Raw genomic sequence first — 115,343 nt, 5'->3', positions numbered from 1 at the left:
CGTCTATGAGATCGATGAAGCGATCACTCAATTCCAATTCAATCGACAGCTCCGGATAGCGATCACGCAGCGGTTTCAGCAACGGCACGATGTGCTGCCGCCCGAACACCACCGGTGCGTTGACACGAATAACGCCCTTTGGATGCCGGCTGGCGGCGGTGACCTCGCTTTCCGTCTGTTGCAGTTCTTGCAGAACACGCTGGCCGCGCCGGAACAACACGGCACCGGATTCGGTCAGCGACAACCGCCGGGTGGACCGCTGCAACAAGCGCACCGCCAACCGCTCCTCCAGGCGGGATACCACACGGCTGACTCCGGAAGGGGTCATGCCGTGCTCCTGCGCGGCACGGGCAAAACTGCCCAGTTTGACGACACTGACAAAGACACTGATTTCCGTGGTTTCCAGGGACATGAGGACCGCCTTGCCAAGCATGCATTAATGACTCGGAGTCAAAAATACCATGCGACCAGTCCCATTTATCCCCAGGTTGTCGGACGGCAAGGTGGAGGCCACCCTATTCCACCGCGAAGGCATTGAACTCATGACCCCGGATCGTCGCCGTTTTCTCAAGCTGGGAGCCACCGGACTGGCGGCCAGCGCCGCGCCCTCCACCCTCCTGTCCACCACCCTCTCCGCCAGCCCCGCCCAGGCGGAATCGTCCCCCGCGCCGCCGCGCCCGCCAGGCCGCTTCCACGGCAAGGTCGTTGCCATCACCGGCGCCACCTCGGGCATCGGTGCCGCCGCCGCCCGCCTGTTCGCCGCCGAAGGCGCCCGGGTCACCTTCTGCGGCCGGCGCACCGCACTGGGCCGGCAGGTGCAAGAAGAGATCACCCGACAAGGCGGCCAGGCTCTGTATATAGAAGCGGACGTCACCCGGCCGGAGCAGGTGCGCGCCTTTATCGATAAAACACTGGATCACCACGGGCGTCTGGACGTGGGCTACAACAACGCTGGCGAGGTGTTGTTCAAACCGCTGCACCAATTGACGCTGGAGGATTGGGAGCATATTCACCACACCAATCTGCGCGGCGTGTTCCTGGCTATGAAATACCAGATCCCGCCGCTGCTGGAGAGCGGTGCGGGACGCATTGTCATCACCTCCTCCCAGCACGCCTACGCCACCCGCCCGGGCGGCGCCGCGTACGCCAGTAGCAAGGCCGCCCTGGAAGCTCTCGCGCAAAGCGCCACACTCGACTACGCCGATCAGGGCCTGCGCGCCTGCGTGGTGGCCCCGGGCATAACCGATACCCCCATGTTCCGGCGTGCCACCGGCAGCAACCCGGAAGCGGTGGCACGGGCCAACCAGCTGGTTCGCGGGGTGCGCCGCGTTGCATCGGCGGAAGAGGTGGCCAAGGTCGCGGTCTGGCTGGCTTCCGATGACGCGTCCTATGTCACTGGCACCTCATTCCTGGTGGACGGGGGATTGCTGAGCGGCTTCGCCTGAGGTTACCCACAGCTTCTGTGGATAAACCAGTGTATAACCGGTGCGAGAAGACTCACATCCCAGACAGTACGCCGGTACCTGTTCATTGGTGTGATTTTGACCGTACTGACGGAAGGAAAATCCGGGACCTGGAACGGTCATGCCGGTTTTCCACAGTTCCTGTGGATAACCCTGTTGAGAAAGTGAGGAAAACAAGCCATGACGGCTTAATAAGGGGAGATTGCGCAATTTGACGTTTTTTTGACCAATTAAAGAAAATCTTTGTTTTTCAATAAGTTACGGAATCAACTTTAAGCGATTTAGACCTTTTGGGAAGTTTTGTTACCGACTTTCACATCCCACCAGGTGCTGTGCACAGTTTCGGGCCGATTTGTCGATGTCAATAGTGAACAGACGCCAAGGTCCGGATTTTGGCCTTCTGCCCTGTTCCAGGTCATTCCTGTGGATGAATAGCGTTATTTTTCATAGTCCGATGCGCCCCTGTGGAGCACGCCGGACGAATCTGTGGATAACTTTGTGAATAAGCTGGCAATAGGCAGGGGAAAAGCAAGGGCGCGGCTGTCCCAGAGTCGTGGGGCAGCCGATTTACACGTCGATTCGCTGCCAAGGCAGCATCCCACGGAAACGGAGCACGATTTATTCCGGGTCCCGGGGTTTGGATTCGGGCTCCGACTCCTCGTCCTCCATCCTTTCCAGGGCATCGGTCAACTCCTGGACCCGGCGTTGCAGCGCCTCCACCTCCCGCTTGTTGGGGATACCCAACCGTGACAACGCCTTACTCAGGCGGTCATCGAAAGCTTTTTCCATGCGGTCCATGGTCTCGCCAGTGTGATGACGAACCCGTTCCTTTATGTCCTCCACCCGCGGGGCTTTCTCGCGGGTGTGCTTTTCCACCTGGCGGCCGGCTTCCACCAGCGCGTCGAAGAAACCACTGCCCTCTTCCTCCGCGCGGGCAAAAGCGCCAAGCCCCGCCAGCCAGATCTGGTGGGTGTACTTACGCAGGTCCCGGGAGGCACCGGTGAGGGTGCGCAAAGGGCCGCGTTCGTCTTTTTTATCCTGGTTATTGTCCTTGGATTGATCGGACATGATGCTTCTCCCGAAAGCGGGCGCCGTCCTGGTCATCGCCGGCGCGCTGTGAAAAACGCCCTACAGTATAAGGGAAAGCACTTGGAAAGATGGGGGGAATTGTCCTACAGCCGGCTGGCCTCAGGCTTCCGGGTCGGTGTCGTCTTCCCGGCCGCGACGCCCCACCACCAGGCCACCGACGCCCCGGGCCAGGTCCTTGGCCAGCCCGCTGACACGACGACGCAAGCGCTCTTCCAGGCGATCCGCCGCCAGCTCCAGGCGCTGGTCGATATGGCGCTCCAGAGCCGGCCAGAGACGGAACTTCACCGCCAGCCCCACCACGCTCAGAGTGATCAGGGAGGAGATCAGGGCGCAGCCCACCAACAGCATGGCCAGGGTTGCCGGGGTCAGGCTCAGGGATGCCATGGTCAGGCCACTCCAAACACGAAGATCAATTGCGCCAGCCCGGCCATGGCGCCGAGGAAGCCCCCGACCAGGATCAGGATCCACTCATCCTCCTGGAAGGCCGGACGCAGCAGGTCCTGGAACTCCACGGAACTGAGCGCCTGCATGCGATCACACATCAGCCGCTCGATAATGGAGCTGCGCTCGCGGTTGAAGTTGTCGTCCTCGAACGGCTCCACCGCCAGATCCACGGCTTTGTCCTCCACCGCGCGTTTGAGGTCGGCATAGCCCCCCGGCCCCACCGTCAACTGCGCCGCGGTCCGCACCACACCGCCACTGAGCAGCGGCTTGAGATGACGCTTGATCAACGCCTTGGTGCGGTCACCACGTGGTCCGTTGACCACCTGGTACATAATATTGCGCAGCGTCACCAGCTCTTCGGTGGTGAGCCGGGCAAACGATTCCGCCACATCCTTCTGGCGTTTCAGGAACAGCCCCTGGACCCGGAATGGCCCCACCCGCACCGGGTTCAGCGGCCGGAAGATCACGTTCAGGGCCAGCCAGTTGGTGGCGATACCGACAATAAAGCCGAACAACGGCAACACCCAGTTGCCAGGCACGAAAATAAACACCGGCACCTGAATCAGGCCGAACAGAAAACCAAAGTAGAAGCCGGAATTGGTGACGAAACGGAACTCGGGCTCACCCACTTCCTTGAACATCTGCACCATCAGCGCCTTGTCCTCGCGCATGCGGCTGACGATCATGTGCTTCATGTCCACCAGGCTTTCCAGGTTGCGGCTGATGTCCTCGACCACATTATCCATCACCGCTGGAATGGCCCGCCTGGCACGGCTGTAAACCCGGCGGCGCACCACCAGTGGCAGGTTCTCCCAAAGCACGGAATTGCGCTCGGTCATCACCTCATCGACGTATTCTTCCATCCGCGCCTGGATGCTTTTGGTCAGGTGGGCGGCGATTTTCTCCGGCTCCATCTCACGGAAGAACTCGTCCAGGCTGCCGAGCTTCTGCAGGGTTTTCTCCACCACGATGCCGGCCATCTTTTCCACCTTGGACGGAATGATGCCCTGCCAGCCGAAAATCGGACGGATACCGATGAACTCGAGGGGATAGAAGGTCATCTGCACGGCCGCCCAGTTGGTGACCCAACCGACCGCCCCGGCAATAAACGGAATACTGAATAACTTCCAGAAGTCCGGGTGGGAAAAAAAAGAATCCAACATCTGGGTAAAGACTCCCCTGGCATCGGTCACCAACGGCACGGCAGGCGCCAGTCTGGAGTACTCTAACGATCAAGCATCGCGCCGAACAGTTTGTGTAACCGCCACACCGAGTCAAAACAGCCAATGTGATGTGCTGATTAAAGTGCCTAGTATAAGCATGAGGGTGGCCCCGGATAACCACCATCGCGTAATTTTTGGCAACTCCGCCGGCAAAAGGCCATACTTCGGGCTGGGTTTTTCATTCACGCGACCAGGTACACACCACAAGGACAGGCATGCCCGCTTCACCCACCACCACCGGCCTTTCCGGGCTGCTCCTTTACGGCACCCTGGAAAGCCTGCTCAATCAGGTGCTCACCGCTCACAGCCGCGGCCGTGATCAACTGGCGGCGTTGGACGGCACCGTGGTGCGTTTGCGGGGCGATCAGCCACGCTGGGTGTTGTATGTGCTGATTTACGCCGACGGCATCGAGTTGCTCACCGACTACGAAGGCCAGGTGGATATTCGCATCCGCGCCCCTCTCGGCGCCCTGCTCCACTGGCTGCTGGCGCCCAACAGCAGTAGCGAGGAACTGCGCATCACCGGTCCCGAGGATCTCCTGCTGCGGCTGGAGCAAATGATCAGCGAGTTCAGCCTGTGGCCGCTGGTCCGTAACTGGCTCGATGATCACGTGCGTCTGCACGATCTGCTCGCCTTGCTGCGCCGGGAGGACCCGGCCTGGCTGGAACGCCTAGCCACCCTGCCCACCCAGGTTGGCGAACTGGCCACTCAGTTGGCGGAGCAGCGGCTGCTGCAGGAAGACCTGTTGGATGAGCTCCGGCAGATGCGCCTGGAATTGCGCCGCTCACGCCGGCTGGACCTGGCTTTTCTGCTGGTCGGCCTGGGCCTGATCAGCGCCGCCTTCATGCGCGTCCAAGGCGACTGGCACAGCCTCTGGCAAACCCTTTCACACGACTATCTGTCCCTGACCCTGCTCAGCCTGGGTCTGGCGTTGCTGCTGGGAAGACTGTGGGGAAACAAGAAAAGCAGTTAATAGTGAACAGTGCACAGTGAATAGTTGCGCGAAAGCGGAAGGCGTGACCGGGAAGTAACGAGGCCGCGCCCAAACCCAGGGCAGCTCCGTTGTCTTGAAAGGAAAAGGTAACCAATAGCACCGGATTGCTGATACGCAATCAGCCCTTGCAGAATCGCAATGCCCTTTGCTTTTCGTTGTTAACTATTCCCTGTTAACTGTTCCCTGCTTTTTTCATCTTTCTTTCTTGCCGAAGAACTTCCCCAGCCGTTCGCCGACGATCTCGCTGCCGGAGCGGGCCAGGCTGCGGCTGGTTTCTTCCAGGATTTCCCGGGTGGGCAGGTTGCGCAAGCCATCGGCGAGGCCACGCTTGACCGCCGCTTCCACGCTTTCGCCTATTACTTCGGCGGCCTGACGCGCCTGTTTTTCCATATCCTTTTCCAGGGTCCGGCGCAGCTTCGGCTGAAAATAGAAATGCCCCCACAGAGACACCACGATCAGCGTCAGGGCGGAACTGGACAACGCAACGACAACAACAGACAGCATGGCAACCTCGCACCCCGTGTGAATAGCGCCATGATACTCCTGTGTTCCGCCGCTGGCATGGCTGCCGGGACGGCTCGGCCGAGAGCGGCGGTCAGGGGGCTCGCCGCGCGATCATCACTGCCCGGCGTGGCGCTGGCAGCCCTTCCCGGGTGCGGGACGGGTCCGCCGGATCGAGGAAGTCCGGCAGTGACTGAAAGCGCATCCATTTGGTGGCGCGCTGCTCATTGGTGGTGGTGACGCACTCATCCACACAACGCACCTGATCGAAGCCGCTGCGCCGCAGCCAGGTCGACAACTGGGCGGTGCTGGGCAGGAAGAACACATTGCGCATGGCGGCATAGCGGCCTTCAGGGATCAGTACGGTACGCTCATCGCCTTCCACCACCAGGGTTTCCAGCACCAGTTCACCACCGGGGCGCAGCGCATCGCGCAACTCCAGCAGATGATCCAACGGTGAGCGGCGGTGATACAGCACGCCCATGGAGAACACCGTGTCGAACGCTTCCAGAGCGGCCGGCAATTCCTCCATCCGCAATGGCGCGAAAGAGAATGGCGCCGCCGGCGCGTAGCGGCGCACCGCCAGATACTGCACCAGGAACAAAATGGTGGGATCGATGCCGAGTACCCAGTCGGCGCCTGCGCCGATCATGCGCCATCCGTGGTAGCCGCTGCCGCAGCCCACGTCCAGCACGCGCCGGCCGCGCAGGTCGCTGAGATGCGGCGCCACTCGCTGCCATTTCCAGTCCGACCGCCATTCGGTGTCGATGTGCTCGCCAAAGAAACAAAAGGGCCCCTTGCGCCAGGGGATCAGCCCGGTAAGTCCCTGGTGCAGGGCCTCCGTATCCCCGGCCGCGCCGGGTTCGCCGATGGTCACCGTATCCCGGGCAAAGTCACAGGGCGCCGGTCCCGGCGGCAACCGCTCCAGAGCCGACAGCCAACGCGGCAGATCCCCGTGGGGGCGTTCGACCAGACGCTCCCGGCTGAGCGCCCGCATCGGCGCCGCCGCTTCGCCAAGGTGCTGCTCCAGGGCCGCGCCCAACGCCGTCAGGTAAGTCTCCATCAACGTACCGCCACCAGCGACATGAAATTGAAGCAGCGGAACCAGACCCGCACCTCGCGGTAACCGGCCCGGCGCAGCCGCTCCTCATGGACAGCCAGGGTTTCCGGTAACAACACTTCCTCGATGGCGCTGCGCTTCTGGCTGATTTCCAGATCCGAATAGCCGTTGTTGCGTTTGAACGCATGATGCCACTCGCTTTGCAGGGCGTTCTCGGCGGCGTCCTCGAAGCGGATTTTCTCCGACAGCACCAGAATACCGCCCTCGCGGGTGGCGTCGGCAAGACGCTGAATCAGCGCGTCGCGTTGTTCCAGGGGAATGAATTGCAGAGTGAAATTGAGCACCGCCACCGAGGTGGGTTCGAAGGCCATCTCCGCCACGTCCGCCTGGCGTAAAAGGACCCGGTCCTGCAAACCCTGGTCCCGCAACAGGTCCCGCGCCTTCTCGATCATCGCCGGGGAATTGTCCACCGCCACCAGGGAGCCTTTGTCCGGCGGCGTCAGGGCCGCCATGGCCAGGGTCGCGGCTCCCAGGGAACAGCCCAGATCATAGAGGCAGGTATCCGGCTGGGCGTAGCGCGCCGCCAGCACCCCGATCATGTCGATGGTGGTGGCGTACCCGGGCACCGAGCGCTTGATCATGTCGGGGAAGACACGCACCACCCGCTCATCGAAGGAAAACCGTTCGATGCGTTCGCGCTGCTGGGCGTAGATGTCGTCTCGTTGCTCGGTCATGGGGCGCTCCCGGTTGTGCTCGGCCCGGCCATTCGGGGAGCGCATTATGACGGATCAATGGGGCCGCTCCAATGGCGGATCGGCCCCGCTTTTGGCCCGAGAGGACGCGGCAAAGCCGGCCTCAATGGGCATCATGGGCCCATCGAATCCACCGGAGTCCCGAGATGACCGTGACCCTTGACCAGCCGCTGTCCCTGCCCTGTGGCGCGACCCTGAAGAACCGCCTGGGCAAGTCGGCGATGAGCGAAACCCTGGGCACCCCGGGCAACCGGGTGACGCCGCGCCTGGTACGGCTGTACCGCGAATGGGCCCGGGGTGGCACCGGCCTGCTGGTCACCGGCAATGTCATGGTGGACCGCCGCGCCATCGGCGAGCCCTGCAACGTGGTGCTGGAAAACAACCGTGACAAACGGCTGCTGGAACGCTGGGCCCTGGCCGGGCGCGAGCAGAATACGCACATCTGGATGCAGCTCAATCATCCCGGCAAACAAGCCCCGAAGGCGCTCAATCGCGGCGCGGTGGCCCCCTCGGCGGTGCCGTTCAGCGATCCCAAACTGGGGCGCTTCTTCCATCTGCCGCGGGCTTTGACGCAGGCCGAAATCGCCGACATCGTGCGCCGCTTCGGTGAATCCGCCGCTCTCGCCCGCGACGCCGGTTTCACTGGCGTGCAGATTCACGGCGCCCACGGTTACCTGGTCAGTCAGTTTCTGTCACCGCTGTCCAATCAGCGTGAAGACGAATACGGCGGCAACGCCGAGAATCGCCGCCGCTTTGTCCTTGAGGTGTACGATGCCATTCGCGCCCGGGTCGGCGACGACTTCCCGGTATCCATCAAACTCAACTCCGCCGATTTCCAGAAAGGCGGCTTTGAAGAAGGCGAATCGCTGCAAGTGGTGGAAGCGCTGGCACAGCGGGGCATGGATCTGATCGAGATTTCCGGCGGCACTTATGAATCGCCGCGCATGGCCGGTCAGGGCGTGAAGGAATCCACCCGCCGGCGCGAGGCCTATTTCCTCGATTACGCCGAACAGGTACGGCAACGGGTGACGGTGCCGCTGATGGTCACCGGCGGTTTCCGCACGCTGGAGGGAATGAACAGCGCCCTGGCCGACGGCGCCACCGACATGGTCGGCCTGGCTCGCCCTCTGGTGGTGGAACCGGACTTGAGCCGGCGCCTGCTGGATGGCCGCGCCCGCGACTGCAGGGTGAAGCCGATCCGCACCGGTGTACGCATGGTGGACGAAGCGGCCATGATGGAGGTGTCCTGGTACACCCTGCAATTGGGGCGTATCGCCCGTGGCAAGGCGCCGCTGCCGGACGCCGGCGGCCTCAGTTCGCTGCTGAAAGTGGCCGGCGTGGTGGGCTGGCGCCGACTGCGAATGGGGCGGCTTAGAGCTTAGGGGTCCATCCCGGCCAACGACAGGCGCCTCAAGCCCGGGCGGCCTGTCGTCGCGCCATCAATACCACCGCGCCGCCATATCCCAATGCCTGCACCACCAATCCGGTCAGTTCCGGGCGTATCGCATCCAGCCCCGCGCCCATTTGATTCAATTTCAGCAGCGCCATGATGCCCGGCTTGGCCGGGGCCAGCCAGGAAAGCCCGCGCACCCAGCCGGGCATGTCCGCTTCCGGCCAGACGAAACCAGCGGTGAACACGATTGGCAATGACGACACCAGCACCACCACCGTGGGCCATTCCGGCCGTTGCAGCAGTTGCCCCATGAACAAGGCACACAGCCCCGTGGTGACAAACAGCAAAGTGGTCACCAACAGCAATGCCCCCTTGCCCGCCAACCGGGGCACCTCATAGAAGTGGAAGAAGAAGCCGAAATAGAGCGCCGCCAGCAGCAGGTAAATCAGCACGAATACCGATAAGCGCAGCGGCAACGCCAGCCCCGGCGCGGTCAATCCAAGCCCGCCGCGCAAACGGTCGCGCACGGTGACGCAGCCAGCGGTGATCAACAGGGTCTGATGCAGAATCAGGACAAACACGGCGGGCACGATGTAGCCGATGTAACCGCTGTCATCATTGAATACCGCCTTGGTCACCAGCCGCATCGGCATCACCTCACCGGGAATCGCCATTGGTGACTCTCCTTGCATCAAGGCGCGCATGGCCTGCGCCTCCACCCCCAGAGTGGTGCCGGCGGTGAGCAGGCCCTGCACCACATTGCCATAGATCAGGAAGTAACTGGCGTCACCGGCATAGGACAACGAAGTGGGCCGCCCCAGATAAAGGTCCCGCTGAAAATGCTCGGGAATCACCAGCAGTCCGTGGGCTTCCCCGCGGGCCAGCAGCATCCGCGCCTGCTCATCACTCCACGGCCGCGCCACGATCCTCACCTGCGGCGTGGCGTCGGCCATGCGGATCAGTTGCCGGGACAGCGCCGAGCGGTCCTGGTCGATCACCGCCACCGCCTGCTCACCGGGCACGTTGCGGTGATACGGCAGCGGGTACAGCAGCGCGTAAAACAATACACCGCCGGCAATCACCAGCAGCACCGAGGTGTCGCCGTACACCAGCCGCCACTCGCGCAGCCAGGCCCGCCACCAAACGGGCCGGTTCATGAAGACACCTCCAGACGCTCCGGCAAGGCCCGGGCGGATAACGGCAATGGCAACAAAAACAGCAGCAGGATCAGCAGCGGTGGCCACAGTACGGACCAGGGGGCGCCGTGATCCGCCACCGCCACTTGCAACTGCAGATAGTGCGTGGAGGGCATCAAATCCCCCCATACCCTGGCCAGCGTCACCATGTCGCCGCGCGGAAAGGTTACCCCCATGAAAGCGAATGCCGGTGCCAGATAGGCGGCGCACAGACTGAGCGCCCGCAGCGGCTCCGCCGACAGCGCCAGAATCATCAGCGCCATGGCCTGTACCGCCAACAGCATCAACCCCAGACCCAATACCAGCCAAAGCACATTGCCGGCCGGCCGCCAATCCAGCCCGCCCTGGAACATCACCAGCATCAGCAATCCCTGCAACCAGAGCAGTGCCGTTACCGGCCACAGCAGCGACCACAATGTCCGGCAGCGCTCACCGAAGGCCGTGGGCAACGGCGCCCGCCGCAGGCGCCACACCAGCAGCAGCACCGTGGCCACCACAATCAGGATCTGCCACATGGCCGGCGCGATGGCGGTGACCAGAAAACGGGCATAACTCATGTCCGGGTTGTACAGCGCCTTGATGTGGGGGCGCACTGGCAAGGCGGTCGCCGCCACTTGGGGCGCCGGCTGTCCCCGCCCCAAACGCAGCGCCACGCCGGCACGGACGGCGAAATCCTGACCAGCGGCGGTGAGGGATGAGGACAAAAATTTGCCGGACAATAAAAACTGGCTGTTGTGGAAAGCAGCGACCTTGGGACTGAGGCCGGCGCGCAAATCCGCACCGAATGCCTCGGGGATCACCACCATGGCGAGGATATCACCCCGTTGCAGCGCCGCCTTGGCCGCTCCTGGCGACGAGTAGGCATGGCCCGGATCCAGGCCGGGACTGGCGGCCAGATGGCGCACCAGGGCACGGGCTTCGGCGCCATGGTCCAGATCGACCACGCCCACCGGTAACCGCCGAGGCTCACCGCCGCCGAAAATAGCCAGGAACAATAATGTCAGCAGCGGCGGCAGCCACAGCACCAGCAGCCGCAACCCCCGCTCCTCGCGCAGCGCGACCACGCCGTCCGGGGCGATCATTTCAGGGCTCCAGGTCCAGCAGAACACTCATGCCCGGTCGCAGGCCGGGTATGGGCTGATCCGGGCGCATCTCCACTTCGAAGGTACGCAGATCGAAATCCTGCCCTTTTCCGGTGGCGCTCCAGGTGGCGTAATCCCCCTGCACCGCCAGATGGCTGACGGTAAAGCCGGCGTCCCGGTCCAGAGCGGGAATCCGCACGGTGAACCGGTTTCCCGGCTGGAACTGTTCGAGCAGATCCTCGCGCACGTTGAACAACGCCCAGGCGTCGCTGGCGTCGGTCAGCATCACCACTGGAAAACCTTGCGGCACCAACTCTCCGGAATGCAGCAGCACGTCGGTCACCTCACCGGCATGAGGCGCGCGCGCCTGGGTATCGTCCAGCAAATCCGCCACTTCCGAACGCAGACTGGCGGTCACATCACCAGTAGCTTCACTGGCGTCACGCGCTTCATCGCGCGGGCCATGTTCGGCCAGCTTCAGCACTTCGCCGGTGGTCACCCGGGTCTTCACCGCCACCTGCCAGGCGGTGTAGGCCTCATCCAGACGTTGGCGCGCCACCAAGCCCTCGTCGGCCAGAGCGCGCACCCGGCGGTAAGTGGTTTCCGCCAGTTGCTCGGCCACCCTGGCTTTTTCATGCTCGCTGCGGGCTGCGGCGATTTTCTCTTCACGGGTGCCGCCCTCAACCGCACTGATCAATGCCCGGGAAATGCGATCGATGGCCTCCACCTGGGCCAATTTGGCACGCAGCTCCGGGCTGTCGATGGTGAATACCGGCTGGTCTTTATCCACCCGGTCACCGCGGCGCACCCTCACCTCGGCGAGACGGCCCGGCACCTTCGAGGACACCATGTATTGACGCGCTTCCACTTGCCCCTGCAACCGTAACGGCGGCACCCGATAGGCTTGCCAGAACAGCACCGCGATAATCACCACCACCGCCGCCAGCACCAACAGGATCAATCCTTTACGTGCGCTCATGATGCGTCCTCTTGTTGCTGATGCTCTTGTTTCCGCTCTTTTTTCTGATAAAGGAAAAACTGCTCCTGCCGGCCGCTCAGCGCCAGTATCTGGGCCAGCGCCACCACATAACGGAATGCCGCCGCGTCCCGGCGGGTGCGGGCGGCGGTAAGCGCGGTCTGGGCATCCACCACATCCAGCGCCCGGCCAAGCCCCTCTTCAAATGCACGCTGACGCAAGTGCAGGGTTTTCTCCGCCAACAGCACATTACTGACCAGATCCTGATAAGTGCGGCGGGCGTTATCCGCCTCCCGGTACTGGGTCTCCAGCAATACCGAAAGTTTACGCTGAGCCCCCTGGTACAACTGCCGGGCCTGCTCCTCGGCGCTGTCAGCGGCGCGAATTTTGCCAGCACGGCCGGAACGATCCAGTAACGGCAGACGCACGCCCAATCCCACCAGCCAGTCCGGCGTCAGATCGCTGGCCAGGGAGTCATCCTCATAAACGCTGTACCCACCGAACAGAAAGACCTCCGGGTGGTAGGCGCCACGGGCGGCCTCACCCAGGGTGCCGGCCTGCTCTTTCTTCAGTGCCAGCACACGCAGGCTGGGATGGTCGGCGAGACCATCAAGCAGTTCTTGTCGTGGTGGCAAAGCAGCATTGGTGAACAATCGGGAGCGAGTCGTCACCGGGCTATCGGCGTGTACCAGGCTGGTCAGCACCATGCGCGCGGTGTCCCTCTTCGCGCGGGCGTCGCGGGCCGCGATGCGGGCCTGATCATAGGCGGACCGCGCCGCCAGCCGTTCCACCTCGGCGATCTGCGCGTGCCGCTGGAGCGCCTCCGCCGCCCGCAGATGATGCGCCAAGGTGCTTTCCGCCTGCTCCTGGGTCAGCACCAGTTTCTCCGCGGTGACCAGCCCGTAGTAGGTCGATACCAGCTCGAGGAAACGGGCCCGGCGCACCTCTTCATAGAGCGCCGCGGCTTCCCGCCGGCCCAGCTGCAACGTGCGGCGGGTAGCACTGATTTTTCCGCCGGTGTACAGCGGCCAGAACGCCACCAGGGAACTGCTGGTGATATCCCGCCGCGTAACCGGAGTCATGAAAGCATCCTGACCACCCAGTAATTGAATCAACAGCTGCCCCGGCAGCGAATCGCCCAGGCTGTCCAGAGGCTTCATTGACAAGGCATCCAGCTCCACCGGCTTGTCCAGCCGGGTATAGGACCCCACCAGCTCCACCCGCGGCAACAGCAAGGAGCGAGCGGATTCCATCAACGCCTGGGCCTGATCCTGACCGGCCAGCCCCGCCGCCAAAGCATGATCCTCGGCCAGTACCCGCTCCCAGGCCTGGCTGAAAGTCAGTGCCGTGTCGGCAAACCCTGGCCGGCACAACAGCAAGGCGGTCAGCAGCAGGGCCACGGCCCCCGGTCTCCGTGCTTTCTCCGCCATCCTTTGCTCCCTTCTTCGTTATCTTGGCTATATTATCGGGCGGACACACCGCCCAGGTATTGTTGTAATGCCGATTGTAACGCGCTCAGCGTCAGCGGTTTGATCAGTTGGCCGTCCATGCCGGCGTCCCGCAGCCGGTCCGCGTATTCGGGTAGAATATGGGCGCTCAGCGCCAGAATCACCGTTGGCGGCCAGCCTTGTTCCCGTTCCATCTCCCGCATCCGGCGGGCGCTGGTGAAGCCATCCATCACCGGCATGTCCAGGTCCATCAATACCAGCCGGAAACCGCCGGCGGCGGTGGTGAAGGCCTGCAAGGCCTGGGCGCCGTCGTCGGCCAGATGTGGCGCCGGCACGCCCAAGCGCTGCAGATAGCCCCGTGTCACCATCTGATTGACCGGATTGTCCTCCGCCACCAGTACCCGCAGCCCACGCCCTTCCTCTCCGGACGCACGGGACGACAAGGGCGCCGCCGCGCCATCCCGGTCACACAGCAGCTCCTGCAGCTCACTGACACTGAGCACCGAACGGCGCACCAGGGTAACGTCGTCCCGCATGCTGAGATCATCGCTTTGCCGCATGCCGCACAACACCACCACCTGGAGACCGGCGCCACTGCGCCGGATCGCCTGCAGAGCGCTGTCCAGTTGCGCGCTGTCACGCACGCCGTTGACCAACAACGGTGTGTCCCTATCCACCGGCAATGCCGATAACGACGCCAGCGAATCCAATATCCGTACCGACTGGAAGCGCGGGTCCCCTTTCAACAGCGCCGCCAGATTTCCGCTGCGATCCCACATCAGCGCCGGCCGCATGGGGATTTCCGCCATTGGCACCGGCGGCGCCGAGACCGGCAAGCGGATGCGAAAGCGGAATCGGGAGCCCTTGCCCATGGCACTGCGGACATGAATCTCGCCCCCCATCAGCCGTACCAGTTCCTGGCTGATGGAAAGCCCCAGGCCGGTGCCGCCGAATTGTCGCGTCACCGAAGCGCTGGCCTGGGAAAAGTGCTGGAATAACCGTTTCTGCTCCTCGCGGCTCATGCCCATGCCACTGTCGCTGACGGCGAATTCCAGCAACACCTGGTCATCACTGTGCTCCAGACAGCGAGCGGTGACCCGGATCCAGCCCTGGCGGGTGAATTTGACCGCGTTGGACAACAGATTGGTGAATACCTGACGCAACCGGGGCGCATCCCCTATCACCTGCGCGGGCATGGCCGGGTCCACGTCCACCAGAATCAGATTGCCGTTGTCACTGGCCGGCAGACTGAACATACGCGCGCAATCGCTCAGTTCCGCCGCCGGGTCGAACGGTCCCGGTTCCAGCTCCAGCTTGCCGGCCTCCAGTTTGGCGTAGTCGAGCACATCGTTGATCAGCGTGGTCAAGGTGCGGCCGGCGTTCTCGATCAGGCCGATGTACTCCCGTTGGCGTGGCGACGGATTGGTCTCCCGCAACAGTTCCGCCAATCCGAGCACACCATTGAGCGGCGTGCGGATTTCGTGACTCATGCGCGCCAGAAAACGGCTTTTGGCGCGCAGCTCTGCCCGCCCGCGGATGGCCCTGGTGGTGAAATGCAGAAAGACCCCGCTCAACAGCAGCACCACCAGATACAGCACGGCGATACCGCCCATGGTCCAGAGCGTGTCGTAGCGGGCGTTTTGGTGAGCCTGCAGCACCAGCCGGCGGGCCAGCTCCACGGTGAGCCCGGCGAACTCGTGCACCCGCCGCTGCCGTTCGCCGCCCTGCCCCAGAGCGTCGCGCCAAGGCACGGTGACGCGGGGCGTGGCCACCAATTGCTGATCCACCCACTGCAAATAGGCCATCAATGAATCGCGCAACGGCCGCCACTGCTGCCGTAAGGCGGCATCCTCGGCGCGGGCCGCCAGCGCCTGCACCTGCCCGTCCAGAAGCAGAATCTGTTCTTCCAGTTTGAGGCGGGCGGCCTCAAGGCGAAGCGCATCGGAACCGCTCAGATAGCCACCGCGCAAACTGGTGTACATGGCGATGGAGCGGATCAGGCCAACGTGCAGCGTCAATTCGCGCAAGCCATTGAGCGGCAGCGACAGCGCTTCGCTGGGCTGCGGCCGGGTGCCGGTGGACAGATCGGACATATACAGCACCGCCGCCAGGGTGGCGTACAAGCGCTCATTGATCTGCTCGACGTTATCGAAAGGCCCGGCCACATCCTCCACCGACATGCCGGTGCGCACCGCCGAATCGCGCCATTCCCGGCGCAACACCCCGCCCTGATCCAGCAGTCCCGGCGACGGCAGCGCCACCAGCGTATCCAGGAAAGCGGTGATACGCTGATCGGTTCGCTCGCGGGCGCCGCGATAGCGAATGTTCAACTCGGCGGATTCCAGGTGGACCATGCCCACCGCCAGATCCCGGACTTCCTCCAATACCGGCGCCACCGCCAAACCGGCCTCGAAAGCACGAATATCACCGAGCATGCGTTGGTAGTTGTCGTGTACCGCCAGGCGGTGTTGCAGAATCAACAGCGCCAACAACACGAACGGCACCGTGATCAACGCCGCCATCAAAGCAATGGCGGGAAAGGCTGTTCTTTTACTGGCCAACCGCTTCTCCCATCCAGGGCCAACCGGTGCTCTTCCCGAGCCGTTCCATTGTGCCATCCATCACCGACGATGACGACGCATCGCCGCACACTGTGCGCCCGCGGGCAGCCGCGGCGGGAACGACTATGTCATCATAGGCGCTTCATCCATAACGACGGAACCACCGTGCCCGTGAGGATTCTTTTTTTTACTTTCCTGCTGTTCGCCTTGGGATTGAGCGGTTGTCAGAACATTACCCAGACCTCGTCACCTCCTCGTTTGCTGGCTGAGGATCCCGACTGGGACGTGCACCGCTTCCGCACGCCGAAGACCCTGGCCGGCCTGGAAGCCGATGGCGAGATTACCGCGCCACGGCGGCGCCAGTGGCGTTACCGCCTGCCGGCCCCGGCCGGCGAACGCGTCACCGTGACGGTGGTGCCGATGCCGGGAGGCTGGGAACGGATGTCACCGCGACGGGCAGTGTCCGGCCGCTACGGTCAACTGCGGCAACGGCGCCTGGATCACCTTATGCAACGCCCGGATCTGTCGCTCACCGTGGACGAGGAGCGGCTGTTCGATCTGGAAGGCCATGCCACCGCCAGCAGCCGCTGGCACTGGTTGGACAACAACGGTAACCGTCGTGACCAGGCGCTGCTGCTGATGCACATGGGCGACCATTTTTTGCTGTTCGAGGGCTATTCGCGGGACCAGAACAGCCGCTGGCTGTTGCTATTGCTCAAGCGGGCCCAGGCGGAGTTTCGCGCCGCGCAGACCAAACCCCATGAGTAGCCGGGTTTCTCGCCGCCACGCCAATACCCTTCCCAAATGACCCTCCCTGTTTAGGGTATGCCCTTCCCGCTCCCGCCCTGGCAAAGTGGTAAAGACAAAGAAGTAAAGACAGACACGGCCAAACATTAAATGCACAGGGCGCCCTGGGGGGCGTTTTATGGATGGACGAACCCCGTCTCTATCACTCAGTCCGCTGACGCACGATTTTGGCGGCCCGGCGATTGAACACCGCCTCGAAGCGCTGCGCACCGTCGGTGGCGCCGAAAGGGCCCAACGGAACCAGAAACACGGCCTCCTCACCCAACGTTGGATGGCGCAGTGTCCGCATGCCTTGCTCCAGTTCGCAGGGCGCCGCGAACAGCAGCGAAAAGCACTCCCAGCCGTCCGGCGCCACCGGCATGGACACCGACTCCAGAACCAGAATGTTACCGTCAGGCAAAGTGAATGGTTGCCCCTCACAATCCCGCCACTGTTGCAACGTTATCATCGCGTTCCCCCTGGCAACGTCAGCGAATCACCGAAACTTCCGTGGTGGCCGAGAAATTCTCGCTGCTGGCCTGAACCGACGCGGCGCCATTGGGGGCCTGGACTTCATTACGGTGACGGCCGCTACTCATGACCTGATCCGCCGGCACGATACGCGCGCCAGGCTGGGTATTGGCAACCGCTTGAGTGTTCTGATGACTGTCGCCTCCGTCCCCGCCGAAACAGCCACTCAACAAAATCGCCCCGCTCAACATGGTCAGCACTTTGATATTCATTATTCTTCCCGCATGAAAATGAAAGCCGGAAACCGGCCTTCCGGCGCCAGTTATACACCGCTGCCCCCCGGCCTGTACACCGGCCCGCGCGGACCGCTCTATCCCATCGCCACCATCAGTAACAGCGGCAGAGTCACGAACGACAAGGCGGTGGAACACATGACCATGGCCGCCACCTGCTCCGGGCCCTGGCGGTACGTCTGCGCCAACAGGTAATTGAACACCGCCACCGGCATGGTGGATTGGATCAACACAACGCCGCGCACCATGCCTTCGGTGCCGGTCACTGCACAGATCAGCCAGGCCAACACGAATCCCGCGCCCAGTCGCAATACGGCAAACGCGGCGCCGGGGCCAAGGTCATTGACGCGCAGTTGCGACAGGGACACGCCCAGGGTGATCAACATCATCGGAATCACCAGATCGCCAATCAGGCTGACACTGTTGAACAGCCACTCCGGTAAGCGGATACGAAAAATCACCATGATCAAAGCGATCACCACCGATATCAGAATCGGGTGCATGAACAGCTTGCGCGATATCCCCTGGCCACTGACCACCGCCAGGCCGAAGGAGAATTGCAATACCGACGACAGCATCATCCAGGCCAGCGCCAACGCCAGACCGTGGTCACCAAACGCGAGCAGACACAATGGCAGCCCCATGTTGCCGGTGTTGGGAAACAACATGGCCGGCAGAAACACCCGTGGCGAGCGGCCACTGATACGAATCACCGCCAGCGCGACCAGCGCGGTACCGATGAACACCGCCGCGTAAAGCCCGGCCATTTCCATCAGCGCCGTCAGCGACAGTCCGGTTTTACCCAACGTAGCAACGATCAGGCACGGTGTGGCCACGGTGGTCACCAGCGTGCTGACCATGGCAATGTCGTAGGGACGTCCGCTACGCCCCCAGAAATAACCGACGCCGGCACAGGCCACCACCGGCGCCATTACTGACCAGATCAAAGCTATCTCCCGAGTTCAGAAATCACGAACAACTAGCTACGAAGCCACTGTGGGAGCTTGCCTGCAAGCGAATGTGCCAACACCGGAGGACCGGCATTCGCCAGCAGGCTGGCTCCCACAGATCCTGCTACGAAGCCGCTGTGGGAAGCTTGCCTGCAAGCGAATATCGCCAAGCATCGAATGAACCCCATTCGCCAGCAGGCTGGCCCCCACAGATCCTGCTACGAAGCCGCTGTGGGAGCTTGCCTGCAAGCGAATATCGCCATGCATCGAATGAACCCCATTCGCTTGCAGGCAAGCTTCCCACAGCGGCTTCGTGGTTACTCCTGGTTCCGTGCAAACGCCAGACTCGCATCGTGATAAACTCGCCGGCGCGATCGACAGCCCAATTCTGAGGAGAGCCTCCGCCCATGTCCAACGGCGAATCCAACGGTGACTTCGAACCCCTGCAACCGGCCCGGCTGGATTGGCAGGCGGACACGCCGGTGGCGACGGATTTCGACGATCCGTACTTCTCCCGTCAGGACGGCATGGCGGAAAGCGATTACGTATTCCTGCAAGGCAACCGCTTGCGGGAGCGCTTCCGGACGCTGCGCCCCGGGCAGCATTTCGTTATCGGCGAAACCGGTTTCGGCACCGGCCTGAACATGCTGTTGGCGGCGCGCCTGTTCCTGCGACTGGCGCCGGAAGATACCCTGCTGGATCTGCTGTCGGTGGAAAAGCATCCCCTGCACGCCGAGGATCTGGCCCGCGCCCTGGCCCACTGGCCGGATCTGGCCGATCTGGTGGCGCCCTTGCAGCGGCAGTACCCGCCGCCCTGCCCCGGCTACCATCGCCTGCAACTGCACCCACGTGTGCGCCTCACTCTAATGTACGGCGAGGCCACCGCCCAGTGGCGGCATTGCCACAGTACCGTGGACGCCTGGTTCCTGGACGGCTTCGCGCCGTCCCGCAATCCGCACATGTGGCAGCCGGAGCTGTTCCGGCAATTGGCCCGGCTGAGCCGCCCCGGCGCCACTTTCGCCACCTTCACCGCCGCCGGTGAGGTGCGTCGCGGCTTGCAGGAAGCGGGCTTTCAGGTGCGCCGCATCGACGGCTTCGGCCATAAACGCCACATGGCGGTGGGCGAATTCGGCGACGACAACTGGACCGCCCGGCACTGGCAGCGTGGCCACGCGGTGATCGCCGGGGCCGGTCTGGCCGGCGCCAGCAGCGCCCGGGCACTGGCCGAACGGGGCTGGCGGGTAACGGTGCTGGACCCGGCCGGCATTGCCCAAGGCGCCTCCGGCAATCTGGCCGGCGTGGTCTACTCAACACCCAGTGCTCATCTGACACCGCAGAACCGCTTCTATCAGATGAGTTACGTGCACGCACTGCGCTGGCTGAACCGGTTTGAATTTCCCAATCCGGAACAGGGCCGTCTGAACGGCGTGGTGCAGTATCCGGTGGACCAACGTCAGCAGGACAAACTGAACGGGGCCCTGCAAAGCGAGGTCTGGCCCGATACCCTGCTGAGGCCCCGGGAAGATGGCGGCATGCTGCTCGCCGGCGGCGGCTATCTGCGCCCGGGCGCCTGGTGCGAAACGCTGCTGGATCATCCGGCCATCGAAGTGCGCCGGGACAAAATCACCGGTTATGTGGCCGGCGACCCGGTGCGTGTGTCCGTGCAGGGAGGCGGTGAGTTGGAGGGCGACACGCTGATCCTGGCCACCGCCGCCCAGGCCCGCCGTTTCGACGACCTGCATTGGCTGCCGCTCAAGATCATTCGCGGGCAGGTCAGCTACTGCCGGGCCACCGAAGCCAGCGCCAAGTGGCAACAGGCCCGCTGCCATGGCGGCTACCTGACCCCGGCGGTGGACGGCCTGCATTGTGTCGGCGCCACCTTCGATCTGCACGATGACAACCCCCGGCCCAGTGACCATCACGATCAGGTGAATCTGCTGCAGCTGAAGCAGTACTTACCGGAAGCGTGGCGGGAACTGGGCGGCGAGCACATCGAAGTGGTGGATCGGCGGGTGGCGTTCCGCTGCCAAAGCAACGACTTCCTGCCACTGTGCGGCCCGCAGCCCCGGGTGCTGGGTCCGATTCTGGATGAAGCGCCCGGCGTTTGGCTGAACCTGGCTCACGGCAGCCGGGGTATCACCGGCACGCCCTTGTGCGCGGATCTGCTGGCGGACCGGCTTAGCGGCTTGCCGCTGCCGGTGGATGACACTCTGGCGGAAGCCCTGGCGCCGGTGCGTTTCCTGCACCGCCAGCGGCGCAAGAAGCGGCCCCGGCGGGCGTAGGAACGATTTGCTCTGCTGGCTTCGGTATATCGTAGTCCTTTCCGTGGGAGCTTGTCCGGGCAAGCGTCCACAGCGATTTTGGATAGAACTGACCAGCGGCCCTCTCAGGACACCATAACCAGGTCCACGGACTCGGTGGCTTCATCGAACATCAGCCGGCACTCGCCCCGCTCCAGCATACGGCGCACCTGCTCCACCTTGGTGGCCAGCGGCACTTCCTGCTCACCGTAATCGGTGCCGTCACGGGTCACGTATTCCTCGATCAGATTGGTGAGGGTCTCGGCACTCACTTCCCGCCAGGGCACTTCAATCGGCATTTACCCTCCTCAACGCCCGCAACGGGCCATCTGCGCCCGGTACTGATCGGCCATGGCGGCGGCCCGGCGGGCGGATCGTTGCATGTAGGGTTTGTTTTTCCATACGCCGCGAGAATAGCCGCCGTGGCCGGCGTAATAAGCCAAGTACAGGTGGTAGGCGTCGTTCAACGGGATGCCATTACGCACATGGCTCTGGTAGTGGTACCAGCCGACGAAGTGCACCGCGTCGGCGAAGTCGGAGCGCTTGGCCCCCCGGCGACCGGTTTCCTTCTGGTACCAGGCCCAGGTGCCGTCCAGCGCCTGCGGATAGCCGTAGGCGCTGGAAGGGCGTTTCCAGGGGATGATCCACAACAATTTGGTGCGCGGCGGTTTGATCCGGGCCTGGAAGCCGGATTCCTTGTAGATCGTCGCCATCAGGATCGGTACCGGCACACCGAATTCCTTCTCGGTACGCTTGGCGGCCTTGTACCAGTTATTGAACCACCCCCCTTTCTGATCGAACACGGCGCAAACGTTTTCGGTCTGGGTCGGGGTGGACGCGCAGCCCGCCAGTCCGACCAGCAACAGCGCCAACAACAGGGCTCGCATGGGTAACCTCGGAATTCCGGTTTGCGACATGGTAGCGGTTGGCCTCCGGAAAGGGAAAACGGGAATCGCGTGCGGCCCACGGACCGGACTACGAAGCCACTGTGGGAGCTTGTCCGGGCGGCGGGCCGCTGCAAGCGAACACCTCACACCAGAGACCGCATTCGCCAACAGGCAGGCTCCCACCGCGGCATCCCGCCTTATACAACGATGCCGTGGCCGGCGAGAAAGTCGGCGAAGGTGTCCTCGTCCATCACGTCCACTCCCAGCTCTTCCGCCTTGGTGAGCTTGGAGCCGGCGGCCTCGCCAGCCACCACGCAATGGGTTTTCTTCGATACGCTGCCGGCCACCTTGGCGCCCAGGCTTTGCAGATGGGCCTTGGCCTGGTCGCGGGTCAGCCGGGACAAGGTACCGGTCAGCACCCAGGTCTGCCCTTCCAGGGCCTGCTCCGCCGCTTCCCGAGGCGCCTTTTCGGACAACTCAGCGGCCAGCGCCTCGGCCTGTTCCAGCCGCTGCCGCCAATCGCCCTGTTCCAGCGCCTTGTGGAACTGCTCCAGCATGGCCGGGCGAACCGGAGCCTCATCGGCATCCGCCTCGGCGAGAGCCGCCACGGTCTTATAATGGCTGCCCAGGGTTTCCAGGGACTTTTCTCCGACGCCATCCAGCGCCATGCCAAGACGCTTGGCCGCCTTGAGGAAGTACCCGAGCGTCAGCTCCCGCACGAAGGCCGCGGAGGGATGGCCATTGGCGCGCGGCTGGACGCCTTCGGCCAGCAGACCGTCGATGACGTCCTCGTTATGTTGCTCGCGGAAGAAGGCGTGAATCGCCTTGGCCACTTCCAGCCCCACATCCGGCACCGCCAGGAACAACAGCAACGGTGCCCGCCGGATCGTCTCCAGGTCACCGAAACAATCGGCCAGCGCCTTGGCGGTTTCCTCGCCGATCTGCAGGATACCGAGAGCGAACAGGAAGCGCTCCAGGCTCACCGTCTTGGAGTGCTCCAGCGCCTCGATCAGGTTGGCGGCGGACTTGTCGCCCATGCGCTCCAACGCCGCTACCGGCTCCGCTTGCAGCCGGTACAGATCGGCCACGGTGGCGATCAAGTTCCGGTCCACCAGCGCGTCCACCAGCTTTTCGCCCAGCCCCTCGATGTCCATGGCCCGGCGCGAAGCGAAGTGCTTGATGGCTTCCCGCTGCTGGGCGCCACAGATCAGGCCGCCGGTGCAGCGCGCCACCACGCCGCCCTCGGCGCGGAAAATATCGCTGCCGCACACCGGGCATTCGGCCGGCAAATGAATTTCCTCGGCGTTGCCGGGGCGCCGCTCGGGCACCGCCCGCACCACCTTGGGAATCACGTCACCGGCCCGGTACACCACCACGGTGTCGCCGACACGAATGTCCAGGCGATGGATTTCATCGATATTGTGCAGGGTGGCGTTGCTGACAGTGACCCCGCCCACCTGTACCGGCTCCAGTTTCGCCACCGGCGTCAGCGCCCCGGTGCGGCCCACCTGCCAGTCCACTCCGTTGAGAACAGTGATCTCTTCCTGGGCCGGGAACTTGTGCGCGACAGCCCAGCGCGGCGCGCGGCTGACAAAGCCCAGGTCACGCTGCCAGTCGAGCCGGTCCACTTTGTAGACCACGCCGTCGATGTCGTAATCCAACTGATCCCGGCGTTCCAGAATGTCGTGGTAAAACGCCAGCAAGGCGTCCACGCCATCGCAAAGTTTCACTTCCGGATTCACCCGCAGCCCCCATTGGCGCAACCGCTCGAGGATGGCGGAATGACGATCCGGCCAGTTCTCCCCCTCCAGTTGCGCCAGGGAGTAAGCGTAGAACTCCAGCGGCCGCTGGGCGGTAATGCGGGAATCCAATTGCCGCAGGCTGCCAGCGGCGGCGTTGCGAGGGTTGGCGAAGGTTTTCTGCTCCGCCTCCGCTTGACGCCGGTTCAGCTCGGCGAAGCCACGGTGGGTCATCACCACCTCGCCGCGCACTTCCATCAAGGCCGGCGGCTTGTCACCACGCAGGCGCAGCGGGATCGACTTGATGGTGCGCACGTTGGCGGTAATGTCCTCACCAGTCTCGCCGTCGCCACGGGTGGCGCCGCGCACCAGCTCGCCATTCTCATAGACCAGCGACACCGCCAGGCCATCGAGTTTGGGCTCGGCGACATAGTCGATGCTGCCACTCACATCCAGACGCTCGCGGACGCGCTGGTCAAAGTCCCGCAGTTCCTCGTCATTGAAGGCATTGCCCAGGCTCAGCATGGGTACCGCATGGCGCACTTCGTTGAAGCCTTCCAGCGGCACGTCCCCGACCCGCTGGGTCGGCGAGTCCGGGCTGATCAGGTCGGGATGCTCCCCTTCCAGCGCTTGCAACTGACGGAACAGGCGGTCGTATTCGGCATCGGGAACGGCGGGGTCATCCAGCACATAGTAACGGTAGGACCAGTCGTTGAGCTGGTCCCGCAGCTGTTTGATCTGTTCGGCGGGAGACGGGGTTTTCGGCGATGTCACGGTGGGATGAGTCCTTGCTTTCTACAGGCGCTGGGGGGCGGTTTTAACCCGAATTCGCCAGCAAGGCTGGCTCCTACGGATTTTGCTACGAAGCCGCTGTAGGAGCTTGCCTTGCAAGCGAATTGGCCTCTGCGCAACAGATTCGCTTGCAAGGCAAGCTCCCACAGTGGCCTTGAGGCCTCCGACCTCAGCTATGAGATACGCGCTGACGCCGCTCGAACTCCTGCACGCGCTGGCGCAGGTGTTCCATGGTCTGCGGCGTCAAGACGCTGTGCTGCTCGTCACGCAGGTCGCCGTACAGCCCTTCAGCCATGCGCCGGCCGGTGGTGAGCATGCGATCCAGCGCCGCCAACGGATCTTGCGGCCCCGGCAACTGCATGAAGAAAGTAATGCCGGCGAATTCCTGCTCTTCCATGGTCTGGATATCGAAGGTACCCGGCTCCACCGCGTTGGCCACGGAGAATTCCGGATATTCGTCGCCCTGTCGATGACGATGGAAGATGTTCATCTCGCCGAAGCGCAGGCCGCATTCCAACAGATAGCGGAGCATCGCCTCGCCGTCGAAACGATCCGGGCGGCGCGCGATCAGATGGAACACGATCACCTCCTGCACCTGCCGTTCCGGCGGTGGCGCGTCACGATGGGGCTGGCGGGCCTCGGCACGGGCCCGCGGGGCCTCACGAGCCGGTTGCGGTTCCGGTTCCGGTTCCAGCTCATCCTCCGGCAGATCCCGGCTCGCGCGCATGGACGGCAGTGACTCTTCCGGCTCCGGCTCCGGCTCGGCCTCATCTTCGAACAGATTCTGCTGCTCCGCCCGCCGTCCGGCCATGTCGTCCGGTGCCTCATCTTCTTCCATCATGATCGGCGGATCATCGCGATCTTCCGGCAACGGCGCGCCATCGGCGCCGCGACGGATCACCCGGGGACGTCCGATCACTTCCGGGTTGCTGTCGAGAAAATCGTCTTCTTCATCATCGTCACCGGCGGGACGACGGAAACGGCGATCGATGCGCATACGCAAGCGCCCGTGCCGTTCGCGGATCATTCTTCGCACACCGTCGGCCAGAATCAGCAGAATCAGAATAACCAGAATGCCGATCAGTGTTTCCAAATTCAGGCCCATTTGCCCCTTCCTTAGCGTGTGCCCCCAAGCGGACACCACATTAGGGTTAAACGTCAGTTCAGATAATCATTCGCTACACGCCCGCCGCTGTCAAAGCGCTATCGGCATGGAAGCCGGGCGATTCACGCCGATAAGGTAAAACTTCTTAAGAGCGTGTCCTGGTTACATAAAAATATAAGCAGTTTAACGGCCCGGCGGCCCCGGGCCTGTTTGTCTCTTGTTACCTGGCCGCGGCTACATGGCCGCCATTTCAGCGGCCTCTTCCACGTCCACGGAGACCAGACGCGAGGCGCCGGGCTCGTGCATGGTCACGCCCATCAGAGCGTGGGCCATTTCCATGGCGATCTTGTTGTGAGTGATATAAATGAACTGCACCCGGGACGACATCTCCTGCACCAGATTACAGAAACGGCCCACGTTGGCATCGTCCAAAGGCGCGTCCACCTCATCCAACAGACAGAACGGTGCCGGGTTGAGTTCAAAAATACTGAACACCAGCGACAAGGCGGTAAGCGCCTTTTCGCCCCCGGACAGCAGGTGAATGGTGCTGTTGCGCTTGCCCGGCGGCCGCGCCATGATCGCCACGCCGGTATCCAGCAGGTCCTCGCCGGTCAGCTCCAGGTAAGCGTGCCCGCCGCCGAATACCTTCGGAAACAGCGCCTGCAGCCCTTTGTTGATGCGGTCGAAGTACTCCTTGAAGCGGGTCCGGGTCTCGCGGTCGATCTTGCGAATGGCATTGTCCAGGGTACGCAGCGCGTCTTCCAGATCCTCGTTCTGCTGATCCAGATACTGCTTGCGCTCGGACTGTTGCTGATATTCGTCGATGGCGGCCAGGTTGATCTGACCGAGCCGGGCGATGCGCTGGGCGATCTGCTCCAGGTCCTGGTTCCAGGCCTGTTCGTTGGCGTCCTCCGGCAGATTGGCGAGTACCGTTTCCAGATCGAAATGCTGCTCGCCAAGCTGCTCGGCCACGGTCTGCCGGCGGGTGCTCAACTCCTGCCAGAGCATGCGCTTCTGGCTGATGGCGTCACGCACTTCCTGGGCCTGGCGCTCGAACTGGCCACGGCGGCCTTCCAGATCGCGCATCTGGTGTTCCACCTCTTCCAGCTTCCGGCGGGCGTCGGCCAGCTTTTGCTCCGCCTCCAGGCGCAGCTCCAGTTTTTCTTCCAGCTGCTGTTGCAGCTCCAGGCCGAGGTCGTCGCCGCCCTCGCTGAGCTGGCTTTCCAGCAGCGCCTTGCGCTCGGCCAGGCTGGCCACCTGCCCTTCCAGACGGGCCAGGTTCTGACGCAGGGCATCCGCCTGGGTACGGGCCCCCTGGGCCTCCATGGCCAGTTGATGAGCCTGGTCGCGATGCTGCCGCGCCTGTTGCCGCGCGTCATCCAGACGCAGACGGTAATCGTCGCGCCGCGACAGCAGCGCCTCGCGCTCGCCGGAGTCCTGCTCCATGGCGTCCAGGGCTTCCGCCAGCACCGTCCGCGCTTCCTTGATCTGTTCCTGTTCCTGTTCGAGCTGACCGCGGGTTTCCTCCAGCTCGCGGCCAAGCCGTTCCTGGCGCATGGTGATCTGCTCCAGGCGCACCTGGCGGGCACTGACCTGGGCGTTGACCTCGCCCAGTTCCCGGCTCAGCCGGCTGCCCTGGCGCTGGGCTTCCTCGCGCTCTTCCTCCAGCGCCGCCACCTGCTCGCGGTTCTCTTCCAGCCGCGCCTTGAGGTCTTCCACCGTGGTGGTCAGGGTTTCGATCTGCTCTTCCAGCGCTTCCAGCTGCCGGCGGCGTTCCAGAATGCCCGCTTCCTGGTCCTCTTCCCGCACTACACGCAGCCAATCCGGCCCCAGCCAGATGCCGTCACGGGTGACTACCGACTCACCGGGACTCAATTGCCCTCGCAGGGACAGCGCTCCGGGCAGATCTTCCACCGCGTAAACCCCGGCCAGCAGCCCTTCCGGAGCATTGCCGGAGACCTTGTCCCGCAACGGCGTGCCTGTTTTTCCGGTATAGCCGCCGGCGGCGGCGTCCGAACCCGGCTGGACCATGGCGACACGGCCATGGGTGAGGTCCGCCAGCCAGTCGCCGACCTGGTCCAGGCCTTCCACGGCCACCGCCTGCAGGGCATCGCCGAGCACCGCTTCCACCGCTTTTTCCCAGCCCTCGGCCACGTTGATACGGTCCGCCAGGCGCGGATGGTCGTCCAGTTCGTGGCGGGTGAGCCATTCACTCACCGCGCCGTCATCGCCCATGGCCGCCTTCTGCAGCGCCTCCAGGGAGGTATGGCGGCCACGCAGGGTTTGCAGCCGCTCGCGGGCTTCATCCAGTTCCCGGCCGCGATCCCCGTTCTGGCGGCGCAGTTGGTTGATCTCTTCCTGCAGCCGCTCACTGCTCATCTCGCTCTCTTCGCGCTGCATCTGCAGTTCGGCCACCTGCTCCTGAAGCTCACGCATCTCGGTGGCCAGCGGGCCGGAGTCCAGGGATTCCTGCTCCTTTTCGAGCCGTCCCATACGGTCGCGCAGGCGCTCGATGGATTTCTCCAGATGCTGGATGCGGGACTGTTCCACCTCCGCCTGGCGGCGTGACTCGCCGGCCCGGTTATTGAAGGTCTCCCACTCCTGCTGCCACTCCTGCATGGCCTCCTCGGCCAGGGTCAGCGTCTCGGTGGCGCTGTCCTGCAGCTCGCCGCTCTCTTCCAGCCGCGGTTCAAGCTCCGCCAGCTGTTCCTCCAGCATGGCCAGCTTTTCGCCGTCCAGCCGCTGGTGTTCATCGGCCTCTTTCCAGCTGGCCCGAACCTGCTCGAACTCTTCATGCAATTGCTGATGGCGCTCGCGCTGATGCTGGATGCTCTGCTCCAGCCGCGCCACCTCGGCGCCGAGCGCATAAAAGTGCTGCTGAACCTGATTAAAGTGCTCCTGCGCCTCGTTATGCCCTTCGCGCAGCCGCTCGATCTCGGCGTCCACGTGGCGCTGCTCGGCCACCTTGGCCTCCATGCTCACGTCCAACTCGCCGATCACGTGGTCCAACTGCTTGACCTGGTGATCCAGGCCCTGCCAGCGCAAGGCTTTGAGCTGAGCGCTCTTGTGGCGCTCCTCTTCCTTGTACTGTTTGTATTTCTCCGCCGCGGCGGCCTGACGGCTGAGGCGCTCCAGTTGCCGTTCCAGTTCCTCACGAATGTCGGTCAGGCGCTCCAGGTTCTCCCGGGTGCGGCGCATGCGGTTCTCGGTCTCACGGCGGCGGGCCTTGTACTTGGAAATGCCCGCGGCCTCCTCGATGTACACCCGCAACTCTTCCGGCTTCGCCTCGATCAACCGGGAGATCATGCCCTGCTCGATAATGGCGTAACTGCGGGGGCCGAGACCGGTGCCCATGAAGATATCGGAGATGTCCTTGCGGCGGCACTTGGCGCCGTTGAGGAAGTAATTGGACTGACCGTCCCGGGTCACCAGGCGCCGCACCGAGATTTCGCTGAACTTGCCGTACTCGCCCTGGATCTTGCCCTCGGCGTTGTCGAACACCAGCTCGATGGAGGCCTGCGCCACCGGTTTGCGGGAGTTGGAGCCGTTGAAGATCACGTCCGCCATGGACTCGCCGCGCAAATGCTTGGCGGAGGACTCCCCCATTACCCAGCGCACGGCGTCGATGATATTGGACTTGCCACAGCCATTGGGCCCCACCACGGCGGTGAGGTTATCCGGGAACAGGGCCGTCGTGGGATCCACGAACGACTTGAACCCCGCCAGCTTGATGCTTTTCAGTCTCATAGAGTGCGCTACTCGCTTCCCGCGAACCGTCCCTGCCCGGCCACGCCATCGCCAGCCACGGACAAACTGTTTAAACCGGTTAGTCTAGCGACATGCCGCCCTGAATTCATCACACAAAGGGCGTAGGGGGGAGGATGAGCTCTCAAACTCTTCCATGTGCATAAAAACACATATTCATAAAGGCATGGCTTACGCCCTCTTGCGGGCCGGGCCTACAGACCTTTCCGATTTGGCCGACAGACCCGCCGGCCCCCTGCTCCGATACTAAGCGCTGGATCACGCCAGCGAGCATTTGTCATGAACGGCCCCGATGCCTCCGGTTCCCCTGGTCGGAAACCCTCTTCCGATTCCGGGCCTTCCAGCCTTAGAAGCATCATACCGCTGACGGATGCCCGCGCTCTGGTAGCGAAAGCGAGAGCCAACGCACAATTCGACGAAGAAGAAGCACTGAGTCTTGCCGTTGAAGAAACCCGGGCGCAACGGCACGCATCGTCGATGCCATGTTGGCAGGAGGTATTATTTACTTGATTTCCCCTGCCCTATTACGGGAATACAGGACCGTATTACTAAGGCCGAAGCCGGCGCACCTGCATGGTCTGAAGGAATCCGAGATTGATGATCATTTGACGGTTATCACGGTCAATGCGGCTTGGCACGAGCCCTCATCCGGAATAGGTGGAGAAGCATCCGACCCCGGCGATAATCATCTCTGGGCTTCCTGGCCTCGGAGCACGGGGCGATTCTGATCACTGGCGGCGGCTTGCTACAGGACCATCCGCGAGAGCCATTTTTTGGCGTGCATTGACCACATCGCTAGCCCGCCCCAGCATCCTGCGATCAAGGTATGAACGTAACGGATGAGCTTGTGCCTCCTCCTCCACGAATGCTCCATTGATCCGAACCACCTCCCCCAGAGATGGATATTTTTCCCGTGTTAACATTTTTATGAGAGCAATGACCTTTGTATCCAGTGCCATTGTTTGCTATCAGCCTAATTGAAAACGACTCTCCTGAGAAAGCGGTTCCCGTGCTGGACAGGTCATTCAAATCGACATTTCTACAAGAGGGCGTGTTTAGAATTTCATGGTTGTAGAAAATGGGTTGATTGTTGATCGAAACACTGACTCTATCACCATCCTCACATTCATAATCGGAAACGCATACCCTCAGCCTTGAGCTGTCTACAGTAAAATTCCGGAGGCCGTCAAATCGGAAGTCATCGCCCGCGGCGCTCGCACCCGAATCACTGGAAAACGCACTGAATGTTTGTTCCGCATCGCCCGTGTAAACCCCCGTGACAAGATCTTCGGCCTGCTCTTGAGTCATGCTGTTGGTAGCCATGCCAGCCGCGCCAAATGCCACGGCACTGGAAGTGGCCAGAATTTTACCGGCTGAGCCAAGAGTCTCATCTCGTTTTCTAGCGGCATGATAGGCATTTAATCCATCACTATCATACGCCCGTGCGTATATAAGAGCCTGAGACAAAGCGACTTCTTTTTCAGCCGATGACTGCCACCAAACAAAGGGAACTTCAGCGCCACCCTCAAGGATCTTTATCCCTCTCTGCCTCTCCCCGAATATCATTCGGCCTGGATATCTATCAGACCTGACATCCATGTCAAAGTAGACTGCGGTTGAGTTCGGAACAAACCCTAAGGCGTATGGCACATGGTGGCTGACGTTCTTGTTACCGAAAACGGCTATGTTAAAGCAGTACCCTGATGACGACCTGCATCTTGATACGTAGTCTAATTTCGGATCACCGTTTTTCTTGGAGTCCACGGGGGAAGCAAATTTTTCCATGACCTCTGAGGTCAAGGCAGAGCCATCATTTCTTACGAAAATATGTTGCGTGTGAATGTCAATGTCAGTACGCATGCCAATGTTGCTTCTGCTGGAAACCACGGATGCCTTCCATTCATCCGTCAACGCCTCCTCCACGGAGGTCGCTGCCTGGCGTGGCGTTTGGCACCCGGAGATCATTAGCGAGGGGAGCAATGCGAGGAACGGCAAAACCCTTCTGATTGCTTTCATAATTATAGCCCTTCCAATTTTTATTGCTTATTGGAGGTAGTAGCTCTAAATCGTAAATGTAGCATGGCATCGATGTCATGGTATCACCTGACGAATGCGCTTTTTAGAAGTTCAGCCATCACAAAAAGGCAATGGGGCGGACCTTGCCCAGCACCTCACAGCCCTTCTTTCCGGCCAAGAAAAGCAAATCACAAGACCGCCCCGCTAGCCGTGGCAATCGGTCTCCAGGTAATCCGAATCCAACCATTCAGGGGCACCAGGGCATTGAGGATCGCTGGCACAGCACCAGCCCTGTCCCGAGCAGAGTCCGCTACAGCTCGCTCAGCCCGTCCAACAGAGCCTTGTGAAACGTCTCCGGCGCCTGAATCTGCGGAGAATGGCCCAGCTCCGGGAACTCCACCAAAGTGGCATCGGGAATTCGCTCGGCGGCCTGCTCACCCAGCACCTCATAGCGGCCCAGTTCCTTTTTAACCTCCTCGCTGGCCAGCCCTTTGCCGATCGCCGTGTTGTCCTGCTCGCCGATCAACAACAGAGTCGGCACCCGCAACTGATTGAACTCATAAACCACCGGTTGCGTGAACACCATGTCGGAGGTCAGCGCCTGATTCCACGCCACCCGTTTCCGGTCCTTGCCGCGATACATCCCGGCCTGCATCTCCACCCAGCGGTCATAACGCGGCTCCCAGTGGCCGGCGTAATAAGTGGATTGTTGATACGCCCGGATGCCCTCCGCGCTCTTCTTCAATTCCGACTGGTAGGCCTGGTCGATGCCCTGATACGGCACGCCTTTCGCTTTCCAATCCTCCAATCCGATAGGATTGGCCAGCACCAACTACTCCACCCCATCCGGGTACATCAGCGCATAACGGACGGCCAGCATGCCGCCCATGGAATGCCCCATCACCGTAACCTTGTCGATATCAAGCGTCTCGAGCAAAGCATGGGTGTTGGCCGCCAACTGATGAAAGCTGAAATGATAATTCTCGGGCTTGGTGGATTTGCAAAAGCCGATCTGATCCGGCGCCACCACCCGATACCCGGCCTCGGAGAGCGCCTCAATGGTGCCCTCCCAAGTGCCCGCGCAGAAATTCTTGCCGTGCATCAGCACCACCGTGCGCCCGTTTGGTGTCTCCGGCTTGACATCCAGATAAGCCATCCGCATCGGCCCACCTTGGGAAGTAAATTCGAACCGGTTCACCGGATAAGCGTAGTCGAAACCGGACAGCTCACCGTCATAAACGGCGTTTCCTGCCTCCCCTTCCGACGCCCAGGCGCCGGAACTGGACAAAATCGAAGCGAACAGAGCGAATCCCGTTGCTACGAATCGGGCCCCCATGGACATGGCACTCTCCTCCCAGATGAAAAATGTATAGAAGGTAAACACGGCATTTCCTTCCTCATCACGTTGGAGGCTCCTTCACCCGGGGAGTTCCGTGCTCTCCCATTGCCTGTCCAGATTGATCGACTTACCCTCGTGCCATAGCCATCGGCATTACCCCCTGCCGTGCTGACACCATCGTCAGTGACGGCCCGGACCTCGGGAGGGAAAGTCATGTTGCTTCACGGTTCCTGCCACTGCGGCGCGGTACATTTCAGCGTCGAGTCACCACACCCTTACCCCTACCAGCGCTGCTACTGTTCCATCTGCCGCAAAACCGCCGGCGGTGGCGGCTACGCCATCAACCTCAGCGGCCGCGCCGAAACGCTTTCCGTGGAAGGCGCCGAGCATAAGAGCATCTACCATGCCGTCATTGATGGTGAACCCAGTCCTGGCGAACGGCACTTCTGCCACCACTGCGCCAGCGCCCTGTGGGTATTCGATCCACGCTGGCCGGAACTGGTCCACCCGTTCGCCTCGGCCATCGACACCGACCTGCCAATCCCGCCCGAACGGGTGCATCTGCTACTGGACAGCAAAGCCAACTGGGTGGAGGTGGAAGCCGGAAAGAACGACAAATGCTTTGACGGCTATCCGGAGGAGAGTATCGCCGAGTGGCATCGGAGGTTGGGGTTGGAGGACCGGCAACACCGAAAAACGCGGCACAGACCCGCCTGATGAATTTGGCGAGCCTTCCCGGTCACTCCACCCATATACGGTCAATTTTTAAATATCCCCCAACCGTTCCCCTCATTTGAATCTTAACGTCTTTACCTGTGGTTTGAGCCGCCAGAGCCGTGCTGTAGAAGTAGGAAGCAAACTCCGGCTTGTCCTTATAGGAAATCGCGCCCGCCACGAATTTCGACACGCCGCCAATACCAACGCTCGCTGGCGCGCCAGAAGCCATCGGGGTATCGAAGTAAAGCAGCATTACGCCACTATCATTGATATAAAGTTGTTTCACTTTACCTAAATAGTAGCAGTAAGGAGCCGCCGTGCTGGTATGACAAGTTGGCTCACCGGCCTGGATCAGTCCTGGCACCAAGAAAACACCTAGAAAAAGAACAATCCGTTTCATATCCTACCTCCAAAAAAATTCTCTCGATGAAGCCTCAGGTTTGCACTCCGTGCTCAACCCCAGCACAGAATAAGCCCTGACCCCAAGCGGTAACAGGGTACTTTTTTAACAATCCTTGAGGAGATAAGGGTCTAATCTCAGCTCGTTTGGATCCAATGTAAAATTCACCCATGAAGGACCAGGATGATAAGGAGCTTTAGCTGGAATATCTGTAACCACTCCAGAAAATGGCCCATCCAATATTTTTACTTGTACTCGCAAGTACCTTCCTGATGAGCCATTCCACCCGCTAATGACATTCTCAACTCTGATTTTGGTCCCTTTTTCTACGATCCCTGCAACACTCTTTCTGCTCCACATGATCTCTTCTTGCTGAAGAGAGGTCATGAGATTCTGCCCAACGCTCCCCTCCTCTCGGCCAACCCACAACTTCTGATCAAATGCCAGTACTTTGCACTCACCAACAAGATCACTATGTACGATCGTCGTACATCCCGTAGCAAAAGATACAAAGAGCACAGAAAGAAAAATGCGAATGAACATACCTATGGCCCCGTCCATAATTTCAGGTAACCGTCAACAGAGCACCACGGGGGCCAGGTCTTGCCCGGTGCTTTGCAGCCATCCTTCTCAGCCAAGAAAGGCAAGTGGAAAGACCCGCCCCTAAAAGCCCGAGCGCATTCACGATGTATTGCTCCGGTTCTACCGACCAATCTGGAGATACTTCACATAGCAGAGCGGAGTAGCATTATCGTAATGCGCCTTCACCTCTGCTCCCGTGGTCAGTGCGCTCAGCCCCAGAGCAAGATAGGAGGGAATGACATCCAGTGTCAGTCCCTGCTCGCCGGGATACACGCAGAGGTGTTTGGTACTCCACTGCGTACACGCGGGATCAACCGGAGCCGTAAAGCCAATCAGAAAGCCACCGTTATCCACCGTAATGATTTCAGAGACGCCAAGATTGCCAGACCAGACCAGCTCTGCCCTGGCGGTCATCGAACAAACAAGTAAAGCCCCTAACAATACTGTTCTGATCGATATTCCTCTATTCATACCTTTTCCTTTGGATTTCGAGAATACAAACAACCATCAGATCTATAGCCGGCCTCTGTCCACAGGATTCAGAGTGGGTATGAAGCTCCAGGCGCAACGGTCTGGCCATCCGTGGCTCCTCCAGTCATTACTTTATCTATACAAAAATTCCAGCCTCACCCCTTCGAAAGGCACAAGGCAAGACCTGCCCCCCAGAGCCTACGAAGAATATTCGCAGGATTTTGTTTCATAATTCCAACGACCTCCATTATCCAAACAGGAATCAATTTTCATTTCGCCTTTCAGCCAAAAAAATCCAGCGACTAACACAAATAGTATTGCAGCGAATAATAATAATTTATTCATATCTAGTATTTCCGATCCAATCCATTTGGCCTAAACGGCGAGCACAAAACTTTACAATCACCTTGAGGGTGACTGCTGCCTTGCTGGCGACCATATATATTTGCTCTTTGGTCAGCCTGGCTAGCGGATAAAGGGTCACCTTTAATATTTTGGTCTACCCACTCTCTAGTGTTACTTATCCATTCAGCAGTTCGCTCCCCTGTTGGGCCACGCTGAGAAGCTTCACAATTCGCTTTACAGTGAAAATATTTGTCAGCCCCAATTGTGTTGGCATCTCTCATATCGTCGTAATTGTCAAGAAAGTCATCGGTAGCACCAGCGACATGATCATTACTGGTTTTACCAGCAGATCTACACATTTGACCAGAACAGCTTCGCCTCTTTTGCGCACCATGAGCCATCTGGTTAAACAAATACCCCATAGCCCCGGTAGCAGCCCCCACCATGAACTTGCCCCCCGTAGCCTCGGATACAGTACCACTAACCAGCCCCGCCAATACTGTCCCAGAGCCCCGCTCACCGTCGGTCCATCCCTTGATTCTGTTACCGATCATTCCTTCGGTCATACCACCGATGACACCGGATTTGACATCGGCACCTCGCAGGCGGGCGAAGGCTGCGCCACGGGCACCGTGGGCGATACCACTTCCTATCGCGCCAAGCTTGAGGTCACCGATTGCGCCTGCCACACCCGCATCCGCATAAGCCAGCGCAGCGGACTTCACGCCTGCCATGAGTGCTTTTTCAATAGGAGCGCCACTACCGTAGGTAACGGCCCCGGCGGCCCAGGTCTGGTAGGCACTTAGACATCCAGCCGCACCTGTCCCTCCGGTAAATACCCCGCACCCCGCCATGCCAACAATCCCAAACACCTCACCCGCAAACTTGTTCCTCGCGGCAAACCGAGCCATTTCCTTGCCTGCGTAGCGGGATGTCACTTCCGCGATGGCCATTTGCGGATTGAACACCGCCAGTACAATCCCCATCCGCTTCTTGATCGAGTTCCGCAGTTTCTTCCAGGTCTTGCTCAGCCAGGAGTAGCCGCTGGGGTCGGTGATGCTCATGGGGTTGTTGAGGGCGTAGCTGTAGCGGTTGTAGCTTTCCACCTGGTCCAGGCCCTTGATCACCGGGTCGGCGCTGAGGAAGCGGCTGATGGTGGGGTCGTAGATGCGGCCGCCCATGTGGATGATGCCGACGTCGTCGAGCATTTCGTGGCCGGTGTAGCCTTTGCTGGTGGCTTTTTCCGCCCGTTCCATGCCGAACCAGGCGGCGTCGCTAATCGCCGTCCAGTCCACGTCTTTGCGTGGCCGGCCCCAGGGGTCGTAGCGGTAGCGTTCGGTGACGCCGCCAAGGCCGTGGGCCACGGCCACCACGGAGCCCATGCCGTCCATGAACAGGTGTTCTTCGTTGGGTGAGGTGGCGTCACCGTTTTCGAAGGACACCACCACGTCCCCGGTGATCCGGAAGCGTTCCTTGATGGTGGTCTGCCCGTTCTTCTGGATATCCAGGTACTCGTACCCACCCAGAGAGATCTTGCTGGTGATTTTCCCGGAGGTGGTGGTGACCTGTTTCAGGAGGGCGCGGTCCGGACCATAGACGAAGTCCACCGTCGCACTGGTCCCCTGAATCCGGTCCGGCTTGTTGAAAGCGGTGTAGGAGATAGTCTTGCCACCGCCAGAAAGCATGTTGCCGCCACTGTCATAGCAGTAGCTGGCGTTGCGGGCTCCTGTAACACTGGTAACGGCATGGGGTCCCGGCGTGTATTGGGTACCGCCTACTTCGCAGCTTTCGCCATACTGGTACTGGCCGACGTCATTGCGCTGCAGGATGTTGCCGTTGACGTCGTAGTCGATGGACTGCTCGAAGGAGTTCCCCGGGGTGGTCATGTTGGCCACCGTGGCTTGCACCAGGCGGTCCACCACGTCGTATGCGAAGGTTTCCTCCACTTGCTCCAGGTTACCCACCGCCTGCTGGGTGCGCTTGCGCATCAGTCCTTTGGCATCGAAGTCGTAGAACTCGTTCTGGATGCCCCAGGTGGTATCGAAGGTCATCTTGGAGCGGATCTGGGTCAGGAAACCGGACGCCGAATCGTGGTCGTACAGTTTGCGGATGATGCCGTTACCCTGATAGACATCCTTGATCTGACCCCGCACGGTCTTGGCATTGGCCCGCCAGTAATAGTCTTCCTCACCAGGCTTGCCAATCTCATACAATTCACCCTGGGCGTTGTAGCGGTACTCCACGCTCAGGCTCGGGCCGTTGATCCGGTGCGGCAGCGTTTCTTGTACAAGGCGGCCGGTATCATTGTCGAACTGGCTTGAACTGGTGAACTGACGGCCATCGAAACGGGTGTCCACCTGCACCACCCGGCCAATCCCATCGTAGAAGGGCTCTTCCCGATAGCCATTGTTGGCGGTCACCAGAGCCAGACGCCCCACCCCTTTGGCCGGGGCGTCATAGCTCCAGCTATGGGTCGCGGCCTGCCCCGCGCAGCCGTTCAAGGCCGCCTGGGACGCCTGGGCCCAGGTCAAGGACGGCCGATAGTCATCGGTGCGGGAAATCAGCCGCCCGAGTTCGTCATAGGCCGAACAGGTCCGGGCGCCGCTACCGTTCTGTTGCAGAACGATCTGGTCAAAATCGTCATAGGCGTACTGCCATTGACCGATGTTCGGATCCTGGGAGCCGACCTTTCGGCCCAGGGCGTCATAAGTGTTAACCAGCTCCACCTGGTCTGGCAGTACCACCTTCAGCAGCTTGCCTGAAGCATCGTATTGGTAGGTAAGCTGCCGATTGGCCGCGTCCACCACCCGGCGCAAACGGTCCTGAACATCGTTGGTGTGAACGGTCACCTGGGTGGTCTGACCGCCACCCACCGGGTCGCTCCAGGACACCGTTTGTTGCGTGGTGAGTCCATTGTACTGATGGTTGGACGTCAAACCGGAAGCGGACCGCTCCACCAGGGGGCGCCCCAGAACATCACGGGACACCACCTGATTCCAATACACGGCCCCGCCCAGCTCATGCGGCTCGGAGGTGCGGGTCACGTCACCGTTGGCGTCATATTCCGTCTTCACCACGATGGTTTCGCCGCCAAAGCCGGTGGCCCGCGTTTCGATGGTACGGCCAAGCCGATCCGTGTATTCCCGGGTCGGGCCGCTGATAGGCGTGCCATTGCGGGCAGCCAGCCAGCTCTCGGTGTAATACACCGCGTTACCCGGGCAGTTGCTGATGCAGGCCTTGATGCGGGTTTCCCGGCGCTGCCCATCCGCGCCGAATTCGGTCAGTGGTCGGCCCAGGGAATCGTAATCCCAACGGGTGGTGACGTTGTTGGGGTCACTTTCCGTCAGCTTGACACCCAGCACCGGGTCATAGGTCGCTTTCGAGGTGTGCCCCAGCGTATTGCGGGTCGCCACCACGAAGCGGCCGGTGGGATCATAGGTGAATTGAGTGCTTCGTTCCGCGCCGCCAGCGCCCTTCTCCACCCGCGTTTCCGTAAGCCCATAGGCGTTGTAGGTATAGCGGGTTTCCTTACGTAGTCCCGGCAGATCCGGTTCGACAATCTCGGATTTCAGCATGCCGCCGATACCGGGCTGCGACGCTGAATAGTAGGTCCAGGCCGACGTTCTGGTAATGGCGGGCACCGCCTGCCCTTGATAAGAGCCAGAGTAAGTGGCTTCGGAACGGGACTGACGGCCGAGGATCCAGTAGGTCAGGTTGTTGGTCAGATACTGGTTGACCAGTCGTTTGCTGAACGTCTGCCCGGTCCCGGAGGTAGTGACTTCCTGTGTCAGTAAGTCACCGGTGTTTTTGTAGGTATTGCTGGATGCCACCGTCTTGATCAGGCTGCCGTCGAGCTCATACTCCTTACTGACGCTGCCTTTGAGCAAAGACCGGTAACGCAGGGAAATGCCGGCATTGCGGTTCCATATACTGGACGCGGACTGTAGCGGGAACCCCTGGCCCCGGTAAATCTGGGTCTGCCACTCGTTCTCCTCGCTGGCAACCAGTTGGAACCCGCCACCGACCTCGTAATAGGTCTCGGAGCGATCCACCTGACCGACGGTATGGTTGCGGACGTTCTGATTAAACCAGATGTCATGGCGTTTTCTTCCGTTCTCCGAGGTCACCCTGAGCATCTCGAAGCCAACCCCGCCAAATTCATTGGGGTAGTAGCCGTAGTTCCGGTAGAAGTATTGCTGGGTGTTGTAGCCACCGATGCCGTCGGAGGCCTCCAGCTCTGACACAACGTTCATGCCTTTGGTCAGGAAGACCTGACCGTGACTGCCGGTAGGACCACCATAGGCATACACCGAGGGATCGGCGATGTCCTTGTAGGTGACACCGTATTCCAGCCCAAAGCCGTTGGTGACGCCGGTGAGCAGGTCGCCTTGTTCCGGTACCTGGGGACCGAAGCAGGCCATGCCGCGGTTACGGGGGACTAGAGACTTCCAATACAGGGCGCAGTAGCTGTCGTGGCCATCACCGTTGATGTCCGCCCAGCCCCGGTTGATATCCCGCATGCCGCGGATGTTCGATCCCAGATAGGGCAGGCGATACTTCACTGAAGACGCACCAAAGCCATCCGGCGTGGAGATAAAACAGGTTAAATGAGTGTCCGATACGCCAGGCACCGTATTTTCCACACACCAATCCATGCGGCCGTCCTGGTTGACGTCCATGAACTGAGTGGCTTCCGGCATCCGCTCATAGTCTTGCGCGGTTGTTGGAGTAACCTGCAGGAACGGTGAGGTGATTTCATTGCCCCAGCCATCGCCCAGGGATTCCAGGCACGAAGCGCGATAACCTCCCTTGCCGTTACTAGTGGTCCAATAGATGCGACAGAAATCGGAGAATCCATTGCCGGTGAAGTCAGTGAACAGCGCGCTGAAATACTTGGTGGAGCTGCCTTTGTAGACCCAGCGATCTGGCTCATTGGCCTGAAAGTGAGTACCGGTTTTAGCCCAGATTCCGCCATTCAGGCCCTGGCCTTGATTATTGATATGACAAGTAATCTTGGTTTTGGTGGTAATACAGTAATCCGGCAGCCCATCGCCGTTGACATCGGCCCAGTAGCCGGCCATGTCGGAGATTTCCTTGGTGAAGGCTTCCGAGAACGTGAACCCGTTGACCGATTGAACCAGACAGCGGATGTACTTCTTGTTGTCTTTCAAATAGGTATAGCAATAGTCGATCTTGCCATTACCGTTAAAGTCCATCCAGGAGCGGGGACCGACATAAAACTTGCCGACGGGGCGGGACACGTCAAAAGTAATGAGCTCTTTGAACGCATTCTGCAGATTGGGTTTATTCAAGCGGCAGGTCAGCCTGTCATTATCACCCTGGATAGTGGAGTAGCACAGATCCACCAGACCGTCATCGTTGATATCGATCCAGGCAGGGTCCACATTCCAGTTATGGCGCCCCCAATCAGGAACCGGAGACTCCGAATCTTGTTGCAGGCGTGTTCCCACCAATCCGGCATCAATTTCGACCTGCGATCCAAAGCCCCCGTTTCCATCGCTCAGATAACATATGATTTCGGCGGCGGAGCCATAGCCAGCCCCGGTACCTGATATCCGGCAATAGTCGTCATACTTATCCCGATTGATATCCACCCAGCGGGCAAAGCCTGGATAATGCAGTCCCTCTTCGAACACATAATCAGTCGAAGGAGTTCCAGGGAAGCGGGAGTACGTGGTCTTGGAAAAATCCGGTTGACGCTCTTTCTTCCAGTTCAAAGTGATGGGTTCGAAACAGCGAACCGAGGCATCGCACTCGAAGAATTGAGCCAACAGCGAGCGTTTGGTCGCTGGGCTGGTTTCATAGCGGAAATGATATTGGCGTGCCACGGAACCGTGACTTCGAGAGGTCACACTGGCCAAACGAAGCCCCACCTTATACACCTTGCCCAGCACCGCGGTACGCCAGCCATAGGGGTCCGGCTCATAGGTGAACTCCACCTCGGCATCCCCACTGCCGGCCTGGCCGTCCTTGACCGTGTACTCGATCTTCTGGGGGAAGTAGCCGGCGGAGCCAGGCTGGTACGTTACCCGATATCCATACCCCAAGCGGTCTTCCACGCCATCCAGAACCCAACGCCCAACCGCGTTGCTGGACAAGCGGCCAGTGATACGGGTATCCGCCCGGCTGCCGTAATACATGACATCACCGTTCTTCCCATGGACGGTAAAGCCTCCCTGGCTGTAGACGATCTTACGATCGGACTCCGCCTCGGTCTGATAAATAGAGCCGTTACCCCAATAGGCACCAGATACCAGTACCAGTCGGTTGCCATCAAGGCAGGCCAGATCCTGATCGTTCCCCTTAACGCCGGTTACCAGGCCATCCCGCTCATAACTCTTTCCGCAACGCTCAATGGCGGAAGTCCCGGATATGTTGAATCCCATGCCCGCCTGGCCATAACCCGAGCCGCTGGAGTACTGGACGGAGAATGAAGGATCAACGCCAGCGCCGCCTTTGGGGAGCTGGATAGGTAAGGAAAACTGGGCCTGCCCCAATTCCACAGAGAAGGAAGAGGCGGAGGACCCGACCAGAGATGTGCTCAGCTCAATCGATTTGGGTTCCGAGAACCCAGATCCTGTCCACTGAGAGTATTTATTAACGTCGAACTGAATGACATCACCATCAGCGTCCCGATTTTGCCCTATATCGACTTCGGCGCCCCCCGACACCAATTCATCTCCGATATGGGTGAACTGGTCCGCCAGCTGGAAAGTTCCATCACCCTTGCTCCTCAGGAAGAGGCTGTTTTCATCGGGAGAATTGGACTTCAGAAGAACGTCGGGAGTGCCATCATTGTCAAGATCCCCGATCAGGAACTCGAATTCGCTGCTTGGCGATCCGGGCAAGTCAGCCCCCTCACGCATCGTACAGGCAACGAAGTTGCCACTACTGGTTCCACAAAACAGCAATGGTTGATAACCAGAATCAATCGGAGCGGGAAACGAAACCTTGGTCGATATCAGAACATACTGCTGACGAGGCTTAAGCAGGATATCCGGGAGCCCATCCAATCCATTTTCCACGCTGTCGATATCACCGTAGTAAATGTCATACCTGTTTTCATTCAAGGGAAGAGCCGCCATTGCGGAGCCCGCAACGGCAAACAAAACCACAAGAAGAACACGAAGACATTTACGATGGACTCGAACTGCTACTTGATTCGAGCCTCGAAGACATAAGAGCAACAAACCCGCGATACAGCGCGTGAACATACCCCACCCCTTTTTTCATCCTTGTCAGAGAGACTTACCGTATGTCCAGGCTACGCACCAAACACAGGCCATCGGATGTCAGATCCTCAGGATCAATAACAACACCGATCGTGCGCCCGCCATGCATGGCGGACAGAACGATGGATAACGCGACCTGAAGACGCTCTGGATCTTCGAATCTCTCCCCAGAGAAATAGGCATAATTGTATTTGCAGAAATTAAGGGGGGGATCCATGGTGATGGTGAATTGACCGGCGGCACCATATTGATAGATGCGGGTCACCTCACCTCTATACCACTGAGGAGCAGCAAAAACGGATTGAGCACAAAAGGCAATCAAGATAAACGGAAGAAATGACTTCACCCTGTTCATACGTCGACAATCTCCATGTCAGTTATTTTAGCCCCAATGTTGCTGTGCAGTTATGCTCCCTTGCACGACACTAATAACTACTACTTCTCCACAATATTTTTCAATTGTCATTTCACGATAAATTGGCGCATACCCTCCCACCCCGTTAGACTCCGCGGTGTTTCCGTAGCCGAAGACAGGGTGGACCGTGCAGCAGATCAGTCGTGCGTTTTCCTATTTGAGTCAGGCCTTCGGCCTGGCGCGCAGCCCGGGCCTGCGTTGGTATGTACTGGTGCCGATGGCCTTTAACGTGCTGGTGTTCGGGGTGCTGTACTGGCTCTCGGCGACCTGGATCGGGGGCTGGATTTCGGCGGTGACGGCGGGCTGGGCGCTTGATGGCGGGTTGAGCTTTCTCAACGGGCTGATCCAGTTTCTGGCCAACGCGGCGGTGGTGCTGGTGTGGATTCTGTTGTTGGGGGTGTTCGCCAGCGTCTTCACCCTGGGCGTACAGTTGATCGCGGCGCCGTTCATGGGTTTTCTGGCGGAGAAAGTGGATATCCAGGTCACCAGCCGGCCGATGCCGGACGAGTCCATCGGCGCGATGGTCTGGCGGACTTTCAAACGGGAGATCCGCAAGACGTTGTATTGGTTGTGGCGGGCGCTACTGGTGCTGTTCGTGGTGGTGGTGCTTTATTTTATTCCAGTGGTGAACGTCTTCGCGTCGGCGGTGTGGTTCCTGTGGTCCGGCTGGTTGCTGGGCATGCAGTACATCGACTATGGCGCGGATAACCGTCAGGTGTCGTTCGAGGAGATGCTGGTGCGGCTCAAACGCAAGCGCTGGCTGGTGCTGACGTTCGGCTCGCTGGTGATGGGGCTGACCATGCTGCCGCTGGTGAATCTGTTCATCATGCCGGTGGCGGTGATCGCCGGGACGCTGATCTGGGTGAAGGAGTTGAGCCCGGAGGTGATGCCGGAGGTGGTGTAGCGAGACTTCACGGCCGACTATTCGCCTGCAGGCAGGCTCCCACAAAAAAACGTGCTGACGAAGCCGCTGTGGGAGCCTGCCCGCAGGCGAAGGAACTCACCGCATAAACCCTTCTTCCCGCAGGCGATGGATGCGGTCGCGCAGGGCCGCGGCCTGCTCGAACTCCAGATTCTTGGCGTGCTCCATCATCTTCGCTTCCAGCTGATCGATTTCCTTGGCCACCTCCGCCGGTGAGCGGGCCACGTATTTCTCGCGGTCGTCCGCTACCTTCCGGGTGCGCTTGCGCTCCGGCTGGCCGGCGCCAGTGGTATAGGCGTCATCCATGATGTCCCGCACCTGCTTGACCAGCCCTTGCGGGGTAATGCCCATCGCCTTGTTATGTTCGATCTGCTTGGTCCGGCGGCGCTCGGTTTCGTCGATGGCGCGGCGCATGGAGCCGGTGACCTGGTCGGCGTAGAGAATGGCCCGCCCCTGGATGTTACGCGCCGCCCGGCCGATGGTCTGGATCAGGGAACGGTCGGAGCGCAGGAAGCCTTCCTTGTCAGCGTCAAGAATGGCCACCAGCGCCACTTCCGGCATGTCCAGCCCCTCACGCAACAGGTTGATCCCCACCAGCACATCGAACCTGCCCAGACGCAGGTCGCGGATGATCTCCACCCGCTCCACGGTGTCGATGTCGGAGTGCAGGTAGCGCACCTTGATGCCGTTTTCGTTCAGGTACTCGGTGAGGTCTTCCGCCATGCGCTTGGTCAGCGTGGTCACCAGCACCCGCTCGCCTTTGGCGATGCATTCCCGGGCCTCGCCCAGCAGGTCGTCCACCTGGCTGCCGGCGGGGCGGATTTCGATGGCCGGGTCCACCAGCCCGGTGGGCCGCACCACCTGCTCCACCACCTGGCCGGCGTGTTTTTCCTCGTAGGGGCCCGGTGTGGCGGAGACAAACACCATCTGCGGGGCCAGCCGCTCCCATTCCTCGAACTTGAGGGGCCGGTTGTCCAGCGCCGAGGGCAGCCGAAAGCCGTATTCCACCAGGGTTTCCTTGCGGGAGCGGTCGCCTTTGTACATGGCGCCCAGCTGCGGCACGGTGACGTGGGACTCATCCATGATCAGCAACGAGTCCGGCGGCAGATAGTCGAACAGCGTCGGCGGCGCCTCGCCGGGCTGCCGGCCGGAGAACAGCCGCGAGTAGTTCTCCACACCGTTGCAATAGCCCAGTTCCTGAAGCATCTCGATGTCGAAACGGGTGCGCTGCTCCAGCCGCTGTGCCTCCACCAGCTTGTTGTTGTCCCGCAGCAGCTTGAGGCGGTCGGCCAGCTCCTCCTTGATCATCTCGATGGCCTTGAGCACGGTTTCCCGGGGCGTCACATAGTGGCTCTTGGGGTAAATGGTGACGCGCCCCACCCGCTTGATCACTTCGCCGGTGAGCGGATCGAAGATGCTGATGTCCTCGATCTCGTCATCGAACAGCTCCAGACGTACCGCCTTGCTCTCCTCTTCCGCCGGGAAGATATCGATCACGTCACCGCGCACCCGGTAGGTGGCGCGGCGGAAGTCCATCTCGTTGCGGGTGTACTGCAGCTCCGCCAGACGCCGCAGCAGGTCGCGCTGGTCGATGTGATCACCACGCACCAGATGCAACACCATGGCATGGTAGCTGGCGGGATCACCCAGACCGTAAATGGCCGACACCGTGGCGACGATGATGGTGTCCGGGCGCTCGATAATGGCCTTGGTGGCGGACAGGCGCATCTGCTCGATGTGCTCGTTCACCGAGGCGTCCTTGTCGATAAAGGTGTCCGAGCTGGGCACGTAGGCTTCCGGCTGGTAGTAATCGTAGTAGGAAACGAAATACTCCACCGCGTTTTCCGGGAAGAATGCCTTGAACTCGCCGTACAGCTGGGCGGCCAAGGTTTTATTGTGCGCCATCACCAGGGTCGGGCGCTGCACCTGCTGGATCACATTGGCCATGGTGAACGTCTTCCCCGACCCGGTCACCCCGAGCAGAGTCTGGTGGCCAAGCCCATCCTCTAGCCCTTCCACCAATTGCGCGATGGCGGTGGGCTGATCCCCGGCGGGCTGGTAATCCGAGTGCAATTTAAACGCGGTGTCTGCCATGGTGTATCGCTGTCCTGTGGGACTGTCCTGCTGTAGGGAAAGGGCGGCGCGAGACAGTATCCACCTGCCTCCCGACAGCCTCTGTCAGTAGTGATTGGCCACCCGGCCGCTGCCCGTGGGAACGGCCCAGGGGCCGCGATATCGCGGTCGATCGACCGCTCCCACGAAACCCGACACCCTATCAGGGGCAAGCCAGATGCGGTAATATTGCGTGCCCCGGTCCGTGTCAAAACCGGGTTCCAATCATCATCCGATAGATGAGGAGTGCATGTCCGATATCAACCTTTCCGACCGCGTCCAACGTATCAAGCCTTCCCCGACCCTGGCGGTGACCTCCAAGGCCGCCGAGCTGCGTGCTCAGGGCAAGGACATTATTGGACTGGGCGCCGGTGAGCCGGATTTCGATACCCCGGATCATATCAAACAGGCCGCCATCGAGGCGATCAATGCCGGCAAGACCAAATACACCGCGGTGGACGGCACTCCCGGCCTGAAACAGGCCATCGTCGACAAGTTCAAGCGTGAGAACGACCTGAGCTACGAACCGGCCCAGGTGCTGGTCTCCAGCGGCGGCAAGCAGAGCTTCTTCAACATGGCCCTGGCCCTGTTCAACGACGGTGACGAAGCGATCATCCCGGCCCCCTACTGGGTCAGCTACCCGGATATGGTGAAAGTAGCCGGCGGCGTACCGGTGATCCTGGAAACCACCCTGGAAAACCGCTTCAAGATCACCCCGGAACAGCTGGCCGCGGCGATCACGCCGAAAACCCGCCTGTTCGTGATCAACAGCCCGTCCAACCCGTCCGGCATGGCCTACACCAAGGAAGAGCTGGCGGCGCTGGGTGAAGTGCTCAAGCAGCACCCGGACATCGTGGTCGCCACCGACGACATGTACGAGCACATCCTGTGGACCGGCCAGCCGTTCGTGAACATCGTCAACGCCTGCCCGGACCTGTACGACCGCACCGTGGTCATGAACGGCGTCTCCAAGGCCTATTCCATGACCGGCTGGCGGATCGGCTATGCCGCCGGCCCGCAGAAGCTGATTGGCGCCATGAAGAAGGTGCAGAGCCAGAGCACCTCCAACCCGGCCTCCATCAGCCAGGCCGCCGCCGAAGCGGCCCTGGCCGGCGATCAACAATGCGTGGCGGACATGGTCAAGGCATTCAAGGAACGCCACGACTATGTGGTGGAAGCCCTGAACGCCCTGCCCGGCGTCAGCTGCGCCCCCGGTGACGGCACTTTCTACGCCTTCGCCGACTTCTCCGCCGCCATCGCCGAAATGGACGGCGTGTCCAGCTGCACCGAACTCGCCACCAGGCTGCTGGAAGAGGCCGGCGTCGCTCTGGTACCGGGTTCCGCCTTTGGCGCCCCCGGCTGTCTGCGCCTGTCCTTCGCGGTGGGCCTGGACACCTTGAAGGACGCGGTGAGCCGAATCGAGAAGGTATTGAACAAATAAGCAACAAACGGACTCGGGGGTGTTGACGCCCCCGAAAGCCGCCACTAATATACGCGGCCTCAAGACATTCCGCCTTAGCTCAGTTGGTAGAGCAGCTGACTGTTAATCAGCGGGTCGCTGGTTCGAGCCCAGCAGGCGGAGCCAAATAGAAAAGGGTCTATCCATTGGGTAGGCCCTTTTTCTTTGTGCGCGGATTGAGTGGCCAAGGCCGCTTACTCATCGCATCAGTACGCGGCTACCTGGTTGAACAGCAGGGCAGAGAAGCGAAACAGCAGGCCATCCCAGCCCTCAACTGGCATCACTGCTGCAAATCCTCGAATAATCGCGACCAATACTCCATAACAGCTGGCAGCGAGTAGGTCCTGGCAGCTTCTTGGGCAGCGAAGGAGTACACCGCTCTGGAAGTTTGGTCTTTCAATAGGCGAATAAGGGCGGTCGCCAGTCCATCAGGATCTTCAGGAGGACACAAAAGCCCGTTTTTCTCATGAGTGACAACCTGGCGAGGCCCATACTCACAATCGAATGAAACAATGGGTAAACCATGAGCCTGTGCCTCCAAAAGGACCAAAGGTAATCCTTCGAACCTTGAACTCATAACAAATATAGTTGCTTGCCGATAATAAGCAGTAACATCATCCGTAAATGGATGCAGCTCCACGCACGCGCCCAATCCCAACTCGCTCACCTGCTTCCGCAAGGACGTCTCCTCCGCCCCCTCCCCTACGATAACAAGTTTTGCAGTCGGTACCTCTCTGCTTACCTGCGCCCAGGCCGGCAAAAGGAGATCAAACCCTTTCTGACGTGATAAGCGTCCAATTGCTAGCACAAAGTCAGGGTTTCGCACTCTATCTTCCACATGCGACTCAGGTAATTCTACCGGATTGGGGATTACACGGATCTCCCGTGCAACATCCTGATAATAGGGAACTTGGGCTTGTGTTAGAGCAACGATGCAATCCGTTCTCCGGTATAGAAGTCGACTAAGGAAGCGAGTACCCCAACCGAAAGCTGACGGGCTATTGTGATCACACACCACGACTTTGGGGCCCTCTCCTTTTCTTAGAATTCCTTTTAGTGCCAAAACGGCCAACAACCCACACCACGGCCCGTTCGCAATCACAACGTCTGCCTGAGTCAAATCAGGGCTATGACGTAAAGCTGTCACATCACGACCATAGTTCACTATTCGCGCGACTCGAGTCTTGGCTGCTCGCCTACCCAACGTAACCAGGTTAACTTCAGGAACTAGGGGATAAATCGAATCAATCTCCCCGTATCGCACCATCAAAGTTACATCGTGCCCCTGTTTGGCCCATTCATTCAGCAGCAATGCGACGACGCGCTCCACCCCGCCTTTCTCGCAAAAACTGTCATAGAGCTGTACGATTCTCATCTTTGCCACCAGCGTCACCGAGATTCCTTGAGCTAACAAAATAGCGTACTGCAGCTACCAAACCACATAGAAAACTGACTAAGTAACCGGCAAAAATCGCCAAAGGCCCCCGCTCCCATGACATCCCTTGCCATGGCATGAAGAGGATACTTAAAGCCACTATCAGACCAGCCAACCATTTTAAAGTCACCATTCGATGCTGTTTACTCTTAACCAATACGGCATCCAAACTCAGTGCAGCAAATCCAGGAACAAGTATAAAAATACTGACTTGAACGACCGTTGTAGTAATTTGAAAATTCCGCCCAAAAATTAAGGGCACAATAAATGGTGCGAATAGCGAAACCGCTATCGCAACGCTTAATCCGATTAACATCATCATGGCTAAAAATTTTAATGCTCCCTTTCCTGAAAAAAAAGAATCATCTCTGTAAACAATAGAGGGAGCCAATGCGGCTACAGCGACTGGCCCGAAAAACCATGCGCTATCGACCAAGTTGAGTGCAGCCGCATACTGGCCATATAGCTCCGAAGGCAACCAACCTTCCATCGCCACACGATCCAAGCGCTGAATAGCCATCATTGAAAGCACGCCGAGCCAAACAAAAAAACCATGACGAACAAAATAAATCATTTTTCCGGCTACCACCTTCCAATTCCACGGCCTGCCTTCCTCCCTGACAAAGAAAAAGTAGCAAAATGCAACAAAAAAATATTCCGCAGAATACAATAAAGCGAATGCCAGAATAGTCGCTTCTTTACGGTACAAAATATAAACAAGAATGACTTTAAGGAAAGAGCTGGCGATTCTTATCCATGCTATGATGCGGGTGTTTTGCTGAACTTCTCTTATTAATCGAAAGACGTTAAATGGCTCGGTTATCAAGAGAGATAATGCCAAAATGGCCAGGAGTGTCGAATAGTTTTCCTGCTCGACGATAACAGCCCACACGATCAGAGCCAGAAAAGCGGCACCAGCGACAATCAGACGAACTCCAAATAGCGACCCCAAAACCTGCCTGCGCTGCTCTCTGCTGGAAGCTTCCACTAGTATCGGCGCCGCCACTTCCGAACCAACCAATAAAGCGATAGAAGAGAAGACAAACAATACCGAAAGCACATATTGAAAGTCGCCGAAAGCATCGACGCCAAGCGTTCTGGCAATCAACCCAACTGAAATAGCGGAAAAAGCAATCTGTACTGCTTTCTCAGAAATCAACCAAAACAGACTCCGAAGACTCGAATAAGAGCGCAACGAAGGAACCTTAGTCAAGCAAAAACGCACTATTTCCCTCCGGGTTTCACAGAGAAAAAAAGTGAGCGCAAACCAGCCCTCTTATAAAACGCCAGAATCACATAGCTAGCCATAAAATAAAGAGATTGAGCCAAAGGAAGTTCAAGTTCTTTTCTATAAATATGCCACTGCCAACGCATATTCCTTACCTTATTTGCTGACAATGAATTTTCCGCAACACGATACTCCGCAATCGGAGCATTTCCAGGAACACGGTAGGCGACTCCCGCTCGCGCCAGAACTTTCAACCAAAACAGATAGTCCTCATGACCAACGCGCTCAAACCAGATACCATCAACTAAACTTCTCTCAACAACCCCTGTTAAATTACCAATCACATTGCCTCTAAGTAGGCGCGGGTAGTCTACTCGATCAGGTGGCATGACTATATTCAGCGGCCCTTGTTTATCAAAACGACGATATGCCGAATAACAAACCCGCGCGCCAGATTCCGACATAAAGGAAAGCTGCATTGAGAGTTTCTCGGGAAGCCATAAGTCATCGCTATCAAGGAAAGCGATATACTTACCGCTTGCCTGCGCCATCGCTAAATTCCGGATTCCTGCCACCCCTTGGTTTACTTCTTCAAAAATAACTCGAATTCGGCTATCTTTATTCTGCCATCCAAGGGCAATCGCAAGGGTTCCATCCGTCGCGGCGTCGACAGCAATAATCAACTCCCAATCCTGCAATGTCTGGGCGAGGACCGACTTAATGGACTCCTCCAGAGTGGCCTCTGCATTGTAGGCGGGCATAATGATCGAAACGAGAGGTTGCACATTATCCATATTTAGCCAGCTCCATAAGCCGGCCACAGTATTCGTGTTCCAGGACCCTCAATGAGTAATCTTCATAATATTCAGCCCATAGGGTACGGGCACGCCGGCCACGCTCAACAACATCGTCATACATCACACCGTGCAACCAATTTCTTATTTGTTGCTCTCCCTCTTCCAAGCTCCACCCGGTTAGCGCGCTATTCACCTTATCTCCTGGAGGCGTTCCTTTCGTTGTTAGCAGAGGCCGGCCAAGAAATAGGTGTTCATAGTACTTATTCGGTGAAGCATAGCGATGATTTGGCACCGTTAAATAATAAAAGCCAACCACACAATGCATCTCCAAAAGCACACGCAGCCCCCGCTCGTGAGAGAGTGCACCATGGTAGACCACATTGCTGTGACGCTTCTCGTATTCCATTACCTCGCCTTCAAGAGGTCCATATCCTGCAATGTGTAACTCGACACCGTCCCAGTCTGCACAAGCCCGGAGGAGATCTTCGAGGCCACGATTTATTGGCTCAAGGACCCCGAAGTATCCTATTTTCAAAGGAGTTCTCGGAAGATTTGAAATAGGGGTTACCGGCCATTCGAAATCTGGCACATTCTCCACCACCATAATATGTGGAGCTGGTGACAATAGGTGTTGATGATAACGGCACTCATCCGCTAACAAAGTCAAATCGGCACGGCGAGCCAGGAAGCGTTCGATACTGGAGGCAAGCTTTCCAGGCAATCCTCCTACACTTCGTGTATCGGCATAGTGATCATAGATATCAAAAACGAAGGGCGTCCGAAAGATACAACAAAAAATGTACGCAGCCAGTGCGCTGTCAAGATCCACCGCATGCACTACCGACGTACGCTTTCGAGACCTAATTAATGACTTTATTACAAAAAAATTCCATCCAAACAAAGACAGTGCGTTACGCCACCTACCACCCAAGAGGGCCGTACGCCGATAAAACAGACTTTTTTCGTCACCTCCAATTTCCTCATTTTCTCGGATCCAGCCAATGAACCGAGATTCATACCCCTTTCTCTTCAACGCTCTCACGTATTTATTCATTCTTGAATCAAGATGAGGCAAGAACGCTCTCACGAACATTACTTCCATAATCAGGCACCACCTCTTTCCTCAGAACAACAAGCAAGAAATAATAAAAAACAAAGTAATTCTGATACATCCATTCAGATTTAAACAAAAACACAAAACCATAAATTAAAAAAAACACGCAAAATAAATTTTCTTTTAATTTTTTAAGCCAATCTCTCCCAACGACAACCTGACATAAAATCATAATAAGAAAGGCAACAAAAGTCCCCAACCCCAAATACCCTACCGCATATATAAAGCGCACATAGCCGGAATCACTAGCCACCAATCCGACCTTTGCATATTCTGCATTGCTACGAAAGTAAACGCCACAACCAACGATTTGTTTAATGGTGGACTGACATCCTTTCTCTTTTTCAGAGCGACTAATTCCCGCATAGGAATCAAGAGTTTCATCCACCGAGTGCGACGCCAGGCGCCCTTTTTCTATAGATGTCAGCACAGGCTCCGCGAGCCAATATAAGTATTTTCTACCGTCATCGGATTTTTGTAAAATCAATACAGCCAGAGCAAAGAACATTATATAAAATACAACCAGAAGAAAACGTACCCTGCCCTGTTTTGCCACCCAAAGACTATACAGAACATAAAGCGCAACCAACGGCAACGCACTCCTACCAGCCAAAAGAGCCATAAGTAGACAAGACATCTCAACCAAAAAAAGCCCGGCTCGAATGATTGGGGAGGCCAACTGACCTCTAACAATACACAAAGCCAGGGCACAGAACCCATAGGCGACAGCATGGGAAGCAAACAAAAAACCGTTCAGCCCAAAAAAACGAAATGGATGCCCTTCCGCGTGCCGCGCGATTACATCACTGACTCTGAAGCCCCCAAGGACGTCAATAGACCAGTTGTGAAAGGATGGGAAAAGAAGCTGACATAGTGTCACTATCAAAGGCACAACAACTGCAGCCCATAGCCAACATTGCGCTTGTCCCCGGCTCCAACCAGAGGACAACAATGTTTGATAAGTAAGGTTAACCGCACAGTAAACAATGGGAACCTTCACTACATAGACCATGAACAGGGGCAGCTCCGAGTTATTCTCCCCAAGCAATAAATGGAGCGCAACGCCAAATAATAGAACCAGATAGACTCCCCAGCTCCAGGACACCATACTTCTCGCTATGGAAAATGATAATTTCGTCCTTAGCGCGATAGGTAAGAGCAGGATTAATCCCACCAGCTGACTCTTAAACAGTTCATAAGAGAACGGCCATACCAACATGGCAACGGCGATAACGGTATATATCGCCAGAGCCAATCTTCCTCCTGTTCTCTGGCTGAGCGTCCATCTGCTCATTTCGGGATAACCGGATCCCACCTCGTCTTTCCTCATCTTTTCTCCAAGCTCTCTCCATCACGCCAGGCAAGCAGATGCTTTACAATTCGGCCTGCCGCCCGGCCATCTCCATAAGGATTATGAGCAGAAGCCATGCGCTCAAGAACGAAATGGTCATTAAGTAACTCATGCACTCCAGTGACAATACGGTCAACATTCGTACCCACCAGACGGACCGTTCCCGCGGCAACGGCCTCCGGCCGTTCAGTAGTGTCACGCATAACCAGAACGGGCTTTCCTAGGGAAAGAGCCTCCTCTTGAATACCACCGGAATCAGTCAAGATGACATCAGCACGATTCATTAGATAAACAAAGGGGAAATAGTCCTGAGGTTCAATAAGATGAACATTGTCCAGCCCACTCAGGTGCTTTCGCACCGGCCCTGTCACATTTGGATTAAGATGAACTGGGTAAACGATGTCAACGTTCGGGTTCATCTTGGCCAATATGCGAACTGAATCACAAATTCTCTGAAACCCTTCCCCAAAGCTCTCTCGGCGATGCCCAGTGACCAACAGCACCTTTTTGTCATCATGAATAAAGTTATACTTTCTTTTAAACTCTGAAATAGAAAGAGGATCCTGTTCCTGCATATCTCTCACCGTCAGCAGAGCATCAATAACCGTGTTACCAGTAACAAGACTCTTTTCTGCTGGAGTATTTTCGTCGCTAAGATTGCGAGCGGCTCCCTCCGTCGGAGCGAAATGAAGAGAAGCTAGCGAAGCGACCACCTTCCTGTTTCCTTCCTCTGGCCAAGGAGCCGTCAAGTCACCTGTACGCAGGCCAGCCTCAACATGAGCAACTGCTACTCCATGATGAAATGCCGCTAATGTCGCTGCCATCGTGGTGGAGGTATCACCGTGGACCATTACAAGGTCAGGATGGCAATCGCTAATGACATCATCAAGACCTTCCAGAATACAGCTGACCATGGCAGATAACGTCTGCCATGGTCGTCTCATTACATTCAGGTCATAATCCGGGATGATCCCAAAGAGACTGAGTACATGATCCAGCATTTCCCTATGTTGCCCAGTGACACAGACTTTCCCTTGTAACGTGTCCTGTAAGCGAATTTGCTCAATGACTGGCGCCATTTTTATCGCTTCCGGCCGTGTACCAGATACAATTAATACATTCATCTGGTGAATACCCAAGCACCTCGGAGGCTGGCGAGTGTGTCATAGTTAAGTTATGGAAGCACCCCGACCTGCCTGAAATGTCTCGACAGCCTCTTTTTCGACGGGCCTATTGTGGTAAGATTCCCTCCGGCTTCAGAACGTAAAGAGCAACCGTGGATTTGATGCCTTATCAGCTCATGAAGGACTACGATTCCGTGCAAGACTATTCCGTACAAGCCTCCTCTCCGTTAAGACACAACCGCTGGTACGAAAAATTAGTTCTCAACCCAGCGGTTGGCCATCTTTTGGCTATGGGCGCCTTGTTGCTTGGCTCCCAATTTCTGAGCTATCAAAGCCTGCCCGAAGACGAAAATCAGACTATAACATTGGTGCTGCTAGCTGCCATGTACGGTATCAACGTCTTTCTAGGCCAGCACATCGCCAAATTCACCGGCGGTCGAACTATCACCTATACACTGGGCGTCGCCCTGCTTTCCGCCTGCCTCGTCCTGGGCGTTGTGCTTTTATGCCGTGTCAGCTATGCCAGAACCTCATTGTTTCTCGGGATCTTATTACTTTTAAGCATCCAATACTTATCTGTAAAAATTAGTCAAAAATTCCGGCATTTGAAGTTGGCAATCGTCCCTTCCGATCTCTATGGCGACAACATCAGCCATCAAAATATTCAGTGGCGAGTTTTAACTCAGCCCGATCTAGGTAACTGCCGCTTCGACGCGGTGGTGGTCGACATGGACGCTGAGCTTGAGGACGATTGGATTCGGTTTGTTAGTCATTGCAGTATCGCCGGCCTGCCTGTTTTAGATGGGAGGAAGGTCCTTGAGGCAATTCAAGGAAAGGTTAGCCTAAATCAACTCAAAAGCGTTGACTTAGGAGCTTTGCAGCCTTCCCCCGTATATTTGGTAGCAAAGAGGGCTATAGATGTTGCCGTATCCGTCCTGCTACTACCAATTTTGTTACCTACATTCCTCGCAATCGGACTTCTGATACGTATGGATTCCCCCGGACCAGCTATATTTGTTCAGGAACGGGTAGGACGGGGCAACAGCGTTTTTCGTATGTATAAATTTCGTTCAATGCGTCCTGATGATTGCAAACATCCCCAATTCGCAGATGAAGACGCTCATCGCATTACACGGCTTGGAGCATTCATTCGTAAGTTCCGGATTGATGAGCTCCCTCAGTTTCTTAATGTCCTTAAAGGTGATATGAGCCTGATAGGTCCTCGGCCAGAGCAACCGGGATTTGTACAACAGTTCGAGCAAGATGTCCCCTATTACAGCTATCGACATATTGTTCGGCCAGGCATTACAGGTTGGGCGCAGGTTTCTAATGGGTATGCGACTGACACTGAGTCCACTAGAGAGAAAGTAGAGCACGATCTTTATTACATCAAGAATCTTTCAGCGGGTCTCGATATACTCATTGTACTGCGAACAATTCGCACTGTCGTAACTGGCTTTGGTGCCCTTTAATCCACATTGTTAGAGTCCAGCGCACTTTCATCCCTCATGCTATAATGCATTTTCTAAACTCTGTTCCAAAAAAATCATCTCTGATAGCGCTACTAGGCCATCAGTTATTTCAATTGAAGTTTTTTGAAATTTGGAACTTGCTCAAAGCTTGGCACTATACGCCGCTATTCCTCTCTAGGCAGCCATATACTATGTAAGCAGGGGATATTATAGGCCATTTTTTTCGATAGCTTTAGCGATCGCAGTCTCAAAGCAATGTCGAATACTCGATAACGTTTCCTCATCTACAGCCTCATACCTCGTCACCAGTTTCGGAGACGTATTCGAAGCCCGGCATAGCCCCCAGCCATCCTCATAATCCATACGCACGCCATCGATCACCGTGCGTTTACCCTCACCCAGATCGGCGCGGTTCTGCATGTATTCAACGATGGCGAACTTGGTTTCCTCGGTCACGGGAATGGTGATTTCCGGGGTGGTGCAGAGTTTCGGGTAGCGATCGAAGAAGCTGACGGCGTCGCCGTCATGATGACTGAGGATACGGAGGATCCGGGCAGCGGCGACAACGGCATCGTCAAAGCCATACCAGTCTTCGGCGAAGAAGATGTGGCCGCTCATTTCGCCGGCGAGTAAGGCACCGGTTTCCCGCATCCTGGCTTTGATCAGCGAATGGCCGGTTCGCCACATTTCCGGTTCACCGTCGGTATTGCGAATAACGTCGAACAGTGCGCCGGTGCACTTGACGTCGAAGATGATCTTGGCGCCCGGCACCCGGCCGAGCAGGTCCTCGGCCAGGGCCATCAACAGGATATCCGGGAATACGACCTTTCCATCCGGTAAAACCACACCCAGGCGGTCACCGTCTCCGTCGAAGGCCAACCCCAGGTCGGCTCTTTCCCGCTGAACAGTATCGATCAGATCATTCAGGGTTTCGACATCGCCCGGGTCGGGGTGGTGATTGGGAAAGGTACCATCCACTTCGGCATAGAGGGGGATGACCTCGCAGCCGAGGGTGGCGATGGCTTCCGGCGCCAGCACACCAGCGGCACCATTGCCGCAGTCCACCACGACTTTCAACGGGCGCGCCAGTTGGTGCCGCGCCTTCAGAGCCGCCAGATAAGCAGGAAGAATTTCCCGTTGCTCCCGCGCCCCGTGCCCCTCCGAGAACCCCCGCTGTTCGATCCGGCTCTTCAGTGCCTGGATGGCGTCACCAGAAAGCGTCGTACCTCTGATGACGATTTTGAAGCCGTTATAGTCCGGCGGATTGTGGCTACCGGTAATCATCACGCCGGAATCCGCGTCCTGGAAATGGTAGGTGGAGAAATACAATACCGGCGTGGGCACCAGCCCTACGTCCACTACGTCACAACCGCTGGCCTGCAGACCCTTGGCCAGGGCATCCAACAGTGCGGGAGAAGAGAGACGGCCGTCACGCGCCACGGCGACACAACGCCCTCCTCTGTCGATAACCTCCGAACCGATGGCCCGGCCGATCAACTCCGCGACGGGTTCCGTCAATGTCTCTTCGAAAATGCCGCGAATATCGTAGGCACGGAACAAAGTATCAGACAAAACGGTGGTCATTCACGAGCCCCTTCAAATGTCTTGTAATTGACGGACATAGTCGGCCAGAGCGCGGGTGGAAGCATCCAGCTCATCGGTGGATTTTCCGCTACTCAGCACCTGGACCATGTCCTTGGCAATGCGTTTCCCCATCTCCACCCCCCACTGATCAAATGGGTTGATGCCCCAGAGCACCGCCTGGACGAATACCTTGTGTTCATAAAGTGCAATGAGCGCTCCCAACTGCCGTGGAACCAGCTCCTCCAGCATGATGGTCGTGCTCGGCTGGTTACCGCGATAGTGCATGAAGGCCGGCCATTCTTCATTGGTCGGCAACGCACTCTCTCCCAGCGCCAACAATCTGGATTGGGCCAGACAATTGGCCACGGTGAGGCGGTGCTGATCTTCCAAGGGTTGCAATTCCGCACTGTTGCCGTTACGACGACCGTGGCGCGCGGCAACGATGAATTCGCAGGCAACCGGCTGTGTGCCCTGGTGCAATAATTGATAAAAGGCGTGCTGAGCGTTCGGGCCCACTTCCCCCCAGATCACTGGGCAAGTGTGATACTTCACCGTGGCACCATCACGGGTAACGGACTTGCCGTTGGACTCCATTTCCAGTTGTTCAACGTACGCGGGCAAGTGCTTGAGGCGGCCATCGTAGGGCAGTACTGCCCGGGCAGTTATATTGAGAAAGTTAAGATTCCAGACGTCAACGAGCCCCTGCATCACCGGGATATTCTCTTCCCAAGGGGTATCCCGGAAATGCCGGTCCATGTCATGGGCGCCAGCGAGCAGCTCGCGGAAATAATCCATGCCCGTGGTCAAGGCAATGGGCAGGCCAATGGCGGACCACAATGAGTAGCGCCCTCCCACCCAGTCCCAGAGTTGCAACTGGTTATCCGGGTGAATACCCCACTCCGTCATGCGCTCCGGCTGTGCGGAAACGCCGATAAAATGGCATCGCAGAGCCGCGCCGTTCATATCAGGAAAGGCACCTGTCAGCCAGGCCCTGGCGGTAGCGGCATTACTCAGGGTATCCACGGTCGTGAACGACTTCGACGACACCACCATCAGAGTCGTGGCCGGGTTCAGTTCGTCCAATAACGGCGCAATCTGGCTGCCGTCCATGGAGGAAACAAAATGAACCCGAGGACGTCTACCGACCGATGGAAAATGTTCATGAAGAGCGACCGAAGCCATCAGAGGCCCCAGGTCGGAGCCCCCCACACCGATATTGACCACATCGGTAATAGCATCGCCCTGACACCCTCGCCACTGCCCTGAATGAACCCGGTTGACGATGCGTTCCATCAACGCCAGTTGTTGGTGGACTTCCGGCGCCTGAGCCTCACTCTCGCGAAGACGCCAGTGCATGGCAGGCCGGGATTCGGTCCAGTTCACGTCCCTGCCCTCGAACAGACACTGAGTCCATTGATCCAGCCCACGCTCCCTGGCCAAGGCTCGCAGCAGGGAAAGGGTCTCAAGGGTGACGCGTTGTTTACTGAGATCCACCAACAAACCACAGGCACGCAGATTCAGGTGATCAAAGCGATTGGCATCCTTGGCGAAAAGATCCGTCAGATGCCATTCTCTAGCAAACTGGGCATGTTCACGCAATGTCGCTTCGGCCTGACGCGCCATGGAAGTGTCATGGAGAGGCAATGCCACTGTCATACCCTCCCGATACCGTAATACTGGAAGCCCTTGCTCTTGACATAGGACGGGTCGTAAATATTACGCCCATCCAGAATCAGGGGTACTTTCATCACCCCCTTTAAGCCAAGCCAATCCGGACTCCAGTATTCCTTCCATTCGGTAACCACCATCAAAGCGTCACAGTCGTGAACAGCATCGTAACTGCTTTCGTGTAGCACCAAAGGACCCCGACCGTCAGCCCAGCGTGCCAGCTCCGGTAGTGCCAGGGGATCATGCACATGAATTTCCACGTCCTGGGCCCACAATGCTTCTATCAGGCGAAGAGCCGGGCCGTTGTCCACCCGGTCCGAGCCAGGCTTAAATGCCACGCCCCAAAGCGCAACTCGCCGTTGAGAGACTTCACCCTCGTAGTGTCGCCAGAATTTTCGGAACAGAACTTCCTTTTGACGTTCATTGATCTGCAGCACCTGCTCCAGGAGTTCCGCATCAATGCGACGACTGCGCAGCGTATCGGTCAGGCTCATCACGTCCCGGCTGAAGCCGGGCCCGCCAAACCCGCAGCCGGCATACAGGTAGGCTTCGCCAATGCGCGAGTCCGATCCCATACCCTGCCGGATAACATCGATATCAACGTCCAGTTCCTCCGCCAGCAGGGCCATATCGTTCATAAAGCTCAGACGAGTGGCCAGCATGCCACTGATAGCGAGCTTGGCGAATTCGGCTTCCCGGGGTCGCATCACCTGGATGACGTCCTGACGTCGATTGAATGGCCGCAAAATTTCGCGAATCATCCCTTCTGCAGCCGCGTCGTCACATCCCAGCAAAATATGTTCCGGCCGGGTAAACCCCTGCAAGGCCCGCCCTTCCTGCAACGTATCCGGCAAGCACACCACCGGTATCGCTTCACCCCGCTCTGTCATTCCCTGCCGCAGCTCCTCAGTGGTTCCCACTGGAAACACGCTCTGGTTAATCAACACCTCACATCCTGGCCGTTGAACCAGCCAGGCAAGGACTGCGTCCGCCAATTCCCGAGCACCCGGTTGCAGCGCCATAAACACCGCGGGAGCGGGTTCCCCTGGCAGTCCTCCCATGGCCTGTATCGTCAGATGTTTCGCTTCGACTTGCTCACGAACCAGTGCCATCAAACCGGGTTCGTGGTAGCCCTCTCCGTCGTTTTGCAAGCTTTGCCAGTAGTGCCCTTCAGGCAAGAGCCATGTGACCAGATGGCCGGTCTGTGCCAAAGCCGCCGCGGTTACCGCCGCGCACAGCGTATCTCCAACTACATCAATGCGCACAATGCCGCTCCACGATGTCCCGGGCCACCGGAGCCAACTCAGGATGCCTGAGAGCGAAGTGTATGAAAGCCTCCAGATAACCCGCTTTATTGCCACAATCAAAGGTTTTGCCCGTCATCGCATAGGCTTCCACCGGGGCCTGACCAATCAATTCGGCAATGGCATCGGTCAGTTGGATTTCGCCGCCAGCACCTGGCCGTGTTGTTTTTAGCAAAGCCATGATCGAACCGGGCAGAACATAACGCCCCACCACGGATAAATTGGATGGCGCATCTTCGGGGTGAGGTTTTTCAACCACCCCGTTCATCACACGGCTTTCCCCACGTACTGGCGCGGGTCCTTCCAGTGATACCACGCCGTATTGATCGACCCGATCCATGGGTACGGGTTCCACCATAACCTGTGCCGCACCAGAGTTCTGATAGCGCTCGATCATCGCCCCCAGATCCACGCCCTCATCCGCTGCCTCCAATAAGACATCCGGCAGCATCACCACGAAAGGTTCCTCACCAATCACTGGAGCGGCCTGCAGTACCGCATGCCCAAGGCCCAGCGGCTCACGCTGACGAACGCTGATCACGCTGACGTTTTCCGGAATCACATTACGCAGGCTTTGACGTAATGATTCCTTGCCTTTGGCTTGAAGCTGGGCATCCAATTCCGCGTTGATGTCAAAGTAGTCCTCGATGGCCCCCTTGGCAGCATGGTTAACCAGAATGATCTCGGTAATACCAGCCTGAACGGCTTCCTCCACTACCCAGTGAATAGCCGGCCGGTCCACAATCGGCAGCATTTCCTTGGGAATGGACTTGGAAGCGGGCAGCATACGTGTACCAAGCCCAGCCACCGGAATCACCGCCTTGGAAATCATCTGTCACTTCCCCTAACCAATACGTTTCACACAATATACAGGGCACCCATCCCCTCATCTCGCCATGTTCTGGGAATCGCGGCGCAATCATTAGACACGGCCGAAGAAATGAGCACCACGAATTCTACCTACTTGACCATGCCCTGTCCTTGGACGAACCGGCTCTCCTCGCGCTATCACATAAGTTTTACCGGACATTGCACTCTAAGGAAGTGCCGGGGCGGGGGCCATGGCCTTGGAGACATGAATTTCAGAGAGCAGCCACGAAGCCGCTGTAGGAGCTTCGTGGTCCAGGCTGCGAGGCAGCAGATCTACTCGCTATTCGCGGCCAGGCGATCCTCCACCGTAATGGACTTACCATGGAGGTGAACGATCGTCGCCAAAACCCCGATAGTCAACGCCATTCCGTATACAATCAGCGCCACCTGATGCCCCCACAGGTCCACCAGAACCCCGGTCACTATAACCGGCAGAATGAAGCCGAAGTACGCCATCAGGAAGAACCCGGCGCTGGCGGCGGCACGGCGTTCCTCGCCCAGCGCCAGCACGGCGCTGAGGCCGCCCAGGTAAATGAAGCCATAGCAGGCGCTGCTCGCCAGCACCGCGCCCGCCAGCACGCCGGCGAATTGCCCGTGCAGCGCGCCCCAGGCGATCAGGCTGTAGGCCACCGGCAGGATCAGCAGTCCGATGCGGGTGGAAATGCGCGATGGCAGCAGCCGGGCCAGGGGCTGGAACAGCACGCCGCAGCTGCAAGTGGCCAGCACCGCGAAGCCGGACCACTCGCTCAGTCCGTGCTTTTGCAGTGCCGAAGGCAGGATGGCGATGACCAGCCCCACCGTGCCCCAGGCCAGCAGGATCGCCCATCCGAAGATCAACGAACCCGCCGGGAAGAACGGTAGCCGGGCCAGCGGCGCTAGGCTTGATCTGGCCGCGTCATCCCTCAGGCCGGCGACCAGCACAAAGGCCAGCGCCGCGGCCAGCAGATAAAGTGGAAAACTGGGCGGTGTCAGGCTACTGGCTTGTAGCAGAAACAGGCTGGTCACCGCCGGGCCCAGACCGAAGCCCAGAGAGGTGGCGGCGGTGACCCAGTTGGCGGCACGCCGGTGGTCCCCACCGGAGAACAGGTCATACATGTAACCGGGCGCCACGCTGGAGGCCAGCGCCGTGGCCACCCCGACCAGGAAACGGGCGGCGCCCAGGGCCAGAATTCCCGGGGCGACCAGGGTCAGCGTCGTCGCCATCAGACACAATACCAGCGCCGCCAGAATCAGCGGCTTGCGCCCTACCCGCTCCGACAAGCCATTCAACGCCAACAGCACGGGGATGATGCCGAATACATAGCAAGCGAAAGCCACCGTGGTGGCTCCAACGCCAACACCGTCCTTGGCGGCCAGGGCGCTATACAGCGGCGCCTGGAGGTTGGAAGCGGAGGTGATGATGCAGAGGGCAAAAGCCAAACGCAGGGCGTCGAAACGGCGCATAACGGACCTTGAGAAAACGGGATACATGGGCCGCCTCACTCGGGCACGCATGCGCGCCCCGACCTGGGCGGGACCACACCATGGTCGTATTCGCCGGATTCGACGGTAAGGTACACTTGGCTCTGGTTATTGATGAACTGTTGCGGGTTTTCCGGTAACGGTCGCGGGTATCACAAGGACTTGGCATGAAGCTGGATATGGACCCGGACTCGGGGCTGCCCATAGTGCTACAAATCGAAGATGGGATCCGCCGCTGGATCGTGCGCAACGGCGCCGGCGGCGGCAGCCGCCTGCCCTCCATCCGCCGCCTGTCCAGTGAACTGCATGTGAGCCGCAATGCCGCCATTGAAGCCTATGAACGCCTGGTGGCTCAGGGGCTGGTACGTTCCAAGCCCGGGTCCGGCTTCTACGTGGCGGATGGCGCCGCCAGAATGCTGGCCGGCACCGAGCCGGTCTCCGAGGAGGAGGTCGCCGACGATCGCTGGAGCCTGTTTCAGAGCGACGCTTCCACGCTGAAGCTCGGCTGCGGCTGGCTGCCGGGCAGTTGGCTGGAAGTGGAAGACCTCTCCTACGCCATCCGCCAGGTCACCCGCCAGGACAGCGCCGGTATCCTCGATTACAGCACGCCCCTCGGCACCCCGGAGTTGCGTTCACTGATCAGAGAGCGCCTTCGGCTGCTCGGTATCGACGCCGGCACTCAGCAGATCCTGCTTACCGGCGGCGGCAGTCATGCTCTGGACCTGCTGGTGCGGCTACTGCTGAAGCCTGGCGACACTGTGTTCGTGGAATCGCCGGGTTACTACAATCTGCTCGGCCTGCTGAAGCTGCAGCAGGTGCAGGTAGTGGGGGTGCCTCGGCTGGCCGGCGGGCCCGACCCGGAGCGCATGGCGCACCTGCTCAAGACCCACAAACCCAAACTGTTTTTCACCAACAGCGTGTTCCAGAACCCCACCGGCACCACTCTGGCGCCAACCTTTGCCCACCGCATCCTGCAACTGGCGGAGCAGCACGACTTCCAGATCGTCGAGGACGATATTTATGCCGACTTTCAACATGAGCCGACACTACGTCTGGCGGCCCTCGACGGCCTCAGGCGGGTGATCTATCTCGGCAGCTTCTCGAAAAGCCTTTCCAGCTCACTGAGGGTGGGATTTATCGCCGCGGCACCGGCGCGGATCAAGCCGCTGGTGGACATCAAAATGCTGACCAGCATTTCCGCCTCCCGTTTCTCCGAGCAGGTGGTCATGACCATGTTGCAGAACGGCGCCTACCGAAAACTGGTGGAGCGGTTGCGCACGCGGCTTTCCGCGCAAATGGTCACCGCTCTCAATCTGGTGCGGTCGGCGGGTTGGGAGGTTCATTCGGAACCGGCGGGAGGCATGTTCATCTGGGCCCGTTATCCGGGCGTGGCGGATTCGCAAAAACTGGTGGATCTGGCCCGGCAATCCGGCGTCAGCCTGTCCCCGGGGCACCTGTTCCTGCCCGGTGAAACGGCCTCGCCCTGGTTGAGGCTCAATGTGGCTTATACCCGTGACCGGCGGGCGATACGGTTTTTGAATGATCCGCTGGGAATGTGATCGCCCTTTCGACGGCTTGTTTCTCAGCCGCTGCAGGAGCCTGCCTGCAGGCGAATTGGGCATTGGGCTTCAGGCCCAAAAGATTCGCCTGCAGGCAGGCTCCTACAGCAGCGGCTCAAGAAAAGATTGAAGGAACTCAGTGCGTTGGCGAAGGCGCCTTGTAGGGAGCCGCCTTCTTGTGCACGGCCTGATCGGCGGTCGGCCGTAGAACCAGAGCGTCGTCGTCATCCTGACGTGGCTGGTAGCCGTTCACATAAGAACGCAGCAGAGCACGCAGAGCATCCTGATCACCGCGTTCCAGCGCGGTACGGAAACGGTCCAACGCCTCGTTGATCTCAGCCGGCGTCAACTTCTCTTCGTGGGCCTGCATGATCATCTCATGCTCGGTTTCGATGGAGCACTCACCGATCAGCAGTTCCTCATACAGCTTTTCACCAGGACGCAAACCGGAGAACACCACTTCAATGTCACCGTCCGGGTTGGTGGCGTCGCGCACACTCATCCCCATCAAACGAATCATGGTGGTGGCCAGATCCATAATCCGCACCGGCTCGCCCATATCGAGCACGAACACCTCACCGCCCTTGGCCATGGCACCGGCCTGAATCACCAACTGGGCCGCCTCGGGAATGGTCATGAAGTAACGGATCACGTCCGGATGGGTCACCGTCACCGGGCCACCTTGCATGATCTGCTTGCGGAACAACGGCACCACCGAGCCGGAAGAACCCAGCACGTTACCGAACCGCACCATGGAGAAAATGGTGTTGTCGCTGCTGCTGGCCAGGGACTGCAGTACCAGTTCGGCGAAGCGTTTGGTGGCCCCCATCACGTTGGTGGGCCGCACCGCCTTGTCGGTGGAAATCAGAATGAAATGCCGCACCCCGGCATCCCGCGCCCCTTCGGCGGCGGCCAGGGTGCCAATGATGTTGTTGCGCACCCCGGCGTCCGGGTTGGCCTCGACAATGGGAACGTGCTTGTAGGCGGCCGCATGATAAAGGGTATCAATGCGCCGTTCCTCGCACAGGCTCTTCACCAGCCCCCGGTTCACCACGGAGCCCAGCATCGGCACCAGCTCGATGTCCTTACCGCTCTCCCGCAGCACCCCGCTCAGTTCCCGCTCGATGTCGTACAGCGCAACCTCGCTCTGCTCCAGCAACACCAGGCAGCTCGGGTTCAACTTCAGAATCTGGCGGCACAACTCGGACCCGATGGAGCCACCGGCACCGGTCACCATCACATGCTTGCCGCTGATACAGCGGCTCAGCAAATCCAGCCGCGGCGGCACCGCGTCGCGGCCCAGCAAATCCTCGATGGCAACATCCTGAATCTCTTCCAGGCGCGCCTTGCCGCTGGCGATATCGGCGAAGGCCGGTACCGTCTGCACCCGCACATCCAGTTTCTCCAGCCAGCTCACCACCGCCATGCGACGCTGCCGGGACAGGTTCGGCATCGCCAGCAACACGGTGCGAATACGCTCTTCCGCCACCGCCTGTTTCAAGGTCAGACGATCCACCACCGGCACACCAGAGAGCAAAGTGCCCTGTTTGCCCGGATCGTCATCCACCACCAAAACCGGATGCAGCTCCCGCCCTTGTTGTAAAGCGGTAACCAATTGTCCTCCGGCGCCACCGGCGCCATAAACCGCCACCGGCTCGGTGGTAAAATAGCCGGACATAATCCGGTACAGGAACCGCCGTGCCAAAAATCGGCTGGACCCCAAATACAACACGCCCAGGATCCAGAAAATCAAAAACACGGACCGTGGCACCATCGCCGGCACCATATAAGAGAGGCTCGCTAAAACCACCACCGTGGCGGTCATGCCGAGCACCACCGACCAAGCCACCTCGGCACCGAGGTAACGGACAATGGAGCGGTAAAATCCAAGGAGATAGAGCGCGGGCAGCCCCACCAGCACGGTCAGCGGGAATAACCAAACATCTTCGATTGGCGGGAACAGATTGCCGAAACGCAAGGCGTAGGCGGTCCACAACATTACCGGCAGTGCCACCGCGTCCGCCATCAGCATGATGGCCCGTTTTTGCCAGCGGGAGCACTTGAGCACCCGAGCCACGGCACTGTGCAGTGGTGATGAAGCGGTATGCATAGGACCTGTCCTTAGTCGTCTCAATGTCAACAAAAGAGAGCCATTATCATGTGATGCGGTTCACACTTCCAGGCCCGCACGTAACGTTTTATAGCCCGCGCGTTAGGTAAACCGAGTGTAAATGTGAATGCGTGACACTCTTTGTGACGCACCCACGACGCCCTGCTGTTTTTGCAATAATTTAACGTTTTTACAGCAACCGGCTGAGCAGGAAAATCCCCCATTCAGGGGATTGACAACACCTGACCGAATCCATCCGGTGAAGGGGCGGTATAATAGCAGGTTTAATACCCAAGGAAGTACTTGGAAGCGACATTTTTGTAACAGGGGAAAGAGCAACATCGGCTCAGGAAGCAACACTCCGCAACATTTGGTAATTGTAATCGGCGTGGTGACGCGGCATGCTCGGATTATCGCGCAATGGATGAGCAACAACATGGATGTGGCCGGAGCGTGATGATCAAAGCTTTCTTTACGACATTATCTCCTTTTGATTTCGCATTCCGCGCCTCTTTCAGAGGCGCATTTTATTTCATATTTCCCACATATCCTGAACATAGCCACGAAGCCGCTGTGGGAGCTTGCCTGCAAGCGAACGGGCTCTTGGTCCCCAACAGATTCGCTTGCAGGCAAGCTCCCACGGACAGGGCGGGCTCCCACAGCGCCTTCGTAGTCCTGTCTGTGGAAAGCTGCGGTTTACCGCGTGCCCCCCTGCCACCAGGCCCCCAACCTCTCCCACCAGCTCAGTTCCAGCACATAGAGCGGCTCCGCTCCCGGCAAACGGTCCCCCCAGTCCGCCCGCCCCAGCCCCGGGGTCCAGTAGGGCCCAGCCGGCGCCGGCACCGCATCAATGCCATGCTGGCGAAACAGCGCCAACGCCCTCGGCATGTGCAGTGCCGATGTCACCAGGATCACCCGCTCTTCCGGCGGCACCCAGCGGGCCACCGCCCGGGCTTCCTGCTCCGTATTCAGCGCATCCGGGGAGCGCCAGATCGCTTCCTCCGGCACGCCCCAGGCCGTCGCTACCTCCGCCATGGCATCCACCGAGGTCACGGTGTCCGGAGCAGCGTCCGGGGCGCCTCCGGATACGATCAGCCTGGCCGAGGGTTGCAGTTGAAACTGGCGCACCCCTTCGGCCAGCCGGGCCAGGGAATGGGGTCGTAATCGGGAAGGCGGCGGCAACGCAGGATCATCCAGAGCGCCCCCACCAAGCACCACCACCCAGGATGCCGGCGGCGGCGTGGTCAGTGGCGGATAGGCGTGTTCAAGAGGGCCGCCGAGCCAGCGGGCGTTGCCCGGCATGGTGAACAGCAACAGCAGCACCGTGCCGGTGGTCACCATGGCCAGCGCCAGACGGCGTGCCCGGCCCCACCAAAGCAACACCGTGCCGCAGATCAGAAGCAGCAATACCGGCGACACCGGCATCGCCAAGGAGGCCACGACCTTGGCCCATTGAATAGTGTCCAGAGTCATCGGGGGAAAACGGGCTCCTTATCGCGCCGGCACACCCATGATGGTGACGCCGTCGGGCACATCGTGCAGCACCACGGCCCCCGCGCCCACCACCACGTTAGCGCCAATGGTGACCCCCTCCTTCACCACCGCGCCAATGCCAATGAAACTGCCCTCCCCCACGGTCACATCACTGGCCAGATGCGCGCCGGGGCAGACATGGACACAAGCGGCCAGCCGGCAATCCCGGTCCACCGTGGCCCCGGTATTGACGATGCAGCCCATGCCCAGTACGCAATCCACGTTGACCACGGCGCTGGCGAACACCACGCTGCCCGCGCCCATCTCCGCGAACCGGCTCACCGACGCATGGGGATGAACGATGGTCGCCAGGGTCGCTCCCGACTCCAGCAGTTCCGACAGTTTCTGCAAGCGGACATTATTGCGCCCGATACCGACGGTCACCGAATCCATGGCGCCGAGTTCCTCCAGCAGCTCGCCACTGCGACCAGAAACCTGCCAGCGCCCATTGGTCTGCTTCCTGGGCCAGGCGTCATCGTAAAAAGCGATCTTGCGCCACCCCGACGCAATGGCGGTATCGGCGATGACTTTGCCGTGCCCCCCGGCTCCCAGAATCCCCAATGAACGCGTCATGGCAACCTCCTTGGTCTGGTCAAAGCGTCCTTTCCTTGTATCACCGACCCGCACCACACGCCAGCGGGATTACATTGCTGCTGCTCTGTAGCGCCTCTGTGGGAGCCAGCCTGCTGGCGAATGGTCTTGTCTCCAATCACCGCAACAATTCGCTTGCAGGCAAGCTCCCACAAAAAGCCTACAAAGCGTCGGGACGGCGCCTAGCGATACCCCTCGGGATTACTCTCCTGCCAGCGCCAATGGTCCGCGCACATGGCGTCCACGCCACGGGTGGCTTTCCAGCCCAGTACCTGTTCCGCGTGAGTCGGGTCCGCATAGCACACCGCCACGTCACCGGGCCGGCGCTCGACGATGTCGTAGGGAATATCGCGACCGCTGGCGCGGGCAAAGGCCCGCACCATATCCAGCACACTGTAACCCTGGCCGGTGCCCAGATTGGTGGTGATCAGCCCCGGACCGGTCAGCGCCTCCAGCGCCGCCAGATGGCCCTGAGCCAGATCCATGACATGGATGTAATCCCGCACGCCAGTGCCATCCGGCGTGTTGTAATCACCTCCGAAAACACGCAGTTTTTCACGCTTGCCCACCGCCACCTGGGCAATATAAGGCATCAGATTATTCGGCTCGCCGTTGGGATCCTCGCCGATACGACCGCTCTCGTGCGCCCCCACCGGGTTGAAATAACGCAGCAACGCCAACCCCCAGGACGGCTCGGCGCGATAAAGATCGCGCAGCATGTCCTCGATGTGGAGCTTGGTGGCGCCATAGGGGTTGGTGGCGCTGAGCGGGAAATCCTCGCGGATCGGCACCGTGGCGGGATCGCCGTAGACGGTAGCGGAAGAGCTGAACACCAAGCGGCGAACGCCAGTCTTCTCCATCGCCTCCAGCAGGCGAATCGTACCCACCACGTTGCAATCGTAATAACGCAGCGGTTGAGCCACGGACTCGCCCACCGCCTTCAGGCCGGCGAAATGCACCACCGCTTCCACCTGGTGATCCCGCAACACCTGCTCCATGAGCCCGCCGTCACGGATGTCCCCTTCCACCAGCGCCACGCTTTTGCCCGCCAGTGCTTCCACCCGGCGCAGCGATTCGGCGCTGCTGTTGCTGAAGTTATCCACCACCACCACCCGGTGGCCCGCTTCCAACAGCAGCAATACCGTGTGAGAGCCGATATAACCGGCACCACCGGTGACCAATACCGTCGCCATCTTGATTCCTTCTCCTTTGTACGCGTCCTGGATGCTTGGAGTGGTTGCTACCTTAATCGTTTCCCACGGAGAGGGCTACGAAGCCGATGTGGGAAGCTTGGTAGCTCCTCTGTGGGAGCCAGCCACCTCACCCGCATACGTCTAGCCAGTTGACGCAAGAACAGGAGTGTCGCCCGTTCTAGGCTGACCGGTCAGTCGAGCCTGCCCTTCCCCGCCAACAAGGAGAACCGATCATGGCCAGCGAGCCGTCTCTGTTGCACAAAACCATTCCCGACGTGGCCCGGGACGCGGCCGAGCAATGGCCGGACGGTGTCGCGCTGCGTTATCACGGAGAATCGATCACCTTCGCACAGCAATACCAACGGGCCTGCGCGTTGGCCAAGGGACTGAGCAACCTGGGTATCGGGCCCGGCGATCACGTGGCCACCCTGATCGGCGGCCGCCCGGAATGGTTCTATCTGTCCTACGCCATCAGCCTGCTGGGCGCGGTGATCGTGCCGATCAACGTGACATTCCGCCGTCAGGAACTGGAACACGTGCTGCGCTGCGCCGACGTCAAGGCGCTGGTGACCATGGACGAGTTCCGCGACGTGGACTATCTGGCCCTGTTCTCCGAACTGCTGCCGGAACGGGTCGGCGCCGCGCCGGGCTTCCTGCACAGCCAACGCTTCCCCCATCTGAAAACCGTGGTAACGCTGAGCCCGGCGGGCAGCACCCACGATGGCTGTTTCGACTTCAACGACGTCATGCGCTCCGGCGCCCATGTGCGGCCACAGGAAGTGGAGGCCTGGTTCGCCCGGCTCTCCCCCAGCGCACCGTCCTATATTCTGTTCACCTCCGGCAGCACCGCCTTCCCGAAACCGGCGTTGCGCAGCCACGGCAGCAACGTCGCCATCGCCGGGCACCTTTATCAATCCACCTTTCGCATGAAACCCGGTGACCGCCAGCTCGGCATGTCGCCCTTCTACCATGTCGGCGGCTGTATCTACACCACCCTGGGCAACGCCTTGTTCGGCGCCACCACGGTACTGATGGACTACTTCGAAGCGGGCCACGCCCTGAAGCTGATCCGCGAGGAAGGCATCACCTGCATGGGCGGCTTCGACACCCACTACCGGGCCATGTCGGCGCACCCGGACTTCGCCGATACCGACGTCAGCGGAGTCGACCGCATCATGCTGGCCTGCGGTCCCGAGTGGTACGACAAAGTTCGCGAGCTGGGCTTCGGCCACGCCTCGGTCACCCACCACTACGGCTTCACCGAAGGCACCTCGGTGGCGGTGCCGCCGGAAGAAAACGACGAGGTCGTGCGCAAGAACAGTAACGGCCGTCCTTTCCCCGGCTGCGAAGTAAAAATCGTGCACCCGGAAACCGGCCGTGAATGCGCCGCCGATGAACCGGGCGAGATCTGCGTGCGCGGCTGGTCACTGTTCCTCGGCTACTACAAGATGCCGAAGCAAACCGCCGAGAGCATGGACGACGAAGGCTTCTTCCACACCGGCGACTACGGCTGGAAAGACGCCGGTGGCAACGTCTACTACCGGGGCCGTTTCAAGCAGATGGTAAAAACCGGCGGCGAGAATGTGTCGCAGCGGGAAGTGGAAATGTTCCTGGAACAGCACCCGCATATCGCCACCGTGCAAGTGGTCGGCGTTCCGGACGACCGCTGGGGCGAAGCCGTTACCGCGGTGGTGGAAACCCACCCCGGCAAGGATTTGGAACTGGAAACCCTGAAAGCCTTCTGCAAGGAACGCATCGCCGGCTTCAAGATACCCAAACACCTAGTGGCGATAACGCGGGAAGAATGGCCGATCACCCTCACCGGCAAGTTCGACAAGCCGGCACTGCGCACCCTGGCCATGGATAAACTGGGACTGAACACCGGGGCCGCGTCATGAGCCGCTATCAACCGGACACCGCCGCCATCGCCGGCATCGGCGAAACCGAATACACCCGGGGCACCGACAAAAGCGGTCTGCAACTGCTGATGGAAGCCTCGCTGAAAGCCTGCGCCGACGCCGGTATCGAAAGCAGCGCGGTGGATGGCCTGGTGATGACCTCACGGGTGGGCACCAACGAGGACTTCGTCGCCGGCCTGGGCATCACCGATCTGAAGTTCCACGCCCACATCAAGATCGGTGGCGCCAGCCCGGTGGCCGGGTTGCATCTGGCCTGCCATGCGGTGGCCTCGGGCATCGCCGAACGGGTGCTGGTCAGCGCCGGCCGCAACGCCTACAGCAGCATGCGCCTGGGCGCCACCGACTCCGGCCCCCGGGTGGTGTGGCCCGGCGACGACATCCGCCGCAACCTGGAATACCCCTACGGCATGATCGCGCCGATGCAGTGGTATAGCCTGCACGCCAACCGCTGGTTCCATGAAACCAACGCCAGCCGCGAAGGGATGGCCACGGTGGCCTTGAACACCCGCCGTCACGCCCATCTGAATCCACGCGCCTGGTTCCGCGACCGCCCCATGAGCCGGGAAGACTACGACGCCTCCCCGATGCTGGTAACGCCGTTCAAGCTGCTGGATGTGTGTCTGGAAACCGACGGCGCCGCCGCCATTCTGGTCACCCGCGCGGACGCCGCGCGCCGCGCCGGTGGCAAGCCGCCGGTGTACGTGGCGGCCACCGCCGAAGGCCATCCCGATTCCCCGGACGATCTCAGCAATCGCCCGGACATTCTCGGCATGGGCATCGGCAAAGCGGCACCGCGGGCGCTGGACATCGCCGGCATCCGCCTGGACGAACTGGATTTCGCCGAGATCTATGACTGCTTCACGTTCATCGTGCTGCGGCAATTGGAGGAAATCGGCTTCTGCCAGCGCGGCGAGGCGCCGGACTTCGTCGCCAACGGCCGCATCGCCCTGGGCGGAGAATTACCGCTGAACACCCACGGCGGCTTGCTCTCCCAGGCGCACATCTCCGGCATGAACCACGTGGTGGAAGCGGTGCGCCAGCTGCGCGGCGACGCCGGCCAGGCCCAGGTGGCCGGCGCCCATCTCGGCCTGGTCACCGGCTATGGCGATTTCGGCGACGGCGCCATCGCCATCCTGCACAACTAATGGTCACAGGACCCAGCGAGGACACCATGGGTAACCCCGTTCAACGCCCCCTGCCCGACATCGAGGACCCGCTCTATCAGGCTCACTTCCAGGGCCTGAAAGACCAGCAACTGCGGGTACAGCAATGCGACGCCTGCGGTCAGTTGCAATGGCCGCCCCGGGACCTGTGCAAACAGTGCCACGGCGATCGTTTCCACTGGCCGGTCATGCCCGATCAGGCGGTGGTTTATACCTATTCCGTGGTGTACCGCGCGCCCCACCCCTGGTTCAAGGAACATCTGCCCTACGCCATCGTCGTCGCCGAACTGGAAAACGGCTTAAGACTGCTCGGCAACGCCTTCGGCGTAGACGTGGAGAAGATTCAATGCGGCGTGCGTGTGAAAGCGCACTTTCAGCACGACGAGGATAGTGGTGTCTGCTTTTTGCGGTGGGTGCCGAAGCAATAATTCGCCTGCAGGCAGGCTCCCACAGAAGCCTTAACCACGGAGCCGCTGTGGGAGCTTGCCTGCAAGCGAATCAACCAACGCCATTCCTAAAACAAATCCAGGAGCGTTCCATGAATCCCATCAAAACGATGCTGATCGGCATCACCGCACTCACCCTGTTCACCCTGGCCGGCTGCTCCAGCGAAGCCGGTGATGCCGCCGATACCAACACCGGAAAAAGCGCTGAAACGTCCCAAGAAACCTTCACCTGGAAAATGGTCAGCACCTGGAGCGACACCTCCCGCTCCGGCGAATACGAGCAGGAATTCGTTGACCTGGTGGACCAGCTCAGCAACGGCCGCCTGAAAATCAAACGCTATTCCCAGGGCCAATTGGTGAGCCCGACCCAGGTACTCGACACCGTCAGCAAGGGCACCGTCCAGGCCGGCGGCGACTGGCCCAACTACTGGTCCGGCAAGAACACCGCCTTCGATCTGCTTGGCTCCCACGTAATGGGCTTCAGCGGCTACGATTTCTTTCAGTGGATCTACGCCGCCGGCGGCCTGGAGCAATACAACCGCATCTACGGCAAATTCAACACCGTCTACTTCCCGATCACCACTCTGAGCACCGAATCCGGCATCCGCTCCAACGTGCCGATCCGCGGCCTGGAAGATTACAAAGGACTCAAGGTGCGCATCGCCGGCCTGATCCAGACCCGGGTAATGACCGAGCTCGGCGCCTCGCCGGTATCCATCGGCGTCTATGACGTTTATGAAGCCTTGCAACGGGGCGTGGTGGACGCCGGCGAAGTGGGCGGCCCGGATTCCGACGAAATCCTGCACCTGCAGGACGTCACCAAATACTGGTCCACCCCGGGCTGGCACCAGAGCGCGGCGGTCTATGGTATCGCCATCAACAAGGATGCCTGGAACGAACTGCCCGAGGACCTGCAACACATCGTCGCCACCGCCAGCGAAGCGATCATGGCCCGCTCCACCGCCGTCCGCAACTATGTGGACGGTGTCGCCGCGCACCGCTTCGAGGACGAGTACGGCATCGAGGTCAACCAAATGCCCGACCAGGATCTGAAAACCATCGAAGGCATCGTCAACAAGGCGGTACGCGACATCGCCGCCAAGAACCCGGACTTCCAGGAAGTGCTGGAAAGCCAGCAAGCCTACCTCAAAGCCTACGCGCCCTACCGCCGCATGCAGGGCCCCTGGAGCTTCGGCACCAATGAACTCAACGGCTACCGGCTGGATTGATCATGCAGGCCATACGCCACCTTATCCGTATTCTCGACGGCATCAGCGACTGGGTTGGCCGCATCGGCGCCTGGTCGGTGCTGGCGATGATGCTGGTCACCGTGTTCGAAGTGGTCAGCCGCCGGGTCTTCAACGCCCCCGGCATCTGGGCCTTCGAGACCATCACCATGCTGTTCGGCTTCCACTTCATGATCGTGGCCGCCTATGCCCTGTTGCATCGCAGCATCGTCTCCGTGGACCTGCTCTACGAGCACCTGGGCCCGCGCGCGCAGGCGCTGCTCAGCATCGTCAGCTACCTGGTGCTGTTCTTCCCGTTCGTGATCACCGTGGCGGTCCACGGCATCGCCTTCACCGAGTATTCCTGGTCCATGGGCGAAACCAGCAACACCGCCTTCGCGCCGCCGCTGTATCCGTTCAAGGCGGTGATTCCGGTCTGCTTCGCCCTGCTGGCGCTGCAAGGCCTCTCGGAAACCCTCAAACACCTTCTGGTACTGATCGAAGGCGGCGACCAGCCGGAGGCGCAACATGAATGAAGTCTGGATCATCGCCGGCATGTTCGCCGCACTGCTGCTGGGCATCGCCACCGGACACCCGATCGCCTTCGTGTTCGGCGGTATCGCCATGCTGTTCGGTCTCACCAGCTGGGGCACCGGCATCATCGACATTTTTGTCAGCGCCGTGTTCTCCACCATGAACAACTACACCCTGGTGGCGATCCCGCTGTTCACGTTGATGGCCAACTTCCTGTCGCGATCGGCGGTGGCGGAAGGCCTGTTCGAATCGCTGCGCTACCTGCTGGGCCCGGTGCGCGGCGGCCTGGCGGTGGCGGTGATCGTGGTCTCCACCATCTTCGCCGCCACCACCGGCATCGTCGGCGCCTCGGTGGTCACCATGGGGCTGCTGGCCGCCCCGGTGCTGGAAAAATACGGCTACCGCAAGGAAATCTCCGCCGGGGTGATCACCGCCGGCGGCACCCTCGGCGTACTGATCCCGCCCAGCATCATGCTGATCGTCATGGGCAATGAAGCGGAGCTGTCGGTGGGCAAGCTGTTCCTGGCCGCCATCGTGCCGGGCCTGCTGTTGTCGCTGTGCTACGTGCTGTACGTGCTGGGGCTGTGCTGGCGCTACCCGGAACGGGGCCCCGCGCTCAGCCCGGAAGAAGCCGCCGCCATGCCGGTTGGCAAACGCATCAGCGGCGCGCTGGTCAATCTGGTGCCGCCGGTGATTCTGGTGGCGGCGGTGCTCGGATCGATCTTCTCCGGCTGGGCCACCCCCACCGAAGCCTCCGGCGTCGGCGCCTTCGTCGCCCTGCTGATGACCGTGGCCTACGGCCGCTTCAGCCTCACCATGCTCAAGGAATCGGTGCAGGAAACCGCCAAGATCACCGCCATGGCGATGGTCACCATTGTCGGCGCGGTGTGCTTCACCGCCCTGTTCCACAGCATGGACGGCGACCAGATCATCGTCGATTTCGTCAGCCATCTGAACCTGAACAAATGGGGCGTCTACCTGGTGATCATGGTGCTGACGTTCGTCCTCGGCGCCTTCATAGACTGGATCGCCATCGTGCTGATCCTGTTCCCGATCTTCCTGCCGCTGATCCGGCAGTACGATCTGGATCCGCTGTGGGTGATCACCTGCGTGGCGGTGATGCTGCAAACCGCCTTCCTGACGCCGCCGGTGGGCGGCAGCCTGTTCTATTTCAAAGGCGTGGCGCCGCCGGGCATGCAATGGGGCCACATCCTGCGCGGCGCCCTGCCCTTCGTGGCGGTGATGCTGGTGGTGGTGGTGCTGATTTCCCTGTTCCCGCAACTGGTCCTGTGGCTGCCCGGGCAGGCGAAGTTCTGACCGCGTCGTTCATACCGCTGTGGGAGCTTGCCTGCAAGCGAATGCCCAACACCGAAGGCAGTATTCGCCAGCAAGCTGGCTCCCACAGATTATGCCACGAAGCCGCTGTGGGAGATGCCCGGGCGGCGCTCCGCTTGGCAGCGAATTATTTTCCCTGCCGTTGGCAATTCGCTTGCAGGCGGAGCGCCGCCCGGCAATCTTCCCACAGCCGCTCAGAAATCAGCTTTGCGCCGTTTCTCTCGCACCCTCCGGCGTCGCCTTCAACAAACACCAGCACGCCGTCAGCATCCCGAGAAAGCCGGACAGCCCGCGCACATCCCGCAACAGAGACTGGGTCAGCCCGAAACCGATGAACGCCACCACCACGATTACCCCGGACAAGGCCAGCGCCTGTCCCTGAACATCCTTACGCCGTCGCAAGTGTGTAGCGAACAGCACGAGCGGCACACCGTAAAGCAGCAATAACGAAATCAGCCCCACCAAGCCACGGCGGGCGGCGGTATCGATCAGGTCGTTATGGAGTTGGTCGTAACGGCTGATGCCCTTATCGTAAAGCCCCTCAGCCACCCATTGGTCACGGCGCTCCTCCAACCGCCCTTCCCCCCAACCAAGAATGGGCTTCTCGCGGAACAAGCGGGCACCGGCCCGCCACATTTCCAGACGAACCCCCAGGGAGGAATAAGTATCGCCTTCGGTATATTCCTCCAGATTCTCCACCGCCTGGGCCACACGCTGGGTCACTCCTGCCCTGGGCATGAAGGACGCACTCAGGACCACCACCGCGACCAAGAGCGCCAAGGCCACCATGCCGCCACGATGTAACTGTCGCCAGAACACACCAAACACCAGCAAAACCAGAGCCGGGAAAACAATCCAACTGCCTCGGGTACCGGACAGTACGGCGGCGAGCAAACCGGCACCAACTGCCAGCGCGTAGAAGCCACGCAACCACCACTCCCCCTTCACAGGGCGCATCCCCAGTCGCGCCAGCAGCCCCACCAGCGATAGCGTTGCCAACAACAACGATACGTTGCCGAAGGGAATGGCGTTCATGCCATTATCCGGCCGCCCGCGCCCCAGCACCCAATGCTCATAGGAAGCGATGCCCCCGGCCAGCAACGCCCCCAACGCCACCCCGGCCCACCAAAACCCAGCCTTCGGCGGAAACGCCCGCCAGGCCATTAGCACCAGGGCCGCCAGCATAGGCCACAATGGCAGCAGAATACCCTGGTTACCTTCACCTACCGGCCACTTGCCCGTTCGGCCCACATCCGCCAGCCAAAGCAGAGAGAAGAGAAGAAGAACAGCCAGGCAAAGAACATCTCCCCGGCCCAGCCGCAACGAATGCCCCGGCTGAAGCCACACAAACAACAGCCCGCTCAAGGCCACGCCTCCAGCCAGTAAAGGCACCACGGCATAGCTGTAGCGGAAGGTCATCAACAGGGAGAGGAAGGCGAAAAGCAGAAGGCAGGAAAGCACGGAGAAAAAACGATCCTGCCCAGACGCGGGGGGGAAAGAGGAAGCCATAATCACCTGTATTCCTTTATCAGGGCCGGTCTTTATCAAACCAGACCTGGCGAATGAATCCGTCGGTGATTGGACAGAAAGGAAGGAGTGTCGTTCTTGTCAAACGCATGAACAGGTTCACGAAACGGCCGAAAGAGCGGTCGCGGTCCGTGGACCGCGATGCCCAGGGTTCAAGCCCTAAACCGACGCTTCCGCCATCACCGCGCGCAGCGTCTCACAAGTCTTATCAATATGTACCTGCTCCAGGGTGGGATGCACCAGGAACATCAGGCTGGTTTCGCCCAGTTCCTTGGCTACCGGCAGACGCTCTTTCGGCGCCAGATCGAGATCTTGGAAACACTTCTCCAGATAGACTTCAGAGCAGGAGCCGGAGAAGCAAGGCACGCCACGAGCAACGATCTCGTTCATGATACGGTCCCGGTCCCAGCCCTGGGCCAGTTTCTCCGGCTGCACAAATACATAGCATTTGTAACCGGCATGCCCTACGTCGGTGGGAATCTCCGGCACACGTAAGGCTGGGATCTCACTAGCGGTTTGCCAGATCGCCCGGGAATGGGTCAGACGTTGGCGGGTCCACTCCGGCATACGTTTCAGCTGAATCCGCCCAATAGCAGCCTGCATTTCCATCATGCGCCAGTTAGTGCCCACGCTCTCATGCAGCCAACGGAAACCCGGCGGGTGGTCGCGCTCATATACCGCTTCCCAGCTCTTACCATGGTCCTTGAAGCTCCACATGCGGGACCAAAGGTCGCGGTCATTGACGGTGACCATGCCGCCCTCGCCGCCTGTGGTCATGATCTTGTCCTGACAGAAGGACCAGCAGCCTACATGGGCCAAACCACCTACCGGACGCCCTTTCCAAGTAGCGCCATGGGCCTGGGCGCAGTCTTCAATAACATAGAAGCCGTGCTCGTCGGCCAAAGCCATCATGGCATCCATATCGCTGGGCCAGCCGGCCAGGTGCACACAGATAACGGCCTTGGTGCGTGGTGTTACCACCTTGGCAACGGTCTCAGCAGTGATGCTCTGAGTGTCCGGATCCACATCGGCAAATACCGGTGTGGCCCCGGCGTTGATCACCGTGGTGGCGGAGGCCAGGAAAGTACGTGGCGTCACCACCACTTCATCGCCAGGCCCAATGCCCAGCCCCTGCAACGCCAGATCAAGCGCCACGGTGCCGTTAGCCACGGCGATAGCGTATTCAGTCCCGGCAAAGGCAGCGAACTCTTTCTCGAATTCCCGGCATTCCTGCCCGGTCCAGTAGTTCACCTTGTTGGACAACAGCACGCGTTGCACCGCGTCCGATTCCTCCTGGGTAAAGGAAGGCCAGGGGGGAAAAGGTCCATTCAACATTTTAATTCCTCTCTACAACCTTGGCGGGCACGCCCACCACAGTCACATCATCCGGAATATCGGAAACCACCGCCGCACCGGCACCTACCATCACATTCCGGCCAATGGTAACGCCCTGGCGAACACAGGCCCCGATACCAACCCAGGAGCCCTCTCCAACCGTTACATTGCCAGCAAGGTTTGCTCCGGGGCTGATATGAACACCTTCAGCCAGGCGGCAATCGTGATCCACCGTCGCGCCCGTATTAATGATGCAGCCGTCACCAAGACCGGCGCGGACATTGATGATGGCTCCGCCAAAAATAACGCTCCCCTCGCCAATAGAGGCGTAACGGCTCACCACGGAGGCAGGGTGAATAACGCTGGTCAGCGGAACACCCGCATCCTTGAGAGCCGCTATCTTGGCAAGGCGAACCTCATTACGCCCGATACCCACAACCGCGGCATCAAAGGCGGCACCTTCTTGGCGCAACATTCGAGCGAAGTCCCCAACCACTGGCCACTCATCATTACGCTCAAGCTCTGACCAGGCATCATCAAAGAAGCACACCTCGTCCCAACCGGCGCATAAGGCAGCATCAGCCACCACCTTACCGTGCCCGCTAGCACCTAGGATCGCTAGTCGTCTCATGGCTATTTCCCGGCCTTGTCGCCGCTACCCGTAAACTTCGGCATGGTCGCCTCCCCTCCATGGCTAATCCCATCCCGCTTCACCACCTTCAGAACGGTGAGAAACAGAATCTTGATATCCAGCCACAAAGACCGATTCTCGACATACCAAACGTCGAGCTCGAACTTCTCATCCCAAGACAAAGCATTCCGGCCATTGATCTGGGCCCAGCCGGTAATGCCTGGGCGGACCTCATGGCGTCGATATTGGCGCTCGGAGTACAACGGCAAGTACTCCATAAGAAGCGGACGAGGCCCGACCAGACTCATATCACCCTTAAGAACATTAATCAGTTCGGGCAGCTCGTCCAGACTCGTGGAACGCAGGAAAGCGCCGAACTTGGTCAAACGCGCCTCATCAGGCAGCAGATCGCCATTCTCGTCCCGCTCATCCGTCATGGTTCGGAACTTCATCATCTTGAAGGGTTTGCCATCAAGGCCGGGCCTTTCCTGGGTAAACAGGATGGGAGAGCCGAGCTTCGACCGTACCATGATCGCAAGAACCAACAGCACGGGGGAAAGTACAAGTAGCCCCGCCGCGGAGGCCAAGAAGTCAAATGTACGCTTAACCGGCTGAGACCGGTTCGTGACGAAGGTTTCCTCAAGCCACTGGACGAAACGTTCCCCCAAGATATTCCGATCAAAGCGTTCATGGGCCAAAGCCGATGCGGCCTGCGACATTGCCGGCAGCTTATCCCGGTGATCGGCGAGATCAATCAAAGCATCCGCGAACGCACCCACCTCATCGGGTGGCACCGCCACACCGGCGCCGGAATCATTCAACAATTCAGCCAGCCATCCAGGATAGTTATTGAGAACCGGCAGACCGGCCGAGATATAGTCGAAGAACTTATTGGGGGATGTACCGAAATAGAAAGCAGGGACATTGGCCAGAACTTGAAGTCCCACATCCGCCCCTGACATCAATCCCGCCAACCGTTTCTTATCCACTGGATCGTAAAAGGTCACATTGGTCAAGTCATCCTGTTTTGCGCGAGCCATCAGTTCCGGCTTAAGCTTGCCGTCCCCGACCAGTGCCAGCTTGATATCCTCCCGCCCTCTCGACTTCAGCTCTGCCGCGACATCCAGAACCGCACCGAGGCCATTCGCCATACCGTGTGTTCCGGTAAAAATAGCCAGAAAATCGGACGCCCCAACACCTTCCGGCCGCCATGGGCTGTCCGAATCCGCGAAGATATCGAAGTCACACCCATTGGGGATCATCGCAATTCGATCCTCCGGGATGCCACGACTCATGATGCCTTCGGCCATTCCTGGCGCCAACGCGATCAGACGATGCGCGGAATGGTAGGAACACCATTCCAGAACGGACATTAGCCATAGCACGATTGGATTCTTGATCACGCCCATGGCTTTAGGCAGCTCCGGCCATAGATCCCGAACTTCGAAGACAAAGGCTTTACCACGCAGCCAGCGAGCAAAGATGCCCGGGATCCCCGCCGTCAATGGCGTGGTAGTGGCAAAAACCACGTCATACTGCTCGGTCATCGCCACCCAGATACTGCGCAGGGCAAACAGCAGAAACATCAACGAGCGCTTAAGAAAGCCATCGCTATTGGAATAGGCCAGATTGAACTCGATGATGTTAATACCATCGACGACACCTTCGCGGCGTCCGCGCGCGAATGACGATTCTAGCCCGGTATTGCCACCACCATAGGAGCCGCAAACCATGGTAACTTCATGACCGGCCTTGATCAGCCGTCGTGCCATCTCATAGGAGCGAATGCCGGTTGAACCCTTGGGGGTGGAGAAGTGCTGGTGAAAGTACAAAACGTGCATATTAGAAACTCAACTCAGTAATCAGCTTTCCGGCCTTGGCCACTTCCACCTCCAAAACTGGCAGGGGCGTTTTCTGTGAGTAATACCGGGATTCCCAGCCTTCAACCAACTCACAACGGACTAATGGCTGACTGGCAGTAATGCGTAATCTGCACCCATGCCCTTCCAAATAACCACCATTGGTTCCATCACCCTCCCAATGCCATTCGCCAGGAGCAAGCCGCCACCGCAAAACCGCAGATTCTTCAAAACCGTGAATCTCATCGATAACCGTCAACACGCTGTCGGTCAGCGTCAACATCCGGTAATGACTGCCCCCCTTCCAATCGCGATACCCCGCCCCCGCCCGAATATCTTCAGCACTTTCCTTCAGAGGAAGCACCTTCTCTGCCTTCGGCCACGCACCAAACAGAAAACGGCTGAGCCTTGGCATGGCATCTCGCCTGTCAAACTGAACCGAATTATGCGCTGCAGAGCCGGGGAAATAGCTTTGCCATGGCTCATCACAGTTATAACTGTATGAGCCACCATCACGCAGCAGGTTAAGCCCATCCCGCCAGAAATCCACATGCAGCAGATCGGATTGGCCAGGGCGAAAACGAAAACGAGGGTAGCGCAGCAGCGCCATTACCTTGCTCCGACGCATCACCACATAGCCGCCATGATCATACTGATGTGATTCAGCGTAACTCACAGAATCATCAGGTAACGGCACTTTCAACCAGTGCAGTGGAGTGTCGTATTCCCCCGGCGTGGAGTAAGCCCTCACGCCTGCAAACAATACCGAAGCCAGCTGCACGGAGGGCCGAACATCTCGATAGTCAGTGTCAGCCAAAGGAAGCAAACGGGCACCGTCATTAGCGCCCAAATTCGGCGTATCACCACCATCCGGAGAGACCATGTTCCCCAACCAGGAAGTAGCGGCCCTCAGTTTGTCAATCAACTCATTCGAAAATGCCGGAAGGTTCAAAGTACGCCGCCAAATCTCCGCCATCGAATAGCTATCCAGCAGGACCCTGTGATAGTTCAAGGAATACTGGCTAAATGAGCCATCCTTTTCGATCAGCCGCCTGGCTCGGTTCTCCAGCCACTTTCTACCCATCGCCCTCCAGCGACGAGCATCGATGTCTTCTTCGAATAGAACCGCCAGCCAACTCCCCCCAATGAATAATGCCGTAGCTTCCGAAGTGCCGTGGTTGTTATCCTGAGCAATTGCGTACTGTATGGTTGGCGCAATCCGCTTCAGGTGAGCGCGAAGTAAATCCACCAAACCGGAAGCAGGCTTGAGCACCTGCCCCAATAGATGCGCAGCCATCGCCAGATGCATAACGCGAATGGAAGCTTCCTGCCCACACTTCCAGTTTGCACCGATATAAGGGGGGTTCTGCTCACACCAGTTCCGTAACCAGACGTTCAGGTTATCCAGGGCATCATCGCCCCCCGCCGCCACCTGGCGGGCAAACATCAGCACCCAATCGAAACGGGAAGCTTCCCAGACCCCTTTGATATCACCAAGGCCATCGACAAAGTCAGGTATTTGCCACCACGGAAGGCGGGGAGCAACACCACCAGTAATGATGCTCCTGTGCCAATCAGGCACGCCATTCGACAAATCATAGTCGGCGGACAGACCAAAGGCAGAAAGTCCCGCAATGTCAAAATCTGGTACGGGCAGATCACTGGCCATCCGCCGGGACACAACTGGCAAGAAGAACGGTGTCGCGGGCTGATCCGCCGCTATCTTCCTGACCGGATTCCAACCAAAGCGCAATCCAAGACGATAAAACAAAGCACGGCCGATATTGATCGTGCCCAGATTCCAGGCAGTGATGATCTTAAGAGCGAGAGGGTTCATTGGCTTCTTAGTTGATCCACCACATCCAGGGTAATTGCGGCGACCTCAAACAACTCGTTAACGGCAATGGGGGCCGGTCCACCCGTCTCAATCGCCGACAAAAAGGCCGACGCACAAGCACTCTGGCCCTTATCCTGGTGCCAGAGATTCATCTTCTTAAAGCCCGCCCAACCGAAGCCCCGCAGCTTGCGGAAGTTGTCCAACTGCAAAACCTTGCCAGCGGCAAACACCTCAACCCGCTCTTTAGGGAAGTTCGCCGCACCGTTGGCCAAATAGTGGATAGTACCGAAAGAGCCATCAGAAAAGCCCAAGGTGATCGCTGCCTTATCCTCAGTAATAGCTATGCCTGGTGCCTCGCCCATCCTGCGGGCCTGTACTGAAACAATTTCCGAACCCGCTAGAAACCGCATCAGGTCGATAAAATGACAAGCCTCACCAATGATCCGACCACCGCCCACCTCAATATCTTGGGTCCAGTGATCAGCAGGAATAGCCCCTGCATTCATCGTCATAATGAAGGATTTAGGCTCTGAGATCGGCTCCAAGAGAGATTTCATCTTCCGGATCTGAGGAGAAAAGCGGCGGTTAAACCCGACCATTAACATCGGTACCTGTTCACCTTTACGTTCATAGGCCTCTTGAACGAGTTCAAGGTCCTCTCGATTTACCGCAAGGGGCTTCTCAACAAAAACATGTTTACCGGCATCCAGAGCCGAGGCGACAAAACTCGCGTGGGAATTATGACGGGTTACGATGGCTACCGTATTGATATCCGGGTTGTCCAGCATACCCTGGGTATCCGTGGTTGCATGAGCGAACCCGGCTTTCTCACCATGAATGACACCATTAACGCCGCCAGAAGTGGAGATGGTGTGCAACTGGGCCCCAGCTTCTTTAAAGGCGGGGATCAACATCCGAGAAGCGTAATTGCCCGCCCCGATAAAACCAACAACGGGCTTCGCCGGATCGACAACCCCACCGTCTGAAAGGGCTACAGAGCGGATGTTCCGGCTCTCGACATCACTGGAATAGTTCAGAATGATGCCGAGCGCCGACTTATCAGAAGTCAGAAGATCATAGGCCTTGGGTGCATCCTCGAATTCAAACCGGTGGGTAATCAACGGCTTAACATCCAGCCGCCCACTGGCCATCATATCCAAAACGGCTTCGAAGTTACGCTGCTCCGTCCAGCGTACAAAACCCAGCGGGTAATCATTACCCTGCTCTTCATAGGAAGGATCGTAACGACCGGGGCCATAGGAACAGGATACCTGGAAAGAAAGCTCCTTTTCATAGAAGTCCGCGCGGTTCAATTCCAGGCCAGTGACACCGACAAGGACGATACGACCCCGCTTACGGCTCATCCGTGCCGCCTGAATAACCGGATCACTTTGTTTCGTCGAGGCAGTAATAATAACGCCATCCACACCATTACCACGACTGAACGCCATGCCCGCCGCAACAGGGTCTTGGCCTTTACCTGGGTTGCAAATCTCGGCACCGAATTGAGCAGCCAACGCAAGTTTCGAATCATCAAAATCGATCGCAAGCACGCGGCAGCCGTGTGCACGTAATAGCTGAACAGTGAGAAGTCCAATCAAACCAACGCCAGTTACTACGAAAGCTTCGCCCAAAGTAGGTTGCGCCAACCTGATCCCCTGCAAACCGATACTGGCGACAACCGTGAAAGAAGCTTCTTCATCACTCACTTCATCAGGAATTTTGACGCAAAGGTTTTTGCTTACGCGGACCATATCGGCATGGGGGCCATTGGAAACCACACGGTCCCCTACTTTGAAGTCGTTAACCTTCTTGCCAACCTCGGAAATGCTCCCCACATTGCAATAACCCAGAGGAAGCGGCTGCGCCAGCTTGGATTTTACGGCATCCACCGTTGTCATAAGGCCATCGGTCTGAACCTTCTCAATAACCATTTTGACCTTCTCTGGCTGTTGCCGGGCTTTATCCAGATAAGAGGCACGGCCGAAATCAACCAGCATCCGCTCGGTGCCCGCGGAAATCAGTGATGCCGTTGTCGAGACGAGTACCGATCCCGTGCCAACTGAGGGTGAAGGAGAATCCGTAATTACCGTACCGCCCTTGGCCATATCCTGAAGAATTTGTTTCATCTAATGTCCTTCGACCCGAAAATTAATCACAGCTATTTTTGCAAAAAAAACAAAAAAAACGACACAGCCCTCTAAATTTCACTGCTAACGAATCCAACAATAAGATCAAGGCATCTTTCTATATCGGATATGTTTTGCAGGATTACCTGCAACTATCGAATAGGAGTCCACATTCTTTGTCACTATTGAACCTGCGGCAATAACTGCGCCTTTTCCAATATGGACGCCGTGAAGAATGACTGCTCTAAATCCAACCCAGACGTCATCCTCAATAATTATATCCTTCATAACATCACGCCCTGCAGCATTCATCGGTACGGATACCTCGTCAAATTTGTGATCCCCCCCAACAAGAGCAACGTCTCCGGCAAACATAACATCATCACCAATCTGTGCTGGGGCTGCGATATGGCAATTTCGCCCACAAAAAAACCTATAACCGATTGTCACCCTCCGCCCACGCACAAATCTTGTATCGTATGAGAGTTTAGGAAGCCCTAAAAAAGAGATATCTTTTCCAAAAACAAAGAAGTTCACCTTAAAAAAAACATAAACAACAAAAAACCTAAGACGGCTTATTAACTGCATAGAAAATAGCCTCATGCAATTCATTAACGTAAGACTCAATATTATGCTTACCCTTAAGAAATCCAGCCGCACCACTACGCAAGCGCCTTCTCTCATGAGGGTTTCTTGACAAAAAAAGTAGTTTTTCAAAAAGAGAGTCTTCAGTAAAAGGATTAATAATTATTCCGTTACTGCCATCGATCAAATCTTTTTCACACCCATCCCCCACGCCACAAATAACGGGAACACCATGCGACAATGAATCAGAAACAGCCAGCCCCCCCAGCCCTGGCATTACCATGACAGACGATCTATAGAAATGCTCTGCCAATGAACCTGAAATATGCCCTAGAAAGGTCACACGATCATCGACCTCTAACTTTTCGGACAAGGATTCCAGATACCTCCTATCGGGACCATCCCCTATAATTAAAAGAGAACCCGAACCTTGCTGATCTTCTTTAACAAGACGAGAATATGCTTTTATCAGAACTTCAACATTCTTACCTGGTGCCAATGCGCCAACGTATATGACATTCAAAAAATCCGGATCTACAGAAGGCAATGAAAGCCCGTATTTTAAACAGTGAGACTCCATCTGCGCTTTTCTTGCATCTGTATCCACCACATTAACTGCAACAAAAATCGATTCATTCGGAAGCCCACACCGCTTATAATATTTAGCCCCAAAAGTACTATAAGAAATGGCCGCATCCGATCTTTTTTCAAGCATACCAAAAAGATAATAAAAAACCCTCTTAAGCAACCCCTTCCTCCTCCCTTCGATCTCACCCAATCCCCACTGGACTATTTTCTTTCTTTTAATCTTAGCATATAAGAAAGAAGCAAAATTTGAGAAAAAATTAGATGCGCCCTCAGTAATTATCACATCCGGAGAAAATTTATAAATCTCCGAAAGAATATTCGTATGAATAGGAATGCCCGCCCCATGCTTAAAAGGAACTGAAAACTTAATCGTATTTAGCTCTATGGCTCTAAAGGAATGCGCCCCTTTATAATTAATCAGCTTGGTACCTTGGTAATCCTGTCCGTGAAGAACAAGCAGCTCAACATCAGGCATTTTGCTTAAGCGTTCAAAAACTGGAACCCTCCAAGCCTGCAAAACCCTATAACAAATTAAGACCTTTACTTTTCCTCGATTTGACATAGTAGATACTCGAGCTATATTTTTCCTAGCGGCACTCTCATTGAATTAGCTGCTTCCTTTTTGCGACAGCCCAGAACAACTACTGAAATCGCACAAGCAAACCAAAAAGGCCTAAAATCTGAAAATGACGACGACTTCATTAACTCAAAAAAAGGATACAAAGAGAAGAAAAAAATACCCATGGCAGATCTTCCAACCCTCACAAAAATAGACACTATAAATATCAAAAAAAACAAAATGCCAACCACGCCTAATTCAAACCACAACTCTAAAAAAATATTATGCGGGTACTCCCTAGAGTCAAGACCGTAGATATAATAGCCATAGCTACCAAGCCCTCTCCCAAGAAAAAGTTGAAAAATTGAATAATCAGCATTAAGCACAAAGTCAAAATGCTTAATTCTTCCTGTACTCGAAAGATCGGAAAGTTTATAAAGTCGAGCAAAAGCTCTTGAAAATTCATCCGCTTTAAAAACGTCTGTAAAGCCAAGAACTGAGAAAAACGCAAGCAAAAACACTAAACAAAAAGCCCCACTCCAAACGAGCCTCTTCTTGTCTATAAATCTTGAGAAACTTCCAACCCCCAAAAAGGAAAAGTAGAAAAAAGAACATATTAAAAGAAAAATCATTGGCCCCCGAGATCCAGTATAAAGTATCACCACAGATGAAAGAACTAAAACCATGATTTTAAAAGAATTAGAGTGATTCGAAAAAATCAGAAAATGCAAAGATGAAAAGCCAACCAGAAAGCCTGTCATAAGATATATAGAAGCATTCAATCCTTCATTCAATTCTCTACCTTTATCTGCCGACCCTAAAATAACACTAGAGTTAACCACAAAAAGAAGAGCAGAAATAATAGCCGACCAATAAAGATATTTGGCAATGCATTCTTCCAATCCCTTTCCTTTCTTAAAAGATAGAAAGACAAAGAACACATAATGGCAGAAAAGAAAGAAAAACTTTACCTTTGAGTAATTTTCAGAAGGACTATATATGATGGAAAATCCAGCATAACAAATAAGCAACAGCCCTATACTGTACGTCAACAAGTCATTCTTTTTTATCTTTATCTGGTCAAAACAAGAAACCAAGACGAACGATACCAAAAATATAGATGTGAAATTTATATAGAAGCCCGAATAGAAAAAAAAATAAAAGTTAAAGACAGGTGAAAACAAGAATAAAACCGCTAAAAGTGCAACTAAATTAGTCCATATGACTCGCCTATCTCCATCAATCATATAACACCCCCCAATAGCAGCGTGCAGATTCCTCCCAGGTTCCAATATTATCTCTTTCGTTAATTAAATTTGACACCATTTTTTTGTAATCTTCTTCGGAAGGAGGCTCTTTCATTACTCGTACAAGTTCACCAATGTTGTCCTTATCATAAAAAATGGCACAATCTCTATTTTCCAGCAATTCCAACAGGCCTCCAACAGTACTGCAAATAAGCGGAATTCCAAACGCTATAGAGTCGGATACTTTCAGCGGCACCACAGTTTCTGTCGCTATGGTGGAAGGCCTAGGAGCCATAAGGAAATCCGTCTTAGCCATCAAATGCTCTGTTTCTGCAGCACTAAGCCAGCCGGTAAAATATATATTTAAAGTCGACTCGCTGTATGCCTCAACCATTTCTTTACACTTAGAAAAACAAGGGCCATTTCCGATAAAATAGATACTATTTTTTTTCCAAAAATCGCGTTCAATGCTAGTTACCGCCAAGCAAAGGTCAACCACCCCCTGCCATTCATGAAAAGAACCGACATACGCGTATGTTATAGAACCAGGGTTGTAATAACGAGTTGACCTTGAGATTTCTTTTCTTTCATATCCGTTCTTTACAACGCCAACCTTTCTTTCAGGAACATTATATTCCTTTATGATAAATCTTCTTGAAGCTTCAGCTAAAACAACCACAAAATCAGCTTTTCCATAAAGCCATCTGTTAATAATTTTTTGCAGCCTTCCATTTTCCCTTATGGAATGAATTTCCACTACATTTATTACCTTTCTTCTAAGAAAAGGCAGCACCAAAATAAAATAAATAGCCGCAACCCGAGAATTATGCAGGATTACCACATCAGGGGACTCTAACCGCACCGTTTCCAAAAACTGTTTTGCACCGGATAACGAGTTAATATTTATTTGTCTGTATATTGAGGAAAAAACCTCATCCTTTTCCTGTATATCCTTCTTATTATAACTATCGCTTCTCGTATGTGTAATGATGCTCAAATTCACTTCAAAGTTCTGACACAGTCTGCGGCTAATCTCCAAAAGACGATGAGTCCCTCCACCAAGATATGGCAGATACGAACACCCCACATGAAGAACTTTCTTAACCTTCGACACCATCTAGACCTCTTAAAAAATTATATCCTTTCATAGGCTAATCGACCATGAAAAGCTCTTTTCAAAACTAACTGTGACACGCTTCCCTTTTGATTTACTAAAATATTTAGGACACCAGAAAAATTCTGACACATCCACACACGTTACATCCTGTAATTCCATAACAATTTCTCTACCCGATGTTTTCGATATAAAAACCAGAATTGACCGGCCGTCACTCACTTTAACATCCCATGCCTCGGAATTAATAATCCAGCATGATCGAGCCCGTCCTTTCACACTATCAAAAACTTTAATTTTATCTTCAGACCAAGCAACTTTCCGGGAAATTATGATATTTTTTTTATTGTATATATTGCACTCCCCTCCATGTCGACTTAAACGAGTCACAACCTCAAAATTCGAATCACCTCTAAAGTTAGCATGATAGCGAATAATTTTTACATCGGGAACATTAACGACATTGTGTGCCGCCCTGGACCTAAGAGACTCCCTATCCCAGGAGTATGAGTAAACTCCTGCATCGACCAAGAGCGGCTCCTCATTTACTGCAAAAGTTACGGTTCCCCAGTCATCATGTTTATGCCCAGCATGCCCAAGTCTCTTATAATCCGCTCCCCATAGGGAAAAAATATAACCCTCAGCCTTTCTAACTACTGCCGAAAAGTCAGGAAAAAAGTATTCACCATTACGCAAACTGGTTTCTTTTATGGCAGAAAAAAAAGAAGATTCATCTCCTAAAATAGATGAATCATTATCTCCTATCCATGCCCAGTTCTGTGGCTCCAATATCAACTTGGCGAACTGCATCGCGCCAATGTAGTTAATTCGATCAAAAATATGCGCATCGTCTGGAAGCCAGTTTTTAAGCCAGAACAATGAAGAAAGGGCTAATATATGATACCCTGTCGCCCCTTCAAAATTAGAACCGTCGGGGTTAAATTGTCTTTCTATTTCTCTACATAAGTCATTGTGGAAGGCATCATCTTTCGCTTTAATTTTTCCATATACATGTGCCACGACCAAACATAATAAAAGATGATTATTTCCAGAACCCCACTCAATATTATTTTTTAAAAATTCGTACTCATATTTTAACCACTCATTTACATCACATTTTCCATCTTTTGATAGGTCTAACAATGCCGAGAGTCTGAAAGCAGACTCCATGCCACATGCCCAAGAGATGCCTCTTTTCTTGGGAGTCAATAAGTAGTATAAACGAACCCGCTTTATTTTTTGACTCTCCGACAAGTCTTTACTATAGACAAACCTCAAACGCTCATAATTCCAGGCAACTCTTAGATCCAACCATGCGGCTCGCTTTATTATGGCCACCCCAGTCCTCGTTCTTACAAATCTTAAAAGCAAGTTGCATACGAAGAAATTAAAAAAGACAGCCAGTTTGGTTTTCATAAATCTTTTATCTTCTTTGCGGGAACTCCAGCATATATTCCAGGCTCTCGTATTTTTTTATTAACCACCGCCCCTGCTGCAATAACAACTTTATCAGATATATGCACACCTGGAAGTATGGTTACATTGGCGCCGATCCATACATTTCGCCCAACATCCACTTCTCTTAAGGTATGGCCTTGCTCTCGAATTAATCTGCCTGGTTCTGAATAACGATGATTAGCCGAGTGAATGATGACATTAGGCCCGATTATGGTATCATCGCCAATACATACCCCACCTCTTGCGTTACACCAAAAGTTGTCATTTAAGGAAACCTTATCACCTATACTAAGATTATCTGCATGGTAAACTATTGGGCGCCTAAATATCTGAACGTCACTTCCTATAGTTGCGCCCATAACCTTAAGTTTGACCACCCTGTATCGTGATAAAAGTCGCTGAAAACGAATAATATAGGTTTCAAATGGCGTCATTTTTCTTTCCAAAAATACAGAAAATTTCTAAAAAAAGCGTGTTTATTAATGCAGAGATAAGCATTGCCCCTCCCCCTCCTTTTACCCCAAAGTCATTTATTAATGTTGTGGCTAAAAAGGCATAAGTAGATACAGCGGCTCCACCTGCGATAGCAACCGGGTAAGTTCTTCCAACCCTTACTAATTTAATGACAGATGTATAGCTCAGAATTGTTAGCATTCCTAACAGTATTGCCATGCAAAGATATAGAGGAATATTCCCTCCATATCCTCTAAAATATTCGCCATCCCCAATAATAATCCACGCACAATAAACGAGCAGAACAACAGATAAAGCAGATGCAACCACTACATATCGTGCCTTACGTATCAAATCATCTCCCTGCCTAATATTCATCCCCATAACTTTCGGGAATATAGTAATTTTCATAAAAATTAGAAACCCGCCCGCTGCTTTTAACGCCAAATCCATCACAAAAATGTAAACACCCACTTGCTCTGGATCATCTAGACGACTTAGAAGCGTTCTTTCATAGAACGGATAAAAAAGTACGATCAGATTGCCGACAACTAGTGGGATTGAAAAGTAAAGAGGCCTCCATAAAGAGTGCGCCTCCCAGCCGCCGTCTGGCATTACTTGGAATTTCACTAGACATAGCGTGACCACCGAGCTTGTGATGATAGCTAAGGCCAGGATAATCCCAGCGCTTTCGCCAAGAGGAAAGGCCCCAAAAAAAATAACAAAAACAACCAGAAAGAACTTACTTCCAGCAATACCTATGAAATATTTTTTGGGGCGAGATTCCGCTCTATATGAAGACCCAGCAATATTTATTAGCGCCAAAGATATCGAAGAACCAAGAGCCCAAAAGAAAGGCACACCTATATCGCCGAAAAGCAAATTATAAACATACAATAAGATGGCGGCTATCAGACATCCGAAGACAATCATGGTTAGGACATCTGATCTTACTCCTAACAGTCCTTCCCTGGCTCTAACACACTTTATAATATAGGACGGAGCGCCCATCGTTACTATTGGCACAAGAAAGTTCATGACAGCGAAAGCCGTCATGAACTCCACATATTCTTCAGAACGAAATATGTTTACAGCGACAATACTGGTTACTATAGAGGTGCAGAATGTAGCAATATGGGCCAAAATATAACCATTTAAGAGAAGACTCTTAAACCGTTGAATATTCACCATATGCCTCTCGTATCGACAATAAAACCGCAGTCCGGTTTCTTTCTTTTAAATTCTTTATGGTCAACAAGGAGAACATGGCATGCATCTTTCTTAACCGCATCCTCAAAAGCAACTTTCTCCGCAGCACTTACTATACCGGGCAGATCAGTTGCATTAGGTTCAACAATATAAACATTAATATCTTTAGACCATTCATCCAATGCCTTAACCACAATTCCAAGAGCTGGACTTTCTCTTAAATCGTCTATATCGGCCTTGAAGCTAACACCATAAAAAACTAGATCTTTTACATCATGTCCTTTGACCAGACTTCTAACTTTCTCCAGAACCCGGCTTGGCTTTAGATCGTTAACTTCACGTGCAGTTTTGATCAACCGAGCTTCTTCCGGTGTTTCACTGACGATGAACCAAGGATCAACAGCAATACAGTGCCCTCCAACCCCTGGGCCTGGTTGCAGTATGTTCACTCTGGGGTGGCGATTCGCCAAACGAATTAATTCCCAAACATCAATATCGACCTTGTCACAGATCACAGAAAGCTCATTTGCAAATGCGATATTTACGTCCCGAAAGGCATTCTCGGTCAGCTTTGCCATTTCAGCGGTACGAGCAGTAGTCAACAAACACTCGCCACGCACAAAGGTTCTATAGAGATCACGAGAAGCTTCGGCGCACTTGGTGGTCATACCGCCAATAATGCGATCATTTTCGATCAGTTCGTGCATTACATGACCGGGCAGTACACGCTCCGGACAGTGGGCGACGCGGATATCAGACTCTTCACCTGAGTGCTGTGGGAAGCTCAGGTCACTGCGGGCTTCGGCCAGCCAGGCAGCCATTTGTTCGGTAGCACCAACCGGGGACGTTGATTCGAGAATAACCAGGTCCCCCTTTTTCAACACAGGAGCAATAGAATCCGCGGCGGCCTGAATATAGCTGAGGTCCGGTGTCGGGATGTTACCCGCGTCAGCGCCCTTTTTGAACGGAGTCGGCACGGCCACAAGGAAAGCATCCGCGGGTTCGGGGCGAGTAGTGGCGCGTAGATAACCTTCTTTCACCGCCGCATGAACCGCAATATCCAGCTCTGGCTCCACAATATGGATCTCACCACGGTTGATCGTGTCCACCGCATGTTGATTAACGTCCACGCCTATCACTTTTTTGCGGCGAGAGGCGAACATGGTGGCGGTGGGGAGTCCGATATAGCCGAGGCCGACTACACAGATAGTGTCGAAGTTCATACGGTGTTCCTTGTCCTAGAGCAGAGTTCGTAAATGAGGTTGCGGTAAGCCGGAGAATCGCGGCCCTTTCTATATGAAGAGGACCGTTCTTACATTCAGAATAGTTAGAGAGACGACTGATCGATGTGATCCGCTATTTGGGCGGCGGTAGTGCCGTCGCCGTAGGGATTGTGCGCCCGGCTCATGGCCTGCCAAGCGTCTTCGTCTGTGAGCAGGCGATGTGCCTCGTTGAAGATATTCTCGCTTTGCGTGCCGACCAGTTTCACGGTCCCCGCGGATACGGCATCCGGGCGTTCGGTCGTGTCCCGCATTACCAGAACGGGCTTGCCTAACGAGGGCGCCTCTTCCTGGATGCCACCAGAGTCAGTGAGAATCAGCCGCGCGTTCATCATCAGCCAGACAAAAGGCAGGTAATCCTGCGGTGGGATCAAGTGGACATTGCCGTGGCCTTTTAGCAAGCGATTTACCGGCTCCTGAACGTTGGGGTTCAAATGCACTGGGTATACAAATTCCTTGTCCTGGTGTTCTCCGGCCAGTTTGGCGATGGCTTGGCAGATACGCTCAAAGCCGCCACCGAAGCTCTCACGGCGATGGCCGGTGATTAGAACCAGGGGCCGCTCCGTGCCGTAAGGGAGCTGCCCTTTCAGATCCGCCCGCAATCCCGTGTCATTTTCGATTCGTGCCTTCACCCACAGCAAGGCGTCAATAACGGTATTCCCAGTGACCTTGATGATATCTTCACTGACGCCTTCCGCCAGCAGGGCATCCCGAGCCGTGTTGGTAGGCGCGAAGTGCAGCCTGGCCAGATTGCCCGTGAGCTTGCGGTTAGCCTCTTCCGGCCAGGGAGACATCAGGTTACCAGTGCGGAGCCCCGCCTCGACGTGGCCAATGGGAATTTGCTGGTAGAACGCAGCCAGCGAGGCGGCCAGGGTGGTGGTGGTGTCACCGTGCACCAACACCATATCGGGCTTTTCTTCCTTGAGCACATCGCGCAGCCCGACAAGAATGCGGGAGGTGATGTCATACAGATCCTGGCCGGGAGCCATGATGTTCAGATCATGGTCCGGGGTCAGCTCGAACAGATTCAGTACCTGATCCAGCATTTCCCGGTGTTGAGCGGTGACGCAGAGACGGCTGTCGAAGCGCGGATCGGCATCCAGTTGTTTGACCACCGGGGCCATCTTGATGGCTTCCGGGCGCGTGCCGAAGATGCTGAGGATGCGTTTCTGTTTGGTCATTGGGGTTTTACTTCCCGTATTTCTGAGTTGCGGGTCCCGGTAGTGGGGCCAGGTAATTTGTGTAGCTTGGGGCCTTGGAGAGCACCTCGTTCGCCTGCAAGGCAGGCTCCTACAGTGACTCTTTTCGCTTGCAAGCAAGCTTCCCACAGCGGGTTTGTCGGCGTTGCGTGGGGATACAGAGAGTGTATTCCACGGGACCGAAGGTTCATTCGCCAGCAGGCTGGCTCCCACAGGGGTATAAAATGCGGCATTGTGGGAGCAGGGCCCTATGCCCATGCCGCGATTTCATTCACTGCTTCTTCCCAGGCTTTTATCATGGCGGGTGCCACATCCGGAAAACGCGGGGAGGCGTCTTTCAATTCAGGCAAGGTCGTTGTCAGCGCGCTGCCCACGGCGCCAATCGTCTCTTTGAGCTGCCGGGTATTCTGGGCACAGTGCCGGGCGCCAAATTCGGCCAGGCGATCCAGAGGCCACCAGCGCTTACTGCCTGCAAGATGGAGCGCCGGCACATCGTTACGCAGGTACGCCGTGGTGGTCACGATATCGTAGGCCGGGGCCAAAGCCACCGTGCCGCCGGGGCGGTCATAGATCACACCAAAGTTCTTCAGGTGCGCATCGCCATTTCGCACCGCCCAGGAAAGCACGATGGAGCGAAACAGGCTGGCCAGCGCGGTTTGTCGCAATGCCGGCGATACGAATTCGGATACGGATCTGGCCAGGCGCTCATAGGTGCCGTCGTATTTTTCTTCCGGTGACAGTCCCTGCAATACGCAGCCATCTTCAAAGCCCAGGTAGGCGCCCGTTTCCGTGACGTCGAAGCGTTCCATGATGAACAGCCGGCCATCACGGGAGATATCGAAACGGGGAACGTCCAGCCCCGCCCTGCTGGCGGCCCGCATACAGAAATATTCATTCAGCGCCAGGTCCGGGTAATCCGTGCCCCAGGCTTTGACGATCAATCTGCTGGAGCGAATCGCGGCTTTGTCTCTTGGTGGTTCAGCGGCAACATCCACCAGCAGTTTGGGTTGCACTCCCGATATACCCGAGTTCAGTGCGTACTTTTCCACCAGTTCGGCGAACAAATCCGGATTGTCTGAATCCAGCAGTGTTTCCAGCCTTTCGGTCGAGTGCGCCATTTCCGTGGGCTGGCCTGGCAAAACATAGCCCAGGCGGCCGATCTGATATGGGCCAAGCGCGGCGAGCAACGCCAGATCACTGGCACCGTGCAGTTTGCTTACCGTGCGGCGAATGGCATCCCGCAAATAGCCTTCGGGAAGGTTCTGGGCAAACGCCGGGTGCAGCCTCGGGAACTGGTAAGATGCGGTGCGCAGCGGCATGGTCAGCGAGACCGCCCGTTCCGGCTCATCGGTACGGTAAGCAAAGCTGTACTCTTCGCCGGCGTGCCTGGCGCTCCTGCTCAACCGCCCTGCTAGTTCATTGCCACTGGTGACGTCGAGTTCGTCTACTGAGGCCATTCACGCTCCCTCACCAGATCATCCAGCGTCGGTGTTTTACGGGATCTTGGCGCCAGTTCCATCCCATATAGCGCGAATAGCCGCTCCACTTTGCTGAAGCCCAGTTCCGTGATCCGGCCGGATTCAAAGCGGGAAATCGCGGTGCGATCCACCCCGCTCATGGCGGCCACTTGTTGTTGGCTATGGCCGTTTGCCTTGCGTAACCCGGCAAACTGGGTGCCAAGTTCTTGCAATGTCATGTGAATATATGCCTCAAATTCGATTAATTTACTTTGTTTGTAGCATATATTCACATGACATCCAAGCGACCTAAGCCTACGGAGCTGACCATTAAAGCCATTCGCTTGCGAGCAAGCTTCCCACAGGGGGCTTCGAAGCCGCTGTGGGAAGCGGCCCGGGCGGCGCTCCGCTTGGCCGCGAATACGGCGTTCGGCGTCGGCCTACTTCGCTGGCAAGCCCGCTCCCACAGCGGCGATGTAGAGGGCGGGTTCGCCAGCAGGGCTGGGGGAGCAGGCGGCTTAGTTTGCGTTGCAGGCGCTGCCACGGACAGCATATTTACATGTTGAACGGTGGTTCAGGCGCGGAGCCCGCTCGCAACGCCTTTAGGGCGGTTTGCAAATGGCCGCCGACGGCGCTGGTCAGATAGTCCAGGAACCCTGCTCTTTTGAGGGTCCGATCCAGGGTATCCTCGGGCAGAAAACGGCTCAGTGTATCCATGAAAGCCTGGCTTTGGATACGTCCCGGCAGTTCCTTGATGGCCTGTTCCAGCTTGCCGGGATAATCCTCAAGCCCATAATCATCGATTTTGGCGCGCAGTACGGCTTCGTCCATTTTAGCTTCCCTCTGGGCCAGCCATTGCAAGTCCCAGATGTCGCGGTAGCGGGGGTGCGCCGTTGCCGGATAGGCGATCAGCTTGTCCACGAACACTTCGTCCAGGGTCTCCACACCGACCAGGGTTTCATCATAGCCATCGGGCAGAAAATCGTAGTTGTGGCGCAGCGGCATGAGTACCCGGGTATGGGCGGGCACATTGACCACCTCCAATTTGATCCGCTGGTGTGGCAGATCCGGCCGCTCCGGAGCGGTACGAATACTGACCTGCCAGCGCCGGACCTGTACGCCCGGCCGGGTATCGTCACCTGACAGGGGCTCTTTGACCCACACTTGGAGCCCATAACGCTCGCCCAGATACTGTTCCAGGCAGACTTTGATGTCCTGAAGTTCCGGATCACCGAACTCCGTGCCGGCGACGAAATCCAGGTCTTCCGAGAACCTGGGGGCACCGTGACAAAGCCGCAGACTGGTCCCGCCCTGAAACGTCAACCGGTCGAGAAGGCCCTGCCGGTCCAAGGCGAACAGGATGTCGTAATGCAACAGCTCCTTTTCCACCACCGGGCGCATGTGGGTCCGGCCCGGCACCGCCATGGCCCGGGTGACCAGCGCCTCAAAATCCTTACTGGCCATCGCCGGCCCCTTCCTGTTCCATCAGATGGCAATTACGGCCTACACGGCGCAAGTCCCGGCGGGCGGCGGCTAGCGTGGCGATGCGCAATGGCCGCCCCGGTACCGGCACCATGCTCTTTAATATCTCGTCGAGCCCTCTCTTGGTGTGAGTGAACTCGATGGTGCCGTGACGGGTCCGGTAGGTGCCCTTGCGGCCGGTGGTCATCACGGTGAGCCGGTCGATGGGGATCTGCGAAATCACGCCGTATTCGCTCAGGGCGGATTCGAGACTCACATAGTTGTATTCCCCCGGACGCAATGCCTTGGCGATATGCTCGATGGCGTAGCCGTCCTGGCTGCCGGCGTAGGGGTTCAGATATACCCCTCGGGCGGCGCGCTGCAGCAAGCCACGCTCTACCATGCGCGCCAGACTCTTTTCCAATGACTTTTCCGATTCATTGGGAAACAGGCGCCGCATCTCGTGGCGGGAAAAGACATATCGGCCACGTTTATCCCATTCACTCAGGGTTTTCTGTAGCTCATCTCGGGTCATAAGTGCACATTTACACCCCTTTATTGGGGGTTAAGTGTATACCTTCTCAAGAATATGAGCACTTTAATGTTGTCTTATCGGGGTCCGTGGACCGCTCCTACAGTCAGCCTGTTCGCTTGCGAGCGGAGCGCCGCCCGGCAATCTTCCCACAGGGGGCTTCGAAGCCGCTGTGGGAAGCGGCCCGGGCGGCGCTCCGCTTGGCCGCGAATACAGCGTTCGGCATGGCTTATTCGCCAGCAGGCTGGCTCCCACAGGGGTATAAAATGCGGCATTGGGGGAGCAAGCGCTTCAGCTCGCCTTGCAATTTCCTCTGTGCGCCATCATCGCCGTGCACGATGCGGATGGCACCTGGCGCTTTCCGCATGCCAGTGACAAACCGTATCAACCCTTGCTGGTCGGCGTGGGCGGAGTAGCCGCCCAGGCTATCGATGCCAACCTGGATGGTGTGGGTATCGCCGTCCAGCGTGACGGTACCGCCCTGCCCTTGCCTCTGTATTTGCCGCCCTGGTGTGCCTTTGCCCTGATAGCCCACGAACAGCACGTTATGCCTGGGGTCGTGCAGCATCGCCTTCAGGTAGTTGACGATGCGGCCGCCGGTGCACATGCCGCTGCCGGAGATCACCACGGCGGGGCGGGCGCTGTCCGCCAGGTGGCGGACCATTCTCAGGTGGGCGTCGTGGTCGTCCACCGTGAGCAGTTGTTTAAAGCCCAAGGGCTTGCGGCCTTTGGTGATCCGCTTAAGCGCCTCCTGTTCCCAGTAGGGTCTCAATGCCCGGTAGGCCCTGGTGAAGCGGCTGGCCAGCGGGGAATCCAGGATCACCGGCAGTTCGCTCCAAGGCAGGGTTTTGTGCACCCTGCTCTGTTTGTTGCGGTGGAGAATGTCCTCCAGTTCGTACAGCAGTTCCTGGGTGCGGCCGATGCTGAAGGCCGGGATCAGGACGGTGCCCTGATCCTGCAGAGCGCGGGCCAGTACCCGTTGGAGCCGCTGCTGGCGTTCTTTTCTGTCCTCATGGTTGCGATCCCCGTAGGTGCTTTCGATCACCAGGGTGTCGCAGCCGTGGGGCGGCTTGGGCGCCGGCAGCAGGGGCGCGTGCGGTGCGCCCAGGTCCCCGGAGAACACCACCCGGTGGCGGCCCGGTGGCCCTTTGACGTCGCATTCCACATAAGCGGAGCCGAGGATGTGGCCGGCTCGTCGCAGCCTTATTCGTATCTGGCCGTGGCCGGCGTCCAGGGCGCTATGCCATTGGTCGTAAGGTAATGGCACCAGGCGTCGTTTAATTACCCGCAGGTAGCGGTCTATGTCGTCCGGCCGGCGACTGAAGCCCAGTTTGAAGGCGTCCTCGAGGACGATGGGCAGCAGCTTCGCCGAGGGTTGGCTGCAGAGGATAGGGCCTTTGAAGCCCGCCGCCAGCAGCCAGGGTATTCGGCCCACGTGGTCTATGTGCACGTGGGTGATTACCAGGGTCTTGATTTGGGCCACCGGGAAATCGATGGTCAGGTCGTCGGCGTTGGCGCCGCCGGGGCCCTGGTCGCGGCCCTGGAACAGGCCGCAGTCCACCAGCAGGCTGTGCTGGTGGTCCAGACACAGTTCGTGGGCGGATCCGGTGACGCCGTCAACGGCGCCGTGGTGGCGGATTTCCGGCCACTGGGTGTTCGGTTGGTGCATTGTGGTTCCCCCCTTCCTTGGTGTTTCTTTTTTTATGTTCTTTTGTCCGTTCTCCCTGTTGGGGAGAACGGATTCGCTTGCGAGCAAGCTTCCCACAGGGGGCTTCGAAGCCGCTGTGGGAAGCGGCCTTGGCCGCGAATACGGCGTTCGGCGTCCGCCTACTTCGCTGGCAAGCCCGCTCCCACAGCGGCGATGTAGAGGGCCAGCAGGAAATGCTAGAAGTGCTCTTCTATATCCATGCGTTTGTGGGGAATGCCGATGATGTCGATTCCCCACTCATTGATTACATAGAAGATTAAATGGCTTCCTTGAGGATAACAGTGGTAGCCCTTCTTGATATCCTGTCGATGACGCCCCCGCGCCGGATTTTCCGCAAGCCATACAAAACGTTGTTCCATGTTCCGCATGTATACATCGCGCTGCGCCCGGCCCCAATTGGCTGCTGTATATCGGGCAATAGCAATGAGGTCATCCCTGGCCCGGAGTGTTACCCGATATCGAGTGCTGTTTGGCATCATCCTGATCCCTGATCAGCTCATCCATGCTGAAGTTGTCAACGTATTCACCACGAGCCGCCTGCGCTTCGCCTTCCAAGAGATGAGCGCGCAAAGTCGCCAATTTTGTCTGGCGCATTTCCAGAGTACGTAACCCGTCCCGGATCACTTCACTGACGGATCCGTACCGACCGCTAGCGACCTCTTCTTTAACAAAGCGCTCCCAATGGGAGCCCAAGGTCAAACTTGTCGTAGCCATGGCTGACTCCTATTCATATTGAGCAGTTATGAATATAGCGCGAATTCGGGTACGCCGTGAAGCTGCTATTCACCCTCTCCAGGCACGCTACCGCCACAGGGTTTACCGTCGGTTCCCTGAGAACGGGTGGGCAGTGTTGGCCCGGTTGCATTGTATGGCCGCCGATCCGGTTGGCCATTCCCCATTTGGGGGATGGTCTAATGGCGGCTGACGTCCTTGATGGACAGGGTTAACTGGTGCTGCTTGTGCAGCATGCCCATCAAAACAATTACTCTTTCCTGGCCATCAAAGCGCTGAAATACCGCTTCCAGATCCTTGAACGGACCATTTTCAATGCGCAGGGTGTCGCCAGGAGCAAAGGCCTGCTCCTGGTGCTGACTTTCGGTACGGGTTTGCAGTTCTTCCACCACCTGGTCGGGCACCGGCACCGGCTGGTTGCCGAAGGTGACCAATTTTTGCACCCCACGAGTGGAGCGCACCGTGTGCCAGCCACCGGCGCGATCAAGACGGATGAACAAATAGCCGGGGAACAACGGTTCCTCACGCCGGATACGACGTCCGGCGCGCAGGCGTTCCACGGAGAGTTCCGGGAGAAAGCAGGTGAAACCCTGGTTTTCCAGGTTTTCCCGGGCCCGGTAGTTCTGGTTGGCGCGGCACTGCACCACATACCAGGCATTCTGACTGGCGGCGGTGTTCATGGCGGATGAGATGGGGTCCAACATAATTAGCCGTGGCCTCTGGAGGCGGGCCGGCATGGCGTGGCGGCCCATGGCTGTCGCCGGGCGTCCCAAATTGCTTGCCTGCTCATGCCGATCGCATCCTTACGTCTTCACTGATTACGAACTACTCGGCCTGGCCCACGACCATTCCAATCGCGCCAGCCGCTCCGCACTGTACTGAGATCCCCCTGACCCTGGATATTGAGCGGATACCGGTTTGTGAAGTTTTTACACCCCTGTAACACTTCATCGGAGAGCGACACTTCACCGGTTTCTATTATTTGCAGCCACCGCCCGGGCACGATACTACCGATACCCCAGTACGTTCACAATATTGTCAGCTGGCGATTCTGGTAGTCTTTTGTGACCCTTTCCTGACAATACCGATTTCCGTAAAAGTGTTGCCGCTTCAAGGGGTTGAGTTGGACGATGGTGCTCTTTTCAGCTAATCCTAAAGAATTAAGGAAAAATGTTAGGCAATGCTTTTTTATTATCTTCAGTCGTTATTTTTTATATGGGATCGGTAGGCCTTCGCCAGCAGGCTGGCTCCCACAGCGGCGCCGTGGATCCCTGTGGGAGCCAGCCTGCTGGCGACGGCTTAAGCAAAGAACCAATAGATATTGAACCCCCCGGCCAAAGCCCTACCATAGCGGGCTGCCAGCAGGCATTCATCATCAATGGAGGATTCAATGAGCGACAGCCCTTATCAGAAGCGTGAGCACGACGCCAAGGCCGAGGTGATCTGGCACCAGTCCAATCTGACCAAGGCCGATCGGGCCAAGGCCAAGGGCCAGACCCCCAAGTGCATCTGGCTGACCGGCTTGTCCGGTTCCGGCAAATCCACTCTGGCCAACGCTCTGGAAGTGGCTCTGACTCAGCAAGGCAAGCACACCTATCTGCTGGACGGGGACAATGTGCGCCATGGCCTGAACAAGAACCTGGGCATGAGCGACGAGGACCGCACCGAGAACATCCGCCGTGTCTCCGAAGTGGCCAAGCTGATGGTGGACGCCGGCCTGGTGGTGGTGACCGCGTTCATCAGCCCGTTCCGCGCCGACCGCGATGCCGCCCGCGAGCTGTTCGAGGACGGCGAGTTCGTGGAGGTGTTCGTGGACGCGCCGCTGGAAGAATGCGAGAAGCGTGACCCGAAAGGGCTGTACCAGAAAGCGCGCCAGGGCATCATCAAGGAATTCACCGGTATCGACAGTCCGTATGAGGCACCGGAGAAGCCCGAGGTGGTAATCAACACCGCGGAGAATGATATCGAGACCTGTGTGAAGCAGTTGATTGAAGGGATTGGGGTTTAAGACATTCGCCTGCAGGCAGGCTCCCACAGCGGCGGTGTAGAAAGTCTGTGGGAGTCAGCCTTGCTGGGGGTTAAGACATTCGCTTGCAGGCAAGCTCCTACAGCGGCTTCGTAGTTATGCTTGTCGTGTGGGAGCTTGCCTGCAAGCGAATGTTCTTCTCAGAACGGCCAGACCAGCGGGATCAGCGTGATGGATACCGCCCCCGCCAGCAGGCTCATGGGCACGCCGATGCGCAGGTAGTCGGTGAAGCGGTAACCGCCCGGCCCCATGACCATGAGATTGGTCTGATAACCCAGCGGCGTCATGAAGCTCGCCGAGGCAGCAAACATCACCGCGACGATGAACGGCGTCGGGCTCACCCCCAACTGCTCCGCCACCCCCAACGCCAGCGGAAACACCAGCACCGCAGCGGCGTTATTGGTGATCAGCTCGGTGAATAGCGCCGTGATCACATAGATCAACACCAACGCCATCCACGGCGAGGTGATATGGGCGCGGAACAGGCCGTCCACGATCCAGCCCGCCGCCCCGCTCTCTTCCAGCGCCGTGCCCAGGGCAAAGGACGCTCCAATCACCACCAGCACCGGCAGGTTCACACTCACATTCATACGGGCGCGGTTGACGGTGACACAGCGGGTCATCAGCAGCAGACCGGCGGCCAGAAACGCCGCTTCCAGTACCGAGAACCAGCCCAGCACGTTCATCAGGATCATCAGCCCGAGAATACCGGTGGCCAGCGGCGCCTTGCGAAAATCCGGCGGCGTGGAATCCCGCAGCGGACTGACCAGCATGAAGTCGCGGCGATAGCGGTACTGCTCGATAAAGCTTTCGCCGGTGTCCAGCAGCAGCGTGTCGCCCACCTTGAGCACCCTTTCCCCCACCTTGCCGGGCAGGCGCAGGCCGTGGCGGCTGATGCTGAGAATGGCGGCCTGGTAACGGGTACGGAACGCCGCGTCCTTGACGGTCTGGTTGACGCCGGGGAATTCCGGGCCGATCACCACTTCCACCAGACAGCGCTGATGGGTGTTGAGGTTCAGTTTGTGCACGGCGCCGTGGGCTGGCACCAGACCGTTGATGCGCTGCAGTTCCCGGGCGGTCTCCGGAGCGCCGATAAAGGCCAACTGATCGCCGGTTTGCAGCTGCATGTCCGGGCCCACCGCGGTATAGAGATGGCCATCGCGCTGGATCTCGGTGAGATAACCGTGGGTGAGATTGCGCAGGCCGGCTTCCTGGATGGTCTTGTTGTGCAGCGGGCTGCCTTCGGGGATGCGCATTTCCACGTGGTATTCGCGGGCGTTCTCCAGTTGTTCCACCAGCCCTTCCCGGCTGGGCAGCAAGCGCCGCCCGAACAACAGCAGGAACACGGAGCCGATCACCAGCAGCGGCAAGCCCACCCAGGTGAGATCGAAAATATGAAACCCGGGCAGCCCTTTTTGCTGCACCAGGCCGTCCACCACCAGGTTGGTGCTGGTGCCGATCAGGGTGCAGGTGCCACCGAGAATGGCGGCGTAGCTGAGCGGCATCAGCAGCTTGGAGGCGGACAAACGCAGACGTTGGGCCCATTCCTGCACCGCCGGGATCATCATCGCCACCACCGTGGTGTTGTTAAGGAAAGCACTGAGCAAGGCGGTGGGCGCGATCAGACGCAGCTGGCTGCCGAAGGCGGTTTTGGGCTGGCCGAGCAGCTTGTGGGCCACCCAATAGATGGCGCCGGTATCCCGCAGCGCGGCGGCCACGATGTACAGCACGCCGACGGTCATCAACCCCGGGTTGGCGAACCCGGCAAGAGCCTGTTGCGGGGTGATGATGCCGGTGACCAGGACAATCACCATGGCCCCCATCATGGTCACTTCCGCCGGTACCCGGTTACTGGCCAGGGCAATCAGTACACCCAGAACAATCAGCAGTGTGAACAGGATTTCCGGAGTCATTGGTCAGCGAGCGCCCGTGGTCAGGTAGCGGATTACCTTGAAACCATCCATGGTAGCGGCTCGCATATTCCATTCAATGATTGATTGGCTATGGGCATATAGCGTTTGGGTCTGTTAAGAGAGTTCGCCAGCAGGCTGGCTCCCACAGCAGCTTCGTAGCACAAACTGTGGGACCAGTCCCCACAGCGGCTTCGTAGCGCAAATTGTGGGAGCCAGCCTGCTGGCGAATTCTCTTTTCAGCTCTTATCGCTACTGTACTTATAGTAGCTGTAATAACCGTACTCGTTGGAAGCACGGCGTTCGATACAGTTGAGGATGGCCCCCTTGATGGTGACCTTGTTCTGCTCGAAGCGATTGATGGTGACGTCAATTTCCTTCACCGAGTTCTGGCCGTAGCGGGCCACGATCAGGCTGGTGCCGGCCATCTGACCGACGATGGCGGCGTCGGTTACCGCCAGGATCGGCGGTGTATCCACCAGCACCAGATCGAATTGCTCGGAGAGCTTGTCCATCAGCTCGCCGAAGCGTTTGTGCATCAGCAGTTCCGCCGGATTCGGTGGAATCTGGCCACGGGAAATGAAGGACAGGTTTGCTTCCTTGGTTTGCACCAGTACCTGATCCAGGTCCACTTGCCCGGAAAGGAACGCCGACAATCCGGTATGGCCGTCATTCTCGAAATAGCGGTGCAGGTGCCCGCGCATATCGGCGTCCACCACCACCACGCGCTGCCCCACCTGTGCCAGCACCGCCGCCAGGTTGGCGGTGACGAAGGACTTACCCACCCCCGGGCTGGGGCCGGAGATCATCAGCACCTTGTTGTCCGCTTCCATCATGGCGAAATGCAGGCTGGTGCGCAGGCTGCGCAGCGCTTCGATGGCCAGATCGCCCGGATCCTTTTCCGCCAGCAGGGAAATCGGCTCGTGTTTACCCTTTTTACGACGGCGCAACGCCGCCATCACCCGGTCCAGTTTCTGCTGATGTTCGGACAACGGCACCGCCGCGTAAACCGAAATACCCTGCTCTTCCAATTGGTCCGGAGTTTCCACGCCGCGATTGAAGGCGGCGCGAACCAGTACATAACCCACCGACATCATCAAGCCCAGCACACCAGCCAGGGCGGCGATCAGGCCTTTTTTGGGCTTCACCGGCTCCGGCTGCACCAAGGCATTGTCGATAACACGCACATTACCCACGGTACTGGCCCGCATGATGCGCAGCTCCTGCACCTTGTTCAGCAGCGCCACATAGATTTCCTGGTTGACCTCCACGTCGCGCATCAGCCGCAGAATTTCCTGTTGGGTTTCCGGCAGTTGATTAATTTGTTTGTTGATTTCCGCCTTTTCGTTTTCCAGGGAACGGCGCTGCTGCAGCAGGGTCCGGTAAGCTGGGTGTTCACGGGTAAAACGGGCGGAGACTTCGCTTTCCTTGATTTTCAGTTCGTTGAGCTTGGCTTCGATGGCCACCAGCCGCTCCAGCACGGACTGGGTTTCCAGGCTCAGGTCCACGGACTCGCTCTTGAGGCGGTAAGCGTTGAGCTTTTCTTCCGCGCTGGTCAGCGTGCTCTTGATTTCCGGCAGCTGCTGGTCCAGGAATTCCAGGCTCTTTTCCGCCTCCTCGGCGGTGCGCTGAATATTCTGCAGCACATAGTTATCGGCGATGGCGTTGAGCACGGCCCGGATGCGAGCTTTATTGGTACCGGTGTAGCTCATACTAATGATACCGGTCTGTTTGCCCACCTCGCTCACACCCAGATTAGCGCGAATCCCATTGACCACCGTGAGCTTGGAGTATTTGATCAGAAGGAGCTCTTCGTTACCTGGCTGCCATTCGCCCAGCTCCAGATGGATGCCGCCGTCCTCGCTGCGCAGGGGTTGATCCGCTGGGCCCTTGGCTACTAATTCTTCATCATAATAAAGCGCCGGCTGGCCGTCCTCGGACTTCAAGGTGAAGGGCTCGTCCAGCAAGCGGTCCGGCACATTGAAGTGGTTCACGGTGACGTAGGTTTGGCTGTCCCGGAAACCGGCGAACAGCGGCACCTGGGTCCCTTCCGGTGCTGGCTCCGGTGCGCTAAAAGCACCGATCAACGGCAATCGGTCTGGTGCAACACCGATATCCATGTGCAACTGATCCACCACCTGCCCTAGTACCATACGGGAGCGGATCAGTTGGATTTCCGCTTCGGAAGATGAGTCTTGTGTCAGCAACTCAGTGAGCTCACCAAACCCCGCCATACCACCGCTTTTGGGTTCTACCTGAAGCAGGCCATCCGCCTTGTAGATCGGCGTGGCGACCACTCCGTAGGCCAGCCCCAACAGTAACGCCAACACCGTGGTGCCGATGACCAGCCAGCGGGCGTCCATTAACAGGCCCCACAGGCGGCGCAGGTCGATTTCGTCGTTGATCACGTTGAGGCGGCCGGAATTATTGGTTTGCGGGCTGCTCATAGGGAAAGATCGTTCCTTTTGATCAAAGTTTGCCGGCCCAGGCCTCGGTGGCCTGCCGCAGCATGGGGTAGATGCGTTCGAACACTTCCCGCCCGCGGCGGAAAGGGTCGGGAATATCGTGGCCGCCGTTCCAATGGCTCAACAGGAAGGTCTTGCCGCTGGCCTCGGGAAACTGGCTGATAATGCGATCTCGCTGACGGGTCTCCATCACCAGAATCAGGTCGGTGTCACGACACAGAGCGCTGGTCAGCTTGCGGCCGCTGTGCTCGCCGCATTCCAAGCCGTTGGCCCGGGCCACGTCCCGGGCCATCGGGTCCATATCGTGCCCTTCGAGGCCCACCAGGCCGGCGGAGCTGACTGCCTTTTCCGGTTTCAGCTCACGTAATAACGCCGCCACGGTGGGGCTGCGACAGATATTGCCGTCACAAACGACCAGGATGTTCTCAAACATCAGTCGTCCCGATCCCTCAGCCGGTCTTCGGCCAAGGCCCCGTAGTAAATCATTTGAACGGTTGGCAGGATGTTCTGGATCACCCGATTCCAACGGGCCACCGGCGCCGCCGTAATATAGACAATATCGCGGGATTGCAGATTGAATGCATCCGCCATCACCAGGGCCGTCGCATCCTTGGCGTTCAATTGGTAGACGTCAACCAGATGCTCGGCTCCGGGCTGAGCACGACGCACCACGAAGACGCCGGAGGCGTCCGCGCTCTGCTGATTGAAGCCGCCCACGGTGGACAGAGCTTCCGCCAGGGTCAGCCCATTGCGGGTCATGGGTACCGGTTTCGGTTCCTTCACCTCACCCAGCACGAACACCTTGTTATCTTCGTTGCGGGCCACATGCACCACATCACCGGGGCGCATCAGCACGTTATGGGCCGGGTTGCCTTGCTGGTACACCGCTCTCAGGCTCAAACGATAATCAGCACCGTCCCGGCTCAGATCCACATCGGTCCAATCCGCTTTTTCGCCCAGGCCGCCAGCGGCGTTCACCGCGTCCAACAAACGCATGGGCACGTTGGTGATGGGGTAAGCCCCCGGCTGCTTAACCTCGCCGGTGACATAAACCTTCTGACTGCGGAACGCCGCCACGGTGACGTCCACTTGCGGGTCTTCGATATACTGGGAAATGCGGCTTGTGATCAGATCACGGATTTCGGTGACTTTCAGACCGTTGACGTCGACTTTGCCCACATAGGGATAAAAGATGGTGCCGTCATTGTGCACCCAGTTACCTGCTTCGGAAGGGCTACGCATGGAACCGGCGGGAATGGTCAGTTCCGGATGGTCCCAAACGGTGATTTGCAGTACGTCACCGGGGCCCACCCGGTAGTCATAGTCTTCCGGCTCCCGCAGCAGTTCTTCCGGGGGCATCAGGGGCCCTTCCTGTCCCGTCCGCCGCAGGATGGCGGTGCTGATTTGATGTATTTCCACCACGTCGGGCAGCGCCTCGGCTTCCACGCCGTCGTCTTCGCTGAACCAGCCCGGCGCATTGGAAATGTGCGCGCCCGGCGCGAAGGCACAACCGCCCAGCACTCCCAGCAGGGCAAAGATCGGCAGGGACTTGATAGTTGTCGTCATAGTCACCGGAAAGTCCTGTTACCAGTCAAAAGTACGGCGCCATTGCGCCATGGCGGTCAGCCGTTCGCTCTCGCCTGCGAAGGTTTCCACCGGATCGTCGGTGGCGGCCAAGGCCCAGGTGAGCCGGCCACCGAGAAAATCGTGTTCCAGACGCAGCTCACCGAGGATCACATCCTGCTCATCCACGGCCTGGAGGATTTCGGCGCCGTCCGGGTGCACCTGCGCCCGTTTTCCGCCATCCACGTTGAGGGTGGCGCTGCTGAGGGCCGCGGTGAACACCACGCCACTGCGGAAGAACTGCTGTACGCCCAGGGTCGCTACCTTGGCGTCGCTTTCCCAAGTGCTGGCCAGGTTGCGTCCATAATATCGGAAGCCGCTGGTATATCTTGAATGTTCGTACATCACGCCTTCACGGGCATTGCCGAACAGATCGCCGGCAACGGTGTTGGCGCCCTCAATAAAGAAGCGCTGACTGCCCTTGCCCATATGGGTGAGGAAGTCGAAGCCAAACTGGGTGGCGTACTTGGACGGCATATAGCCGGCCTCATCCTCGCCCATGGCCTGGCCATAGAAACTGGTAGGCACACCGAACAGCGGGAAGCTGGCCCGGAAGTCAAAGCCAGCGAGTTGGTTACTGGGGTCCTCGCCTTCGTCAAAGCCCGAGGTTTGGCCGTTGTCCTTGCCGATGATGGCGTCGCCCAGAGAACTCCAGCTCTCGGAGGCGCCTTCCCCACCCCATTGGAATAAACGGGTGAAGCCAATTTGCAGGAAGGAGGCCGGGCGCAAAGTCAGGCGGCCACCCAGCAATTTGGCATCGGGGATGCCGCGATCCTGCTCCAGTTGCCCGCCGAACATCTGCAGGTCCCAGGGGCCGATCCAGTTGAGCCAGCGGGACTGGGGTGCATAGGGGGTTTGGCGGCTGACCCAGAAACCGGCCACGGGCCGGGCATTGGACGACCACGCCAGGGAGCTGTGCCAGCCCGGCCCCCACCAGCGGTCGATGGCACCGACGCCCAGTTGCCAGTTGCCGAAACGGCCGGCCACGTAGCTGCCGTCGGCGCGCACTTCGGTCCCGTCGCGATCATTGTCGATGTATTGGGCTTCGATGTTGGCGGCCCAGCGCCGGCCGGTATAGCTGACGGCCATGCGGGCATCGGCTTCGCCCATGGGCTGGGAGCCGAAATGGGAGAACAGCGGTTCCTGGTTGGCGCCTCCCAGTGTGAGGGTGGCGGTGCGGGTCTGGCCCTTGGCCTGATCCATGGCGGCGCGCAGGTAAGCGGCGTGATCAGAACCGCGGCACTCTTCCGGCATGCCGGACATGCCCACGGCAATCGCCGACCAGTTCAGCGGCCAGGTCAGGGTCAGGCCCTTGAAGCAGCCCATGGCGGACAGCGCTTCCACGTGGTGCCTGGCGCGCAGATCACCGGTTTCCACCCAGGGCGCGGCTTGCGCCCCGGACACCCATCCGACCAGCGCGACGGCGGCGCTGCCTTTTAACCACTTAGCCCAATCAACCACTGGGGATCCTTTTCCAACCCGTTTTGACACTCCTTCCGGAGCGGGATTATGACCCGGCCGTTACGTCGTGAATACGGCGGCAGGCGGCATTTTACATCGACTTTACCACCAGATGGCTACCCCAACGGCGATTCTCCGATCCTGCCCGGCCCGAGGCCCTGATCATTTCGCCATCGCCAGCCCCGGCGCGCTGTGTTCTGTTCGACAGAAATCACGGTTGGCACGGTGGCCTGCTCTAGCGCCGCAGAGCAACAGGGTCAGGACTCTCTGTTACCGGTATATGACCGCCCCCGGGGCCTGGCAAGCCAGGACGGTACCGGCGGGGAGGCTCCAGCGCAAGGGGCTTGGGCGTTTTGGCGCGCCGGCCCGGCCCCGGTTGCGAAATTGTTACAGTGCATTAACCGGACTGTTGCTTCATGGCGACCAGGCGGGCTTCTTCCAGGGCAGCGGTGCGGTGACGGGTGGCTTCCCGGTATTCCGGGTCCGCCAGCATATCGGCGAAGGCCTGGATCGAGGGGTAGCGTACCAGCAGCACTTCATCCCAGTGTTCGTCCGGCGGCGCGATCACCCCGGCCAGGGCGTCCCCGGACCAGATCAGTTTGCCGCCCACGCCTTCGACTTTGCGGAACGCCACCTCGGAATAGCGGCGGTAGGCTTCGCGGCCATCGTAGTCGGCGTCACCGCTTTTCCGATAGTGGGCCACGGCGCGGAAACGCAGCAGGTTGAGCATGACGATGGGGGTATCGGCGGGAATGCCGGCGAGGATCTCCGGCAGGCGGTCTTTGTCCGGATCAACAATGGACATGAGGCTCTCCTTTTATTATCGGAATGGGGCTTTCGAGAGTGCCTGGAGTGGAATGGTTAGCCCATGGTGAAAGGCGTCATGTGTTTGGCTTGGGGCTTCCCTGACTCTGTGGGAGCCAGCCTGCTGGCGAAGATTCCATCCCCCTACAACTTCTCGATGGCAAACCCATGCGCCGCGCAGAACGCCCGTAGATCCGCCAGGGCCAGGTCCGGCAGACTGATGCGGGCGGTCACGCCCTCGCCGTACTGGATCTCCATCAGTTCGGCTTCATGCTGGCCGCACCAATGGCGCAAGGGTTGCTCGCCGGCGAAGTCCAGGCTCACGGCCACCTCACAGGTGGGCTCCTGCTCGACCACTTCCATGGCCGCCAGCACCGCTTCCGCCGCGGCGGAATAGGCCCGCACCAGGCCGCCGGCGCCCAGCTTGACGCCACCGAAGTAGCGAATCACCACCACCATGGCATCGCCCACGCCTTTGTGCTGCAGCACGTTGAGAATCGGCCGCCCGGCGGTGCCGGAGGGCTCGCCGTCGTCATTGGCGGCCCCCTGGGCGGAGGATGGCGGCCCGATCAGCCAGGCGTAACAGTGATGGGTGGCGTCCGGGTAACGCTCACGGGCTTCCGCCAGCACCGCCTGCGCCGCCGCCCGGTTGTGGACCGGTCGCAGCCAGGCGATGAAGCGACTCTTGTTGATTTCGATCTCCCGCTCCACCGCCGCGGCGGGGACCGGATAAGGGGTGGGGGCCGGTTCCGTCATGGCGGCATTGTACGGGGTCCCGGTCTTTGTGTCCGGCCTCGGTGTTCACTCCACGCGTGAGGACGCTTTGGTGAGCCGGTTTCGCGATCATGATTTCACAAGCCCGTCTACGAAGCCGCTGTGGGAGCTTGCCCGCAAGCGAATACCTCAGCGGCTTCGTAGTGATCTGTATTTACACCTTCAATGCCACCGCGCCGCTGGTGAGGCGGTCCTCCATGTCCTGGTGCGCCTGGCCGATTTGTTCGAACGGATACACGCGCGGCGGCTCCGGTGTCAGCACGCCGCTTTTCAGGGCCTCGAAGAAGGCGGCGGCGGTGGCGTCCCGCACTTTCGGATCACGGGTGTAGTGGCCTCGCATGGGACGCACCACGGTGTTGGAGCCGCGCGCCAGCAACGACACCGGCATCGGTTCCACCGGGCCGGAGGACTGGCCGAAGTTGACCAGATGTCCCAGCGGCGCCAGGCAGTCCAGGGACTTGTAAAAGGTGTCCTTGCCGACGGAATCGTAAGCCACCGCCACGCCCTCGCCCTGGGTGATCTCCCGGACCCGCTCGACGATATCTTCCTCACGGTAGAGGATCACGTGGTCACAGCCCCGGGCGCGCACCAGTTCCGCTTTCTCCTCACTGCCGACGGTGCCGATCACCGTGGCGCCCATATGGTGCGCCCATTGCACCAGCAATTGCCCGACACCTCCGGCGGCGGATTGCACCAGGATGGTTTGGCCGGCCTGTAGCGGAAACACCTGATGCAGCAGCACGTGGGCGGTGGAGCCGCGCACCATCATCGAGGCGGCGCTGATCTCGTCCACGCCATCGGGAATCTTCACCAGGGTATCGGCGCTGATTAGCCGTTCGTCCGCGTAGGCGCCGTAGTTGCCGGAGACGTACACCACTCGCTCCCCCACCGCGAAGCCTGCCACCCCCTCACCCACCGCGGTGATCTCACCGGCGGCTTCCAGGCCGGGGATGCCGGGCAGCGGCAAGGTTTGATACAAACCGGAGCGCACATAGATGTCATGGAAATTGACACCGATGGCGGTCTGTTTGATCCGAACTTCCCCGGGACCGGGGTCGCCCACTTCCACCTCTTCCACCCGCAATACTTCCGGACCACCGGCTTCACGCATTACCAAGGCTTTCGCCATTGTTGTTCTCCCGAGTTCGAAAAGGGTTTAACGGTACGGCATTCCCCCCCGTAGGGGCTAGCCTGCTGACGAATCCCGGCCCCCGGCGTTGGCACATTCGCTTGCAGGCAAGCTCCCACAGCGGCCCTGTAGAAAGGCTGTGGGAGACCAGCCGGGCGGCGCTCCGCTTGCAAGCAAGTCTCCCACAGCGGCTTCGTAGCACAAATTGTGGGAGCCAGCCTGCTGGCGAATGGTATCGCCCCTACCCCCGCCACTTCCCTGGCGTCACGCCGAACCTGTCGCGGAAGGCGGCGATGAAGGCGCTGACGTTGTCGTAACCGAGTTCCAGGGCAACCGTGGTCACCGGGGTGTCATTGGCCAGCCGCTCCAAGGCGCGCAGCAGCCGGGCCCGTTGCCGCCATCGCTGGAAGCTGAGGCCGGTTTCCTGAGGAAAGCGTCGTGACAGGGTGCGCGCCGAGAGTCCGGCCCAACGCGCCCATTCGCTTTGGTCGCGCCGGTCCGCAGGCTCATCCAGCAGGGCGCGGGCCACTTTCAGCAGGCGTGGATCGGTGGGCATGGGCAACCCCAACGGTGCTTCCGGCAGCTCACGAATCTCGGCGGCGATGACCGCCGCCAGCGGATCCTGCTGTCGATCCCAGCTTTGCTGGCTCCAACTGGCGGCACGTTTCACCGCTTCCATCAACAGCCCGGAAACCCGCACCGTGCATGGCTCCTCCGGCAGCCCCGCGCACAGATCCTCACGCATCAGTAGCGCCCAGCCATCGAACCGGCCATGGGGGTCGATACCGTGCTCGCAGCGCGGTGGAATCCAGATCGCGTGAACCGCCGGCACCGCCCACAGGGTGGCGCCGGTCCGTACGGTCAGCAGACCATCGATGGCACCGCACAACTGGCCTTCGTCATGACTGTGCACGCCGGCCATGCGCGCCTCGCGTTCGGCGTCCCGTTTGCTCCAGACACGAGCCACCAGAGGCCCGGGAAAGGCGGGGAAAGAACCGCTGCCAGAGGTTAAAGCCATGATGGCGAGTTTCCGTTATTGAATGACCTCCATACCGTATTTCAGTCATCCGCTTCGCGCTAGTCTGTTTTCACCCTCTTGTTCCCGCCCTTCCATTGAAAGGACCTAACCATGCGAGCCAATGACATACTGCCCGACGAGCAAAGCACCCTGAATCTCGACGGCGTCACCATCCGCAAGGGGTCGGTGGGCGCGTTTCTGGCCAATGCCCGCCTGTGGCTGGACCCGGCCACGCCGGAGCCGCAACGGCGGGAAGCGGAGCGGGATCTGGCGGAATTACTGCCCGCGCTGGAGGCGCTGGGACTGTTCGACATTCTGCAGGTGCGCCAACCCAGCCTGCGCCAGTGGCTGGATGATCAACGGGAGGGGCGATGATGACGCTGGACGACTTCGAGATTCACGACATCAGCGCCTTTCCGGTGGTGCGCTTCTTCCCCGAGTCCCTGCCGGAGGGCTACGCCCTGCGCTGGGAGGAAGAGATGGATGCCCTGATTGCCCAGCCGGAACCGTTCGTGGTGCTGCTGGGTAACGCCGAGGTGGCGGAGGAGGCTCACGAGGACCGCAAGCGGCGCACGCTGTGGCTCAAGCGCAACCGGGACGCGCTGGCCCGTGCCTGCAAGGGCATGGTCGGGGTGCAGCCGAACGCCGCCAAACGGCTGGTGATGCAAACCCAGAGCGCGGCCCTGGCTGGACTGTTCAATGTGCCGCTACGGATAGTGGCCAGCGTGGAAGAAGCGGAACGGCTGGGGCGGGAGTTTTTGTCGGAGTGAGGGGCGCTGCTCGAATCGCCCTTTCGACGTTGGGACATTCGCTTGCAGGCAAGCTTGTATGGTTACCCGGCAAGTCTTAGAAAGAAGAGACTTGTCGGGGTGGAGGGACCAGGCAAGCTTCTGACCCTAGGGTACAGACTGTGG

At 58.1% G+C, this 115,343-nt stretch carries 95 protein-coding genes, 1 tRNA gene and 1 pseudogene (1 of these 97 running past the window's edge); 21 read left to right on the top strand and 76 right to left on the bottom strand.

Annotated elements, in window-relative coordinates:
* Positions 1-412 carry the 5' end (the start) of a LysR family transcriptional regulator gene (locus CRO06_RS05455; RefSeq protein ID WP_097057937.1) on the bottom strand. Its footprint begins 533 nt before the window's first position, so 412 of the gene's 945 nt are visible here — the first part of the coding sequence; the start codon lies at positions 410-412; its stop codon lies off the left edge, out of view.
* 49 nt (positions 413-461) lie between these two features.
* On the opposite strand from CRO06_RS05455, the gene CRO06_RS05450 reads away from it, so the two are divergent.
* Entirely contained in the window at positions 462-1,445 is a 984-nt protein-coding gene (locus tag CRO06_RS05450) for an SDR family NAD(P)-dependent oxidoreductase (protein WP_218839872.1), read from the top strand.
* Between the two features lie 636 nt (positions 1,446-2,081).
* Here CRO06_RS05450 and CRO06_RS05445 read toward each other — a convergent pair.
* The 3 genes from CRO06_RS05445 to CRO06_RS05435 all read right to left on the bottom strand — a co-directional run bounded on the left by CRO06_RS05445 (position 2,082) and on the right by CRO06_RS05435 (position 4,159).
* A complete protein-coding gene (locus tag CRO06_RS05445; protein ID WP_022994409.1) occupies positions 2,082-2,531 on the bottom strand; it encodes a phasin family protein in 450 nt (149 codons plus the stop codon).
* A 120-nt stretch (positions 2,532-2,651) separates the two neighbouring features.
* Positions 2,652-2,936, bottom strand: a complete 285-nt coding sequence (locus CRO06_RS05440) for a hypothetical protein (protein WP_022994408.1) — start codon at positions 2,934-2,936, stop codon at positions 2,652-2,654.
* A gap of 2 nt (positions 2,937-2,938) precedes the next feature.
* Positions 2,939-4,159, bottom strand: a complete 1,221-nt coding sequence (locus CRO06_RS05435; RefSeq protein WP_022994407.1) for a DUF445 domain-containing protein — start codon at positions 4,157-4,159, stop codon at positions 2,939-2,941.
* A gap of 275 nt (positions 4,160-4,434) precedes the next feature.
* Between CRO06_RS05435 and CRO06_RS05430 the strand changes: the two genes are divergently transcribed.
* Positions 4,435-5,193: a hypothetical protein gene (locus CRO06_RS05430; RefSeq protein ID WP_055100722.1), complete on the top strand. Its 759-nt coding sequence runs from the start codon at positions 4,435-4,437 to the stop codon at positions 5,191-5,193.
* Between the two features lie 213 nt (positions 5,194-5,406).
* Here CRO06_RS05430 and CRO06_RS05425 read toward each other — a convergent pair whose 3' ends face one another.
* From CRO06_RS05425 to cmoA, 3 genes are all read right to left on the bottom strand, one after another.
* Positions 5,407-5,718, bottom strand: a complete 312-nt coding sequence (locus CRO06_RS05425) for a hypothetical protein (protein ID WP_014994134.1) — start codon at positions 5,716-5,718, stop codon at positions 5,407-5,409.
* A 91-nt stretch (positions 5,719-5,809) separates the two neighbouring features.
* Positions 5,810-6,778, bottom strand: coding sequence for a tRNA 5-methoxyuridine(34)/uridine 5-oxyacetic acid(34) synthase CmoB (gene cmoB, locus CRO06_RS05420; protein WP_022994405.1), 969 nt, complete (start codon positions 6,776-6,778; stop codon positions 5,810-5,812).
* Positions 6,778-7,509, bottom strand: a complete 732-nt coding sequence (cmoA, locus tag CRO06_RS05415; protein WP_022994404.1) for a carboxy-S-adenosyl-L-methionine synthase CmoA — start codon at positions 7,507-7,509, stop codon at positions 6,778-6,780. The genes cmoB and cmoA overlap by 1 nt, the downstream gene beginning before the upstream one ends.
* A 164-nt stretch (positions 7,510-7,673) precedes the next feature.
* Here cmoA and CRO06_RS05410 point away from each other — a divergent pair, with 164 nt between their 5' ends.
* Positions 7,674-8,909 carry an NADH:flavin oxidoreductase/NADH oxidase family protein gene (locus tag CRO06_RS05410; protein WP_097057936.1) on the top strand — a complete coding sequence of 412 codons (1,236 nt, stop codon included), beginning with the start codon at positions 7,674-7,676 and terminating at the stop codon, positions 8,907-8,909.
* Positions 8,910-8,937: 28 nt separating this feature from the next.
* On the opposite strand, the gene CRO06_RS05405 is transcribed toward CRO06_RS05410, so the two are convergent.
* From CRO06_RS05405 to CRO06_RS05385, 5 genes are read right to left on the bottom strand one after another with little or no spacing between them, the layout of a single operon-like run.
* On the bottom strand, positions 8,938-10,077 hold the full coding sequence (locus tag CRO06_RS05405; RefSeq protein WP_022994402.1) for an ABC transporter permease: 1,140 nt from the start codon (positions 10,075-10,077) through the stop codon (positions 8,938-8,940).
* A complete protein-coding gene (locus CRO06_RS05400) occupies positions 10,074-11,198 on the bottom strand; it encodes an ABC transporter permease (protein WP_022994401.1) in 1,125 nt (374 codons plus the stop codon). The genes CRO06_RS05405 and CRO06_RS05400 overlap by 4 nt, the downstream gene beginning before the upstream one ends.
* A gap of 1 nt (position 11,199) precedes the next feature.
* Positions 11,200-12,177, bottom strand: coding sequence for an HlyD family secretion protein (locus CRO06_RS05395; protein ID WP_035451714.1), 978 nt, complete (start codon positions 12,175-12,177; stop codon positions 11,200-11,202).
* The gene (locus tag CRO06_RS05390) at positions 12,174-13,604 is read right to left on the bottom strand and encodes a TolC family protein (RefSeq protein ID WP_097057934.1); all 1,431 of its coding nucleotides are present in this window, start codon (positions 13,602-13,604) and stop codon (positions 12,174-12,176) included. Before CRO06_RS05390 ends, CRO06_RS05395 begins: the two co-directional genes overlap by 4 nt.
* A 32-nt stretch (positions 13,605-13,636) precedes the next feature.
* On the bottom strand, positions 13,637-16,183 hold the full coding sequence (locus CRO06_RS05385; protein ID WP_179746491.1) for a hybrid sensor histidine kinase/response regulator: 2,547 nt from the start codon (positions 16,181-16,183) through the stop codon (positions 13,637-13,639).
* Between the two features lie 171 nt (positions 16,184-16,354).
* On the opposite strand from CRO06_RS05385, the gene CRO06_RS05380 reads away from it, so the two are divergent.
* A complete protein-coding gene (locus tag CRO06_RS05380) occupies positions 16,355-16,951 on the top strand; it encodes a hypothetical protein (protein WP_143247721.1) in 597 nt (198 codons plus the stop codon).
* Positions 16,952-17,132: 181 nt separating this feature from the next.
* Here the strand turns inward: CRO06_RS05380 and CRO06_RS05375 are convergent, their stop codons facing one another.
* The 3 genes from CRO06_RS05375 to CRO06_RS05365 form a co-directional block, all read right to left on the bottom strand.
* A complete protein-coding gene (locus CRO06_RS05375) occupies positions 17,133-17,438 on the bottom strand; it encodes a DUF6916 family protein (protein ID WP_097057932.1) in 306 nt (101 codons plus the stop codon).
* A 19-nt stretch (positions 17,439-17,457) separates the two neighbouring features.
* Positions 17,458-17,712 carry a hypothetical protein gene (locus tag CRO06_RS05370; RefSeq protein WP_026950007.1) on the bottom strand — a complete coding sequence of 85 codons (255 nt, stop codon included), beginning with the start codon at positions 17,710-17,712 and terminating at the stop codon, positions 17,458-17,460.
* Positions 17,713-17,810: 98 nt separating this feature from the next.
* Positions 17,811-18,680 carry an AEC family transporter gene (locus CRO06_RS05365; RefSeq protein WP_080530808.1) on the bottom strand — a complete coding sequence of 290 codons (870 nt, stop codon included), beginning with the start codon at positions 18,678-18,680 and terminating at the stop codon, positions 17,811-17,813.
* Positions 18,681-19,090: 410 nt separating this feature from the next.
* Here CRO06_RS05365 and mnmC point away from each other — a divergent pair, with 410 nt between their 5' ends.
* Positions 19,091-20,965 carry a bifunctional tRNA (5-methylaminomethyl-2-thiouridine)(34)-methyltransferase MnmC2/FAD-dependent 5-carboxymethylaminomethyl-2-thiouridine(34) oxidoreductase MnmC1 gene (gene mnmC, locus CRO06_RS05360; protein WP_097057931.1) on the top strand — a complete coding sequence of 625 codons (1,875 nt, stop codon included), beginning with the start codon at positions 19,091-19,093 and terminating at the stop codon, positions 20,963-20,965.
* Between the two features lie 104 nt (positions 20,966-21,069).
* Here mnmC and CRO06_RS05355 read toward each other — a convergent pair whose 3' ends face one another.
* The 5 genes from CRO06_RS05355 to smc form a co-directional block, all read right to left on the bottom strand.
* Positions 21,070-21,282, bottom strand: coding sequence for a YheU family protein (locus CRO06_RS05355; protein WP_022994386.1), 213 nt, complete (start codon positions 21,280-21,282; stop codon positions 21,070-21,072).
* A 9-nt stretch (positions 21,283-21,291) separates the two neighbouring features.
* Positions 21,292-21,870, bottom strand: coding sequence for a transglycosylase SLT domain-containing protein (locus CRO06_RS05350; protein ID WP_022994385.1), 579 nt, complete (start codon positions 21,868-21,870; stop codon positions 21,292-21,294).
* Positions 21,871-22,067: 197 nt separating this feature from the next.
* Complete coding sequence (gene ligA, locus CRO06_RS05345) at positions 22,068-24,383, bottom strand: NAD-dependent DNA ligase LigA (RefSeq protein ID WP_097057930.1); 2,316 nt, start codon at positions 24,381-24,383, stop codon at positions 22,068-22,070.
* 187 nt (positions 24,384-24,570) lie between these two features.
* Positions 24,571-25,506 (bottom strand): cell division protein ZipA, encoded by a 936-nt coding sequence (gene zipA, locus CRO06_RS05340; protein WP_097057929.1) that lies wholly within the window; start codon positions 25,504-25,506, stop codon positions 24,571-24,573.
* A 234-nt stretch (positions 25,507-25,740) separates the two neighbouring features.
* Entirely contained in the window at positions 25,741-29,253 is a 3,513-nt protein-coding gene (smc, locus tag CRO06_RS05335) for a chromosome segregation protein SMC (RefSeq protein ID WP_097057928.1), read from the bottom strand.
* A 482-nt stretch (positions 29,254-29,735) separates the two neighbouring features.
* Between smc and CRO06_RS20375 the strand changes: the two are divergent.
* A pseudogene (locus tag CRO06_RS20375) lies at positions 29,736-29,999 on the top strand (PIN domain-containing protein); the annotation flags it as partial.
* A 91-nt stretch (positions 30,000-30,090) separates the two neighbouring features.
* Here CRO06_RS20375 and CRO06_RS19925 read toward each other — a convergent pair.
* From CRO06_RS19925 to CRO06_RS20185, 3 genes are all read right to left on the bottom strand, one after another.
* On the bottom strand, positions 30,091-31,287 hold the full coding sequence (locus tag CRO06_RS19925) for a hypothetical protein (RefSeq protein WP_143247719.1): 1,197 nt from the start codon (positions 31,285-31,287) through the stop codon (positions 30,091-30,093).
* 310 nt (positions 31,288-31,597) lie between these two features.
* Positions 31,598-32,116, bottom strand: a complete 519-nt coding sequence (locus CRO06_RS20190) for an alpha/beta fold hydrolase (protein WP_244902776.1) — start codon at positions 32,114-32,116, stop codon at positions 31,598-31,600.
* A 3-nt stretch (positions 32,117-32,119) separates the two neighbouring features.
* Positions 32,120-32,629 carry an alpha/beta fold hydrolase gene (locus CRO06_RS20185; protein WP_244902775.1) on the bottom strand — a complete coding sequence of 170 codons (510 nt, stop codon included), beginning with the start codon at positions 32,627-32,629 and terminating at the stop codon, positions 32,120-32,122.
* Positions 32,630-32,839: 210 nt separating this feature from the next.
* Here CRO06_RS20185 and CRO06_RS05320 point away from each other — a divergent pair, with 210 nt between their 5' ends.
* Positions 32,840-33,343 (top strand): GFA family protein, encoded by a 504-nt coding sequence (locus CRO06_RS05320; RefSeq protein WP_097057926.1) that lies wholly within the window; start codon positions 32,840-32,842, stop codon positions 33,341-33,343.
* A 22-nt stretch (positions 33,344-33,365) separates the two neighbouring features.
* Here the strand turns inward: CRO06_RS05320 and CRO06_RS05315 are convergent, their stop codons facing one another.
* The 5 genes from CRO06_RS05315 to CRO06_RS05300 form a co-directional block, all read right to left on the bottom strand.
* Positions 33,366-33,743, bottom strand: a complete 378-nt coding sequence (locus CRO06_RS05315; protein WP_022996189.1) for a hypothetical protein — start codon at positions 33,741-33,743, stop codon at positions 33,366-33,368.
* Positions 33,744-33,848: 105 nt separating this feature from the next.
* Positions 33,849-34,286, bottom strand: coding sequence for a hypothetical protein (locus CRO06_RS19920; RefSeq protein WP_143247718.1), 438 nt, complete (start codon positions 34,284-34,286; stop codon positions 33,849-33,851).
* A gap of 159 nt (positions 34,287-34,445) precedes the next feature.
* Positions 34,446-34,796 carry a hypothetical protein gene (locus CRO06_RS05310; RefSeq protein ID WP_097057925.1) on the bottom strand — a complete coding sequence of 117 codons (351 nt, stop codon included), beginning with the start codon at positions 34,794-34,796 and terminating at the stop codon, positions 34,446-34,448.
* Positions 34,797-35,143: 347 nt separating this feature from the next.
* Positions 35,144-42,247 (bottom strand): RHS repeat-associated core domain-containing protein, encoded by a 7,104-nt coding sequence (locus CRO06_RS05305; protein WP_244902774.1) that lies wholly within the window; start codon positions 42,245-42,247, stop codon positions 35,144-35,146.
* A 163-nt stretch (positions 42,248-42,410) separates the two neighbouring features.
* Positions 42,411-42,749, bottom strand: a complete 339-nt coding sequence (locus CRO06_RS05300; protein WP_097057924.1) for a hypothetical protein — start codon at positions 42,747-42,749, stop codon at positions 42,411-42,413.
* 187 nt (positions 42,750-42,936) lie between these two features.
* On the opposite strand from CRO06_RS05300, the gene cysZ reads away from it, so the two are divergent.
* Positions 42,937-43,713, top strand: coding sequence for a sulfate transporter CysZ (cysZ, locus tag CRO06_RS05295; protein ID WP_097057923.1), 777 nt, complete (start codon positions 42,937-42,939; stop codon positions 43,711-43,713).
* A gap of 96 nt (positions 43,714-43,809) precedes the next feature.
* Here cysZ and uvrB read toward each other — a convergent pair whose 3' ends face one another.
* Entirely contained in the window at positions 43,810-45,825 is a 2,016-nt protein-coding gene (gene uvrB, locus CRO06_RS05290) for an excinuclease ABC subunit UvrB (protein ID WP_097057922.1), read from the bottom strand.
* A gap of 268 nt (positions 45,826-46,093) precedes the next feature.
* Here uvrB and CRO06_RS05285 point away from each other — a divergent pair, with 268 nt between their 5' ends.
* Positions 46,094-47,284, top strand: a complete 1,191-nt coding sequence (locus tag CRO06_RS05285; protein ID WP_097057921.1) for a pyridoxal phosphate-dependent aminotransferase — start codon at positions 46,094-46,096, stop codon at positions 47,282-47,284.
* 68 nt (positions 47,285-47,352) lie between these two features.
* Positions 47,353-47,428: transfer RNA gene (locus tag CRO06_RS05280), tRNA-Asn, on the top strand.
* 154 nt (positions 47,429-47,582) lie between these two features.
* Here the strand turns inward: CRO06_RS05280 and CRO06_RS05275 are convergent.
* Genes CRO06_RS05275 through wecB (CRO06_RS05255) form a run of 6 tightly spaced genes read right to left on the bottom strand, consistent with a single transcriptional unit; the run spans position 47,583 to position 54,351 of the window.
* The gene (locus CRO06_RS05275) at positions 47,583-48,695 is read right to left on the bottom strand and encodes a glycosyltransferase family 4 protein (protein WP_097057920.1); all 1,113 of its coding nucleotides are present in this window, start codon (positions 48,693-48,695) and stop codon (positions 47,583-47,585) included.
* Positions 48,655-49,962 carry a lipopolysaccharide biosynthesis protein gene (locus CRO06_RS05270; RefSeq protein WP_280522537.1) on the bottom strand — a complete coding sequence of 436 codons (1,308 nt, stop codon included), beginning with the start codon at positions 49,960-49,962 and terminating at the stop codon, positions 48,655-48,657. Before CRO06_RS05270 ends, CRO06_RS05275 begins: the two co-directional genes overlap by 41 nt.
* A complete protein-coding gene (locus CRO06_RS05265) occupies positions 49,962-50,759 on the bottom strand; it encodes a glycosyltransferase family 2 protein (RefSeq protein ID WP_022996169.1) in 798 nt (265 codons plus the stop codon). The genes CRO06_RS05270 and CRO06_RS05265 overlap by 1 nt, the downstream gene beginning before the upstream one ends.
* The gene (locus CRO06_RS19915) at positions 50,752-51,816 is read right to left on the bottom strand and encodes a glycosyltransferase family protein (protein ID WP_179746487.1); all 1,065 of its coding nucleotides are present in this window, start codon (positions 51,814-51,816) and stop codon (positions 50,752-50,754) included. The genes CRO06_RS05265 and CRO06_RS19915 overlap by 8 nt, the downstream gene beginning before the upstream one ends.
* Before the next feature lie 7 nt (positions 51,817-51,823).
* Positions 51,824-53,206 carry a hypothetical protein gene (locus CRO06_RS05260; RefSeq protein ID WP_097057918.1) on the bottom strand — a complete coding sequence of 461 codons (1,383 nt, stop codon included), beginning with the start codon at positions 53,204-53,206 and terminating at the stop codon, positions 51,824-51,826.
* Positions 53,203-54,351 carry a non-hydrolyzing UDP-N-acetylglucosamine 2-epimerase gene (gene wecB, locus CRO06_RS05255; RefSeq protein ID WP_097057917.1) on the bottom strand — a complete coding sequence of 383 codons (1,149 nt, stop codon included), beginning with the start codon at positions 54,349-54,351 and terminating at the stop codon, positions 53,203-53,205. Before wecB (CRO06_RS05255) ends, CRO06_RS05260 begins: the two co-directional genes overlap by 4 nt.
* 161 nt (positions 54,352-54,512) lie before the next feature.
* Between wecB (CRO06_RS05255) and CRO06_RS05250 the strand changes: the two genes are divergently transcribed.
* On the top strand, positions 54,513-55,823 hold the full coding sequence (locus tag CRO06_RS05250; RefSeq protein WP_244902779.1) for a sugar transferase: 1,311 nt from the start codon (positions 54,513-54,515) through the stop codon (positions 55,821-55,823).
* Between the two features lie 207 nt (positions 55,824-56,030).
* Here CRO06_RS05250 and CRO06_RS05245 read toward each other — a convergent pair whose 3' ends face one another.
* The 5 genes from CRO06_RS05245 to CRO06_RS05225 all read right to left on the bottom strand — a co-directional run bounded on the left by CRO06_RS05245 (position 56,031) and on the right by CRO06_RS05225 (position 62,692).
* Positions 56,031-57,407: a phosphomannomutase/phosphoglucomutase gene (locus CRO06_RS05245; RefSeq protein WP_055100625.1), complete on the bottom strand. Its 1,377-nt coding sequence runs from the start codon at positions 57,405-57,407 to the stop codon at positions 56,031-56,033.
* A gap of 12 nt (positions 57,408-57,419) precedes the next feature.
* Positions 57,420-59,063, bottom strand: coding sequence for a glucose-6-phosphate isomerase (gene pgi / locus CRO06_RS05240; RefSeq protein ID WP_031228616.1), 1,644 nt, complete (start codon positions 59,061-59,063; stop codon positions 57,420-57,422).
* Complete coding sequence (locus CRO06_RS05235) at positions 59,060-60,340, bottom strand: nucleotide sugar dehydrogenase (protein WP_055100623.1); 1,281 nt, start codon at positions 60,338-60,340, stop codon at positions 59,060-59,062. Before CRO06_RS05235 ends, pgi begins: the two co-directional genes overlap by 4 nt.
* Entirely contained in the window at positions 60,330-61,211 is an 882-nt protein-coding gene (galU, locus tag CRO06_RS05230) for a UTP--glucose-1-phosphate uridylyltransferase GalU (RefSeq protein WP_022996162.1), read from the bottom strand. Before galU ends, CRO06_RS05235 begins: the two co-directional genes overlap by 11 nt.
* A 311-nt stretch (positions 61,212-61,522) precedes the next feature.
* Positions 61,523-62,692 (bottom strand): MFS transporter, encoded by a 1,170-nt coding sequence (locus CRO06_RS05225; protein ID WP_063140761.1) that lies wholly within the window; start codon positions 62,690-62,692, stop codon positions 61,523-61,525.
* A 185-nt stretch (positions 62,693-62,877) separates the two neighbouring features.
* Here CRO06_RS05225 and CRO06_RS05220 point away from each other — a divergent pair, with 185 nt between their 5' ends.
* Positions 62,878-64,269: an aminotransferase-like domain-containing protein gene (locus CRO06_RS05220; RefSeq protein ID WP_097057916.1), complete on the top strand. Its 1,392-nt coding sequence runs from the start codon at positions 62,878-62,880 to the stop codon at positions 64,267-64,269.
* A 136-nt stretch (positions 64,270-64,405) separates the two neighbouring features.
* Here the strand turns inward: CRO06_RS05220 and CRO06_RS05215 are convergent, their stop codons facing one another.
* The 4 genes from CRO06_RS05215 to galE all read right to left on the bottom strand — a co-directional run bounded on the left by CRO06_RS05215 (position 64,406) and on the right by galE (position 69,696).
* Positions 64,406-66,379 carry a polysaccharide biosynthesis protein gene (locus CRO06_RS05215; RefSeq protein ID WP_097057915.1) on the bottom strand — a complete coding sequence of 658 codons (1,974 nt, stop codon included), beginning with the start codon at positions 66,377-66,379 and terminating at the stop codon, positions 64,406-64,408.
* A gap of 696 nt (positions 66,380-67,075) precedes the next feature.
* On the bottom strand, positions 67,076-67,852 hold the full coding sequence (locus CRO06_RS05210; RefSeq protein WP_097057914.1) for an ElyC/SanA/YdcF family protein: 777 nt from the start codon (positions 67,850-67,852) through the stop codon (positions 67,076-67,078).
* Positions 67,853-67,870: 18 nt separating this feature from the next.
* Complete coding sequence (locus CRO06_RS05205; RefSeq protein WP_097057913.1) at positions 67,871-68,485, bottom strand: acetyltransferase; 615 nt, start codon at positions 68,483-68,485, stop codon at positions 67,871-67,873.
* A gap of 200 nt (positions 68,486-68,685) precedes the next feature.
* Positions 68,686-69,696, bottom strand: coding sequence for a UDP-glucose 4-epimerase GalE (gene galE / locus CRO06_RS05200; protein WP_026950035.1), 1,011 nt, complete (start codon positions 69,694-69,696; stop codon positions 68,686-68,688).
* A 233-nt stretch (positions 69,697-69,929) separates the two neighbouring features.
* Between galE and CRO06_RS05195 the strand changes: the two genes are divergently transcribed.
* The 6 genes from CRO06_RS05195 to CRO06_RS05170 all read left to right on the top strand — a co-directional run bounded on the left by CRO06_RS05195 (position 69,930) and on the right by CRO06_RS05170 (position 76,301).
* Entirely contained in the window at positions 69,930-71,594 is a 1,665-nt protein-coding gene (locus CRO06_RS05195) for an AMP-binding protein (protein WP_097057912.1), read from the top strand.
* The gene (locus CRO06_RS05190; RefSeq protein ID WP_097057911.1) at positions 71,591-72,760 is read left to right on the top strand and encodes a thiolase C-terminal domain-containing protein; all 1,170 of its coding nucleotides are present in this window, start codon (positions 71,591-71,593) and stop codon (positions 72,758-72,760) included. The genes CRO06_RS05195 and CRO06_RS05190 overlap by 4 nt, the downstream gene beginning before the upstream one ends.
* A 26-nt stretch (positions 72,761-72,786) precedes the next feature.
* Complete coding sequence (locus CRO06_RS05185) at positions 72,787-73,206, top strand: Zn-ribbon domain-containing OB-fold protein (RefSeq protein ID WP_179746485.1); 420 nt, start codon at positions 72,787-72,789, stop codon at positions 73,204-73,206.
* Between the two features lie 110 nt (positions 73,207-73,316).
* On the top strand, positions 73,317-74,453 hold the full coding sequence (locus CRO06_RS05180; RefSeq protein WP_097057909.1) for a type 2 periplasmic-binding domain-containing protein: 1,137 nt from the start codon (positions 73,317-73,319) through the stop codon (positions 74,451-74,453).
* Between the two features lie 2 nt (positions 74,454-74,455).
* Positions 74,456-74,986, top strand: coding sequence for a TRAP transporter small permease subunit (locus CRO06_RS05175; RefSeq protein ID WP_022997491.1), 531 nt, complete (start codon positions 74,456-74,458; stop codon positions 74,984-74,986).
* Complete coding sequence (locus CRO06_RS05170) at positions 74,979-76,301, top strand: TRAP transporter large permease (RefSeq protein WP_097057908.1); 1,323 nt, start codon at positions 74,979-74,981, stop codon at positions 76,299-76,301. Before CRO06_RS05175 ends, CRO06_RS05170 begins: the two co-directional genes overlap by 8 nt.
* Positions 76,302-76,520: 219 nt before the next feature.
* Here CRO06_RS05170 and CRO06_RS05165 read toward each other — a convergent pair whose 3' ends face one another.
* The 23 genes from CRO06_RS05165 to rfaH form a co-directional block, all read right to left on the bottom strand.
* Positions 76,521-77,780 (bottom strand): O-antigen ligase family protein, encoded by a 1,260-nt coding sequence (locus CRO06_RS05165; RefSeq protein WP_143247715.1) that lies wholly within the window; start codon positions 77,778-77,780, stop codon positions 76,521-76,523.
* Positions 77,781-78,005: 225 nt separating this feature from the next.
* Positions 78,006-79,181: a DegT/DnrJ/EryC1/StrS family aminotransferase gene (locus CRO06_RS05160; RefSeq protein ID WP_097057906.1), complete on the bottom strand. Its 1,176-nt coding sequence runs from the start codon at positions 79,179-79,181 to the stop codon at positions 78,006-78,008.
* A 1-nt stretch (position 79,182) separates the two neighbouring features.
* Positions 79,183-79,812, bottom strand: coding sequence for an acetyltransferase (locus CRO06_RS05155; protein ID WP_097057905.1), 630 nt, complete (start codon positions 79,810-79,812; stop codon positions 79,183-79,185).
* Between the two features lie 2 nt (positions 79,813-79,814).
* On the bottom strand, positions 79,815-81,653 hold the full coding sequence (locus tag CRO06_RS20370) for a sugar transferase (protein WP_218839871.1): 1,839 nt from the start codon (positions 81,651-81,653) through the stop codon (positions 79,815-79,817).
* 1 nt (position 81,654) lies between these two features.
* Positions 81,655-83,508 carry an alginate lyase family protein gene (locus CRO06_RS05145; protein WP_097057904.1) on the bottom strand — a complete coding sequence of 618 codons (1,854 nt, stop codon included), beginning with the start codon at positions 83,506-83,508 and terminating at the stop codon, positions 81,655-81,657.
* Positions 83,505-85,637, bottom strand: a complete 2,133-nt coding sequence (locus tag CRO06_RS05140; RefSeq protein ID WP_097057903.1) for a bi-domain-containing oxidoreductase — start codon at positions 85,635-85,637, stop codon at positions 83,505-83,507. Before CRO06_RS05140 ends, CRO06_RS05145 begins: the two co-directional genes overlap by 4 nt.
* Before the next feature lie 105 nt (positions 85,638-85,742).
* Entirely contained in the window at positions 85,743-86,225 is a 483-nt protein-coding gene (locus CRO06_RS05135) for an acyltransferase (protein WP_244902773.1), read from the bottom strand.
* Entirely contained in the window at positions 86,203-87,372 is a 1,170-nt protein-coding gene (locus tag CRO06_RS05130; protein WP_097057901.1) for a glycosyltransferase family 4 protein, read from the bottom strand. Before CRO06_RS05130 ends, CRO06_RS05135 begins: the two co-directional genes overlap by 23 nt.
* 14 nt (positions 87,373-87,386) lie before the next feature.
* The gene (locus CRO06_RS05125) at positions 87,387-88,271 is read right to left on the bottom strand and encodes an O-antigen ligase family protein (RefSeq protein WP_179746477.1); all 885 of its coding nucleotides are present in this window, start codon (positions 88,269-88,271) and stop codon (positions 87,387-87,389) included.
* A gap of 337 nt (positions 88,272-88,608) precedes the next feature.
* Positions 88,609-89,733, bottom strand: a complete 1,125-nt coding sequence (locus CRO06_RS05120; RefSeq protein ID WP_097057899.1) for a glycosyltransferase family 4 protein — start codon at positions 89,731-89,733, stop codon at positions 88,609-88,611.
* A gap of 27 nt (positions 89,734-89,760) precedes the next feature.
* Complete coding sequence (locus tag CRO06_RS05115) at positions 89,761-91,146, bottom strand: heparinase II/III domain-containing protein (RefSeq protein ID WP_097057898.1); 1,386 nt, start codon at positions 91,144-91,146, stop codon at positions 89,761-89,763.
* Positions 91,143-91,622 (bottom strand): acyltransferase, encoded by a 480-nt coding sequence (locus CRO06_RS20135; protein WP_097057897.1) that lies wholly within the window; start codon positions 91,620-91,622, stop codon positions 91,143-91,145. The genes CRO06_RS05115 and CRO06_RS20135 overlap by 4 nt, the downstream gene beginning before the upstream one ends.
* Complete coding sequence (locus tag CRO06_RS05105; protein WP_097057896.1) at positions 91,609-92,832, bottom strand: polysaccharide biosynthesis protein; 1,224 nt, start codon at positions 92,830-92,832, stop codon at positions 91,609-91,611. The genes CRO06_RS20135 and CRO06_RS05105 overlap by 14 nt, the downstream gene beginning before the upstream one ends.
* Positions 92,826-94,073, bottom strand: coding sequence for a UDP-N-acetyl-D-mannosamine dehydrogenase (gene wecC / locus CRO06_RS05100; protein WP_097057895.1), 1,248 nt, complete (start codon positions 94,071-94,073; stop codon positions 92,826-92,828). Before wecC ends, CRO06_RS05105 begins: the two co-directional genes overlap by 7 nt.
* 104 nt (positions 94,074-94,177) lie before the next feature.
* Positions 94,178-95,311, bottom strand: a complete 1,134-nt coding sequence (gene wecB / locus CRO06_RS05095; RefSeq protein WP_097057894.1) for a non-hydrolyzing UDP-N-acetylglucosamine 2-epimerase — start codon at positions 95,309-95,311, stop codon at positions 94,178-94,180.
* A 266-nt stretch (positions 95,312-95,577) separates the two neighbouring features.
* Positions 95,578-96,786 carry a type II toxin-antitoxin system HipA family toxin gene (locus CRO06_RS05090; protein ID WP_097057893.1) on the bottom strand — a complete coding sequence of 403 codons (1,209 nt, stop codon included), beginning with the start codon at positions 96,784-96,786 and terminating at the stop codon, positions 95,578-95,580.
* Positions 96,774-97,025 carry a helix-turn-helix domain-containing protein gene (locus tag CRO06_RS05085; protein WP_097057892.1) on the bottom strand — a complete coding sequence of 84 codons (252 nt, stop codon included), beginning with the start codon at positions 97,023-97,025 and terminating at the stop codon, positions 96,774-96,776. Before CRO06_RS05085 ends, CRO06_RS05090 begins: the two co-directional genes overlap by 13 nt.
* A 316-nt stretch (positions 97,026-97,341) precedes the next feature.
* Entirely contained in the window at positions 97,342-98,250 is a 909-nt protein-coding gene (locus CRO06_RS05080; RefSeq protein WP_097057891.1) for a nucleotidyl transferase AbiEii/AbiGii toxin family protein, read from the bottom strand.
* Entirely contained in the window at positions 98,240-98,782 is a 543-nt protein-coding gene (gene abiEi / locus CRO06_RS05075; protein ID WP_097057890.1) for a type IV toxin-antitoxin system AbiEi family antitoxin, read from the bottom strand. Before abiEi ends, CRO06_RS05080 begins: the two co-directional genes overlap by 11 nt.
* Positions 98,783-99,008: 226 nt before the next feature.
* On the bottom strand, positions 99,009-100,448 hold the full coding sequence (locus tag CRO06_RS05070) for an MBL fold metallo-hydrolase RNA specificity domain-containing protein (RefSeq protein ID WP_097057889.1): 1,440 nt from the start codon (positions 100,446-100,448) through the stop codon (positions 99,009-99,011).
* Between the two features lie 215 nt (positions 100,449-100,663).
* Entirely contained in the window at positions 100,664-100,963 is a 300-nt protein-coding gene (locus CRO06_RS05065; protein WP_097057888.1) for a type II toxin-antitoxin system RelE/ParE family toxin, read from the bottom strand.
* Positions 100,917-101,201 carry a type II toxin-antitoxin system ParD family antitoxin gene (locus CRO06_RS05060; protein WP_051015456.1) on the bottom strand — a complete coding sequence of 95 codons (285 nt, stop codon included), beginning with the start codon at positions 101,199-101,201 and terminating at the stop codon, positions 100,917-100,919. The genes CRO06_RS05065 and CRO06_RS05060 overlap by 47 nt, the downstream gene beginning before the upstream one ends.
* A gap of 197 nt (positions 101,202-101,398) precedes the next feature.
* A complete protein-coding gene (gene rfaH / locus CRO06_RS05055; protein WP_179746475.1) occupies positions 101,399-101,923 on the bottom strand; it encodes a transcription/translation regulatory transformer protein RfaH in 525 nt (174 codons plus the stop codon).
* A gap of 686 nt (positions 101,924-102,609) precedes the next feature.
* On the opposite strand from rfaH, the gene cysC reads away from it, so the two are divergent.
* Positions 102,610-103,227, top strand: coding sequence for an adenylyl-sulfate kinase (gene cysC, locus CRO06_RS05050; RefSeq protein WP_097057886.1), 618 nt, complete (start codon positions 102,610-102,612; stop codon positions 103,225-103,227).
* 158 nt (positions 103,228-103,385) lie between these two features.
* Here cysC and CRO06_RS05045 read toward each other — a convergent pair whose 3' ends face one another.
* The 9 genes from CRO06_RS05045 to CRO06_RS05005 all read right to left on the bottom strand — a co-directional run bounded on the left by CRO06_RS05045 (position 103,386) and on the right by CRO06_RS05005 (position 114,429).
* Positions 103,386-105,158 carry an SLC13 family permease gene (locus tag CRO06_RS05045; protein ID WP_097057885.1) on the bottom strand — a complete coding sequence of 591 codons (1,773 nt, stop codon included), beginning with the start codon at positions 105,156-105,158 and terminating at the stop codon, positions 103,386-103,388.
* Between the two features lie 236 nt (positions 105,159-105,394).
* A complete protein-coding gene (locus CRO06_RS05040) occupies positions 105,395-107,602 on the bottom strand; it encodes a polysaccharide biosynthesis tyrosine autokinase (RefSeq protein ID WP_097057884.1) in 2,208 nt (735 codons plus the stop codon).
* A gap of 22 nt (positions 107,603-107,624) precedes the next feature.
* A complete protein-coding gene (locus tag CRO06_RS05035) occupies positions 107,625-108,053 on the bottom strand; it encodes a low molecular weight protein-tyrosine-phosphatase (RefSeq protein WP_097057883.1) in 429 nt (142 codons plus the stop codon).
* A complete protein-coding gene (locus CRO06_RS05030) occupies positions 108,053-109,186 on the bottom strand; it encodes a polysaccharide export protein (protein ID WP_097057882.1) in 1,134 nt (377 codons plus the stop codon). The genes CRO06_RS05035 and CRO06_RS05030 overlap by 1 nt, the downstream gene beginning before the upstream one ends.
* Positions 109,187-109,204: 18 nt before the next feature.
* Positions 109,205-110,704: a capsule assembly Wzi family protein gene (locus tag CRO06_RS05025; protein WP_097057881.1), complete on the bottom strand. Its 1,500-nt coding sequence runs from the start codon at positions 110,702-110,704 to the stop codon at positions 109,205-109,207.
* Positions 110,705-111,101: 397 nt separating this feature from the next.
* Positions 111,102-111,509 (bottom strand): DUF1330 domain-containing protein, encoded by a 408-nt coding sequence (locus CRO06_RS05020; RefSeq protein WP_022997549.1) that lies wholly within the window; start codon positions 111,507-111,509, stop codon positions 111,102-111,104.
* A gap of 143 nt (positions 111,510-111,652) precedes the next feature.
* On the bottom strand, positions 111,653-112,264 hold the full coding sequence (locus tag CRO06_RS05015) for a YigZ family protein (protein WP_055100589.1): 612 nt from the start codon (positions 112,262-112,264) through the stop codon (positions 111,653-111,655).
* A 172-nt stretch (positions 112,265-112,436) separates the two neighbouring features.
* Complete coding sequence (locus CRO06_RS05010) at positions 112,437-113,411, bottom strand: quinone oxidoreductase family protein (protein ID WP_097057880.1); 975 nt, start codon at positions 113,409-113,411, stop codon at positions 112,437-112,439.
* Positions 113,412-113,652: 241 nt separating this feature from the next.
* Entirely contained in the window at positions 113,653-114,429 is a 777-nt protein-coding gene (locus CRO06_RS05005; RefSeq protein WP_097057879.1) for an AraC family transcriptional regulator, read from the bottom strand.
* A gap of 111 nt (positions 114,430-114,540) precedes the next feature.
* Between CRO06_RS05005 and CRO06_RS05000 the strand changes: the two genes are divergently transcribed.
* Together CRO06_RS05000 and CRO06_RS04995 are read left to right on the top strand one after the other, a co-directional pair.
* The gene (locus CRO06_RS05000) at positions 114,541-114,804 is read left to right on the top strand and encodes a hypothetical protein (protein WP_026948904.1); all 264 of its coding nucleotides are present in this window, start codon (positions 114,541-114,543) and stop codon (positions 114,802-114,804) included.
* Entirely contained in the window at positions 114,801-115,199 is a 399-nt protein-coding gene (locus tag CRO06_RS04995; protein ID WP_026948905.1) for a GntR family transcriptional regulator, read from the top strand. The genes CRO06_RS05000 and CRO06_RS04995 overlap by 4 nt, the downstream gene beginning before the upstream one ends.
* The last annotated feature ends 144 nt before the right edge of the window (positions 115,200-115,343 follow it).

The organism is Alloalcanivorax xenomutans (assembly GCF_900217905.1).
Lineage (GTDB): Bacteria > Pseudomonadota > Gammaproteobacteria > Pseudomonadales > Alcanivoracaceae > Alloalcanivorax > Alloalcanivorax xenomutans.
The sequence above is the reverse complement of the archived record's forward strand: the minus strand, read 5'-3'. Positions and strand labels throughout refer to the sequence as shown.

What these genes read in the sequence shown, in the direction of transcription:
- CRO06_RS05170 (WP_097057908.1), top strand. Translation starts at nt 74,979, where the DNA reads ATGAATGAAGTCTGGATCATCGCCGGCATGTTCGCCGCACTGCTGCTG.
- CRO06_RS05105 (WP_097057896.1), bottom strand. Translation starts at nt 92,832, where the DNA reads ATGGTGAATATTCAACGGTTTAAGAGTCTTCTCTTAAATGGTTATATT.
- CRO06_RS05285 (WP_097057921.1), top strand. Translation starts at nt 46,094, where the DNA reads ATGTCCGATATCAACCTTTCCGACCGCGTCCAACGTATCAAGCCTTCC.
- CRO06_RS05035 (WP_097057883.1), bottom strand. Translation starts at nt 108,053, where the DNA reads ATGTTTGAGAACATCCTGGTCGTTTGTGACGGCAATATCTGTCGCAGC.
- CRO06_RS05045 (WP_097057885.1), bottom strand. Translation starts at nt 105,158, where the DNA reads ATGACTCCGGAAATCCTGTTCACACTGCTGATTGTTCTGGGTGTACTG.
- zipA (WP_097057929.1), bottom strand. Translation starts at nt 25,506, where the DNA reads ATGGGCCTGAATTTGGAAACACTGATCGGCATTCTGGTTATTCTGATT.
- CRO06_RS19915 (WP_179746487.1), bottom strand. Translation starts at nt 51,816, where the DNA reads ATGAATAAATACGTGAGAGCGTTGAAGAGAAAGGGGTATGAATCTCGG.
- cysC (WP_097057886.1), top strand. Translation starts at nt 102,610, where the DNA reads ATGAGCGACAGCCCTTATCAGAAGCGTGAGCACGACGCCAAGGCCGAG.
- rfaH (WP_179746475.1), bottom strand. Translation starts at nt 101,923, where the DNA reads ATGTTGGACCCCATCTCATCCGCCATGAACACCGCCGCCAGTCAGAAT.
- CRO06_RS05070 (WP_097057889.1), bottom strand. Translation starts at nt 100,448, where the DNA reads ATGCACCAACCGAACACCCAGTGGCCGGAAATCCGCCACCACGGCGCC.
- CRO06_RS05315 (WP_022996189.1), bottom strand. Translation starts at nt 33,743, where the DNA reads ATGAAACGGATTGTTCTTTTTCTAGGTGTTTTCTTGGTGCCAGGACTG.
- CRO06_RS05015 (WP_055100589.1), bottom strand. Translation starts at nt 112,264, where the DNA reads ATGACGGAACCGGCCCCCACCCCTTATCCGGTCCCCGCCGCGGCGGTG.
- CRO06_RS05300 (WP_097057924.1), bottom strand. Translation starts at nt 42,749, where the DNA reads ATGAACAGGGTGAAGTCATTTCTTCCGTTTATCTTGATTGCCTTTTGT.
- CRO06_RS05435 (WP_022994407.1), bottom strand. Translation starts at nt 4,159, where the DNA reads ATGTTGGATTCTTTTTTTTCCCACCCGGACTTCTGGAAGTTATTCAGT.
- CRO06_RS05005 (WP_097057879.1), bottom strand. Translation starts at nt 114,429, where the DNA reads ATGGCTTTAACCTCTGGCAGCGGTTCTTTCCCCGCCTTTCCCGGGCCT.
- galU (WP_022996162.1), bottom strand. Translation starts at nt 61,211, where the DNA reads ATGATTTCCAAGGCGGTGATTCCGGTGGCTGGGCTTGGTACACGTATG.
- CRO06_RS05155 (WP_097057905.1), bottom strand. Translation starts at nt 79,812, where the DNA reads ATGAGACGACTAGCGATCCTAGGTGCTAGCGGGCACGGTAAGGTGGTG.
- CRO06_RS05180 (WP_097057909.1), top strand. Translation starts at nt 73,317, where the DNA reads ATGAATCCCATCAAAACGATGCTGATCGGCATCACCGCACTCACCCTG.
- smc (WP_097057928.1), bottom strand. Translation starts at nt 29,253, where the DNA reads ATGAGACTGAAAAGCATCAAGCTGGCGGGGTTCAAGTCGTTCGTGGAT.
- CRO06_RS05205 (WP_097057913.1), bottom strand. Translation starts at nt 68,485, where the DNA reads ATGACGCGTTCATTGGGGATTCTGGGAGCCGGGGGGCACGGCAAAGTC.
- CRO06_RS05190 (WP_097057911.1), top strand. Translation starts at nt 71,591, where the DNA reads ATGAGCCGCTATCAACCGGACACCGCCGCCATCGCCGGCATCGGCGAA.
- CRO06_RS05020 (WP_022997549.1), bottom strand. Translation starts at nt 111,509, where the DNA reads ATGTCCATTGTTGATCCGGACAAAGACCGCCTGCCGGAGATCCTCGCC.
- wecB (WP_097057917.1), bottom strand. Translation starts at nt 54,351, where the DNA reads ATGAATGTATTAATTGTATCTGGTACACGGCCGGAAGCGATAAAAATG.
- CRO06_RS05185 (WP_179746485.1), top strand. Translation starts at nt 72,787, where the DNA reads ATGGGTAACCCCGTTCAACGCCCCCTGCCCGACATCGAGGACCCGCTC.
- CRO06_RS05145 (WP_097057904.1), bottom strand. Translation starts at nt 83,508, where the DNA reads ATGAACCCTCTCGCTCTTAAGATCATCACTGCCTGGAATCTGGGCACG.
- CRO06_RS20370 (WP_218839871.1), bottom strand. Translation starts at nt 81,653, where the DNA reads ATGCACGTTTTGTACTTTCACCAGCACTTCTCCACCCCCAAGGGTTCA.
- CRO06_RS05410 (WP_097057936.1), top strand. Translation starts at nt 7,674, where the DNA reads ATGACCGTGACCCTTGACCAGCCGCTGTCCCTGCCCTGTGGCGCGACC.
- cmoA (WP_022994404.1), bottom strand. Translation starts at nt 7,509, where the DNA reads ATGACCGAGCAACGAGACGACATCTACGCCCAGCAGCGCGAACGCATC.
- CRO06_RS05060 (WP_051015456.1), bottom strand. Translation starts at nt 101,201, where the DNA reads ATGGCTACGACAAGTTTGACCTTGGGCTCCCATTGGGAGCGCTTTGTT.
- CRO06_RS05310 (WP_097057925.1), bottom strand. Translation starts at nt 34,796, where the DNA reads ATGAATAGAGGAATATCGATCAGAACAGTATTGTTAGGGGCTTTACTT.
- CRO06_RS05375 (WP_097057932.1), bottom strand. Translation starts at nt 17,438, where the DNA reads ATGATAACGTTGCAACAGTGGCGGGATTGTGAGGGGCAACCATTCACT.
- wecC (WP_097057895.1), bottom strand. Translation starts at nt 94,073, where the DNA reads ATGAACTTCGACACTATCTGTGTAGTCGGCCTCGGCTATATCGGACTC.
- CRO06_RS05135 (WP_244902773.1), bottom strand. Translation starts at nt 86,225, where the DNA reads ATGCAGTTAATAAGCCGTCTTAGGTTTTTTGTTGTTTATGTTTTTTTT.
- CRO06_RS05265 (WP_022996169.1), bottom strand. Translation starts at nt 50,759, where the DNA reads ATGGATAATGTGCAACCTCTCGTTTCGATCATTATGCCCGCCTACAAT.
- CRO06_RS05065 (WP_097057888.1), bottom strand. Translation starts at nt 100,963, where the DNA reads ATGCCAAACAGCACTCGATATCGGGTAACACTCCGGGCCAGGGATGAC.
- CRO06_RS05140 (WP_097057903.1), bottom strand. Translation starts at nt 85,637, where the DNA reads ATGAAACAAATTCTTCAGGATATGGCCAAGGGCGGTACGGTAATTACG.
- abiEi (WP_097057890.1), bottom strand. Translation starts at nt 98,782, where the DNA reads ATGACCCGAGATGAGCTACAGAAAACCCTGAGTGAATGGGATAAACGT.
- CRO06_RS05395 (WP_035451714.1), bottom strand. Translation starts at nt 12,177, where the DNA reads ATGAGCGCACGTAAAGGATTGATCCTGTTGGTGCTGGCGGCGGTGGTG.
- CRO06_RS05115 (WP_097057898.1), bottom strand. Translation starts at nt 91,146, where the DNA reads ATGAAAACCAAACTGGCTGTCTTTTTTAATTTCTTCGTATGCAACTTG.
- CRO06_RS05430 (WP_055100722.1), top strand. Translation starts at nt 4,435, where the DNA reads ATGCCCGCTTCACCCACCACCACCGGCCTTTCCGGGCTGCTCCTTTAC.
- CRO06_RS05250 (WP_244902779.1), top strand. Translation starts at nt 54,513, where the DNA reads ATGCCTTATCAGCTCATGAAGGACTACGATTCCGTGCAAGACTATTCC.
- CRO06_RS05245 (WP_055100625.1), bottom strand. Translation starts at nt 57,407, where the DNA reads ATGACCACCGTTTTGTCTGATACTTTGTTCCGTGCCTACGATATTCGC.
- CRO06_RS05355 (WP_022994386.1), bottom strand. Translation starts at nt 21,282, where the DNA reads ATGCCGATTGAAGTGCCCTGGCGGGAAGTGAGTGCCGAGACCCTCACC.
- CRO06_RS05260 (WP_097057918.1), bottom strand. Translation starts at nt 53,206, where the DNA reads ATGAGGAAAGACGAGGTGGGATCCGGTTATCCCGAAATGAGCAGATGG.
- CRO06_RS05130 (WP_097057901.1), bottom strand. Translation starts at nt 87,372, where the DNA reads ATGTCAAATCGAGGAAAAGTAAAGGTCTTAATTTGTTATAGGGTTTTG.
- CRO06_RS05320 (WP_097057926.1), top strand. Translation starts at nt 32,840, where the DNA reads ATGTTGCTTCACGGTTCCTGCCACTGCGGCGCGGTACATTTCAGCGTC.
- CRO06_RS05010 (WP_097057880.1), bottom strand. Translation starts at nt 113,411, where the DNA reads ATGGCGAAAGCCTTGGTAATGCGTGAAGCCGGTGGTCCGGAAGTATTG.
- CRO06_RS05090 (WP_097057893.1), bottom strand. Translation starts at nt 96,786, where the DNA reads ATGGCCTCAGTAGACGAACTCGACGTCACCAGTGGCAATGAACTAGCA.
- CRO06_RS04995 (WP_026948905.1), top strand. Translation starts at nt 114,801, where the DNA reads ATGATGACGCTGGACGACTTCGAGATTCACGACATCAGCGCCTTTCCG.
- CRO06_RS19920 (WP_143247718.1), bottom strand. Translation starts at nt 34,286, where the DNA reads ATGTTCATTCGCATTTTTCTTTCTGTGCTCTTTGTATCTTTTGCTACG.
- CRO06_RS05195 (WP_097057912.1), top strand. Translation starts at nt 69,930, where the DNA reads ATGGCCAGCGAGCCGTCTCTGTTGCACAAAACCATTCCCGACGTGGCC.
- galE (WP_026950035.1), bottom strand. Translation starts at nt 69,696, where the DNA reads ATGGCGACGGTATTGGTCACCGGTGGTGCCGGTTATATCGGCTCTCAC.
- CRO06_RS20185 (WP_244902775.1), bottom strand. Translation starts at nt 32,629, where the DNA reads ATGTCCATGGGGGCCCGATTCGTAGCAACGGGATTCGCTCTGTTCGCT.
- CRO06_RS05175 (WP_022997491.1), top strand. Translation starts at nt 74,456, where the DNA reads ATGCAGGCCATACGCCACCTTATCCGTATTCTCGACGGCATCAGCGAC.
- CRO06_RS05405 (WP_022994402.1), bottom strand. Translation starts at nt 10,077, where the DNA reads ATGAACCGGCCCGTTTGGTGGCGGGCCTGGCTGCGCGAGTGGCGGCTG.
- CRO06_RS05390 (WP_097057934.1), bottom strand. Translation starts at nt 13,604, where the DNA reads ATGGCGGAGAAAGCACGGAGACCGGGGGCCGTGGCCCTGCTGCTGACC.
- CRO06_RS05370 (WP_026950007.1), bottom strand. Translation starts at nt 17,712, where the DNA reads ATGAATATCAAAGTGCTGACCATGTTGAGCGGGGCGATTTTGTTGAGT.
- pgi (WP_031228616.1), bottom strand. Translation starts at nt 59,063, where the DNA reads ATGACAGTGGCATTGCCTCTCCATGACACTTCCATGGCGCGTCAGGCC.
- CRO06_RS05220 (WP_097057916.1), top strand. Translation starts at nt 62,878, where the DNA reads ATGAAGCTGGATATGGACCCGGACTCGGGGCTGCCCATAGTGCTACAA.
- CRO06_RS05160 (WP_097057906.1), bottom strand. Translation starts at nt 79,181, where the DNA reads ATGTTGAATGGACCTTTTCCCCCCTGGCCTTCCTTTACCCAGGAGGAA.
- CRO06_RS05080 (WP_097057891.1), bottom strand. Translation starts at nt 98,250, where the DNA reads ATGGCCAGTAAGGATTTTGAGGCGCTGGTCACCCGGGCCATGGCGGTG.
- mnmC (WP_097057931.1), top strand. Translation starts at nt 19,091, where the DNA reads ATGTCCAACGGCGAATCCAACGGTGACTTCGAACCCCTGCAACCGGCC.
- CRO06_RS05030 (WP_097057882.1), bottom strand. Translation starts at nt 109,186, where the DNA reads ATGACGACAACTATCAAGTCCCTGCCGATCTTTGCCCTGCTGGGAGTG.
- CRO06_RS20135 (WP_097057897.1), bottom strand. Translation starts at nt 91,622, where the DNA reads ATGACGCCATTTGAAACCTATATTATTCGTTTTCAGCGACTTTTATCA.
- uvrB (WP_097057922.1), bottom strand. Translation starts at nt 45,825, where the DNA reads ATGGCAGACACCGCGTTTAAATTGCACTCGGATTACCAGCCCGCCGGG.
- CRO06_RS05120 (WP_097057899.1), bottom strand. Translation starts at nt 89,733, where the DNA reads ATGGTGTCGAAGGTTAAGAAAGTTCTTCATGTGGGGTGTTCGTATCTG.
- CRO06_RS05215 (WP_097057915.1), bottom strand. Translation starts at nt 66,379, where the DNA reads ATGCATACCGCTTCATCACCACTGCACAGTGCCGTGGCTCGGGTGCTC.
- CRO06_RS05000 (WP_026948904.1), top strand. Translation starts at nt 114,541, where the DNA reads ATGCGAGCCAATGACATACTGCCCGACGAGCAAAGCACCCTGAATCTC.
- CRO06_RS19925 (WP_143247719.1), bottom strand. Translation starts at nt 31,287, where the DNA reads ATGAAAGCAATCAGAAGGGTTTTGCCGTTCCTCGCATTGCTCCCCTCG.
- CRO06_RS05450 (WP_218839872.1), top strand. Translation starts at nt 462, where the DNA reads ATGCGACCAGTCCCATTTATCCCCAGGTTGTCGGACGGCAAGGTGGAG.
- CRO06_RS05445 (WP_022994409.1), bottom strand. Translation starts at nt 2,531, where the DNA reads ATGTCCGATCAATCCAAGGACAATAACCAGGATAAAAAAGACGAACGC.
- CRO06_RS05085 (WP_097057892.1), bottom strand. Translation starts at nt 97,025, where the DNA reads ATGACATTGCAAGAACTTGGCACCCAGTTTGCCGGGTTACGCAAGGCA.
- CRO06_RS05305 (WP_244902774.1), bottom strand. Translation starts at nt 42,247, where the DNA reads ATGGCGGCTCTTCCCTTGAATGAAAACAGGTATGACATTTACTACGGT.
- wecB (WP_097057894.1), bottom strand. Translation starts at nt 95,311, where the DNA reads ATGACCAAACAGAAACGCATCCTCAGCATCTTCGGCACGCGCCCGGAA.
- cmoB (WP_022994405.1), bottom strand. Translation starts at nt 6,778, where the DNA reads ATGGAGACTTACCTGACGGCGTTGGGCGCGGCCCTGGAGCAGCACCTT.
- CRO06_RS05225 (WP_063140761.1), bottom strand. Translation starts at nt 62,692, where the DNA reads ATGCGCCGTTTCGACGCCCTGCGTTTGGCTTTTGCCCTCTGCATCATC.
- CRO06_RS05440 (WP_022994408.1), bottom strand. Translation starts at nt 2,936, where the DNA reads ATGGCATCCCTGAGCCTGACCCCGGCAACCCTGGCCATGCTGTTGGTG.
- CRO06_RS05400 (WP_022994401.1), bottom strand. Translation starts at nt 11,198, where the DNA reads ATGATCGCCCCGGACGGCGTGGTCGCGCTGCGCGAGGAGCGGGGGTTG.
- CRO06_RS05425 (WP_014994134.1), bottom strand. Translation starts at nt 5,718, where the DNA reads ATGCTGTCTGTTGTTGTCGTTGCGTTGTCCAGTTCCGCCCTGACGCTG.
- CRO06_RS05040 (WP_097057884.1), bottom strand. Translation starts at nt 107,602, where the DNA reads ATGAGCAGCCCGCAAACCAATAATTCCGGCCGCCTCAACGTGATCAAC.
- CRO06_RS05210 (WP_097057914.1), bottom strand. Translation starts at nt 67,852, where the DNA reads ATGACTCTGGACACTATTCAATGGGCCAAGGTCGTGGCCTCCTTGGCG.
- CRO06_RS05350 (WP_022994385.1), bottom strand. Translation starts at nt 21,870, where the DNA reads ATGCGAGCCCTGTTGTTGGCGCTGTTGCTGGTCGGACTGGCGGGCTGC.